This window comes from Streptomyces sp. NPDC102274, assembly GCF_044766385.1.
Lineage (GTDB): Bacteria > Actinomycetota > Actinomycetes > Streptomycetales > Streptomycetaceae > Streptomyces.
Genome location: NZ_JBIWLW010000005.1, coordinates 1 through 113126, shown reverse-complemented (window position 1 = coordinate 113126; position 113126 = coordinate 1). Strand labels below are relative to the sequence as shown.

Here is a 113126-nt window from a genome sequence, read left to right as displayed (position 1 = left end):
GATCGGCCCGCAGGCCGCCACGCCAGTCAGGAACGCCGATCGGTCGTGTCAGGCAGCTTGTGGATGGGCGCAGTTGTCAGTATCGGGCGGTGTGAGCCACACCAGCCGAGGGGAGCAATCGTCTGCCCGCCCGAAGTACCGCATGACACGTTCCGCCGACGCGAGCCGCCACCGGCTGCCGCCACCGATACGGACGACCTCGGCTTCCCCACTCTCGTACGCCAAGCCCCACGCGACGACGACCGCGTCCGCGTCCTCCGTACCGACGCGGTACTCCTCTGGGGCGCGGTGTCGCGTACGAGTTCGTACACCTCCCGCTCGTACACCTCCTGATCGAAATCGAACGGCTTCAGGGCAGGGTCCTGCGGCGATACGGTCATCGAAATCCCCTGTCGGCAGAAGAGTTACGCCCATCCGGCTGCTGCCGTTGGGCATGGCGAGGTCGAGACGCTTTGCGACGTGGCCAGTTGGAGTGGCCTGACTCACACCGTAGCGAGCAAGGTAGTATCTAGTCCACCTTCCATAAGGGTGATACTGCCCCTTGTCGCTCGTACAGGTACTCGCGCATCCATGCGTGCGAACCAGAAGAGGACGGCAACGATGCCCCCGAGCAAGCTCCCGCCAACGATCCGGCAACGGCGCCTGGGTGCCGAGCTTCGGCGCTTGCGTGAACTCGCGGAGCTGTCCGCCACGGAGGCGGGACGGCTGCACGGCACGACGCAGTCGCGGATCAGCAACGTCGAATCCGGTGGCTATCCGGTGAGCGCGGACCGCGTGCGGACGCTGGCGCGGCTGTACGGCTGCGTGGACCAACCGCTCATCGACGCGCTCACGAGCATGACCGGCGGACGGACGCGTGGGTGGTGGGACGAGTACCGCGAGATCCTCCCCGCGGAGTTCCTGGACCTTGCGGAATTGGAGCATCACGCGGTGGCCATGCGTGTCGCCTGTGCGATTCATCTGCCCGGACTTCTACAGACCACGGACCACGCCCGCGCCCTCTTCAAGGACGCCGTGCCGTCCTTCGATCCGCCGGAGATCGAGCACATGCTCTCGTTCCGGATCAAGCGGCAGGCGGTGATCTACGGGAAGCAGCCGACGCCCTTGTCGACGGTCATCCATGAGGCCGCTCTGCGCATGGGTTTCGGCGGCCCGAAGGTGGCGCGGGCCCAACTGGAGCACCTGTTGGACATGAGCGAGCGCGAGCACATTACTGTCCGCGTCACCCCGTTCGGCACCGGGAGCTATCCAAGCGCCGGATCGGGCATCATCTACCTCGGGGACGCGGTGCCTCAGCTCGACACTGCGCAGCTCGATACTGATTTGGTCTCGTACTACGTGGGCGCTCAGCCTCAACTGGCCAGGTACCGGGCGGTGCTGGACCGGCTGGAGGGAACCGCGCTCACGCCGAAAAAGTCCCGGGACCTGATTCATAACATCGCGCAGAGCATGTGATGAGGTAGAGAGCATGTCCACCTACGACTGGCAGAAGTCTTCCTACAGCGCAAACGCCGGCAACTGCGTCAACGTCGCCGCAGCAGACGACGGCACCATCAAGATCCAGGAGAGCGACGAGCCGGACACCGTCGTCACCACGACCCCCGAAAAGCTCCGCGCCTTCATCCTTGGCGTCAAAGCAGGCGAGTTCGACCACTTCGTTGACGTAGAAACAGGCGCCGACGCCATAGCGCCGCAGTAAGAGGCCGCCCCACCTCATTGCGCGGCCTCTAAGCGGGCTCAGGTCGGTAGCCGCCATTTCGGTCTGTCCGAGGGGCGGAAGGAACCGGGTGCGCCGGCTTGGAGAGGCGCGGGAGTCGGGGTAGGGCGGGTCCAGGTAGCGGGGGGTGCGGGGTGGGGGGGACTTAGCTCAGGACGACGCACCCGCGATCTTCCAGCGCGTCGAGCACGCGGGACTCGGGCTCGAAGTCGTTCCAGCGCAGATCCAGCTTCTCCAGCGAGGGCAGCGGAGAGGGTCGCGAGGAGAAGCGCGGGGCGAGCCAGTCCGGCAATCCGCGGAGACGGTTGCCCCGCAGATCGAGCTGCCGGAGCAGAGGGAGCGCGGCCAGTGACTCCGGCAGCTCGGTGAGCGCGTTCTCCCGAAGGTCCAGGTGACGCAGCTCGGTGAGCCTGGCGACGGAATCCGGCAGCCGCTCCAGTACGTTCCCGCGCAGCCACAACTCGCGCAGCGCACGAAGCCGTCCGATGGTGCGGGGCAGCGCCGTCAGCTTGTTGTGCTGGGCGCGCAGCTCCATCAGCGAGGCCATGTCACCGATGGTGTCAGGGAGTTCGGTGAGGCGGTTCTCGCCGACGTTGAGGTAACTCAGTCCGGTCAGTCGCCCGAGGAGTGAAGGCGACAGCTCCGTCAGCCGGTTGTCGTGCAGGTAGAGACAGCCGGTGAGCGTGGGCAGCTCACCGATCCGGTCCGGCAGGGCGGCGAGTTCGTGGTGTCCCAGGTCCAGGGTGCGCAGCTGCCGCAGCCGCCCGATCTCGGGCGAGATCTCGGTCAGCTCGTTGTCCGCGAGAATCAGCACCCGCAACTCGGCCCGCTCCCACACGGCCTCCGGGACCACGCCGAGCTTGTGCCGCCACAGATCCAGCTTCAGCGTCTCTGCCATGTCCCCGCGCCTCCACACGCCGAATGCCGATCGAACCCGCATCGCGGAGCACCCTATGGCGCGCTGCAGTGGAGCGGGGTGGCCCGGACTCGGGGTGGCCCGGACTCAGCGCGAGTCGGCCTCCGGGTCCTCGAACCGCGCCTCCGCCTCGAACGCGGCCCGGCGTGTCGCCCTCCGCAGCGCCTTGAGCACCGTCGCGCCGATCGTCAGGGTCAGGACGACCGTCAGCGCCGCCCGGCCCAGGTCCCAGCCGAACGACGTCGCCGCGCAGTACGCCAGGAAGCGCGCCAGATTGTCGTGGACTGCATCGCCCGGATGGAAGGAGACGCCGGACGAGAGCCCGCCGAGATACGTCCACCCCTGAAGGTTCATGACCGTGCCGTACGCGAACGCCGCGAACGCCCCGTACAGCGCCAGCATCAGCGACTCGGCGCGGCCCCGCAGCCGGTCGGGGCCCGGCAGCAGCCCGGCGCCCATCGTGAACCAGCCCATCGCCAGCATCTGGAACGGCATCCACGGCCCGACCCCGCCGGTGAGCAGCGCGGACGCGAACATCGTGACCGAGCCGAGGACGAAACCGAAGCCCGGCCCGAGGACCCGGCCGCTCAGCACCATCAGGAAGAACATCGGCTCAAGTCCCGCCGTACCGGCCCCCAGTGGCCGCAGCGCTGCCCCGACGGCGGCCAGCACCCCCAGCATCGCCACCGCCTTCGCGTCCAGCCCGGAATCGGCGATCGTCGCGACGACGACGCCGACGAGGAGCGGGAGCAGCGCGGCGAAGAGCCACGGCGCGTCCTGGGAGTGCGCGAGACCGGACGCGCGGTCGGCGAGCAGTGGCCAGCCGAAGGCGACCACCCCGATCGCGCTGATGAGGGCGAGGGCACAGACCGCGCGAGGGCCGAGCCGTACGGCGCGCGCCCGTACGGCGCGCGCCCGGGGGACGGGCGGCGTCATTCCGTCCCCTCCTGTTCCCGCGCCGTGGCTCCGGTGGCTCCCGTAGCCCCCGTGGTCTTCGTTGCCCCGGTGGCCGTCGCCGCCAGTGCCGTACGGACCTGACTCACCGTCAGCCACTCCTGCGGTGCCATGACCTTCGCCACCTGCGGCGCGAAGGCCGGCGACGAGACCACCACCCGGGACGTCGGGCCGTCCGCCACGATCTCGCCGTCGGCCAGGATCACCACCCGGTGCGCCAGCTCCGCGGCCAGCTCGACATCGTGGGTCGCCAGGACGATCGCGTGCCCCTCGGCCGCCAGCACGCGCAGCAACCCGACGAGACGGGCTTTCGCCGCGTAGTCCAGGCCGCGCGTCGGCTCGTCCAGGAGCAGCAGCGGTGGCCGTCCGGTCAGGACGACCGCGAGGGCCAGCGCCAGCCGCTGCCCCTCGGACAGATCGCGCGGATGCGTCGCGTCCGCCACCTCGGGCAGCAGCTCATGGACGAGCGCACGGCACCTCCCGGGCGCCGCGCCCGCGTCGCTGTCCGCCGCCGCGCACTCGGCCGCGACCGTGTCGGCGTACAGCAGATCGCGCGGTTCCTGCGGTACGAGACCGACGTGCCGGATCAGCTCGCCCGGCTGGGTACGGTGCGGGGCGCGGTCGCCGACGAGGACGGATCCGGCGGCCGGCGCGACCATCCCGACCAGGGCGGACAGGAGCGTGGACTTGCCCGCGCCGTTACGGCCCATCAGCGCGATGGTCTCGCCGGGCGCGACGGTCAGCGAGACCTCGCGCAGCGCCTCGGTCCGGCCGCGCCGTACCGTGAGACCGGTGACGACGGCGAGCGGCCCGGTGCGGTCGGGGGATCCGTCCCGCGCCGTCGTCGCGCGGCGGCGCAGGATTCTGCCGAGCGGGGTACGTGCGACCGTCGCCGCCGGGGGAGCGACTCTCCCCGTACCCTCCACCGGCTCCGGTTCCCGGTCCGGTTCCCGACCCGCCAGCCGCTCCCGCAGATCCGCCGCCCCGCGCCGCGCGTCCCGTACGGACAGGGGCAGCGGCTGCCAGCCCGCCAGCCGGCCCAGCGCCACCACCGGCGGATACACCGGCGACATGGCCATGATCCGCTCCGGGGCCCCGACGACCGGGGCCTGTCCGGGGCCCGGCAGCAGGATGACCTGGTCCGCGTACTGCACCACCCGCTCCAGCCGGTGTTCGGCGAGCAGGACCGTCGTACCGAGGTCGTGCACCAGCCGTTGCAGCACGGCGAGGACCTCCTCCGCCGCCGCCGGGTCGAGCGCCGAGGTCGGTTCGTCCAGCACCAGCACCCTGGGGTGCGGGGTCAGTACGGAACCGATCGCGACCCGCTGCCGCTGCCCGCCCGAGAGCGTGGCGATCGGCCGGTCGCGCAGCTCGGCCAGGCCCAGCAGGTCGAGCGTCTCCTCGACGCGGCGCCGCATCACATCGGGCGCCAGGCCCAGCGACTCCATGCCGTACGCCAGCTCGTCCTCGACGGTGTCGGTGACGAAGTGCGCCAGCGGGTCCTGGCCCACCGTGCCGACCAGATCGGCGAGTTCGCGCGGCTTGTGGGTACGGGTGTCCCGGCCGCCGACGGTCACCAGGCCGCGCAGCAGACCGCCGGTGAAGTGCGGGACAAGTCCGGACACCGTCCCCAGCAAAGTCGACTTGCCGACCCCGGAGGGGCCGACGAGCAGGACGAGTTCGCCCTCGGGCACGGTGAGATCGACCCCGTCGATCGCGGGCGCCGGGGCATCGCCGTACGTCACCGACACCTGCTCGAACCTGATCACGACGCCGTCTTTCTCTGTGCGGGAACCGCGGTGGGTCCTGGGGAGCCTCGGGGGCCCGGCGGTACGGGCGCGACGAACGCGGGCAGCAGTCCGAGCAGCGCCCCCGCCGCCGGCCAGAGCGGCAGCACCGGCGCCACCAGTGGGACGACACCGGGGTGCAGCGCCGCGGGATCGGTGGCCCCCGCCCGGATCATCAGCGCCGCGACGGCCGCGCCCGACCCCGCCACCAGCCAGGAGCGGACGCCCCAGCGGTCGGGACGGTAGCGGGTACGGACCGAGCGTCGGCCGCCGAGCCACAGCCCGGCCAGCGCGGCGGCCAGCCCGGCGCCCAGCAGCGGCAGCCCGTAGCCCGCGCCCTCGGCGGCGAGCAGCGCGTACGAACCGGCGCAGACGCCCAGCAGCCCGCCGAGCATGAGCGCGGTGGTGGTGTGCCGTACGGTGCGCGGGACCTCGGCCGTACGTCCGTAGCCACGGGCGTCCATCGAGGCGGCGACCGCCACCGAACGCTCCAACGCGCCCTCCAGGACCGGCAGTCCGATCTGGAGCACCGCACGGACCCCGCCGGTGGGCCGGCCGCGCAGCCTGCGGGCGGTACGCAGCCGCCCGACATCGGCGACCATGTTCGGCGCGAAGGTCATGGCGACGACGACGGCGACCCCGGCCTCGTACAGCGCGCCCGGCAGCGACTTGAGCAGCCGGGCCGGGCTCGCGAGCGCGTTCGCCGCGCCCACGCAGATCAGCAGCGTGGCCAGCTTCGCGCCGTCGTAGAGCGCGAAGACCAGCTGCTCGGCCGTCACCCGGCCACCGATCCGTACCCCCGCCGCCCAGTCGGGGAGCGGTACTTCGGGCAGGGTGACCAGGACGCGCTCGCCGGGGACCGGAGAGCCGAGGAAGACCGAGAACAGCAGCCTGATGACGATCACGGCCAGCCCCAGCTTGATGAACGCGCCGTACGAACGGGCCCAGGGCGCGTCGGTACGGCGGGCCGCCACCACATAGCCCGCGACCCCGACCAGCAGCCCGAGCAGCAGCGGGTTGGTCGTACGGGACGCGGCGACGGCCAGCCCGAGCGCCCAGAGCCACCAGGCCCCGGCGTGCAGGGCGTTGGAGCGGTTCGCCCCGGGCGCGCGCAGGGCGCTGGGACGCTTCGAGGAGCGGTGTACGACGCGGTTCATCCGCGTGCGCGGCGGGCCCGCCAGAAAGCGGCGGCGGCGAGGACGACCACCGCGGCGATCCCGGCGAAGAGGCCGAAGGACGGACCGTCACCGTCATGCGTGGTGCGGGAGGCGACCAGGGTCGGGTTGCCGCTGCCGGTCATGCCACCGGCTGTCAGCTCCGAGGGGTACGCCGGTGGCGGCGTCTGTGTCCGCGTGGACGGCGGAGTCGGCGCCGGCTCCGTCCCGCCGTCCGCCGCCACCTGCTCGCCGCACCCCGAGGCCGGATAACCGGAGATGGCGCAGAGCAGCGCCTCGCTGCTGTACCGCAGCGGCTTCGCCACCGCCGCGAGCGCCTCCGCGCTGGTCGCGTCCTCGCCCACCCGGGCGCACTCCGCCCGGAGCGCGGGCGGTTTCTCCCCGGCCGGGGCGTCGGCGCCCGTACCGGAGTCGATGACGACGGCGATCCGCTTGTGGCCGTCCCGCGCGGGGGTGGCACCGCACACCGCGGCGAAGTCCGGTGCCTCGCGCGGCCGGTCCGCGTCCCCGCTGTCCGCGCTCACCGCGAAGCGGAAGCCGTTGACCGCGCCGTCGGCGGGCCGCGCCGTGGCCGGGCCCTGGGTCGCGTACGTCCACTTCGCGCCGTCGCTCTCCCAGAACGACCAGTAGCGGTAACCGGCCGCCCGGGACGTCCCCGCCCCGGCGACGACAGCGCCCAGCGCGAGAACCACCAGACAGACAAAGGTCCGTATAAGGGGGTACGGCGGGGCGGAAGCGCGGGCGCGGATCACGGCCGGACGGACTTTGTGCGGATGCTGATCCGGAAGCCGATGTAGCAGGCCACGACCAGCCCCATCACGATGAGCCACAGGACGGCGCGCCCGCCGTTGTCGACGCTCGTGCTCGCCGCCGCGGCGGGCGAGGCCGGTACGGCGACGGCCTTCGGCGCGGGCCCGGTCGCGTTCAGCCGCTGCACGAGGTCGATACCGCCGAAGTTGCGCGGATCCGTCTCCGTGGCATGGGCGGCGAGGATCAACTGCGCGTAGGCGGCGGGGCCGTTCTCCTCCGCCCACGCCCCGCTGTTCTGCTTCAGCCACTCCAGCGCCCGGTTGGCCTGGTCCCCGTAGCCGGTGGCCGTCAGGGCCAGTACCGCTTCCGCCGTGTTCCCGATGTCGGGCAGCGGCGCGCTGTCGTCGGCGCCGGGCATCGGCGGCTGGTCGAGATGGCCGGTGGCCGCGAGTACGGACGCCAGATAGGCGGCGCCGTTACGGGCGGCGCGCTCCGGCGCGAGGTCCGCCGCGGGGACACAGGCCGGCGCGGGGCCCGCCTTGACGGGACCGCTCACCAGCCGCTTGCCGACCCCGGCGAGCACGGCCGCCGCGGTGGCGTCGTCGTTGGCGGACAGTTTCCCCGACGGGTCCGGCTGGTAGGCGAAGGCACCGGCGTCCGCGCCCGACGCGGTGGCACACGGGATCGAGAGACCCACCAGCGCGTCGTAGGCGTGCTTCCCCTCGGAGGACCGTACCGCCGTGGGCCGTACCCCGGCGGCGGTCAGCGCACCGATCACCAGCGAGGTGGAGTTGGTGTCGCTCGGGGTACCGGGGGTGTAGCTCCAGCCGCCGTCCTTGTTCTGTACGGATCGCAGCCAGGCGATCCCCTTGTTCATGGCCGGCCGCTGCCCGCCGAGCGTGGAGAGCGCCTGGATGGCCGCCGCGGTGGCGTTGGAGTCGACCGCCGTCTTCGCGTCGCAGGGGCCGGCGGGCTTGGGACGGTACGCGGGGAACGCGCCGTTGGCGCACTGCTGCCCCTTCAGCCAGGCCACCGCCTGGTTCGCGGGCCGGACGCGCGCCGCGAACTGGCCCAGCATCGCCAGCGACTGCCGCCAGACCCCGTCGTACGTCGGGTCCTTCTCGCCGTACAGGCCCGGCGGGATCTCGACCGGCGCCGGCTCGGCCGGAGCGGACTCGGCCGGCGAGGGGGCGGGCGGAGAGGCGGCGGGCGCCGGATCGGCGGACGGGGACGAGCCGGGGGCGGCCGGCACATCGCCGCCCGCGACGGCGGCCGGAGCGAGCGCCACACAGAGCACGGCGGATGCGGCGAGCGCCGCTGCGCAGCGGCGGACGGTGGTCATGGCGGGCGGGGCCTCTCCTGCGGGAGCCGGGCGCGGGCACACCAGCGGCCCCTCCCGGCAGCGTATTCCTCGACGATGCCGGCCACCGGTGGCTTCCGATGGCACGAGCCGGTCACGACCGCGTACGGAGCATTCCGGCTCGCCACCGGGAAGGCGGCTCACGGCTGCGGGTCAGCGCCGGTTTCGCACCGGCTTCCCTCCATACGGGCATGATGACGACTCGGCCACTCTACCGGCCCCCGCTCCCCCTCACCCGGCCGGATGCCCGGGGAACCTCTTCGAACGGACGGCGCCACTTCCACAACACGGCGCGGTTCCACGCCCGCCACGCCACCCTGTTCTCCGACAACCAGATTAAATCCGGCGAACAGTCGGGAAACACTTGTCATTTGGCGGACGCGAAGTCTTGTTGCGGCTCTGTCTACGCGCGTATCTTGAGCCGACTTCCAGGGTTCTCACACTTCGTGCGCTTCTCGCACACCTCGTACGTATCGCACGTCTCCCACACATCACGTTCGCAAGGAAGAGCTCACCGTGTCCCCATCCATACCCCCGGCCCTGCGCGGCCGGCGTGCCAAGGCGATCGCCGTGGCGCTCCCGGTCGGCCTGGCCGGATCGCTCATCGCGCTTCCGTTCACCGCTCAGGCGACGCCGTCCCCGGACGCAGTCATCTCCGAGGTCTACGGCGGCGGCGGGAACTCCGGTGCCACCCTCACCAACGACTTCATCGAGCTGGGCAACGCGGGTGACGGTCCCTTCGACCTCACCGGCTGGTCCGTCCAGTACCTGAGCGGCTCGCCCACCTCCAGCTCCAAGTGGCAGGTCACCGAGATCACGGGCGCCATCCCCGCGGGTGGCAGGTATCTCGTCGAGGAGGCCAAGGGGGCCGGCGGCGACACCCCGCTGCCCGCCGCCGACGCGACCGGCACCATCGCGATGTCGTCGAGCAGCGGCACCGTCGCGCTCGTCCACTCCACCACCCCGCTGACCTGCCTGACCGCCGCCGACTGCGTGGCCGACACGAACGTCAAGGACCTGGTCGGCTTCGGCACCGCCACCGTCCGGGAGACCTCGCCCGCCACCGGCGCCGACAACACCCATTCGGTGGCCCGTGGCGTGGCGCTCGCCGACACGGACACCAACTCCGCCGACTTCACCGGCGCGACGCCGTCCCCACGCAACAGCGCGGGCGCGGGCGACGGTGGCGACGAGCCGTCCCCCACCCCCTCGCCCACCAACACCACCCCCGGCGAGCTGCGGATCCACGACATCCAGGGCACCACCCGGATCTCCCCGGAGGCGGGAAAGACCGTCACCAACGTGCCGGGCGTGGTCACCGCGATCCGCGCGACCGGCTCCTCGCGCGGCTTCTGGATCCAGGACACCGCGCCGGACGACAACCCGGCCACCAGCGAGGGCGTCTTCGTCTTCACCGGCTCGGCCACCCCGCAGGTCAAGGTGGGCGACTCGGTCCTGGTCACCGCCAAGGTCAGCGAGTACTACCCGGGCGGCCAGAGCTCGGGCGCCCAGTCACTCACCGAGCTGACCGGTGCGACGACCGTCGTCCTCTCCTCCGGCAACCCGCTGCCGGCGGGCGAGCTGATCGACGCCAGGACGCTGCCCGAGACGTACGCGCCGAAGGTGAAGGGTCTCAGCATCGAGCCGCTCGCGCTGAAGCCCGACCGGTACGCCCTGGACTGGTTCGAGTCCCGCGAGGGCATGGTGATCCGGATCGGCGACAGCCGGGTCGTGGGCGCCTCCAACACCTACGGCGAGACCTGGGTCACCACCAAGCCCAAGCAGAACCCGACCCCGCGCGGTGGCACCGTCTACCCCTCGTACGACGAGGTGAACTCGGGCCGTCTGCTGGTCACTTCACTGACCGGCGCCAAGCCCGCGGCCAATGTGGGCGACACCCTCGCCGGTACGACCGCCGGTCCGCTGGACTACTCCAGCTACGGCGGATACGGCCTCCAGGCGAGCACCCTGGGTACGGTCAGGTCCGGCGGCATCAAGCCGGAGGTGGCCAAGAAGGGCAGGACCGACGAGCTGTCGGTCGCCACGTACAACGTCGAGAACCTCGACCCGACCGACCCGCAGGCCAAGTTCGACCGGCTGGCCGAGGGCATCGTCAAGAACCTCGCCACGCCGGACATCGTGAGCCTGGAGGAGATCCAGGACAACAACGGCGCCAAGGACGACGGCACGGTCGCCGCGGACAAGACCCTCGCGCAGTTCGTCGCCGCGATCCAGGCGGCGGGCGGCCCGGCGTACGACTGGCGCTCCGTCGACCCGGTGGACAAGACCGACGGCGGCGAGCCGGGCGGCAACATCCGTAACGTCTTCCTCTTCAACCCGAAGCGGGTCGGCTTCGTGGACCGGCCCGGCGGTGATGCCACCACCGCCACCAAGGTCGTGACCACCGGCACGAAGGGCAAGGACATCACGCTGTCCGCGTCCCCGGGCCGGATCAACCCGACCTCGGACGCCTGGAAGACCAGCCGCAAGCCGCTGGTCGGCGAGTTCACCTTCCGCGGCGAGCAGGTCTTCGTGATCGGTAACCACTTCAATTCCAAGGGTGGTGACCAGCCGACGCACGGCGCCTTCCAGCCGCCGACCCTCGGCTCCGAGACCCAGCGTCTGTCCCAGGCGAAGGAGGTCCACGACTTCGTCTCCGGCCTGCTCGCCAAGGACAAGAAGGCCAAGGTCGTCGTCCTCGGCGACCTGAACGACTACCAGTTCTCCAAGCCGCTCACCACCCTCACCCAGGGCAAGGTCCTCATCGACCTGATGGACAAGCTGCCGAAGAACGAGCGCTACAGCTACGTCTACGACGGCAACTCGCAGACCCTGGACCACATCCTGGTCAGCCCCGCCGTCAAGCAGCCCGCGTACGACGTGGTGCACATCAACGCGGAGTTCGCCGACCAGGCGAGCGACCACGACCCGCAGGTCGTCCGCATCAAGTGAGCCGTCGTCATCACCTGAGCCGTCCCCTCGGCTGAACCGTGGCGTGTACGCATCTCGCGTACACGCCACGGTCGCGTCGGATCGCCCTGGGATCGTCTTCGGGTCGCCTTGGAGACCGCGCGGATCAGAGACCGCCGGTGTGGAGAAGACGGTTGGGCGAGCCGCCGCTGATGGGGAACACGATGTCCTCGGTGGTCTGCTCGGTGAGCCAGTCGGCCACCTCCTTCGGGGCGGCGGACGGGTGCTTCTCCTTGTAGAGGGCCGCGACCCCGGCGACATGGGGGCTGGCCATGGAGGTGCCGTTCAGCGGGACGGAGCCGCCGCGGAGCCTGGCGGAGACGATGGCGACGCCGGGGGCGTACGTCTCCAGACAGGTGCCGCGGTTGCTGAACCGGGCCTCCTGGTCCCCACTGTCGGTCGCGCCGACGGTGTAGACACCCGAGGCGCGGGCGGGGGAGATGCCGCAGGCGTCCACCGCGTCATTGCCGGCCGCGACGACGGGCAGCACGCCCCGCGCCGCGACGGCGTTGACCGCCGTGTCGATCGCGCTGGACGAGGAGCCGCCGAGAGAGGCGTTGAGGACCGCGGGCTGCCTGGCGTTCTTGGCCACCCAGTCGAGGCCCGCGATGACCCCGGCCCAGGTGCCGCTGCCCTTGCAGTCGAGCGTACGGACGCTGACGAGGGAGGCCGCGCGGGCCACGCCGTAGTTCTTGCCGCCCGTGGTGCCCGCGACATGTGTGCCGTGGCCGTGGCAGTCCTGGCCCAGGCGTCCGTCGGCGATGGCGTCGAAGCCGACGGTGGCGCGACCGCCGAACTCGCTGTGGGCGGTCTCGATTCCGGTGTCGACGATGTACGCCGTGACGCCCTTGCCGGTGCCGTTCACCGTGAACTGTCCGTTGAGCGGCAGTCTCCGCTGGTCGATCCGGTCCAGTCCCCAGCTCTGCGCGGGTACCCGCTCCCGCGCGGTATCGGGCTGTTCCGGCCCCGCGTGCTCGGCCCGCCACTGTCCGGGCCTGGTCGACGTCGGGCTGACGGTGACCCTGCTGTTCTCCTCGATGGCCTGGACGGCCGGGAGCGCGCGCATCTGGGACAGCTGGGTCGGGGAGAAGGCGGCGGTGAAACCGTGCAGGACCTTGTCGTACGTGAACAGGGGGGTGAGACCGAACTGCCGCAGGACGCCGGCCGCCGAGAACCCGGACGTGAGGGTGACGATGTACTGACCGGGGACCGCGTCGGAGGAACGCTCGACCGGGACGAGGTTCTCCCGGGGTTCGGCCGTGGCGTCGGTGCCGCCGGCGCCGCTGATCAGAGGGGCGAGCAGCAGAACGGCGGCGGATGTCCAGCGCGCGCTGAGACGCATACATGCTCCTTGGGTGACGGGAATCGCTCGCGGTCGGAGTGGACCCGCGAGGTACGAACACCCGTCCTTCGTCAACAACACACGCGCTGCTTGAGCGATGACCGCCGGATGGAGCAACCCGGATGGAGCAACAAGGCCCGGCGAGTACTGACGGGTCGTCAGGTCGTCAGGTCGATCAGCCGGCAGACCGTCTCGATGTCCGACTTCACCTGCGCGATCGTGGCCCGGCCCGAGAGCCAGGTGATCAGGGCCGCGTGCCAGGTGTGCTCGATGACACGTACGGCGGAGAGCTGCTCGGGCGTCGGGCCCTGCGGACCGATGGACGGGCCGATCGCGTCGAGGATGATCGCGGTCGTCCGTCCGATGACCCGGTCCACCTCGTCGCGCACCCCACGGTCCGCGAACGTCAGCGCCCGTACCATCGCGTCGGCGAGATACGGATCCCGCTGGAGCGCGCGCAAGGCCCGGAGCAGCGTCTCGGACACCCGCTCGGCCGGACTGTCGCTCGCGGGCGGCCTCTTGCGCAGCGTGGTGTGCAGATGCTCCAGCTGGTCCTGCATCGTCGCGACCAGCAGATGGACCTTCGAGGGGAAGTAGCGGTAGAGCGTCCCGAGGGCGACCCCGGCCTCCTCGGCGACCTCACGCATCTGTACGGCGTCGAAACCGCCCCGGCAGGCCAGCAGGGTGGTGGCGTCCAGGATCCGGCGGCGCCGGGCTTCCTGGCGGCGCGTCAGCGGGGGTGACGCCGGTTTGACTTCCGCTGCCATCTGCCCCACTCCATTGAACGCATCCGACCACTCCATCGAACGCGTCCGATGAACGCGTCCGAACGCTTCGCCGCCTCCGGAGCGCACAGCATGGCAGACACCCGCCGTGGCATGAATCACCTGCTCCGGCGGGTGCCGCGACGCTACCTGCCGGTAAATTCGAAGCCGTGAACGAACAACTCTGAAACTTGTTCTAGATTGTCGACAGCGGTTACGCTCCGGCGAAAACGCGCAGAGCGCAGTGAGAAGGGGGCCGAGAGTGACCGCTGAGGCCATAGAAGCGGACACCGGACCGGGGCCCCGGGGCGGTGGCGACCGTCCGTCGGAGAGCGGTGGCGACCGGCCCTTGCGTATCGCCCTTCTCAGCTACAAGGGAAACCCGTTCTGCGGCGGCCAGGGCGTCTACGTCCGGCACTTGTCCCGTGAACTCGCCCGCCTCGGACACAGCGTCGAGGTCATCGGCGCCCAGCCGTATCCCGTACTCGACGAGGGCATACCGCTCACCGAGCTGCCCAGTCTCGATCTCTACCGGCAGCCCGATCCGTTCCGCACACCGGGACGCGACGAGTTCCGCGACTGGATCGACGGCCTGGAAGTCGCCACGATGTGGACCGGCGGCTTCCCGGAGCCGCTGACGTTCTCGCTCCGGGCCCGGCGCCATCTGGCCGCCCGCGCCGGGCAGTTCGATGTCGTCCACGACAATCAGACGCTCGGATACGGCCTCCTCGGCGACCTCGGCGCCCCTCTGGTCACCACCATCCACCACCCCATCACCGTCGACCGGCGGCTGGATCTGGACGCGGCCGAGAACTGGCGCCGCCGGGCTTCCGTACGCCGCTGGTACGGCTTCACCCGTATGCAGAAGCGCGTCGCCCGGCGGCTGCCCTCGGTGCTCACCGTCTCCGGCTCCTCCAAGCAGGAGATCACCGACCATCTCGGGGTACGGGCCGACCGTATCGAGGTCGTCCACATCGGCGCGGACACGGAGCTGTTCTCGCCGGACCCGGCCGTGCCCGAGGTCCCGGGCCGGATCGTCACCACCTCCAGCGCGGACGTCCCCCTCAAGGGCCTCATACATCTCATCGAGGCCCTAGCCAAACTCCGCACCGAACACCCCGGCGCCCACCTGGTCGTGGTCGGCAGACGGGCCGAGGACGGCCCGGTCGCCCAGGCCATCGAACGGTACGGGCTCGAAGACGCCGTCGAGTTCGTCAAGGGCGTCTCCGACGCCGAGCTGGTCGATCTGGTCCGCGGCGCGCGGATCGCGTGCGTACCGTCCCTGTACGAGGGGTTCTCGCTGCCCGCGGCCGAGGCGATGGCCACCGCGACCCCGCTCGTCGCCACCACCGGTGGCGCGATTCCCGAGGTCGCGGGCGTGGACGGGGAGACCTGTCTGGCCGTACCCCCGGGCGACGCGGGCGCGCTTGCACTCGCCCTCGGCCGGCTGCTCGACGACCCGGAACTGCGCGCCAGGCTGGGTGCGGCGGGCCGCGAGCGGGTGCTGGAGCGCTTCACCTGGGCCAGGGCCGCGCAGGGCACGGCCGAGCTGTACCGCGCGGCGATCGCCCGGTCGTCGAAAGCCGGCTCGCCGAACGTCCGCTCCTCGAAAGCCGGCCCTTCGGCCGCCCGCCCCTCCGACCGCGAAAGCAGGACGACCCTGTGCTGACCGTGGACTTCACCCGCTTCCCGCTCGCCGCGGGTGACCGTGTGCTCGATCTGGGGTGCGGCGCGGGCCGGCACGCCTTCGAGTGCTACCGGCGCGGCGCTCAGGTCGTGGCCCTCGACCGGAACGGCGAGGAGATCCGCGAGGTCGCCAAGTGGTTCGCCGCGATGAGGGAGGCGGGGGAGGCCCCCGAGGGCGCCACCGCCACCGCGATGGAGGGCGACGCGCTCCAACTGCCGTTCCCCGACGCGTCCTTCGACGTCGTCATCATCTCCGAGGTCATGGAGCACATCCCCGACGACAAGGGCCTCCTGGCGGAGATGGTGCGCGTGCTGCGTCCCGGCGGACGGATCGCCGTGACCGTGCCCCGGTACGGCCCGGAGAAGGTGTGCTGGGCGCTCTCGGACGCGTACCACGAGGTCGAGGGCGGCCATATCCGTATCTACAAGGCCGATGAACTGCTCGGCAGGATGCGGGAGGCCGGGCTCAAGCCGTACGGCACGCACCACGCGCACGCGCTGCACGCGCCGTACTGGTGGCTCAAGTGCGCGTTCGGGGTCGACAACGACAAGGTGCTGCCCGTGCGCGCTTACCACAAGCTGTTGGTCTGGGACATCATGAAGAAGCCCCTCGCGACCCGGCTCACCGAACAGCTGCTCAACCCTGTCGTGGGGAAGAGCTTCGTGGCCTACGCGACCAAGCCGAAGCTGCCGGCCGTGTCCGCGTCGGCCGTGTCCGCGTCGTCCGCGTCCGCGGCGGCCTCCCAGTGACCTTGGCCGACCGTGGCCCCGGCGCCGCGGAACACCTCGTCCTGCCCGGAGTCCTCACCGCCGAGCAGGCCGCCGAGACGGTCGCGGGCATCCTGGCGGCGCAGCGCCCGGACGGCGCGATCCCGTGGTTCCGCGGACACCATCTCGACCCCTGGGACCACATCGAGGCGGCCATGGCGCTGGACGCCGCGGACGAACCCGAGGCGGCGGCGCGGGCGTACGAGTGGCTGGCCAGGAACCAGAACGAGGACGGCTCCTGGTACGCGGCGTACGCCGACAGCACGTCCTGCGCCGACAACACGTCGTACCCCGACAGCACCTCCTACGCCGACACCGCCGCCATGCCGCCCGGCGACCGGGGCCGCGAGACCAACTTCTGCGCCTACGTGGCCGTCGGCATCTGGCACCACTATCTGGCCACCGGTGACGACGCGTTCCTCGACCGGATGTGGCCCGTCGTCCACGCGGCGATCGAGTTCGTCCTCGCACTCCAGCAGCCCGGCGGCCAGATCGGCTGGAAGCGCGAGGCGGACGGCCGGGCCGTCAACGACGCGCTGCTGACCGGGTGTTCGTCCGTGCACCAGGCGCTGCGCTGCGCGCTCGCGATCGCCGAGGAACGTGAGGAGCCGCAGCCCGACTGGGAGTTGGCGACCGGCGCGCTGCGGCACGCGATACGGGACCACCCCGAGCGGTTCCTCGACAAGAGCGCCTACTCGATGGACTGGTACTACCCCGTGCTCGGCGGCGCGGTGACGGGAGCGCGGGCCACGGCGCGGATAGCGGCCAACTGGGACCGCTTCGTCGTACCGGGCCTGGGTGTGCGCTGTGTGCTGCCCAACCCCTGGGTGACCGGCGGCGAGAGCTGTGAACTCGCCCTGGCGCTCTGGGTGATGGGGGAGTCCGACCGGGCGCTTGAGGTCCTCCAGTCCATCCAGCATCTGCGCGCGGAGGGCGGGATGTACTGGACGGGGTACGTGTTCGAGGGCCGTCGGGCCTTCTGGCCAGAGGAGCTCACCACCTGGACGGCGGGGTCGCTGCTGCTGGCGGTGGCCGCCCTCGGAGGAGACGAGGCGACCACCGCGGTGTTCGGCGGCGAACGGCTGCCGCTCGGCCTGGAGCCGGACTGCTGCCGCTGATCGGTCGTCGCCGGCCGGCGACCGGCGCGGCGGAAACCCGCTGTCCGCCGGTGACGCGAGTGCTTAGGGTGCGTCGTATGACGCTTCTGGGGCACGACCGGTACTGCGACGAGATCACCCTACAGACCGATCTGCTGCGGGCGGTGACCGTCGGCGCCGATCTCTCCGCGCGGGTGCCGAGCTGCCCGGAGTGGACGCTGAGCCAGCTCGCGCGTCATGTGGGCGGAGCGCACCGCTGGGTCGAGGCGATCGTAAGGACCCGGGCGGAACGGGACATTTCGGAGGACCAGGTCCCGGACGCCGGGGGGCCCGCCGGTGACGACCCGGCGGCGCTGGACGCCTGGCTCGCGGGCGGGGCGGCGAAGCTGGTCGGCGCCCTGCGGGAGGCCGGGCCCGGCGCCGGCGTGTGGAGCTGGGGCTGGGAGCGTACGACCGATTTCTGGGCGCGCAGGATGACCCACGAGACGGTGATCCACCGGGCGGACGCGGCGCTGGCCGCCGGGGTCCCGTTCGAGGTCGCGCCGGATGTCGCGGCGGACACGATCGACGAACTGCTCCAGTTGGTGGGGTTCGCCGCGGCCTCCGGGGATCCCGAGGCCGCCGAGCTGCGCGGCCCCGGACGCACCCTGCACTTCCATGCCACGGACGCACCCGGCGGAGTGGACGCCGAGTGGCTGGTCGAGTTCGGGGAAGAGGGCTTCGGCTGGCGGCGCGGCCACGAGAAGGCGACGGTCGCGCTGCGCGGCCCGCTCGCCGACGTGCTGCGGGTCGTCTACCGGCGGCTGCCCGTGGACAGCGACCGCGTCGAGGTGCTGGGCGACACGAAGCTGCTGGACTTCTGGCTGGAGCGCACCTCGTTCGGCTGACCGGCGGCCTCCGACACGGCGGCGCACGACGACGGCCCCCCCGCCTTCCGGTGGGGGGGCCGTCGTCGTACCGCTGTGACGGTGTGGCGCGTGATCAGCCGCGCTGTATGCCGGACGTGTCCTGGAGGACTCCGCGGCGGCCGTCCTGCGTCTGGGCCACCAGACCGGGACCGCGCTGCTCGACCGCGAGGTACCAGGTGCCGGGGGCGAGCTCGGCGATCGGGGACGACGAGCCGTCCTCGCCGAACAGCGGGCGGGCCACCGGTACGGCGAACCAGAACGGCGAGAAGTCACCGGCGGGAGCGGCGCCGCCCTGCGAGGGCGCGCTCGGCTGCGGAGCCGCCGCGGGCTGGCCGGACTGGGCGCCGTACGGCTGCGGCTGGCCCTGCGTACCGTACGGCTGCTGGCCGACCGGGTAGCCGTACCCCTGGCCGGGGATGCCCGGCTGCCCGCCGTAAGGCTGCGGGGTCTGCGGCTTCGGGGCGCCGATGAGGGCGACCTTCAGGGCCGGGACGATCGGAGTGGCGACGGCGGCGCCCGCCAGGACCAGCGCGGCGATGAAGCCGAGGATCAGACCGCTGCCCGCGCTGCCGTCACCGAGCAGGTACCAGAGGCCCGTCCAGGCCGCGAAGACCGACAGGGCGACACCGAACTGACCGAGGTCGAGTCCCGCGACCTTCCGCGGCTGGGGCAGCGCGCGGGCGGTGACGATCAGCGCCGCGGCGATGACTCCGGCCAGATGGATGCTCATCACGACGCCCAGCAAGTCCCAGGCTTTCACGCCAGTGCTGAAGCTGGACTCGTAGAAATTGAGGAACGAGGCGATGAAGAGCAACACCGCTGCTCCGATCACCACGCCGTCGCCTCGAGTGAGGGAGCGGATGTTCACGTGAAAAGTCCTTCGTCTGTCGTCTAAGTCGGGGCGGTCGTCGCGGCCGCCGGTCAGGCGGTACACGGTGCGAAGCTCGGGGGCGGCTCCCTATCGTACGGATGAATGTATCGTCTCCCCGTTCCGGCCGTCTGCCGGGTATCGGGGGCCGGTACAAGCCCGTTACGCGGGTCCCTGGGCGGAGTTCACCACTCCCGTCTCCTGCGCACCGCCCGGTTCACCGCTCCCGTTCATCTCGCCCGCTCACCCCTCCTGTGGTCACTTCTTCAGGAATCCGCGGATTCCGTCCGCCAGCCCCTGAGCCGCCTTCTGTCGCCATTTCGCGTCGGTGAGCAGCTTGGCATCCGACGAATCGCGCATATTGCCGCATTCGATGAAGACCTTGGGCACGGTCGACAGATTCAGCCCGCCGAGGTCCACGCGTACGTCGAGACCCGTACCCTCGCCCAGATAGTTGGCGGGGGCGCTGCCGGTCTCGCGGGCGAAATCGCCCACGATATGTTCACCGAGATCGCGCGAGGGGCCGACGATGGCCGTGGTGTCCGCGCCTCCGCCCTTGACCCGGGCGGGGAGGATGACATGGAATCCGCGATTGCCGGGAGCCGATCCGTCCGCGTGGACGGAGACCGCGGCATCGGCCTTGGCCGTGTTCCCGATACGGGCGCGCTCATCGACGCACGGGCCGTAAGGGCGCTCGTTGTCGTGGGTGAAGGTGACCGTCGCGCCCTCTTTCCTGAGCAGATCGCGCAGGCGGTGGGAGACGTCGAGGGTGAACTCGGCCTCGGAGTAGCCGGCGTTGGTGGAGGTGCCGGTGGTGTCGCATTCTTTGGTGGTTGTTCCGATATCCACCGGCTCATTGATCTCGGCGGTGTGGTCGCGATTGCGCGGATTGTGGCCGGGGTCGATGACCACGACCTTGCCCGTGAGCGGTCGGGCGGCGGCGGAGGGCTCGGCCGGGGCGGTGCCACCGGGAACGTCGTCGTCCCGGGTCTCACCGGCGGAGGAGGGGGCGGACGCGGTGGCCGCCGAGGCGGAGGAGGTGGCGCCGGCCGCGGACGCGGCGTCCGGGCCGCCGTCCGGGCCGCTCATCCCCTGCCAGACGAGCCATCCCGCCACGGCGGTCGGCACCAGTGCGGCGACCGCGACGGTGAGGTTGCTCCGGCCGGAACGGCGGCGGGTGGGCTGCTGACTCTCGTCGTACGACACCGTCGCGATGGTAGACCGTCGATCGATCGGGGCGAAGCGGAAGACACGGTTCGGTAACGCGTCCCCCGGACCGTCCCCCGATCGCCGGACAGTTCAGGACGCGGGCCCGGGGCGCGGCGGTCGGATTCCCGGTGCCGTACGGCGCAGGACGCGCAGCGAGTCGGTCACCGACACCTCGGTGAAGGCGCCGGACGCCAGGGCCCGGAGGTAGACGCGGTACGGGGCCTGCCCGCCGGCCGCCGGGTCGGGGAACACGTCGTGGATGACGAGCAGCCCGCCCTCGGCGAGACGCGGGACCCAGCCCTCGTAGTCGCCGTTGGCGTGCTCGTCGGTGTGGCCGCCGTCGATGAAGACGAGCCCGAGCGGACCGCCCCAGACCTTCGCGACCCGCGGCGAACGGCCGACGACCGCGATCACCGAATCCTCCAGGTCCGCCGCCCGGAGCGTGCGGCGGAACGTCGGGAGCGTGTCCATCAGACCGGTGTCCGGGTCGACGACGGACGGGTCGTGGTACTCCCAGCCGGGCTGCTGCTCCTCGCTGCCGCGATGGTGGTCGACGGTGACGGCGACCGTGCCGGCCGCGCGCGCGGCGGCGGCCAGCAGCAGGGTGGAGCGCCCGCAGTAGGTGCCGATCTCCAGGAGCGGCAGCCCGAGCGCGCCCGCCTCGACGGCCGCCGCGTACAGGGCGAGCCCTTCATGGACGGGCATGAACCCCTTGGCGGCCTCGAAGGCCGCGAGGATCTTCGGCGCGGGTGCCGGGGGCATCGGCTCTCCTGGTGCGGGTGCGATGAGTGGTGCGGAGCGTGGCACGAACCGTGGTGCGGAGCGTGGCCGCCCATGCTGCCGCACACCCCCGGCGGGGCGGCTGCCGGGGGTGATGGCGGGTCAGGGGGCGACGGTGGTACGGCGCTCCCGCGCGCCCTGCGCGAGGACCAGATCGACATCGACCGGCACGCCGTCGCCGGGGTACTCCGCCGGGAGCGCGTGCGGCGCGTATCCACTGGCCGTTCCGGCCAGTACGTACCGTCCGCCGGACGGGGGCAGCAGCGCGTAGCGGCCCTCCTCGTCGGCGGTGGCGCGGCCCGCCTGCCGGCCCCGGGCGTCGATGAGCGTCACGTTCGCCCACGCGACCGGCATGCCGTCCGTGTCCACCACCTGTCCGCGGAACCCGCCCGACCCGGCGACCAGCGTGGGACGCGTGGTCCGGTCGGCGTCGGCCGCCAGGGGCTGCTGTCCCGGCGCGGACCGCTGCGCCGAGCGCCGCGACGGCAGGAACGCGGCCAGCACCAGGCCGACGATCACCGCGCCTGTCGCGATGAGGAACGAGATACGGAATCCGTCCATGCTGGGGACCGCGACGCCCCCCGTCCGGATCGAGGTGTGCGCCAGCACCATGCCGATCACCGCGCTCGACACCGAGGTACCGATGGAGCGCATCAGGGTGTTCAGACCGTTGGCCGCGCCGGTCTCCGACGGGTCGACGGCGCCGATGATCAGTGCGGGCAGCGAGGAGTACGCGAGTCCGATACCGGCGCCCACGACGACCGAGATGACGATGGTCTGCCAGGCGGCGCTCATCAGGCCGAGACCCGCTCCGTACCCGATCCCGATGATCAGCAGGCCGAGCATCAGCGAGACCTTGGGTCCGCGCCGGGCGGAGATCCGGGCGTAGACGGGCGCGGTGAACATCATCGTCAGACCGAGCGGCGCCACGCACAGACCCGCCACCACCATCGACTGGCCCAGGCCGTAGCCGGTGGAGGCGGGCAGCTGGAGCAGTTGCGGGAGGACGAGCGAGATCGCGTAGAAGGCGACACCGACCATGATCGAGGCGAGGTTGGTGAGCAGCACCTCACGCCGGGCGGTGGTACGCAGATCGACCAGCGGGGCGGCGCTCCGCAGCTCCATCACGCCCCACAGCAGCAGGATGGCCACCGCCAGGCCGAACAGGCCGAGCGTGGTCGATGAACCCCAGCCCCAGTCGCTGCCCTTGGTGATCGGCAGCAGGAGCGAGACGAGTCCGGCGGACAGCCCGATCGCGCCGAGCCAGTCGAAGGTGCCTTTGGCCCGTACCGACGACTCCGGTACGTACCGGACGGTCAGCAGCATCGACAGCACGCCGAGCCCGGCCGCGCCGAAGAACAGCGCGTGCCAGTCGGCGTTCTGGGCGACCAGGGCGGCGGCCGGCAGCGCGAGCCCGCCGCCGACGCCTATGGACGAGCTCATCAGCGCCATCGCCGAGCCGAGCTTCTCGCGCGGCAGCTCGTCGCGCATGATGCCGATGCCGAGGGGTATCGCGCCCATCGCGAAGCCCTGGAGCGCCCTGCCGACGATCATGATGACCAGATCGTCGGTGAATCCGCAGATCAGCGAGCCGACCACCATGACGGCGAGGCTGGCGAGCAGCATCCGCCGCTTGCCGAAGAGATCGCCGAGCCGCCCCATGATCGGGGTGGAGACGGCGCCGGCGAGCAGGGTCGCGGTCAGGACCCAGGTGGCGTTGGAGGGCGTCGTGCGGAGCAGGACGGGCAGGTCCTTGATGACAGGAACGAGCAGGGTCTGCATCACCGCGACGGTGATGCCGGCGAAAGCGAGGACGGGAACGACCCCGCCGGGCGCACGGGTCGACGGATCCGGGAGCTCCCCGGCGTACTGATCGGTCGTCGTCTGTGGCATATGTGCGTCCTCCGGGCAGGAACTAAGGGCAGCTGAGAGTGCGTGACGTCAGGTGGATGCAGGATGAAACCTTCCATCCCGCCCCGATATTCCGGCGAACGCGATGCGAACGGCACCGGAAGAGGACGCCGGTCCTTTCCGCCGGTTTCCTGACGCTCCGTCAGAGGTGGGACACGCGCCCCCGGCTCTGCCCTGGGCGAATCTGCCACGGGCCGAGAACCCTTGGGCGGGCACCCGACGGGACCGAGAGTGGAGTGACCGCGGTCACCACGCCGGCCGCGCCACCCGACGACCTACGGAGGACCGATGCCCTCACTCCTCACCGGTGGGAACCCCGCCCTCGACCCGCGGGCCACCGCCGACGACACGCCCTCGACCCGGTTCGACGACCAGTTGGCGGCCCGGCTGCTGATGCAGCGGATCGTCTTCCTCGGCACCCAGGTGGACGAGGTCTCCGCGAACCGGGTCTGCGCCCAGCTGCTCCTTCTGTCGGCGGAGGACCCGCGCACCGACATCAGCCTGTGCATCAACAGTCCGGGCGGCTCCGTGACGGCGGGGCTGGCGATCTACGACACGATGCGGCTGATCCCCAACGACGTCTCGACCCTCGCCATGGGGTTCGCCGCCAGCATGGGGCAGTTCCTGCTCAGCGTCGGGGAGCGCGGCAAGCGCTACGCGCTGCCGAACGCGCGGATCATGATGCACCAGCCGTCGTCCGGCATCGGCGGAACGGCCGCCGACATCGCCATCCAGGCCGAGAACCTCGAATTCACGAAGAGGGCCATCGAGCGGATCACCGCGGAGCACACCGGCCAGACCGAGGAGACGATCTCCCGCGACGGCGACCGCGACCGGTGGTTCACGGCCGAGCAGGCGCGGGAGTACGGGATGGTCGACCGCGTGGTCGAGTCGCTCGACGATGTACGCCCGGCCGGTTCGCGGCGACGGATCGGACTCTGAGATGAGCCAGCACACGGTGGAGATGAGCCAGTACACGATCCCGACCGTCGTGGAGCGCACCCCGCAGGGGGAGCGGGCGTACGACATCTACAGCCGGCTGCTGTCCGAGCGGGTCATCTTCCTCGGCACCGAGATCGACGACGGCGTCGCCAACGTGGTCATCGCCCAGCTCCTCCACCTGGAGTCGGCGAGCCCGGAGCGCGAGATCGCGATCTACATCAACTCGCCGGGCGGCTCGGTCACCTCGCTCATGGCGATCTACGACACGATGACCTTCGTCGGCGCGCCGATCTCGACGTTCTGCGTCGGGCAGGCGGCCTCGACGGCGGCGGTGCTGCTGGCGGGCGGTGACCCCGGGCGGCGGTTCGTCCTGGAGCACGCCCGGGTGCTGCTGGGGCAGCCGGCGAGCGGCGGCCGGCAGGGGACGGTCTCGGACCTCAGCCTCCAGGCGAAGGAGATGCTCAGGATCCGCTCGGAGATCGAGGAGGTGCTGTCCCGGCACACGCACCACGACCTCGCGACCCTCCGCGCCGACATGGACCGCGACAAGGTGTTCACCGCGCACGAGGCGGTGGCGTACGGGCTGGCCGACGAGGTCCTCTCCAGGCGGTCCGCGCCGGTCCCGGGCGCGTAGCGTCAGGCGGCGAGGAGGCGCGCCTCGTACGGCCCCGAGCCGCTCCGTCCCGTGCCCGGCCTCTCCTGACCGGGGCGGGCCGGACTGATCCGGGTCTGACGGGGGTGGGCCCGGCGCGTGTATGTCCCGCCGAGACGGCTCAGTTCGCCGTGGCTCAGGGCGAGCAGATCGGCCAGCCCGAGGCCGAGAGCGCGGGCGGCGGCCGCGAGGACTTCCGACGAAGCCTCCTTGCGGCCCCGCTCCAGCTCGGAGAGGTACGGCATCGAGATCCTGGCCGCCTCGGCGACATCCTTGAGCGTGCGCTCCTGGGCGAGGCGCTCGCGTCGCAGGACGTCACCCACGAGATGCCGCCACAGCGGCTCCCTGGGTTCCCCGGCCCCCGCGGGCGGCGAGGCGTCGGCGTCCGGGGCCGGAGCGGCAGCCGCCGCCACCGGGCGCAGGGGAATGACGCGGGCTGGGTCGGTCGCGTGGCTGCTCACCTCCCCAGAGTAGGAGCGTCGCACCCGACGGGAAGGGAACGGCGTTCTGCCTTCGGCGAATTCGGCGAAACCGCGGGGTCCGGGCTCCGCGCACCTGAGCCGGGGGCCTACGTCGAAATCCCGATGTACGGACCGCTCGACGCCTGCGACCATGACCGCCATGGTCCGAGCCCCCGCACACACCGACACCGTCCACATATCCGCGGCCTCGGGATCGCCGCGTACCTGGGCGGTGGTTCTCGCCGCCTGCGCGGGACAGTTCCTCGTCGTCCTCGACGTGTCCGTGGTGAATGTCGCCCTGCCGTCGATGCGCGCGGACCTGGGCCTCTCCGGCACCGGTCTGCAGTGGGTGCTCAACGCCTACTCGATCGCGTTCGCGGGATTCATGCTGCTCGGCGGGCGGGCGGCCGATCTCTTCGGCCGCAAGGCGATGTTCCTGACCGGGCTCGCGGTGTTCACCCTGGCGTCCCTCGCGGGCGGACTCGCCCAGGAGGGCTGGCAGTTGCTCGCCGCCCGCGCCGTACAGGGGCTCGGCGCGGCCGTACTGGCGCCCGCGACGCTCACCATCCTGACGTCCGCCGTACCGGAAGGCGCCGCCAGGACCCGGGCCATAGGGACCTGGTCGGCGGTCGGCGCGGGCGGCGGCGCGGCCGGCGGGCTCGTCGGCGGAGCCCTCACCGATCTGCTCTCCTGGCGCTGGGTGCTGCTGATCAATGTGCCGGTCGGGGTGCTGGTCCTGGTGGGCGCGGCGGTATGGCTGACCGAGTCCCGTACCGAGCGGGTACGGCGCCTCGATCTGCCCGGCGCGGTGCTGGTCACGGCCGGGCTCGCCACGGTCGCGTACGGCATCGTGCAGACCGAGGAGCAGGGCTGGGGAGCGTCGGCGACGCTGCTTCCGCTGCTCGGCGGAGCGCTGCTGCTCGGCGCGTTCGTGGCGGTGGAGGCGCGGGCGAAGGCACCCCTGATGCCGCTCGGACTGTTCCGGGTACGGGCCGTCTCCGCCGCCAACGCGGCGATGTTCGTCTGTGGCGCGGCGTCGTTCGCCATGTGGTTCTTCATGACGGTCTACGCCCAGAACGTGCTGGGATACTCGCCGTTGGACGCCGGGCTCGCGCTCATCCCCAGCTCGCTGAGCATCGTGCTCGGCTCGAAGCTGGCGCCCCGGCTGATGCCACGGGTCGGTGCCCGAAATCTGGCGGTGCTCGGCACGCTGATGGCGGTGGCGGGGTTCGGCTGGCAGTCCACGATGACCGCTGACGGAACGTATCTCTCGTCGATCCTCGGCCCCGGCCTCCTGATGATGACCGGCCTGGGCCTGGCCTCCACACCACTGGCCGCGCTGGCCACGGCGGGTGCGGCGGCGGACGACGCGGGTCTGGTCTCCGGCCTGATCAACACCTCCCGGACGATGGGCGGTGCGCTCGGTCTGGCGGTCCTCTCCACGGTGGCGGCGTCCCGTACGGCGGGCGGCACGAGCCCGGAGGCGCTGACCGAGGGGTACGCGCTGGCGTTCAGGACGGGCAGCGGGGTGCTGCTGGCGGGTGTCGTTCTGATGCTGCTGTGGCTGCCGCGAGGCCCCTCGCAGAAGTGATGCGGACACGTGTGATGCGGACAGGTGTGGTTCGGACACGTAGGACGTGCCTCGGACACGTAGAGGGCCCCGAGCGGGTCGGCCCGGCTACAACCAGCCCTGCCCGCGGGCCGTGCGGACGGCCTCCATGCGGTTGCGGGTGCCGGTCTTGCCGATGGCCGACGAGAGATAGTTCCGTACGGTCGACTCGGACAGCCGCAGCCGATCCGCGATATCGGCGACCGTCGCCCCGTCCACGGCCGCGTTCAGCACATCCCGCTCCCGCGCCGTGAGGGGGCTCGGCCCCGCGCTCAGCGCGGCGGCGGCCAGGGCGGGATCGATGACGGTCTCGCCGGTCAGCACCCGCCGGATCGCGGCGGCCAGCTCCTCCACCGGACCGTCCTTGACGAGAAAGCCCGCCGCCCCCGCCTCCATGGCCCGCCGCAGATAGCCGGGCCTGCCGAAGGTCGTCAGGATCAGGACCCGGCAGTCGGGCACCTCGTCGCGGAGTTCCGCCGCCGCGTCGAGACCGCTGAGTCCGGGCAGTTCGATGTCCAGCAGCGCCACATCGGGCCGGGAGGCGAGCGCGGCGTCCACGATCGCGTCGCCCCGCCCGACCTGCGCGACCACTTCGATGTCCGCCTCCATACCGAGCAGCAGGGCGAGGGCGCCGCGCATCATGCCCTGGTCCTCGGCGAGGAGGACACGTACGCATGTGGCAGGTCTGTGGTCCCGCGGCATCTCCGTCACCAGCACAGCGTAGGGCGGGGCGGACGCCGCCACGGGACCCCGGAGCCACCGGTCCCGGAGGCAGCGCTCGCCCCGGTCCGGCGCGGCCGGACGCACCGCGACGTCGAGCCGGGAATTCACTACTTCCGGTACGGCGCGTCAAGCGGGTGGCCGGTGACGGACGCGGCCTCGACCGGGAGTACGGCGGTCACACGGAAGCCCTGCCCCGCCGGGTCCGTCGTCGCCCCCGACCCCCGGGCCGCCACCGCGCTCGCCACCGGGCCGGCTTCGAGTGAGCCGCCGGCCGCCGCGAGGCGCTCGGTCAGGCCCTTCAGGCCCGTACCGCCGTACGGAACGGAGTCCTCGGCCGCCCCGGTCAGTACGGCCGCCCCGGTCAGTACGGCCGCCCCGGTCAGTACGGCCGCCCCGGTCCGTACGGTCGCCCCCGCGCCGTCGTCCGTGATCGTCAGCCGTACCCGCTCCGGCGAGCCGTCCACCGTGATCAGGCACCGGGTCGCGGCGCTGTGCCGTACGGCGTTGGTGACGGCCTCCCGTACGACCCAGCCGAGCAGCACCTCGGCCCGCGGCTCCAGCGGTGGCCCCGACTGCTGGACGACCGGCTCGATCCCGGCGGCGGCCAGCGCCGAGCGCGCCCGGTCCAGATCCGCGGCGAGACTGCCCTCGCGATAGCCGGTGACGGCCTCCCTGGCCTCGGTCAGCGCCTGCCGGCCGACGGACTCGATGTCGGAGACCTGCCCCAGGGCCGCGTCCAGATCGCGTGGCGCCAACCGGCGCGCGGCCTCCGCCTTGACCACGATCACCGAGAGGGTGTGGCCGAGCAGATCGTGCAGATCGCGCGAGAAGCGCAGCCGCTCCCGCTCCACCGCCGAACGGGCCAGTTCCTGGCGGGTGTCGCGCAGTTGGACGACGGTCTCGGAGAGGGTGAGGATCGCGGACGTCACCATCATCGAGATGAACGTCCCGTACGCGACGCTGATCGCGCCCCAGCCCACGTGGTACGCGGCGACGCCGCCGGCCGCGGCGGTCAGCGGGATCCCGAACAGACCGAGAGCCCGGCGGCGCAGCACGCTGCCGCAGGAGAGTCCGAACAGCGGCAGGAAGAGCAGCCAGCTGCCGCCGTACGCGCCGCCCAGCCCGAAGGTCATCAGCCCCATCACCACGAGCGCCCAGCGGGTGGCGGGGCTGTCCCGCGCCGACCGGTCGAAGGACCGGAACACCACCGAGACATAGAGGGAGTTGAAGACCAGCAGACCGATGGCGCCGAACCAGGGGTTGGGCGTCTCGCCCCGGACGAGATTGGCGAAGGAGCCCAGACCCAGCAGCAGCCACGGCAGCATCGCGTAGCCGCTGGGCGGTCCCGGCCGCCCGCACCGGGCCGCTGCCGCCTTCACGCGGTCCTCGCCGACCTGCGGTACGCGTACACCGCGTACGAGCCGAAGACGAGAAGCCAGCCCGCGAGCACCACGATCGTCATCCCGCCCGGGGCCGTGCCCTGCGTGGTGGACCAGCCCAGGTCGGCGAAGCGGTTGGCGGGGTGTACTCCGCGATCGTCCGCAGCCAGCCGGGGAACGCGGCGATCGGGAACCAGAGCCCGCCGACCACGGCCAGGAGCATCAGACAGCCCACGTTCACCACACCGGTCGTCTGCGCGGAGAGCCGGTAGCCGTTGCCGATACCGAGCAGGGTGAAGGGCAGCGCGCCGGCCCACAACAGCGCGACCAGGGCGGCCCACTGCCACGGAGCGAGCCGTACGCCGTTGACCAGACCGCCCGCGGCCAGGACGGTGAGCAGCGCGGGCAGGACGGTCACCGAACCGGCCATCGCCCGGCCCAGCACCACCTGGCGGGGCGGCATCGGGGTGATACGCAACTGGCGCAGCCAGCCGAGCGACTTGTCCTCGGCGATCCCGGTGCCCGTACCGACGGCCGCGCCGAGCGCGCCGTACGCGGCCATGCCGACCATGGAGGTGACCTTCCACTCCATGGCGTCCGGGTCGGCGCCGCCGACATTGGTGAAGAGCAGATACATCAGGACCGGCATGCCGGCGCCGAAGATGACGAAGCCGGGATCGCGCAGCGTACGGCGGACTTCGAGCGTGATGTACTCCAGCATGGCGGGCATCACAGGGCGTCCTTCATGTCGTTCTCGGTGTCCTTGGTGTTCTTGGTGTCCTTGGCGTGCCCGGGGTCCTCGCTGTCCTCCGTCGTGTGCGTCAGCGCGAGGAAGGCGTCTTCCAGTGTCGCCGGGGCGACTTCGAGGCGGCGGATCGCGTCGAGTCCGGCGAGCGCGACGACGGTCGCGTCCGAGTCGTCCGTACGGAGCCGGGCGCGGCCCGCGCGTACCTCGGCCGAGACGACGCCGGGCAGCCGCGTCAGCTCCGCCGTGAAGCCCTCCGGCAGGTCGAAGCAGACGAGATGGCCGCCGACCGAGGCCTTGATCAGCTCGCTGGTGCCGTCGGCGACGACCCGGCCGTGGTCGATGACGACGATCCGGTCGGCGTTGTCGTCGGCCTCCTCCAGATAGTGAGTGGAGAAGAGCACGGTGTTGCCGCGGTCCGCGTAGGCGCGCATGGACGCCCAGAAGGCGCGGCGGGCCTCCACATCGAGGGCGGCGGTGGGTTCGTCGAGGACGAGCAGCTCGGGGCCGCCGGCCAGCGCGACCGCGAACCTGACCCGTTGCAGCTGACCGCCGGAGAGCTTGTCGACGCGGCGGCCGGCGAGTTCCGTGAGCCCGGCGAGGCCGAGCGACTCGGCGAGGGGCAGTGGATTCGGGTAGGTGCTGGCGACGAACGTGAGCAACTCCCGTACGGTCACCCGCCGGATCGGCCGGCCGTCCTGGAGCATCGCCCCGACCCGCCCGGCCGTGACAGCGCGCGAGGGCGGGCCGCCGAAGAGCCGCACCGTCCCGGTGTCCGGTTCGTCGAGGCCGAGGAGCAGCCCGATGGCGGTCGACTTGCCGGCGCCGTTACGGCCGAGCAGCGCGACGGCCTCACCTCGCGGGACACCGAGATCGATGCCGTCCACGGCCCGGACCGCGCCGAAGGTCTTGACGACACCGGTGAAGCTCACGGCGTCCGCCGTGCCGGCGGGCCGCGAGGGCGCGGGGGGTGAGGCCGCGGGGTGTGAGGTCGCGCGGTGTGTGTCCGTGTCCGGGCTGTCCGTCGCCGGCGTACTGGCTGTCTGCCTCATGCTCATGCCCACGACGCTACGGACCCGACCCGGGCCCCGACAGATGCGTGCGTACGAACTTGCCCAGTACAAATGTCCCGTGCGGATGCCCCGCCGCCTCACGGCGAGAGGCCGCCACGGACGTGCCGTGGCGGCCTCTCCTCATGTGCGGAATGTGCTGAATGCGCTGAATGTACGGACGTGTTCAGGCCATCCGCAGCGTCGGACGGTCAGGCCGCGTAGCTGCTCTGTTCCGGGCGGCGGTGACGGCCGTGGACGGGGGACGCCGAGTCCTCCGTCGATGCCGCACCTCCCCGGTGCTTTCCGTGCGTTCCGATACCGCGGCTGTCGTCCCCGTCGGCGGCCGCCGCTCCCTGCGGACGCTCCTGGGTCATGTCGGTTCGGGCTTCAGACATGTGGGAAGTCACCCCGTCGTGATCGCTTCTTGTGTGGCGCAGGGGCTCCGGCCGCCCCGTACCGCCACGACAGCGTTACGGTCACGCGTCCGCATCACCGTCACCGACACATCCGGTCGGTACGGCCGCGAAGCCCCGGCCGAAAGTCTATCCAGGTGCCACACGGCCGGTGAGGGGAGCCTGCTGGAGCGGCACCGGCCTGCACATCACAGGAGTGCGGGGGGCGTTGGACGGTTCCCCGTCCGGCGATTCCGCTTGTGTCGGTTCTGTGACCAGTTCAGGATCCGGTCCGGGACACGGGCCCGATTCCCCGACGGATTCCCCGACCGCGTCCCCGACCGCGTTCCGGCCCGGGTCCCGGTCCTGGGGGCCGTCAGGTACGGGAAGGAGCACATCGGCGGGGGCGTCGAGGCGTGCCACTCCGCATGGCACCGCCCCTGTGGCGTACGGGAGTTGGAGCACGGCGTCCCTGGTCCACACGCCGGATCCGGCCAGCCACCCCTCGGGCGCCGGGCGTTGATGCAGCCGCCGGCCCGCCGGCCGCCACACCCCGAGCCAGCTGCCCGCCGCCCCGTCGATCCGCAGCGCCACCGCGCAGCTCTCCGGCATCAGTACCTGCCCCGGCTGCACGGCGAACGGCGTCACCGCGCAGTCCGCCGGCCGCAGACACTCGGGGAACCGCACCGGCCGCAGACTTCCCAGGACGCCCCACCCCAACCGGTCGTGGCCCGGCGCGTCCGAGCGGATCAGCAGCAGTCCGCTGTCGGCGTCCGCCAGCAGCAGCCGGTCGTTGCTCTCCTCGGTGATCTGGAGCAGCGGCGTCACCTCGCCGCCCCGCCCCAGATCGACGGTGACGGCCTTCACCACGCCGTCCGTCTCCCGGTCGAGGGCCAGTATCCGGCCCGTACGGTCCAGCCAGACACCGCCCGAGCAACGTCCTCGCACCTCGGCGACCCGCTCGGGGCCGAACGCGCCGCCCGCCACCAGCCAGACGGTGGTGGCGCGCGGGCCGCTCGACAGGGCGTACGCGCGGCGGCCGTCCGGCGACGGCGGGAGCAGCGTCAGTTCGGCGTGCTCGTCCGTACGGCCGACCGCGCCGACCGGCAGCTGGCCCGTACCGGGGCCGGTGGGGTAGAGCAGCGAGAAGTCGTGCCGGTCGGCGACCAGCCGGCGGATGAGCACCCTGCCGTCGGCCAGGGGAAGCACTTCGGTGTCGGGCTCCTCGGGCTGGTCGAGGGGGAGGGGCACGGCGTACGGCTCGGGTCCGTCGAGGGTCCACCGCTCAGGGAACCAGGCGTCGCCCCGAGCGGTCGGACCGCCCTGGCGGGGCGCGCCGAGCGTCAGTCGCGCCGCATAGGCACCGTCCGCCGTGATCGCGAACTCCGGATGCGGTACCGCCCGGCGCGGGCCGCCCGCGGGTACCGCCCGGCGCGGGCCGCCCGCGTCGCCCCCTCCGTCCGGGCCACTTGGACCACCCGGGCCGTTCGGCCCCGTCCCGTCCGCTCCGTCCGTTCCGCTCTCGTTCTCGGTAGCCGCAGTAGCCGTCTCGATAGCACAGGCCGTCATCGGTCTGTCACCTCCGGCGAAGAAGCTAGTTTTCGTACTTCCTGCCGAACAATGCGAGACCTCGCACTTCACACATAAGGGTGGCCATCGCGCGATTCCACTGAAAGCGAGGGGGTGGGTGTGCTGCCCGATGCGGCGGCGTTTAAGGTAAGGCACACCTTACCAGCCACGCTCGACCCCACCGGTATCCCCACGAGCACCGCCTCCCAGGAGCATCAAGATGTCCATACGACGCCGTGGCGCAGCCGCCGCCGTCGCTCTCGCCGCCGCGCTCTCCCTCGCGGCCTGCGGCAGCGGCGAGTCCTCCGACAGCGGGTCCGCCGCGTCGAACGGAGGCGACAAGAAGGCCGCCGTCGCCACGGGCGGCAAGGACTTCGCCGACGCGGCGAAGAAGACGGCCGCCTACGGGACCGACGCGAAGCCGGGCCAGTTCCCGCGCACGATCACCCACGCCATGGGCACGACGGAGCTGAAGAAGCGCCCCGAGCGGGTCATCGTGCTGGACGTCGGTGAGTTCGACAACGTTGTCTCGCTCGGTCTGAAGCCGGTCGGTTACGCGCCGACCGAGGGCGACGAAAGCATCCCCAGCTATCTGCGGAAGGGCGCGGGCAGCCCCAAGAGCGTCGGCACGGTCAACAACCTCAACCTGGAGGCGATCGCCGGCCTGAAGCCCGACCTCATCCTCGGCAGCCAGCTGCGCGCGGCCGACAAGTACAAGGCGCTCGCGGAGATCGCCCCGACGGTCTTCACCATCCGCCCCGGCTTCCCCTGGAAGGAGAACTACCTCCTCAACGCCCAGGCGCTGGACCGCACCGCGGAGGCGAAGACCGAACTCGCCGCGTACGAGAAGAAGGCGGCCGCCCTCGGCACGGAGATCGGCCCCGAAAAGCCGACCGTCTCGATGGTGCGCTACATGCCGGACCGGCTGCGGCTGTACGCGAAGGCGTCCTTCATCGGCACGATCCTCGACGACATCGGTCTGCCGCGGCCGGAGAACCAGCAGATCAACGATCTGGCCGTGGAGATCAGCCCGGAGAAGATCGACGACGCGGACGCCGACTGGATCTTCACGGGCGTGTACGGCGACCCGGCGAAGACCCAGCGCGACACCGCGCGCTCCAACCCGCTGTGGAAGAACCTGAAGGCCGTCAAGACGGGTCGGGCCAAGGACGTCAAGGACGAGACCTGGTACCTGGGCCTGGGCGTGACGGCGGCGAACCAGGTCCTCGACGACCTGCGCGGCTACCTCGTCAGGTAGCCGAGCACGTCCGAAGTCCCGTCCGCCCGGGGGCGTCCGGCGGGCCACGACGCGGTGACCGGTGCGCGAGCCGGGCGGGGAAGCCCCCGCCCGGCCCCGCGACCGCCGGCCCCCGCCCGGCGGTCGCCGTAGCCATGGTGGGCGGGGCACCCGGGGCAGGTAGCCTTTGCACCGTGCCCCCTGTCCCCTCAGCCGTCCCCGCCAACGATCCCCCCGCGCCCCGTCTGACGGACGTCCTCGCCGCGCTCGACGCCCTCTGGCCGCCCGAGCGGGCCGAGCAGTGGGACGCCGTCGGCACGGTCTGCGGTGACCCCGGCGCCACGGTCACCCGGGTCCTGTTCGCGGTCGACCCCGTCCAGGAGATCGCCGACGAAGCGGTACGGCTCGGCGCCGAACTGATCGTCACCCATCACCCGCTCTATCTGCGCGGTACGACGACGGTCGCGGCCTCCACGTTCAAGGGGCGCGTCGTACACACCCTCATCAAGCACGACATCGCGCTGCATGTCGCGCACACCAACGCCGACACCGCCGACCCCGGTGTCTCCGACGCCCTCGCGGGCGCGCTCGACCTGCGGGTCGTACGGCCCCTCGTACCCGATCCCACGGACCCCGCCGGACGGCGCGGCCTCGGCAGGATCTGCGAGCTGGACCGCCCCGCGACCCTCCGTGACTTCGCCGCACGCGTCGCGCACCGGCTGCCGGGCACCGCCCAGGGCATCCGCGTCGCGGGTGACCCGGACGCGCCCGTCCGTACGGTCGCCGTCAGCGGCGGCTCGGGCGACAGCCTCTTCGACCAGGTCAGAGCGGCGGGCGTGGACGCGTTCCTCACCGCCGACCTGCGCCACCACCCGGTCTCCGAGGCCACCCAACAGAGCGCGCTCGCGCTGGTCGACGCCGCGCACTGGGCCACCGAATGGCCCTGGTGCGAACAGGCCGCCGCCCAGCTCGACGAGATTTCCGACCGTCATGGCTGGGACCTGCGGGTCCATGTCTCGAAGACGGTCACCGACCCCTGGTCGGCCCACCACTCCTCCGACTCCTCAGGAGCCCCCAACTGAACGCCGCGCCCGCCGACCAGATCCGACTCCTCGACGTCCAGGCCCTCGACGTACGACTGTCCCAACTCGCCCACAAGCGCACCGCGCTGCCCGAGCACGCCGAGATCGAGTCGCTCGCCAAGGACCTCGCCCAACTGCGCGACCTGCTCGTCGCCTCGACGACCGAGGAGAGCGACACCGCCCGCGAGCAGACCAAGGCCGAGCAGGACGTCGACCAGGTGCGCCAGCGCTCCGTACGCGACCAGCAGCGCCTGGACTCCGGCGCGGTCACCTCGCCCAAGGACCTGGAGAACCTCCAGCGCGAGATCGTCTCCCTCGCCAAGCGGCAGGGTGATCTGGAGGACATCGTCCTCGAAGTCATGGAGCGTCGCGAGTCCGCGCAGGAGCGGGTCGCCGAGCTGACGGAACGTGTCTCCTCCGTGGAGGCCGGGGCCGATGACGCCGCCGCGCGCCGGGACGCCGCCGTCGCGGAGTTCGACCGCGAGGCCGCGACCCTCACGAAGGAGCGCGAGGTCATCGCCGCCTCCGTACCGGCCGACCTGCTCAAGCTGTACGAGAAGCTGCGCGTCCAGCAGGGCGGGGTGGGCGCGGCACGGCTGTTCCGGCGCCGCTGCGAGGGCTGCCAGCTGGAGCTGAACATCACCGAGGTCAACGAGGTCAAGGCGGCCGCCGCCGACGCCGTGCTGCGGTGCGAGAACTGCCGCCGCATTCTGGTGCGTACCGCCGATTCGGGTCTGTAATGCGGCAGTTGATCGTCGAGGCGGACGGCGGCTCCCGGGGCAACCCGGGGCCCGCCGGGTACGGCGCGGTCGTCCTCGACGGCGCGACCGGTGAACCGCTCGCCGAGGCCGCCGAGTACATCGGTATCGCGACCAACAACGTCGCCGAGTACAAGGGCCTGATCGCCGGACTGAAGGCCGCCAAGGCGCTGGACCCGGCCGCCGCCGTCCGGGTCCGGATGGACTCCAAGCTCGTCGTCGAGCAGATGTCGGGGCGCTGGAAGATCAAGCACCCGGACATGAAGCCGCTGGCGGCCGAGGCGACGCGGATCCTCCCCGCCGGGCAGGTCACTTTCGAGTGGATCCCGCGCGAGCGGAACAAGCACGCGGACCGGCTGGCCAACGAGGCGATGGACGCGGGCAGGAACGGCGGCCAGTGGGACGCGTCGGCGTCCACGGCGGCGCTGGACGCGGGCGCGGCGCGGGCGGCGACGACGGAGGCGGAAGCGAGCGAGGCCGTGGCGAGGGCCGCGCGCACGGAGCGGACGGAGACGGCGGCGGGATCCTCCGTGCCCACTCCCTCCGCCGCTTCCGTAACCATTCCCTCCGCCGCGCCTTCGGGTTCCGCGTCCGTGGGCTGGGGCTCCTCCGCCGACCTCGGGGCCCCCGTCACCTTCGTCCTGCTGCGGCACGGCGAGACCGCGCTCACCCCCGAGAAGCGCTTCTCGGGCAGCGGCGGCAGCGACCCGGAGCTGTCGGCGGCCGGCCGCCGACAGGCCGAGGCCGTCGCCGCGTCGCTGGCCGCGCGCGGCACCATCCAGGAGATCGTCTCCTCACCGCTCAGGCGCTGCCGTGAGACGGCGGGGGCCGTGGCGTCCCGGCTCGGTCTGGAGGTCACCGTCGAAGAGGGCCTGCGCGAGACGGACTTCGGCGCCTGGGAGGGGCTGACGTTCGCGGAGGTCCGGGAGCGGTACGCCGACGATCTGAGCGCCTGGCTCGCCTCACCCGATGTCGCGCCGACCGGCGGTGGCGAGAGCTTCACGGCCGTGGGACGGCGCGTCGCGGCCGCCCGCGACCGGCTGCTGGAACGGTACCCGGGCAGAACGGTGCTGCTGGTCACGCATGTCACCCCGGTGAAGACCCTGGTACGGCTGGCTCTCGGCGCACCGCCGGAGTCACTGTTCCGGATGGAGCTGTCGGCGGCCTCGCTGTCAGCGGTGGCGTATTACGCGGACGGCAACACGTCGGTGCGGCTGCTGAACGACACCTCGCATCTGCGCTGACGTGCGCGCGCCGTCGGCCGTCCGGCGGCGCGCGGGTTCAGGAGAGACGCGGGTTCAGGAGCGGCGTGTCCAGAACCGAACAGAACACCTAGCGCAGTGCCGACGCCTCGCGGGCCAGTGATTCGACCCGGTCCCAGTCCTTGGCCGCCAGCGCGTCCGCCGGGAGCATCCATGTGCCGCCGACGCAGCCGACGTTCGGCAGGGCGAGATACGACGGTGCCTTCCGCGCCGTGATGCCGCCCGTGGGGCAGAACCTGGCCCCGGGGAGCGGACCGGACAGGGACGTGAGATAGGCCGTGCCGCCCGCGGCCTCCGCCGGGAAGAACTTCATCTCCGTCACCCCGCGCTCCAGCAGCGCCACGACCTCGGAGGTGGTCGACACCCCCGGCAGGAACGGCACGCCCGAGTCCCGCATCGCGGCCAGCAGCGTGTCCGTCCACCCCGGGCTGACCAGGAAGCGCGCGCCCGCCTTCACCGAGTCGGCCACGGCGTCGGCCGTGATGACCGTACCCGCGCCGACCACCGCGTCCGGCACCTCCGCCGCGATCGCGCGGATCGCCGCCCTCGCGGCCGGCGTCCGCAGCGTCACCTCGATCGCGGGCAGTCCGCCCGCGACGAGGGCGCGGGCGAGCGGTACGGCGTCGGCGGCATCGTCGAGGACGACGACAGGGATGACGGGGGCGAGGTCCAGCACGGAAGCCACGGGCGCGGAGGTCATGGCCACATCCTGCCGCGCCCGTGCCATGGTGCGCAATGACCGTTGCGCAGGGTGCAATGCGGCGGAGCGCCACGTGGGGGAGGTGCGGGACTCAGTGGATCTCCGTGACCACCACGTCCAGCGCCCAGGTACGCCCCGCCCTCTCCGGAGCGGTCGCCTCCACCACGTACCCCAGCTCCCGCAGCGTCTCCACCAGCTCGGCGGGGCCCTTCGGCCGGGCGCCCGCGGTCAGCAGATCCCGTACCAGCCGGCCCTTCGTCGCCTTGTTGAAGTGGCTGACCACGGACCGTTTCTCCGCCCCGGTGGCCGGGTCGATCTGAGCGTGCAGCACCCGTACCGTCGCCGTGCGTCCCGCCAGTTCGCCCTTCGGCTTCCACGCGGCGGCGTACGCCGACGAACGCAGATCGAGCACGGTCCCACGACCCGCCACCTCCGGCAGGACGGACTCCATCGGTCCACGCCAGTACGCGCCCAGCGCGCCGAGCCCCGGCAGCCTGACGCCCATCGAGCAGCGGTACGGCGGGATCCGGTCGCCCATCCGTACCGCGCCCCACAGCCCCGAGAAGACCAGCAGCGACTTCGCCGCCCGCCGCCGCGCGGAGGCGTCGAGCGTGGCCAGATCGAGCGCGTCGTACAGCACACCGGTGTAGATCTCCCCGGCCGGGCGCGTGCCCGCCGTACGCAGCTCCACGTTCTTCGCGATCTCGCCGCGCAGCCCCTCGGTGAGACCGAGCACTTCGCGCGCCTTCTCCTCGTCGGCGGCGCACAACTCGACGAGTTCGTCGAGTACGGCGGCCCTGGCCGCGGTCAGTTCCGGCAGGGAGAGCGACTCCGGCTTCAGCGGAGCGCCGCGCCCGGAGGCGGCCTTCCCTTCCGACGGCGGCAACAGCACGAGCACGGTGGTTCTCCTCGGACGACGTACGGGACAGGGGGTGGGGCCCCTGCGCCAGCCTAGGGCGTGTCTTCAAAGTAGCGCCGTCCGCCCGAGGGGCGGGCGGGACTTTGAAGACAGGCCCCAGGCCCTGGCGCGGGCGACGGGCGGCCCGCGCCGAGCCGCCCGAGCCACCGCGGTGTGCGCGGCCCGTGCTTCGCCGCGCCGCCCGGGTCCGTCCGCCATACGCTCGATTCATGCCCCGCTGTCATCTGCACACGACCGGCGCGGCCGACGCGCCGCTGCGGACCGCCCTGGGCGCGCTGCGCACGGCGCTCGACGTGCCCGGGGCCTTCTCGGCCGCCGTCCACGCCGAGACGGAACGGGCCGTACGGGCCCCACGGCCGCCGGAGGATGGCTGGCTGGCGGACCGCGACGCCACCACCATCGAACTGTTCACCATCGACCCGCCCGCCGCCGCCGACCTCGACCAGGCGATGGGACTGGCCCGGCGCGCGGGCGGCGGCTTCCGGGTCCATTACGCGATCGCCGATGTCGCCGCGTTCGTGACGCCGGGCGGCGCGCTCGACGCCGAGGCCCGTCGTCGCGTACAGACCCTCTACTTCCCCGACGGCAGGGTGCCGCTGTATCCTGCCGTCCTCTCCGAGGACGCGGCGAGTCTGCTGCCGGACCGGACCAGACCGGCCCTGCTCTGGCAGATCGATCTGGACGCGGAGGGCCGGACGGTCTCGGCCGAGGTCCACAGGATGCTCGTACGGAGCAGGGCGAGGCTCGACTACGCGGGCGCGCAGCGGGAGATCGACGCGGGGACGGCCCCGGAGTCCCTCGCCCTGCTGAAGGAGATCGGGCTGCTGCGCGAACGGCTGGAACGGGAGCGCGGCGGTATCTCCCTCAGCGTCCCCGAGCAGGAGATCGTGGAGTGCCCACCGGAAGCGGACACCACGTCCGGCGGCCCGCCGGGCGGTGCGTCCGGCGGCCGGTCCGGGGTTTCGTACGCCGTCGCGTACCGCGCCCCGCTCCCCGTCGAGGGCTGGAACGCCCAGATCTCCCTGCTCACCGGCATGGCCGCCGCCCAGCTGATGCTGACGGCCGGCACCGGCATCCTCCGTACGATGCCCAGCGCCCCGGACGGCGCGGTCGGCCGGCTCCGCCGCTCGGCGAAGGCGCTGGGCATCGACTGGCCGCACCACGTCGCGTACGCCGAGACCGTCCGCTCCCTCGACCCCCACAACGCCCGCCACGCCGCCTTCCTCCAGGAGTGCACGGCGCTGCTGCGCGGCGCGGGCTACACCGTGTTCACCGGCGGCCGGATCCCGCGGCCCGCCGTCCACGCGGCGGTCGCCGCCCCGTACACCCACTGCACGGCCCCGCTGCGGCGGCTCGTCGACCGGTACGCGGGGGAGATCTGTCTGAGCGCGGTGGCGGGCCAGGAGCCACCGGAGTGGGTGCTCGCGGCTCTGGACAGGCTGCCGAAGGAGATGGCCGAGGGGGCGGAACGGGCCAATGGCGTGGAGCGCGAGTGCGTCGACATCGTGGAGGCGGCGCTGCTCAGGGAGCGGGTCGGCGAGCTCTTCGACGGGTACGTGATCGATGTGCGGGAGCGCGATCCGTCCGTCGGCACCGTCCATCTGGAAGACCCCGCCGTGGTCGCCCGTATCGAGGGCGGCACCACGCCACTCCCGCTGGGGGAGTGGCTGCGGGTACGGCTCACCCAGGCCGATCCGGGGTTGGCGAAGGCGCTGTTCGCGCCGGCCTGAGTGCCTGATCGAGCGCCTTGACCAACGCGGCGGGAGCGTCCGCGTGAAACCGGACCACCCGGGCCCGCTCGCGCCGCCCGAGGGGCCGTACGAACGTGACGGGCTCGGTCAGCTCCACCCGTACGGTCGTCTGGCCGCCCACCGCGAGATCGAGGACCCCGTCGTGCGCCGGGTCGAAGGTGATCAGCCCGCCGCTCCGCGGGTAGCGCCGGTCGACATGTACGGAAGCGATCCGTGCCGCCTCGACGGACAGGTCGAGGAGCGAGCCGTACCGGATCCTCAACGACCCGTCCGCGCCCACCACATGAGGCCGTGTCACACAGCCCGCGTGCAACGCCAGCACCATCAGCACCGTATAGACGTCCAGCACCAGCAGAATCCGATGCACCACCGGCCACGGGATCAGCACGGCCAGCGCCACCGTCTCGACGACGGCGACGAAGAGCAGGCCGTACATCATCGCCGTCTGCGGGCCGGTGTACGGGGCGGCGTGATCGCCCTCCCGCACCCCGTGCGTACGGCGCGCCACCCACCGCCCGAGGCTCGCGAAGCCCCGTATCTCATGCGCGAGCAGCCGGCGTACGGGCTCGGGTACGCCGGTACGGACCGCCGCGGCGAGCGCGTCCCGGCGGGCGGCGCCGGTCCGCCGGGCCCGCGCGTAGTGCCGGCGCAGGACCACGGCCTCCAGCGCGAAGAGCGTGAGCACGACGGCCTCGGCGCCGAGGAGTACGGGTGCGGGGACCGCCACCCCCGCCAACAGACAGCCGACGAGCACGATTTCACCCACGACGACGAGCGGTACGGCCCACTTCACGACGATCCCCCTTCTCCTGCCGGCGTCTCTCCTGCCGGCGTCTCTCCCGTCGGCGTCTGAACCGTCCGCACCTTCGCCATCAGCGCCTCCATGATCAGACGGGCGAACTCGGCCTGGGCCGGGGGGAAGTCGGCGAGCAGGGCTTCCCCGAACCCGTCGATGACGGGCTGCCCCGTCGCCTTCGGTATCGCGGCCACCACCTCGTCCGGGATGGCGGCGATGAGTTCGTCGGCGAGGGGCGCGATCCGGGGGTCGTCGGGCGCCGCGTCGGCGAGTTCGTCCAGCCGCCGGTAGAGACCGTGGAGCTCCGCGCTCTCCGCGAGAGGACGCAGCGCCTCGTAGAACTCCTCGTGGCCCCCGGCGGTGTCGTACAGGACCAGCAGTTCGCGGTCCTTGGCACCCATGGGAGAGTCGATCGGCGGGACGGTGCCCAGCAGCCGCGCGAGCGCGGGGGACACCGGCCCCTCGGTGGACGGCGGGTTCTCCATCAGCTCGGCGAGCCTGGTGCGCCGGGCCCGGATCTCGGCCTCCTGCCGCGCCAGATCGGCGTCCAGCTCGGCGAGCACCTCGGTGAGTTCGCGCCCGGCGTCGTCGGAGATCACGTCCCGCACCTCGTCCAGGGCGAGCCCCAGCTCGGTCAGCCGCCTGATCCGGGCGAGGAGAACGGCGTCCCGTACCGAGTAGTCACGGTAGCCATTGGCCCGCCGGGCGGGTTCGGGCAGCAGGCCCTGGTGGTGGTAGTGGCGTACCGCCCGCGTGGTGACTCCGACGAGAGCGGCGATCTCTGCGATCCGCATGCATCCAGTACAAACCCTGACGTCGCGGCAAGGTCAAGGCCCGCTCTCCCTCCCCTCCCCTCCCGGCTCCCATCGGCGCCGGCCCCCCACCGGCGCCGATGCGCTCGGCCCGGCTCCCGCCGGGTAACATGGCGATACGGCAGACGAGCCGGGCGGACGGCCGCGTGGAGCCCCCTGGGGCTTCCCGAGGAACGTCCGGACTCCGCAGGGCGGGGTGGTGGCTAACGGCCACCCGGGGTGACCCGCGGGACAGTGCCACAGAAAACAGACCGCCGGGGGCCGTACGCGTACGGGTTCCGGTAAGGGTGAAACGGTGGTGTAAGAGACCACCAGTGCCCAGGGTGACCTGGGCAGCTAGGTAAACCCCACCCGGAGCAAGGTCAAAAGGGAGCGCCCCGGTGCTCCTGCGCGGACGATCGAGGGCTGCCCGCCCGAGTCCGCGGGTAGACCGCACGAGACCGGCGGCAACGCCGGTCCTAGATGGATGGCCGTCTCCCGGCCGGCCGTGAGGCCGACCGGTGACAAAATCCGGCGTACAGCCCGACTCGTCTGCCGCTCAAGCACCCGCCCTCCGGGCGGACGGCGCTATTTATTCAGACATGGCCTGGGGCCGGAGACGGCCCTCATAGGACCCCGGTACGTACGGGTTGAAACCGGACCTCGCCGAACCGTGGGGCGGGGTTGGGGAGGGTCAGCGCAGCGAGGGGCCTCGTGATGTCGACGTCACCAGCCCGGCCCGAGTGAGCAGCGACGCCGTGCGCTCCGCGACGGCATAGGCGGTCGCGTTGGTGTTGGCGGACGGGATCGAGGGGAACACGGAGGCGTCGCCCACCCGCAGACCGGTGATGCCGTGCAGCCGCAGTTCCGGGTCGACGACGGCCAGGTCGTCGACGCCGATTCGGCAGGTACCGCAGTAGTGGAAGTAGCACAGCAGGTTCTTGGCGAGGTAGTCCCACACCGCTTCGGGATCCTCTGTCGGGGTGCCGGGAGCGGGGGAGACCTCGCCGCCGCACCAGTCGGCGAGCGCCTCGGCCTCTCCCATCCGGCGGGCGATGCCGAGTGCGCTCCTCATCGTGGTGACGTCGCGCCGGTCGCCGTAGTAGTTCGAGTCGGAACAAGGTCAGGTGAGCCTGTCCAGGCCGGCGCCGGGCTCCTGGCACCCCAGCCGCGCGGCGCCTCGCCGGGCCGGGCGAGTGGGGTCCGAAGCTCAGCTCCTCGTCGGCGCCGGGGCGTTCGCCGGCCCGGCCAGGTGCTCGGGTTCGAGCACGAAGACGGGGATCACGCGGTAGGTCTTCTCCTGGTATTCGGCGTACGGCGGATACGCGGCGACCGCCCGCTGCCACCACTGGGCCTTCTCGTCCCCGGTGAGCTCACGGGCCGTCATGCCCTGGCGTTCGGGGCCGTCTTGGAGATCCACCTGCGGGTCGGCCTTGAGGTTGAAGTGCCAGACCGGGTGGCGCGGGAAGCCGCCCTTCGAGGCAACCGCCGCGTACCGCCCCTCGTGCTCCACGCGCATCAGCGGAATCTTGCGGATCCTGCCGCTCTTCGCGCCGCGCATCGTGACAATGATGACCGGCAGGCCCGTGTCCCAGAGCGTTGTGCCCTGTGTGCCACCCGAACTCTCATACCGCTCGACCTGTTCGCGCACCCACTGCGCCGGACTCGGCTCGTACTCGCCCTCAAGAGGCATCGCATTCACCCCATCGTCGTGTATGGATTTTGTCAGGGCAGTCCAACACAAGCCTCGCGCGAAGGGGAGACCGCCGTTCCCGCTCTGCCGACAACTTCAAGTGAGACGGCAAGGTTCCGGTGTCGCACCCGGCTTTGTGTCTCCGCAGGTCAGGGCGTCCCCCGGCAGCGAGGTCGAATGAGACAGGACAGCTGTGGCCGGTGTCTGGTCAGATGCCGGGAGCAGCGAGGTACGTCAGGCTCTGACCTGTCGTGATCCACTTCTCCCGATCGGCCTGCCTGCCTTGCCCGTTGCCACCCCGCCCTCGCTCCCGGCCGGGCCCGAGTGATGGGCGTCAACCACACCTACGGACGCGGACCGTTACCTGGGCTATGTGCATGGTGGCACCAGGCCCTAGCCTTCATGGTCGTGCCCGACGAACCCTTTCTCGCCTCGACCAGAACCTCATACGACGTCATGGCCGCGGAGTACGCCGACATGGTGAGCTCTGGCCTGGACGCCAAGCCACTGGACCGTGCCTTGCTGGCCGCCTTCGCCGAACTGGTACAGGCGGGTGGGAACGGACTTGTCGCCGATGTGGGTTGTGGACCCGGTCAGGTGACGGTGGTGCTTCGCCGCTTGGGACTGGACGTGTTCGGTATCGATCTGTCGCCCGAGATGATCGCCGTGGCCCGCCGCACCTACCCGGACCTTCGCTTCGAGGTGGGATCGATGCTGGCCTTGGATCTACCGCGGGCCTCCCTCGGCGGGTTGCTCGCTTACTACTCGATCATCCACATCCCTTGGGAGCGACGGTCGGATGTGTTCTTCGAGTTTCACCGGGTGCTCGCGCCAGGTGGGCAGTTGATGGTTGTCTTCCAAGTCGGTAATGACCAGGGGCACCGCGCCGAGGCATTTGGCAAAGCCGTATGCGTGGACTGGTACCGGCAGCAACCGGACGAGATCGCCGATCTCCTGCGACGCGCTGGGTTCGAAGTCTCGGCCACCATGACGCGACAGCCGGACTCCGCCGAGAAGACACCGCAGGGCTACGTCCTGGCACGCAAGCCCGTGGCCGAGCCATGAGCTTTGCGGACGACCGTGGTCCCGACGACACCGGCTCCGCTTCGGTCATGTCGGTTTCCTCGTGCGGTCCGCCTTCGCGCGCCGTCCGCCTTCGCGGCGCGCTCGCCGCCCTCTCTCACTTCTGAGGGCTGACTCCCTGCATGGTCAGGCCGAGGAGCCGGAGCGCCTCGGCTGTGGGGTCCGGGTGGTTTTCCGTGGCCAGGGCGATGCCCGTGACCAGCGCGATCAGGTCGGCGGTGGTCACGCCCGGCGCCACCGCGCCGGCGCTCGCGGCGTGGTGCAGCAGCGGGTCGACCGCCCCGCCGAGCTTCGCCGAGCAGACGTTCACATGTTCCGGGTCGGTCATCCCGTCCTGGACCAGCGCTTCGCCCATGCCCCGTGCGGAGGCGGCGTACGTGGTGAGCGCGCCCAGCCAGTCCAGCAGCGCCGCCCGCGCGTCGGCCGCCCCGGCCAACTCCTCGGCGCGGGCGCACAGGACCTCGATCCGCTCGCTGAACACCGCCTCCAACAGCGCGCGTCGGCCGGGGAAGTGCCGGCGCACGGTGGCCGATCCGACCCCCGCGACGCGGGCGATCTGTTCCAGAGAGGCGTCGGCGCCGTGCGCGGCGACCTCCTCCTCCGCGACGGCGAGGATCCGCGCGTAGTTGCGCCGGGCGTCCGCGCGCTGGACGGTCATGGCGTCATCTCCGAGCTTGCTAAGTGGCGGGGTCCTCCGTATCGTACCGGAAGGTAAGTGGCGGGCCTCGCCACTTAGCTCTACCGTCATCCGAGGAACACCATGACTACTGAATCCGCGACTACGGAATCCGCACCCGTCCTGGTCACCGGCGCCACCGGCCGACAGGGCGGCGCCACCGCCCGCGCCCTGCTCGCGACGGGCGTCCCCGTCCGGGCACTGGTCCGCGACCCGGGCACCGACCGGGCGAAGGCCGTCGAAGCGCTCGGCGCCGAACTGGTCACCGGCGACCTCGACGACCGCGACTCCCTGACCCGGGCCGCCGAAGGCGCCCGCGCCGTCTTCTCGGTGCAGATGCCCGATGTGAACGGACGCGCTTTCGAAGGCGAGGTTGCCCAGGCGGTCAATCTGATCGAGGGCGCGAGGGCCGCCGGAGTGCCGCAGTTCGTGCACACCTCGGTCTCCGGCGCCGGGCAGCATGTCAGCTGGGTCAAGGGCGACTGGGCCTGGATGGAGCCCTACTACTCCGCGAAGGCCGGGATCCAGGACCGGGTGCGTGAGGCGGGCTTCACGCACTGGACGCTCATCAAACCGGGCTTCTTCATGGAGAACCTCCTCCCCTCCGAGGAAATCGTGTTCCCCCGCGGGGTCGAGGGCGGCCTGGTGAGTCTCCTGAAGCCCGCGACCCGGCTGTCTCTCGTCGCGGTCGAGGACATCGGCACGGCAGCCGCCGCGGCCATCGCCGCGCCCGAGCGGTTCGACCGTGTCGAACTGGAGCTGGCCGGCGACTACCTGACGATGACCGACATCGCCGAGATCCTCTCCCGCAACCTGGGCACCGAGCTGACCGCACCCGACATGACCAAAGAGGAGGCGACCGCCGCCGGGATGCCCGACATGGGCTTCGGGCAGGCACACGTAAATGAGCACGAACAGCCCGCTCGCCCGGACTTCGCGCGGGACCTCGGTCTCCCCCTCACCACCTTCGAGGCATGGGCACGAGACCACCTGCGGACCAGGGCCTGACGCCCCGGCCTCCCCGGCCGGGACTACTGCCGGCGTAGGACGGCGTTCACCCGTCCGGCAGGCGCAGACCCCTCCGCCGGAAGACAGCCCGCCGTCGGCGTCGTAGTACAGAAGTCATGAACGAAGCTACGAGCGACCAGATTCAGGATGTGTCCGAGGCCGAGGTGGAATACGCGATGGAGCGGTGCGTCGTCGACCACACACGCTTCCCCGCCGCTCGGCGATGTCTCGCGAGGGATGTGATCAGGGCTCTCCTGCTCGCCGGTCTGTCGACCTGGGACCGGAACAATCACGGCCTCGGGCACGCGGGTGCGGCTCTGTCGGCCCGGCCGGACGGGACCGTGGCTGTGCTGTGGATGCAGCACCCCGCGGTCGACCAGGCCGTGCCCCGCGAGGTGCGGGCCACCCAGCAAGGCGCCATCTACCGGGCTCTGCGTACGATCCTGGAGGTGCACGGCTTCCGGCTGCGGGACCCTGGTCCGGAACAAGCCCCGATCCTGCTCGGGGGCGCCGCCATGGGTGAGTCGTGAGCGGTGCACGCCCTCCCGCGTCCGCCGCGGGCACGGATACACGGTCGATGGACCGCGCTCACGGGTGACGTGGGGGCGATTCGCTGACGGGCGCCGGGGGCGGGGGCACACTGGCGGACCGGAGGTGGTCGGCTGTGTCGATTCATCAGGTGTCGTGTCCCGGGCGGATTCTCTTCCTCGACGAGGAGATGGCCGCGCTCGACAGGCTTGAGGGCGGGTTCCGGTCCGAGCGGGTGCTGTGGTGTGCCCTGGAGGCGGGGCATGAGGGGTTGCATCATGTGATCGCGCAGTGCGTGCGCGGGTCGGAGACGGCGGCGCCGTGGGTCATGTGGGCGCGGTGGCCGGATACGGGGGAGTACGGGCCGGAGCGGGAGCTGCTGCGGCTGGAGTCGTGCCCGGAGAAGTTCCTTGCCGGGAACGTGTCGGAGGAGAGCTGCTGTCTTCCGGAGGGGCACGCGGGACGGCACGGGTTCGAGTTCGGGCCGCCCATCCGGGAGGCGGATGTGATGCCGGACTGGCTGTTGCGCCGGTTCTTCGGATGACGCCGAGGGGGTGACGTCCGAGGGGCGGGGCGGGGCCGGACGGTGTAGGGATGGAGAGGACACCGGATCGCTTCCAGCATCCGGCCGTCCGAGGTTCCGGGCATCCGGCCGTCCGAGGTTCCGGCCGTCCGACGTTCCAGGCATCGGCGCATCGGCGCATCGGCGCATCGAGGGAGAGAGAGCCCGTGACCATCCCCGTGGACAAGCTCAGCGACCCCGCGGTCCGTGCGTTCGTGCGCGCGGTCAACAAGGGGGACCGTGAGGCGTTCCAGGACGCGCTCGCGCCCGGGGCGACCATGTCGGACGACGGCTCCGAGCGGGATCTCGACGAGTGGACCGACCGGGAGATCTTCTCCTCGCGCGGGCGCATGGACGTCGAATCGCAGTCGGACAGCGGGCTGGCGCTGGTCGCGCGCTACAGCAATGACACCTGGGGCGAGATGCGGACCACGTGGCGGTTCACGGTCGAAGGCGGGAAGGTCGGACGGTTCGAGACCGGGCAGGCGTGACCGGCTGTTTCGCCGTGGCGGGCCGTTTCGCCGTGACGAGCCGCATCACCGTGGCGGGCCCTCTCGCACGGGTGGGCCGTTCTTCGTGCGGCACCGCTTGTCTTCGTGTGCGCTTCAACTCCTAACGTTCCCGTATGGAATCCATGGAGAGCAGGACACTGGGACACAGCGGGATCACCGTCGGCGCGCTCGGCCTCGGGTGCTGGGCGATCGGCGGTGAGTGGCAGGACACCGCCGGTAATCCGCTCGGCTGGGGCACGGTCGACGACGAGGAGTCCGTGGCCGCGATCCGGCGGGCCGTCGAGCTCGGGGTCACCTTCTTCGACACGGCCGACGCGTACGGCACGGGCCACAGCGAGCGTGTCCTCGGGCGCGCGGTGCGGGGGCGGCGGGACGAGGTCGTCATCGCCACCAAGTGGGGGAACGTGTGCGACGAGGCGACCAGGACCCTGACGGGCGCCGACGACTCGCCCGCGTACGCGCGGCGTGCGCTCACCGCGTCGCTGCGCCGGCTCGACACCGATCACATCGACCTCTATCAGCTGCATCTGTCCGACGCGGCGCCCGACCGGGCGGCCGAACTCCGGGACCTCTGCGAGGAGTTCGTACGCGAGGGGCTGATCCGCGCGTACGGCTGGAGCACCGACGACCCGGAGCGCGCCGCGCTCTTCGCCGAAGGGGCGCACTGCGCGGCCGTGCAGCACGCGTGCAATGTGCTCCAGGACGCGCCGGAGATGCTCGCGCTGTGCGCGGAACGCGACCTCGCGAGCGTCAACCGCAGTCCGCTCGCGATGGGGCTGCTGGCCGGGAGGTCCGGGCGCGACGGCCGGAGGGTGACCGGGGGCGGGCGGGACATCCGCGCCGTACCGCCCGCCTGGTTGCGGTGGTTCGGGGAGGGCGGGGTCCCGGCGCCCGAGTGGGCGGCGCGCGTCGAGTCCGTACGGGACGTACTCACCAGCGACGGCCGCACGCTGGCGCAGGGCGCCCTGGCCTGGCTGTGGGCGCGCAGCCCGCGTACGGTGCCGATCCCGGGCTTCCGCTCGGTCGCCCAGGTCGAGGAGAACGCCGGCGCCCTCGCGCACGGGCCGCTGCGCGAGGGCCAGATGAACGAGATCCGCGATCTGCTGACCGCGGGCTCGTGTTGACAGGACGGGACGCCGAGCCCGCGGTTCTGGAGACGGGCCGTCGAGCACCGGCTCGAATCACCGACTCGGCCGGTACGACGCCGAGTTGACGCGCGTACGCGCCGAACCACGCCGCCGCGACGCCCGTTGCCGGCCGCGGCCCCAGGGCCGGGTCCGCCGCCGGCCACGGGCAGTCGGTGACGACGGGGTCGGGCGGTGATTCCGCTGTACGGCCGGGGCCTTGTCACAAGCCCCCCTCAGCCCTCGGTCGTCGGCCCCCAGCCTCTCGGCCCCAGCCCCTCAGCCCCGGCCCACGAACGGCATCCCCGTCGCCAGCACCGTCGCGAACTGCACATTCGCCTCCAGCGGCAGCTCCGCCATGTGCAGCACCGTCGTGGCCACATCCGCCACATCCATCACCGGCTCCACCGCCAACTCACCGTTCGCCTGCGGCACTCCCCGCCGCATCCGCTCCGTCATGTCCGTGGCCGCGTTCCCGATGTCGATCTGCCCGCAGGCGATCCGGTACCGACGGCCGTCCAGCGACAGCGACTTGGTGAGCCCGGTCATGCCGTGTTTGGTGGCGGTGTAGGCGACCGAGTCCGGCCGGGGCGCGTGGGCCGAGACCGAGCCGTTGTTGATGATCCGGCCGCCCTGCGGGTCCTGCGCCTTCATCAGCCGGAAGGCCGCCTGCGCGCACAGGAACGTACCGGTCAGATTCGTGTCCACCACCTTCCGCCAGGCCGAGTACGGCAGATCCTCCAGAGGCACACCGCCGGGGCCGAACGTGCCCGCGTTGTTGAAGAGCAGATCGAGGCGGCCGTGCCGCTCGCCCACCGCCGCGAACAACCCGTCCACATCGTCGGGTTCCGACACATCGGTCCGTACGAGCAGTGTGTCGCCCGCCAGGGCGCGGGCCGTCTCCTCCAGCTTCTCGGGGTGACGGCCCGCCAGTACCACCGACCAGCCCGCGTCGCCCAGTGCCTTCGCGACCGCGCGTCCGATGCCGGAGCCGGCGCCCGTCACCAGGGCGATTCGCCCCTTGGTGTTGATGTTCCGCATGGCGTCCATGGTCAAGCAGGGTACGTCCGTCACGTGGGGTACAACTTGGCGCAGCACGCGGTCCTCATCCAGTCGCCATGCGCAAGCTGTGCGCGCGACAGCAGGGCGTCTTCGCCCCCGACTGCAATGCGAGTGACAACCGCCGTCAGGGGAGGGGCACATGACACCTGTACTTCGCCACGCACCGACCGGCCGTACGCCCGGCAGTGGTGTACCGGGCAGCACTCACTCCGCCGAGTTCAGAGCCGCCGCCGCGCACCTCGGCCGCCGTCGCTTCCTCACCGGCACCGCTGCCGCCGCCGCGCTCGCCTTCGCCGTCAACCTGCCGGGCACGGGGGTCGCGAGCGCCGCCGAGCTGGACGCCAGGAAGATCACCGAGGATCCGTTCACCCTCGGCGTCGCCTCCGGGGACCCGAGTTCCGACAGCGTGCTGCTCTGGACCCGGCTCGCGCCCCGCCCGTACGAGGCCGACGGCGGCCTGCCCGTCAACCGGGTTTCCGTACGGTGGGAGCTGGCCCACGACGCGGCCTTCAGCCGGATCGTCAAGCGCGGGGAGACCGACGCGCACCCGGAGTTCAACCACAGTGTGCATGTCGAGGTCCCCGGGCTGGCGGCCGGCCGGGTGTACTACTTCCGCTTCCGCACCGGCAGTTGGATCAGCACGGTCGGCCGCACCCGTACCGCGCCCGCCGCGAACGCCAGGACGAGTGCGCTGAACTTCGCCGCCGTCTCCTGCCAGGCGTACCACGACGGCTACTTCACCGGCTACAAGCACCTCGCGGCCGAGGATCTCGATGTGGTCTTCCACCTCGGTGACTACCTCTACGAGTACGCCGTCAACTCCGTCGGCGGCGCCCGCAACTACCAGGACCGCGTGCTGCCCGCGCACTTCAACCGCGAGACCGTCACGCTGGACGACTACCGGATGCGCTACGGGCTCTACAAGTCCGACCCGGATCTGCGGGCCGCGCACGCCGCGCACCCCTTCGTCGTCACCTGGGACGACCACGAGACCGAGAACAACTACGCGGGGGACGTCCCCGAGAACGACGTACCGCCGGAGGAGTTCCTGCTGCGCCGGGCCTCCGCGTACCGCGCGTACTGGGAGAACCAGCCGCTGCGCGCGCCGCAGCGGCCCAACGGCTCCGACATGCGGCTCTACCGCAGGCTGCGCTTCGGACGGCTGGCGCAGTTCGACATCCTCGACACCCGCCAGTACCGCGACGACCAGGCGTACGGCGACGGCTGGCAGCTGCCGGGCCCGGATTCCGAGGACCCGGGGCGCACGATGACCGGCTCGGTCCAGGAGCGGTGGCTGCTGGACGGCTGGAAGAAGTCCGCGGCGACCTGGAACGTCGTCCCCCAGCAGGTGACCTTCGCCCGGCGCCGCGATCTGCCGACGGCCGGGTACAAGCTGTCGATGGACTCGTGGGACGGCTACCCCGCCTCCCGGCAGCGGCTGCTGAACGGGGTCGAGGCGGCCGGGCTCAAGAACTTCATGGTGCTGACCGGCGACGTGCACACCGGCTACGCGTACGACCTGAAGAAGGACTGGGACAACCCGGGGTCGCGCACGCTCGGCACCGAGATCGTCGCCACCTCCATCTCCAGCGGCAAGGACGGCACGGACCGGCCGTCCAACTGGGCCACGTTCATGGAGGCCAACCCGCACATGAAGTTCTACAACGGGCGGCGCGGCTACGTCACGGTGGCGCTCGGCGAGCGGCAGGCGCGGGCGGACTTCAAGACGGTCAACGCCGTCACGACGCCGGGCGCCCCGGTCACGACGGCGGCGTCCTTCGTGACCGAGGTGGGCAACCCGGGGCTCAAGCCGGCCTGACCCGACGACGGTGACAGGGCTCAGGCCGGTCCGGGGTGGCTCTCAGACCGGCCTGGCGTCGTCAGCGGGGTAGCGGACGCCGATGCGGTCCCGTACCGCGTCGAGCGTCCGCATCACCGCGAGCGTGCCGTCCAGCGGCACCAGCGGGGATTCGGTCGCCCCGGCCCGCAGACAGCGCATCACCTCGGCCGCCTCGTACTGCAAGCCGTGCAGCGCGCCGTCCCCGGTGAACTCCTCGGGATCCGCGCCGTCCCGGTGCAGTACGAACCGTTCCGTCGAGAAGAAACCGGACGGCACCTCGATCCGGCCCGCAGTGCCCGTCACCGTCGCCGTCACCGGAGTCCCGGCCGTCACCGAGCAGGTCAGCAGCGCCGTCGCCCCGGAGTCCCAGCCGAGCAGCATCCCGGTGTTGAGATCGACGCCCTCGGGCGAGAGCAGCGCCTCGGCCTGGACGCGGTCGGGCTCGCCGAGCAGCAGCTGCGCGAAGGAGACCGGATAGACCCCGAGATCGAGCACCGCGCCACCGCCGAGCGCCGGGTCGCGCAGCCGGTGGCCGGCGTCGAACGGGCCCTGGAGGCCGAAGTCGGCCTGGACGGTACGGATGCTCCCGATCGCGCCGTCCCGGATGAGCTCCACCAGCCGCAGGATCACGGGATTGCAGTACATCCACATGGCCTCCATCAGGAAGAGACCGCGCTCCCGGGCGAGCGACACCAGCTCGCGGGCCTCGCGCGCGTTGAGCGTGAACGCCTTCTCGCACAGCACCGGCTTCCCGGCGGCCAGGGCCAGTCCGGCGGCGGCCCGGTGCGCGGAGTGCGGAGTCGCCACGTAGACGACGTCCACCTCCTCGTCGGCGAGGAGCCCGGCCCAGTCGCCGTACGCCCGGGGGATCCCGAACCGGCCCGCGAACTCCTTCGCGGACTCCTCGCCGCGCGAGGCCACCGCCACCACCTCGGCGTCCGGCAGCTCCCGTACGTCCGCGGTGAACCGCGCGGCGATCCCGCCCGTCGCCAGCACACCCCACCGGACGGCTTTCCCGTGTGACACGGGTGACATGTGTTGTGACGTCTGGTGTGACGTCCGTTGTGACATCTGTCCTGTTGTCATCGCTGCCCCCACAGAAAGGTCTCGACCGCTCCCGCTGAGCTGAGAGCATAGGTACGGATTCAACGACATGGAGAAACGGAATGCCGGACGGCGGCCGAACCACCGAAGGACGTAAAGGACATATAGCGCCAGAGCAGCGTCGCTCGGCACCGATTCCGGAACAGCGGCAGGCACCCCGGCAGGAGCGCGTGACCACGGCGCGCCGCGCGGGGCTGCTGGTCACCCTCGTACTCGGCGGGCTCACCGCCCTGCCGCCGCTGTCCATGGACATGTACCTCCCGGCCCTGCCGGAGGTCACCCGCTCGCTGAACTCACCCGCGGCGACGGTTCAGATCACCCTCACCGCCTGTCTGGCGGGCATGGCGCTCGGCCAGATCGTGGTCGGCCCGATGAGCGACAAGTGGGGACGGCGCCGGCCGCTGCTGCTCGGCATGATCGTCTACGTACTCGCCACCGCGATCTGCGCCCTCGCGCCCACCACCGAACTCCTCATCGGCTTCCGCCTCCTCCAGGGGCTGGCCGGCGCGGCGGGCATCGTGATCGCCCGCGCGGTGGTGCGGGATCTCTACGACGGCGTGGAGATGGCGCGCTTCTTCTCCACCCTGATGCTGATCTCCGGCGTCGCGCCGGTCATCGCGCCCGTGATCGGCGGCCAGGTGCTGCGCCTCACCGACTGGCGCGGCATCTTCGCCGTCCTCACGGTGATCGGCGTCATCCTCACCCTGGTCGTCTGGAAGTGGCTGCACGAGACGCTGCCGCCGGAGAAGCGGCACAGCGGCGGCACCCTCGCGGCGCTGCGTACGATGCGCGGGCTGATCGCGGACCGGATCTTCACCGGCTACATGCTGGCGGGCGGTCTGGCCTTCGCGGCGCTGTTCGCGTACGTCGCGGCCTCGCCGTTCGTGGTGCAGGAGATCTACGGCGCCTCGCCGCAGACCTTCAGCCTGCTCTTCGGCGTCAACTCCATCGGTCTGATCACCGTCGGCCAGATCAACGGCAAATTGCTCGTCGGCCGGGTCAGCATGGACCGGGTGCTGGGCTTCGGGCTCATGGTCATCACCGTCGCCGCGCTGGCGCTGCTGCTGATGACCTCCGGCGTGTTCGGATCCGTGGGGCTCGTCCCGGTCGCGACGGCGCTGTTCGTACTGATGTCCGCGATGGGACTCGCGATGCCCAACACCAACGCCTCGGCGCTGATGCGGACCCCGCACGCCGCGGGCTCGGCGTCCGCGCTGATCGGTACGTCGTCGTTCCTGATCGGCGCCATCGCCTCGCCGCTGGTGGGGATCGCGGGCGAGGAGACGGCGGTTCCGATGGCGGTCGTGCAGCTGGTCTGCGCGGTCGGCTCGCTCGGCTGCTTCCTCGGTTTCGTACGGCCGTGGCAGCACCAGCAGCCGATGGAGCGCCCGGCCGCCGGCGCCTGACCGCCGACGCCTGTCCGCGGACGTCTGTCCGCGCCGGGGCTCGGCCTCAGTCCTGGCGCGGATAGCCGATCAGATGCGGCCGGTCCTGCGAGTCCGTCCAGCGGAAGAATCCGACTCCCCCCGACGCCTCCGCGCTGGGCAGCCGCACATTGGTCTCCAGGGCCTCGGGCGTGGCGGTCGTGAGTTCCACCTTGACCGGATTGCCGCCGCCCGCCAGCGCGTCCGCCGTGTTGCGGGCGCTCACCGCGCCGTACGCCGTGCCGTCGTCCGACACGGTGGTCAGGGTCAGCGGCTGGGTGCCGTCCGCCTCCTCGAAGCAGTACGCCTTCTTCGCGTCCAGGTCGAAGGCGAGCCTCCCGGCGATCAGGAAACGGCCGTCGGGGGAGGCGACGAGGCGCGGGTCGTCGGCCGGGGTGATCGCCGGCTTACGGCACCGCACCTGCGCCACGGCCTTGCCGGTCGCCGCGTCGTGCACCGCCCATACCTCATGCGTACGGGCGTCCTTGGCGCCCTTCTTCTTCTGCCACTTGGCGAGGATGTAGCCGCTCGCCATCGAGGCGGGCACACCCGAGGCGGCGTCGGTGTCCTTCGGTGCGCCCTGCCGGCTGAACCAGCCGCCGCGTACCCAGAACTCCTTGGCCCCGCTGACCAGCAGCCCCTTCGCGGTGACCCCGCGCACCTCGGTCAGCTTGCGGCACTCCTTGCAGCCCTTGGGGTAGCCGAGCGAGCCCGGCGGCACCTTGACGACCTCGGCGGTCGCCGGATCGATCACCGCGCTGGTGGCCTTGCCGTCGCTGATGAGAATGGCGGGTCCCGCGGCGCTCACCTTCGGCGCGTCCGCCCAGGGGGTCTCGACCCGCTGGCGGGAGCCGTCGTTCGCGTTGTAGATGTCGAGGGAGATGATGGAGTCGGCGGGGCGCAGCTCGTCCGCGTTGATCTTCCCGTACGACCAGGTGACGAAGTACTCCTGGTCGTCCTTGGTGACGGACAGCAACCGGGGGAACCGGTCGGGGGAGAACAGCGGCCGCCAGGGCTCCCCGTCCCAGCCGCGCTCGCCGGTCTCGGGGTCGAGTGTCCGCAGCCGGAACCGGTCCGCCCCGGCCCGCTCCAGATAGGCGACCCGGTTCGCGTCCTGGGCGATGGCGAAGTCGGGGGAGCCATCGACTATCTGCCAGCCGTGCGCGGCGTCGTATCCGTCCGGCACGCTGAGCCGCGGTGCCCGGTCCGCGACGTTCGCCAAGGGCTTCTTGGGCGCGCTGTCGTCCTTCGTCCTGGCAGGTTTGTTTCCGCCGCAGGTGGCGAGCAGGAGCAGAAGCGCCAGCACGATCACCCCGACGACCAGGGTCAGGCGTACGACCCGCTGCCGTACGGTTCCCTCACCGCGTCCACGCGAGAAACCGCTCCCACGGGAGAAGCGGTTTACGCGGGAGAAGCGGCCTCCGCCGGGTACGCCGACCCGTCGGGGCCCACGCACGAACCTAAGTTTCATGTTCCCCTGCTGTCTCACGGCTGTCTCACGAGCCGACTCGATTTTCCCCCGTGAGAGCGGCTGCCGGACAAGGAGCGCCAGCGTAGCAACTGCGCCTGTGACCGCCGCAGTTTGCGTCACCGTTATGGGCGCCCGCTTCGGCGTTATGACCGCCCGCTTCGGCGGGCACGCCCGGGATGGGGCCGCATGTCAGAATTCAACGGTGAACCCCGCCGAGTCCGAGCCCGCAACCGGGACCGCCGCCCCCTCCACCGCCGAAGCGCTGCGCGCCGCGCTCGCCGGAGTGCTCGACGGGCTGCCGCCCAAGCAGGCCGCACAGGCCGTCGAACGGCTGATCACCAACTACCGGGGCACCACTCCGACCGACGCGCCCGTACTCCGTGACCGCTCCGACGTCGCCGCGTACGCCGCGTACCGGATGCCGGCCACCTTCGAGGCCGTACGGGCCGCGCTGGAGGCCCTCGCCGACGCCGCGCCCGGCTGGGCGCCCGGCAGCCATGTCGATGTGGGCGGCGGTACGGGAGCGGCGGTCTGGGCGGCGGACGCGACATGGCAGGAGCCCCGAACCACCTCGGTCCTGGACTGGGCGGAACCCGCACTCGCCCTGGGCCGTGAGCTGGCCTCCCTGGGAGCGTCCGCGCTGCGTGCGGCGGACTGGCGGGCGACCAGGATCGACGCGGCGCTGAAGCTGCCGGAGAGCGACCTCGTGACGGTCTCGTACGTACTGAAGGAACTCACCGACCGCGACCGCACCGCACTCGTCGCCGAGGCCGCGCGGGCCGGGCACGCCGTGGTGATCGTGGAACCCGGTACGCCCGACGGCTATCTGCGGATCATCGAGGCCCGCGACCAACTCGTCGCGGCGGGCTACCGTATCGCCGCCCCCTGCCCGCACGACGGCGCCTGCCCGATCGAACGGGGCACGGACTGGTGCCACTTCGCGGCCCGGGTCAGCCGCTCCTCGCTGCACCGCCAGGTCAAGGGCGGCTCGCTGCCGTACGAGGACGAGAAGTTCAGCTATGTCGCGGCGGTACGGTTCGACGCGCACCCGGCGGGAGCCCGGGTGACGCGAAAGCCGCAGATCCGTAAGGGCCAGGTGCTTCTGGACCTGTGCACGAGGGACGACGGACTGCGCCGCGAGACGGTCACCAAGCGGCACGGCGCGCTGTACCGGGCGGCGAGGGGTGTGGCCTGGGGCGACACCTGGCCGCCGCACGAAGGCTAGGGCCGCGACGGGGCAAACGTTGCCGGGAGGGGCACTAGTTGGCGGCGAAGGCGACGAAGTCACTCCATGCGGTGGGGGAGACCAGGAGGACGGGGCCGGTGGGGGTCTTGCTGTCGCGTACGGGGACGATGCCGGTGGGGGCGAGGTTGCGGGCGAACTCGACGCAATTGCCTCCCTGTTGGTCGCTGTAGCCGGATTTCTCCCACTGTGCGCCGGAGACCGGGAGGAAGGACCGGCTAAACTCGACGCACTCGCCTTCCTGGCCGCTGCTGTAGCTGGATTTCTCCCACCGTGCGCCGGAGAGATCGAATGTGCTCATCGGGTCCACTCCTCCTTCAGTTTGCGCAACATGTCGACCGACGTTTCCGGGGAGAGGGCGTCGGCCCGTAGCCGATCGTAGAGCACGCTCGCATCTGTGACGGTCTTCCGGGAGTCGGTCACATGGCCCGCACCCAGCGTTTCTTGGTAGAGCATGTCGGGCTCATCGCCGGGGAACTTCAACAGCGTAAAACCCAAATGCCAGGACATGGCCCCTGAACTGAACGGGAGCACCTGGACAGTGAAGCGAGGGGATTCCGCTTCCTCGACCAGGTGTGCCATCTGCTCAGCCATCACCGCCGGACTGCCGACCATGCGCCGTAGGCAGGACTCGTCCAGAACGACCCAGACCAGCGGGGGATTCTCGCGATCCAGTACCTGACGACGCTTCAGCCGTCGTCCGACCCTGGCAGCGGTATCTTCCGGAGCATCGGTCGGATTCGCCTTCCGGAAGACTGCCTCAGCGTACGCTTCGGTCTGCAACAGACCCGCGACCAGCCCGTTGCTGAAGTTCAGGGTCGCGGACGCCTGCCGTTCGAGCAAGACGTACGGCTCGAACCAGTCCGGGTAGCCACCCTTCTCGGCACACCGATCCCGTAGCCGCGCGAACGTCCGTGGCGTGCCGAAGACTTGATCGCAGCCCGCGGCGAACTCCGGGCTCGCCATCCGGTCCCCGGCCTCCACCTTCGCCACGTACTGCTGCGCGTACCGCGCCGGTGCGCCCACCTCCCGCTGGCTCAGTCCTCTGGCCAGCCGCCACTCCCGTACCTCGTTGCCGAAGTAGGCAGCTCCGCTGACCGGTCCCACCGGCCCTTTCAGTTCGTCCGCCATACCTCTTCCTCCTTCACCCCAGGCCCGTTGACGTGCGTTCAACCCTGTTCGGCGAAGGCACGCATGCCGAATCTTGAACACACACAGTAATGCCACGACGACGGAGGGGCGCACCAATGGCGGAGAGGGAAGCACCGGCCTCGGCCACCGAGGACTACGAGGTGGTCGTGCTGATCCCCGGTTGGGTGCCAGGGGAATTCGCCGAGCCGACACCGGAGTTGGCGCGGCGCGTGGAGCGCGGGCTGCGGAGGCTGGCCGATGAAGCGAAGTGAGGCGCGCAGGCGTCTGTCGCTGATGATCGCCGCGTACGGTGTGGACGGTTCGCTCGTCGTACCGAATTCCGTGTACGACCCCGGCGCCGAGGGCGCGGACCTCGCTCCCGGGGACGCGCTCACGTGGCCGCCGTGCGTCTGCGGTCACCCGTTGTGCCCCGACTCGGCCCCCCGCCCCGGCGAGGACGAGCGATGACCGTGTCGTTACCGGCACTTGAGCCGGTGCCCGCGACCGGGTGCGACGTGTGCGCGGCGCTCTGCCGCCAGCGCGAGGAGGCGCGAGCCGTGGGCAATGGCCGCATGGTGCGCGACTGGAACGACGAACTCCGCAATCACCCGCACCGCCGCGCGGGGGACTGGAAGTGAGCCCACTCGCGCGACCACGCCCGGTGTCGCGACCGGGACCGGGCGAACTCCGCGTCGGCATGGCGGTGTTCGACCGTCATTACGACATGCCAGCGGAGATCGGCGGCTTTGCCGGCCCGATGGTCCTCCTGACACGCCCCACCGGCCTCCAGTGGCACGTACACCGGACCTCGGTCCGCCCGGCCACGGAGTACGAGCAACGCCAACTACTGGCCCTCGCAGCCCTCCACCGAACACGCCTGAAGGGCCGCTGACCTCTGCTTAGAGGTTACGGACAGCCCGGTCGGTCACGGTCGCCGAGCGGTTCGAGGATGGTGCGCTCGTGGTCGAGGCGTAAGGGGGCGACGCGCCTCCGCGGAGGGTCAACTGTCAATGGTTAATAAAGTACTTGACTATTCGGGACTTGCCGCACACAGTTAGGTACATGCTTAACGATTCAGCGCTGTTGGACCGGGTCTTCCAGGCGTTGGCGGACGCGACTCGCCGGGACATGGTTGAGCGGCTGATCCGCGGGCCGGCCTCGGTCAGTGAGCTGGCCCGGCCGCTTGCCATGTCGTTGCCGGCGGTGATGCAGCACCTGCAGGTGCTTGAGGCGTGCGGGCTGGTCCGGTCCGGGAAGGTCGGAAGGGTCCGCACCTGCCACATCGAGCCGGGCGTGCTACGGATGGCCGAGGACTGGATTGCCACCCAGCGCACGTCCTGGGAACACCGCCTCGACCGGCTCGGCGACTACCTGACCGATTATCCCGATGTCCCGGATCAAGGGAGCACGTCATGACCGAACGTCTTGTCACGCATGCCACGCTCAGCCTCGAACGCCTCTACGCGGCCTCACCGGCCCGGGTGTTCGCCGCGTGGGCCGACCCGGAGGCGAAGGCCCGCTGGTTCGCCGGTCCCGACGCCGAGCACGAGCTTGATTTCCAGGTCGGCGGCCGGGAGGTCAATCGCGGCCGCAACAAGGGTGGCCAGGTTCTGACGTTCGAGTCCTGGTACCGGGACGTCGTCCGGGACGAGCGGATCGTCTACACCTCCACTCTCTGCGCGGGGAAGGACCTGGCAACGGTCTCGCTCACGACGGTGGAGTTCCACCCCGCAGACAGTGGAACCCGGCTGCTGCTCACCGAGCAGGGCACCTTCCTCGATGGCCGTGAAGATCCGAGCTGGCGAGAGCAGGGCACCAGCGAGTGGCTTGACGCGCTGGCCGCCGAGCTGCGCACAAGCGGGCGGGAGTAGCAAGACCCGATGACCGTGAGCGATCATTCGCAACCCCGCCGTTGGCGGGTGCTGACGCTGCTGGGTGCGGCGTTCTTCATGACCATTGTGGACGGTACGAGCCTGCTCACTGCCCTGCCCGCGATCGAACACGACCTTCGGCTGCACGGCCCCGCCATCCAGTGGACCGTGACGGCCTACGCGCTGGCCTTCAGTGGACTGCTGCTGTTATGCGGCCGCGCCGCCGATCTGCTGGGCCGTCGGCGGGTGTTCCTGGCCGGGATGGTGCTGCGGGTGCTGGCCTCGCTGGGGTGCGGGCTCGCGTCGTCCCCCGAGGTCTTGGTGGCCACCCGTGCGCTTCAAGGCGTCTCGGCGGCGATCATCGCTCCGGCCGCGCTGTCGATGGTGATAAACACCTTCCCTGAAGGCGTCGAGCGGAACAAAGCGCTCGGTATCTGGGGCGGGCTCGGGGGGGTCGGTGCCACCGCCGGTCTGCTGCTCGGCGGCATCATCACCAACACCTTCGGATGGCAGTGGGTGTTCTGGGTCAACGTCCCGGTCGGGACCGTCGTGCTGCTGCTCGCCCCGGCCATGCTGCGCGAAAGCCGGGACCGGGAACGCTCCCGCTCCTTCGATATCGCCGGTGCGCTGACCATCGCCCCGGCACTCGTCCTTCTCGTATACGTGGTCACCCGGGTGCCGACAGCCGGGTGGGCCAGCGCGCAGACCAGCGGGCTGCTGGCCGCCGTCGTCGTTCTGGTCTGGCTGTTCGTCCTGATCGAGAAGCGATCGGTCGCCCCGCTCGTACTCTTTCGGGTGCTGCGCTCGCGCATGTTGATCGGCGGCAACCTCCTCCTGCTCATTGCCGGCATGGCCGTCGACGGCATGCTCATCACCCTCACCTCCTTCGTGCAGGAGGTGCTCGGCTGGTCAGCGGCGCGGTTCGGGCTGACGGCGGTGGTGATGACCATGGCCGCGGTCGCAGGCGCCTTGCTGAGTCAACGGGTCGTGACCACGCTCGGGCTGGCGCGCGTAGCCGCCGCCGGGACCGTCCTGCTCGGCTGTGGCTGCCTTCTGCTCACCCGCGTACCGGCGGGCGGCTCGATGTGGCTCCTGCCGACCGCCCTGTTCGTCTTCGGGGCGGGGATGGGTGCCGCCACAGTCTGCGCACAGATCGCCGCACTAACCGGCGTCACCGACAATGACTCAGGCCTGACCGCCGGCCTCGCCGACACCTCATTCGCCGTCGGCACCGCCCTCGGCGCCGCCATCTGCGCCAGCGTCGCCTCCGCCCGCACGTTTGCGGCCGCCAGACCGCCATCGCTCGCTCTCACCGCCGGGCAGCAGGCCGCATTCGAAGCAGCTGGCGTTTTCGCCGCTCTCGGATTGATCATCGCGTTGACGTTGTTCGGCAAGCGATCCGGCCGAGCTCACCCCGACCTGGCAGACGCCGCTGCGAGGTCATCCAACCTTGAGTGACATGCCGGTCAGTCGCCTGGGAACTGGGCCGTTTCTCCGTCGTCCGCCGACTCGTTGGGCTGAACGAGTTGACGGGCAACACGAGTTGAGAGACGCATCCGACCGTGGGGCGGGATCTGGGTCTGGACGAAGTGGTCGACCACTTCACCTTGAACGGCGACGGGACCACGTGGCTGCGGAACAAGACCGGCGCCACCAGGCTGGGTTTCGCGTCCTGCTGAAGTTCCTGACCTGGCGCGGCCAGTTCCCCAAGATGCGCCTGGAACTGCCGCGCGACGCGGTCGAGCACGTCGTCAAGCAGGTCGGCGTGGCCGCCTCGGAGGGGGGCTTCCCCCGAAGCGTGGGCAGAGAAGCGCTGGTCGATTGCTGCTGTCGGTCCCCATCCGACGGTGGCAGTGGGTGTGGATGAGGCGTGGGGCGGCAGGTTTGTCCGGCGCGCCGTCTCCCGTATCTGCGATGATCGCGTGTTTGCGGATCGCGGTGCGGGTGACCTTGACCCAAGCGACATTGGCGTTGGGGGGTGTCACCGAGTCGTGGCCCCACGGCCGGTTATTCGAGTCCTGGGGAATGCTCCATGACGTGCCGGACCGCGTGCTTCAACTCGTCGTCCGACAAGTCTCCGGATCTTTGAGGTCCGGGTCGATGGAATAATCCTTCAGCAAGCAGAAGACGCCATCGAGGGCCTTGGTAAGCGGGTCGCGGAGTCTTTCGCCGTTGTCCTGGGAGAGGCGGCGCGCTGCCAGCCAGCCCCGGGCGAAGTCCGGTCCGGCACACTCTCCCGCCACGAAGGTGTGCATCAGGCCCAGTTGTTGTGCGGCACCGGTTTCCGGGCGGATGTCCCGGGCTCGTGACCAGGCGATGTACCGAGGAGGGAGCGACTGTGCGACAGACCGCAGTATGGGCAGGCGTCCCTCTACGGCTCGCGCGTAGCCCGCGAAGCAGACGCGGCCTTCGTCGACTCTTTCCGGGGCGGCTCCCCGTAGGAACTGCGGCGTCCCTGCCACCAGCGCGTATCCGGGCTCGGGGAACAAAACCGTTCCCCGTAGGTCTCCTGCGGCCAGCAGGACAGGGGGCGCAAGGCCGATCATCTCGGATTCGATCGCGCCCAGAGGGGCCAGGCGTCGGGTGCGGATAGGCGGGTCCGCGGACGGCTCCGCGCCGATGACCCGTACGCCGTCCGTTCCACCCGTTCGGCAGCCCTCGGTGATGCGTCGGACGAGGGCATGGTCGACGTGAGTGCCAACGGGCACGGGCACGACGGACTTGGGGCCGTCGGACAACCACCGCTCGCTGAAATCGCTATGACCGGAGAGAATCTCTGGGTTCTTTGGCGTCGCTTTCGTCGCCCCGTTTCCTTATGTGAAATCTGAAGTGATCCGGAATTCCGCGTATGCCATTGACGATCCAGCTCCCCCATCGCCTGCACTGCAACGGTCGGCTCGACGTTGATTCCTGTTACAGCTTGGATGGCGGCGAGTACTGATGGGGCCGTTGCGGGGACCGCGTTGTCAGGGGCGGTCAGGCCGCACGCTTCAAGCGTTTCCGGCCAACGCAAAATATTGCCGCCATTTTCCGCCATCGGATCCTGAGATGTGAGATAGCAGAGCCCCTCATGCCCCAACTTCAAGATGCTGGGGACTCGGGCGTCTCTGCGGCGCCTGTCCTGTCCTTCGATTCCCCGCACCGGCGACGCGTGCACCCGGACGCGTGGCCCTCCTGATGAGCCGTTCATTCAAGCAGGTCGCCAATGTATTCCCGCAATGCTTCGGGAATTGATTCGAGTCTGATCTCATTGAGGTGTGCAAGTTCCCCGGCGTCCGTGAATCCGCCGGATCCGAGCCCCAGAAGGGCATTGAGCTGTGATTCGAGGGCTGTGTGGTCGTGCTCGCATGCGGCGGTGGCGGAAAGGATTGTTGCCAGCATTCTCCCATCGACCTGTGAGTAGCTGCTGATCTGGTCTGTCGCCTCATCCGCCCCGAGCTCTCGTTGTCTGGCATCGAGGGAGGTTATTTTTTGAACACTTTCGAGCAGGTGACGGGCATGCATGGTCTCGTGGGTTCCTTGGGCTAGTAGGGGAGAGGATACCGGTTTGGCCATGGGATGTGCGTGTCGTTTGCGCCACTTGGGTTGTAATGAGGGCTGTTGGGATTGTGTGACTGTCGATGGTAGAGATTCCCTGAGATGTCTTGATACCTTCCGCCGATTGATATTCTGTAAACATCGCCGTTAGCCGCATTCGATCCCGCCGGAGCTTTCCCATCGGCATCGTGGACGCGCATGCGGACAACATTTCCTGTTTCAGGGTCAGTCCATTTATATTCCACTCCCTTCTGGGCTCCTCCATTCGGATCTGGCGTGAGATGACGGACTGTTGCATCAGATGGAACCACGTCCAGTGGATTACTTTGTCGCAAGTCCCATCCGCCACCTTCGACGCGTGGCGGGCATGGGGTGAGTCCGAGAGGGTCGGACCAGGTATGGGGGTTGTGGACGTACGTTGCCGGGTTGGGGGCTGGTTCGAGGCCTAGGGGGTCTTGGGTGAGGTAGCGCGCTGTCTCGGGGTCGTAGTGGCGGAAGTAGTTGTAGTGGAGGCCGGTCTCCGGGTCGAAGTACTGGCCGGGGAAGCGGAGTGGCGTGTAGGCCGTGCTGTTCGCTGCCCAGGTGGTGGTTCCCCAGAGGGTGGTGCGGGTGTGCCAGGCAAGGGAGCCGGTCTCGTCTATGAGTTCTGTGGGAGTGCCGACCAGGTCGGTGGCTATGGCGAAGAAGCGTTCGTCGATCTCTTCCTGAGGGGCGTCGGCCGGGGTGATGCGTTCGCTCTGGGCGAGGGGGTACAGGCCGTTGTGGTGCCAGGTGAGAGTGACCGAGTTCGGTAGTTTCTCGGATCGCGTGGTCTGTTCGCAGAGGGTGGCGCCGTCCCAGGTGAAGTCCACCTGTTCCTCGACGGTAGCGCCGTCGGCGGCGAGTCGCTGTTTGGCGGTGCGACGGCCGAGTGGGTCGTAGAGATAGCGCCAGAGTGTGCTGTCGGGGGTGGTGACGGAGGTGAGACGGTCCTCGGCGTCCCAGGTGTAGCGCCAGGTGTCCGGCTTGCGGGAGAGACGGATCTTTTGGCGGAGGGTGATGCGGCCCTGGGCGTCGTGTTCGTAGCGCATGTCGCCCGCCCGAGTGATGCGGGTGCCGGTGTATGTGCGCTGTCCGCGGGCCTCACGGCTGGGGTGCCGGTCCGGCCACGAGGCGATGGTTTGGTTGCCGGCTTCGTCATAGGCGTAGGTCTCGGTCCAGTTTGTCGCGTGGACGGCGGTGACCCGTCCTGCCGGGTCGAGGTCGAAGCGGCGACCGCCGGAGAGTTGGTCATCGATGCCGGTGAGGTTGCCGTCGGCTCGGTAGGTGTAGGCACGGTGCTGGAGAAGGCCCGTGTCACGGCTGCGTACCGCTTGGGAGGTGAGCTGCCCGGCCTTGTCCCAGGCATGGGTGAGGGTGAGGGTGGCACCCAGGTGGCGTGCCAGCTCCTGGCCCGCCGCATCATGTTCGAAGGTGAGGGTGCGGCCCGAGGTCGTGAGGGCGGAGCGCCGCCCCGCCGCGTCGTACATCCAGGTACTGGTGGCGCCGATAGGGGTGGTGCGACCGATACGGCGGCCCAGGATGTCGTAGGCGTACGACATGGTGCGGCCGGCGACCGTCTCGGATTTGAGGCGTCCGTAACGGTCACGGAGCAGCGTGAGCGTGTCGTCGGGGCCGGTGGCCTGGGCGAGAGCGTCGGTGTAGTCGTATGCGTAGGTGGTGATCGTGCCGTCGGCGTCCTTGGCCGTGATCCGGCCCAGTACGTCGCGCTGATAGGTGATCGACTGGCCGAGGCCGTTCGTACGGGTCAGCAGCGCACCTGTGGCGTCATGGGTGTAGGTGAGGGTCCGTCCGTCGAAGTCCGTCTCCGATATGAGGCGGCCCGCCGGGTCGTAGTCGTAGTCCCAGGTCAGGCCCTGGGGGTTGGTGACCCGGGTGAGGCGGAGATTCGTGTCGTGCTCGAACTCGTAGCGGGCGCCGTCCGGGCCGGTACGAGCCGTCATGAGGTCGAAGTCCGCGTATTCGAAACGGGATTCGGCGTCCATGGCGTCGGAGTTGCTGGTGCAGTTGCCCTCGCCGTCGTACGTCCATGATTGTGCCGCGCCGTCCGCCCCGATACGGCGGGCGAGCCTTCCCTCGGGCGTCCATTCCAGACGTGTTGTCGCCCCGAGTGGGTCGGTCACGGCGACAGTACGACCGAAGGCGTCGCGCCCGTAGCGGGTGACCGCTCCGAGCGGGTCGATGACCTCGGCAACGAGTCCGGCCCGGTCGCACCTTACGTGGGTGGTGTTGCCGAGCGCGTCCGTCACCGAGGTGAGGTGGCCCGCCTCGTCATAGGTGTAGTGCGTGGTGGCGCCGGACGGGGCGGTGGCCGAGATGCGGTTGCCATGTTCGTCGTAGCTCTGGCGGCGGATGGTGCCGTCCGTGGCGCGGAAGGTCGTCGGCAGGTTGAGAGCGTTGTACGTCACTGATGCCGTCCGGCCGTCCGGCCGGGTGAACGAGACCAGGTTGCCATGCTCGTCGTACTGGGACGTACTCATCCCGCCGAGCGCATCGGACCGCGACAGCAGGCGGTTGAAGCGGTCGTGTTCGAAGCGGGTGACCGCGCCCAGCGCGTCGATCTCGGTGACGACCTGGGCCCGGTCGTTGATCACGAATCGCTTGGTGTGGCCCAGGCCGTCGGTGATGGACGTCATGCGCAGGCCGGTGTCGGGGTCGGTGTCGTCCCATGTGAAGCGGGATTCGACGTGTCCGTTCGTGCCCGACTGGTAGACGCATCGGTCGAGGTCGTCGTAGACGTAGTCGTAGTGGCTGCCGTTGGTATCGGTCCACGACGTGATGCGGCCCTGCTCGTCGCAGCCGAGATGAAGGGGCCGGCCGGAGGAGTTGGTGACCTCGGTGAGATGGCCGTCTGTGTAGCCGTAGCGGAGGATTTCCTGGTCGGTGCCGTCCGGTGCCGCGCCCGTCAGGTGCAGGGCGGTGACCCTCCCTTCGCTCGTGGTGAGCTTCAGGTGGTAACCGCCGTGATGCACGATCGAGGTCGGAGAGCCGGCCTCGTCGTACTCGAAGCTGATCCAACGGCCGTTGCGGTCGTCGGTCTGGGCCAGGAGAGCCAACTCGTCACTGTGGTCGGCGAAATGAAACACCCGCCCGGTGTCGGGGTCGGAGATGGTGTAGCCGCCGACCACCCGGTCCAGAGGCCAGCGCCGACCATGCGTGGGCAGGACGGGGACACCGGGCGCGGGATGCGGATACGCCAGCAGGCTGCCCTCGTCGCAGCTGAACACCACGCCTTCCGAGTCGATCTCCAGCCGCTGGTCGACCGTGCTCGACCAGGTCGGGCCGAACCAACGGCCCGCTCGACGCGAGGAGTCGAAGGTGCGCTGGAACACCAGGGGCAATGAGCCCGGCAGCGCTATGTCCGTCTGCGGCAGGAGCATGCGCCCGGTCGCGACATCGACCGGGTCTCCGGCGCACTTCGTCTCGTCGCACTTCTTGCCGCCGCTGTCGGGGTCCTTGTCGTGCCCGTGACGGTTCCCGCCCTTCGGGCTGTCGGCAAGGTCTTTCATCCCGGCACGCAGACCGCTCCTCAGGACGCCCGTGCCCTTGGTGCCGATCAGTTCCGGGACGAGGCGGCCGAGGAATTCGGACGGGTCGCCCTTCGCGGACTCCCAGGCGTTCTTCAGCGCGCGGTCGGGGTTGGCGACGGTGGAGGCGAGGCCGGCGAGCGTCATGTTGACGCCCTTGTAGTACTCGGCGGGGTGGGCCAGGTTGTACGGATCTATGGGGTTCACCGAGCGGACGAAGTTGACCAGGCCCGCGGTGCCCTTGACGATACCGCCGCCGAAGTGGGCCAGCTCGACGCCCTGGCCCAGGCCCCAGTCCATGAGCTCCAGCTTGGCCCGCTCGCGACCGGTGGGTTCCTTCGGGGCATGCGCCATCGCCGCGGTGACCGCCCCCTTCGCGGTCTCGGCGGCCTCGTTGCGGGCACGCCGGGCGTCGTTGAGGATTTCGTGCGCACGCTGACGCTTGGCCGCGCCCGGGTCGGTGAATTTTCCGGGATGGGGAAGAGGGGCGTCGCCGTCGCGGGCGGCGTTGTATGCGTCGACCTTCTTGTTGAACGCGTCGGCGGCCGTCTTGGAGGTCTCGTTGCCCTCCTTGTACAGGGCGATCGCCTCGCGGGCCTTGCTCTGTGCGCTGGTGACCGACGTGGAGTACGTCTCCAGTGCCTTGGCCGCGTCCTCGAAGGCGTCGGCGGCGCGCAGCCAGTCCGTGGGCAGTGTCTGGAACTTCTCCCGGAACGCGTCGGCCCCCTCGCCCTTCCAGTGACCGGAGTCGAGCTTCTTCATCCCGCCGCCGACGAGATCGAACGCCTTCTGGAAATCCCGCAGGTTCTTCACCGTCGCGGCGATCTTCTCCGGCTTGCCGTGGATCAGCTCGTCGGCTTCCTCGCTCTGGCCGAGCTGCTGCTCACCGACCTCCGCGCCGAGCGAGGAGGCGGTTTCGTCGCCCCAGTCCGTGACGGAGTCGGCCCAGTCGTGGGCGCCGACCTTGTCCAGGCCGTCACCGACCCGGTCCGTGGCCCAGTCGACCCCCTCGCCGACGACCTCTTTGCCCTTGTCGATCCCCTTGCCGACACCGTCGATGACATTGTCGGCCAGCCCGCCCCAGTCCACCATCAGCGGCTCTCCCCCCACCGCGGCTCCTCAGCCTGCGCGACCGCCTCCTTGGAAGGGTCAAGGTCCTCCTTGAGCTGCTCGTCCAAGACGTCACGCATCTGCGGGTCCATCGTCCCCGAGCGTTCCAACGAGTCGAGCATCGCGTCCTCCACGTCGTACGCCGTGTCCTTCCACGTCTGCTTGACTTCCGCGTGCGCCTCGGAGAAGGACTCGGCACTCCAGTCGGGATTGTCGTACGCGCTCTGCGTGCTGATCTCGTCCCAGCTGACGTTCTTGACCTCGTCCTCGCTCAGATGCGGGTTACCGTTCAGCGAGTTCACACCGATCTTGATCGAGTCCTTGACGTACTGCTCCTGCTCGGCGAACGAACCGGCCGACAATCCCACGCCCTGTGCGAAATCGTTCCCGCGCAGCGTCAGGGCCCGAACCCCCCACTCCCAGCGATCGCAGAACGTCTGGAACTCGGACGTCAGCCCGCCGTGACCCAACTCCAGCCCGGACAGCGACAGGTCCGAGAACCCCCGCCCGGCCGATGCCTCGCCGATCATCCCGAGCTCCTTCAACTCGGCATGCGCCAGGTTGATGCCCTTCGCGATGTCGGCAAGCGCCGACGCCGAAGCCTGCAGATCAGCACCGTCACCGGTCACTGCGTCCCCCCGAGATCAACGGCCGCCGAGTCCGGCACGATGCCCTTGACCGGCGGGAACAGCATGCCCTCCGCACTGCCCGCGTCCAGCGCCACACCCGCCGGACCCGGCAGCATCGGGACCATCACATCCAGCAGCCGCGCACCGAGGATCGTGCGGTACGTCCACTCCCGCCCCGCGTCACCCTGCGCCCGCGCGAACCGGGCCAGCGCCTCCTCGTCCGAGAACGCACAGATCCACCGCACACCATCCTGCTCAGCGGTCCACAGACTTCCGTACGCGTCGAACGGCACCAACACCGCCGTACGCCGGAATTCACCCAGCAACATCGCGAACCGACGCCTCGCGATGGCCAGTTCATCCAGCGGTGCCAAGGCCGGGGCGGGCGCCGCTCCGGGTGCTTCCTGAGGCGCGGCCGGGCGCTCCGCCTCGGGCCAGTCGACCAACTCGGTCAGTCTCGACGGGCGGTCGGGCCCCGATGTCTCATCCCCGTTTCCACGCACATTCGAGAGGCTGTCATGGGTGCGTTCCCGCGAGCAAGGCAGCCACGGTCACCGGCAGTTGTGGACCATGGCCGGGTAACGCGCTCACGTACGCCGTCCGGGTGTGTCCTAATGCCCGGCCCCGATCCGACCAGGACATCCACCTCAAGGACATTGCACGCCGGCGGCGCCCCGCCGCTGCCACCCGCTCGCGTACTCGGACGCGTAGCTCCTGCTCCACGAGGTCGATGCCGAGCGGTTCGAATCCCCGGTCGCATCTCCCATGGCTGGGATGTCGCCCCTGCGGTGGGCGGGTCTATGCGGGAACGCGGGTAGCTCTTGCCCGCCAACGATCACCCCTCTAGCGTCCTAGGCACGTATCCGCAGAGAGGAACGGGGGAACAATCATGAAGCTGACGCGGATCTCCGGCGGAGACCCTGATTGCCGGACGAACGACTGCCCCACGGTCTACCGCACGGACAAGCCCAAGACGCTCGCGGTTCAGGGCCACATCGTCGAGCACACGACGCCTGAGGGTGAAGCGGTGGTCTCCATTCCCGAAGACGTGTTGAGGGAGGCCATGCGTGCACTTGGATGGTGATCAGTGGACAACCTTCTTCGGTTCGTTTGAGCGGGAAGCGTTCCGGCTGGAAACCCTCCCTGTTTATTCCGTGGAGGGCGAAGAGGACGAGTTCGAGACGTTCCGGGCCACGGGGAAACTGGAACTCCCCGAGGATGATCCGTGGTTGGTGAAGGTTCGGAGCTTCCGTGATTCCGGGCGTCGGATTCGACGAGTGCACGTCGTCACCCGCCCACTCTCGGATTACCTCCGGTACGAATTCGCGGCGTACCGTTACAACGTCGAGGCCGGAGAGGATGTGCGCATCCTTGATCTCACCGACCGTGAGAACCCCGGACTGCCTGACCAAGACTTCTGGCTGTTCGGCAGTTCCGAAGTCGTCACCATGAATTATCGGTCTGATGGCACACAGGTCAGCCGGGACCTACTTGAGGTTCCGGACCTCAACCAGTACCGACAGTGGAAGGAATTGGCTCTTTCGCTGTCGGTTCCGCTCTCGGAGTACGGCGCAGATTGAAGATAGATCCGCAACAGGCCGGGCAGGATCGCCTCGACCTCGCAACAGCGCTCAAGGAGCTACGCCGTGCGTCCGGCCTCTCGGGTGAGCGGTTGGCCGTGCGCTGTGGGATGTCGCAGAGCAAGGTCTCTCGAATAGAGACGGGGCGATTCCTGCCGTCCGTTGTGGACGTACAGCAGATTCTTCGTGCGCTGGGCCTGGACGACGCCACGGCGGCGGACCTGCTGAGTCTGGCCCAGGTCGCGAATGCCGAGTACGAGGACGTCAGAACGTCCGTGAGACGCGGCCTGCACCATCGCCAGCGGGAACTCGCCGCGCTGGAATCGGGTGCTCGCCATATGCGGCATTTCTTGCCCGCCATGGTCACCGGCCTGCTCCAAACCCCGGACTACATGCGGCAAGCCCTGTCTCCCGCCGTGGAGCCCGCAGGAGGTGACATCTCCCGAGCCATGGGCCTGAAGCTGGAGCGGCAAGGCGTACTCCACGACCAGTCCAAGCGTTTCGAGTTCCTGCTGACGGAATCAGCGGTTCGGTGGCAGTTGTGCGATGCCTCGGCCATGGCCGTACAGATTGATCACCTCGTGTCGGTTTCGAGGCTTCCCAACGTACATCTGTCAGTGCTGCCTCTGGGCCGCCGGGTAACGGACGCGCCATTTCATACGTTCGTCACCTACGACGACCGTCTCGTGACGGCCGAACTGTTCAGTGGCCAGGTTGTCCTGCGTGACCCCAAGGACGTCGACTATTACCGAGAGTTGTTCGATTTCTTTGCTGAACACTCGGCGGACGAGGAGGACGCGCGAGCCATCTTGGAATCCTGGGCCGACGGTTACAGGGCCCAATCCATGCGGGAACGCGACTGACGGTCCTGATTGGCTGCTTTCGGTACAACAATGGGTTCCACGCCGATGGCGTAGAAGGAACAACGAAAGGTGAGGCAGCGATGGGTAAGAAGGGCGGAGATCACTCCGGCAAGCCCGATACTTCCAGCAGTGACGGTCACCGCGACAAACCGCCGGGTCCAACCAGGCCGTATGAGCCACCGAAGAAGTGATGTCGGATGACGACTCAACAGACGCAGCACGGACTCGTTCAGGCTCTTGAGAGCAAGGGCGCGTTGCCGCCCGATTGGCGGGGCACGGTCGTTTCGGTGGATCGAGGGCTCTTCATCCCTGATGTATTCGAGGGTGGCGACTTCACCGCGGATCCCGAGGGATGGCTGCGGGCGGTTTACTCGGACGCGCCGGTCGTGACGCAGGTCAATGACGGGAAGCCCACGTCCGACGGGGAGTTCAAGCTCTTCACGTCGTCTTCTTCGATGCCGTCGGTCATGCTTGAGATGCTCGATCTGCTCGATGTCCGGGAAGGGCATCGAGTGCTGGAGATCGGCACGGGAGTGGGTTACAACGCCGCTTGGCTGTGTTACCGGCTGGGCGAACGCGCCGTGACCAGTGTGGAGTTGGACGAGGCGGTCCTGAACACCGCAAGGGCGAACCTGAAGCGCGCGGGGTTTGGCCCGGCGACTGTTCTCGGGAACGGTCGTGAGGGACACCGAACGGGCGCTCCGTACCACCGCGTTCTCAGTACGTGCACCATGCGGGACGTGCCGAAGGCGTGGTTGGAGCAGTGTCCCGACGGGCGCATCGTCACCCCGTGGGGCAGCAGTTTCTTCAGCGGCTCGTATGCCACGCTGGACGTGGTGGGTGGGAATGCCCGGGGCTCGTTCTCCGGATATCCGGCCTTCATGTGGGACCGCACCCAGCGAGGTGGAGCCGGCCGCGTCACGGACATCTACCACGGGGAGGAGGGAGAGAAGGGCACCACGGACATCGCGCCGCAGAACGTTGTCCAGGACGATGCCGCGTTCTTCACCGCCCTGAGCGTCACCGATGCGTGGTATCGCTGGTACGAAGCCGACGACGACAGCGGGGAAGCGACGCTATGGCTCCTCGCCGACGACCGGAAGTCATGGGCAACGGTGGAGTACATCCCGCAAGCGGAGGCGTACGAGGTGGAGCAGTACGGGCCTCGTGCGCTGTGGGCCGAGGTGAGGGAGGCGTTCCTGCGGTGGTACGGCCTGGGGCGACCGGAACGGGCCCGGTTCGGGCTGTCGGTCGATGGCGGAGGTCAGCGGGTCTGGCTGGATGACCCGCGTCATGTCGTCGGCCGGCCGTAGGTCCTGCACAGGGTGAAGCTCCCGACGCGTTCCTCGGCAGGGTGGCGTAAGTGGTAGCACCTCCGTAGGCGAGATCAGGACCCGCCGGGGCTGTGACCACCGACGGTCGCTACTCTGCCCGAATGCGTAACGGGGGAAGCGACAGCAACAGCGACAGTGGCGGGCTGTCGCACCGGCTGAGGAAGCACCGGCTGCTCGCCTTGGGGGTGACGGCGGTGGTGCTGGCCGGCGCGGTGGTGATTCCGTTGGCCGTCGCCGACTCCGGTGATGACGAGTCCTGTTGGCGACTGCCCACCTCGGCGCGAGCCCTCGCCGACGACCCGGTGGCGGCCACCAAGGCCCTCGACCCCGGTGGCGATGTGGCCCGTCTCGGGGCCGCGAGGAAGCTGCTGGCGCACGAGAGGGTGTGCGGCGACGGTGCCCGCGTGCTGGGCCGCATCGTGGACGGGGCGACGCGTTCCACGGGACCTGGCAAGCCGCACACCGTGGCGCAGGCCGGTAGTGCCTATGCGGTGGCCGCCGCGCTCCACGACATCGAACTCCCCGCGGGGCTTGCGCCGGGCGTGGCGCGGATGGTGGCCGAGCATGTCGTGGACGCCGGGCGTGAGAATTTCGGTGATGACGCGATCAGGGCGGTGGTAGCGCCCGACGAGGTCCAGCTCAACATATATGGCTATATGTGGCTCGGTCGCTTCCTCGCCCCCGGTGAAGCGCACGCCGCTTTCGAGTACGCGGACGATCTCGCGGACGCGGACGCCGACATCGAGTTTCTGGTCGGCGAACTCGCCAAGGACCCTGAGGCGTTCGCGATCCTCTACGACGCCGAGCGTTCCTACCTCGCGCACTACCTGGAGCGGCTGACCGACCAGGGCGGCGACCCCGCCTACCGCGCCGTGCCCCATAAGGGCAGGAGCTACTCGGACGCGACGACCTGGCCCGACAACGATCTTGAGGACCTGGCGGACCGCGTCGGTGACCTCATGAAATACCGCGCCCGCTACGCCAGGGACGGAACGATTCCCGATCTCGCCGCGTTCGACGCGTCTGTGCGTTCCCACACCCGGGGCGTGTTCCGTCCCGCGTCGGAGCAGTTGGACACCCGGCCGCCGATGGGCGACATCGCCCGCCGGCCGGTAACCGGGCCGGTGCGCGGTGATCTGATGGACGGACGGCACCAGCTGTTCACGGTGGTGGACAGCTGGGCGGAGGAACGGAACCTACCGGCGCAACGCGCCCGTGCGATAAGGCAATTGATGGATGACGCGTATGTCCGTGCCCTGTGGTTGAGGTAGTGACGTCGCGGGTCCCACGGCGTCAGAAGGAGAAGCGCAGGCCGGAGCAGCCACGCCGGCTCACCTCATCCTCCGCGAACCGCTTGAGCATCCGCTGCTTCGCGGCCTCGTCGACCCCCGGAATGTCATCGGACGTGTCGAGCGCGTAGTTGGCGGCCTCGCCGTCGCAGCGGGCGGTGGCCGTCAGGGAGAGGCGCTCGTACTGGTTGTTCGTGGCCGTGAGCCGGTTGCTCCAGTCGCCGTACCAGGAGACGAAGACCATCCGCGACACCTTCTCCCCGGACTCCTCGTCCCCGGAGGACAGGTCGCACCGTCCCGTGGGCGCCGAGTGGTTCGCGCCCACCGCGACCCGCCAGTCCGCGCTCTCGGACAGCCCGGCCCCGGTCACCCACTCGCAGGCCGTGTCCTTCGCGTCCAGCAGCGGCACCGTCTTGGGATCTTCCTCGGGGTCGGCCAGCGCGACGTCCCGCTTCGGGGCCTCAAGGGGCTCCGCGCCACAACCGAGCTTTTCCGAAGCCGAGTTGGTGAGTGCGACGGCCGTCCGGTACGCGGCTCCCGGGACCCCGGTGTTGACGTCCCGGCCCAGCCAGGTGTTCACCAGAAGCTTGCGCTGTCTGCCTTCGTCGTCCTTGCCGAGATCCGGGCAGTCCAGCAGGAGCTGGATGGTGCGGTACTGGCCGATAAATCCGGGCATTCCGTCGGGCAGTGGAGCCTGCGCGGAGAATCCCGCCTCCGGGAAGAGCCCCATGAACTCCCGGTCCTGGTCTTCCCGCCGGGTGTACGCCGCCATCTCGACGAACCGCTTGTCGCGCACCTCGTCGCCCTCAAGAGTGAGGCTGCACCGGTAGGAGCCGAGCCCGTCGATCTGCCGGGACTCCTCGGACGTGAGCCGCGAGTCCGCCGGTGTGAGCCGCTCCACCGCGTCCCGGGGCAGCGCCCCGCCGCAGGCGTTGCGGGCCAGCCTCCAGTCCTGCACATAGGGCGCGGCCACATATCCGCCCACGCCCAGGACCACCACAGCCGCCACCGACACCTTGATCCAGCGCCGCATCCGCTCCCCGCCCCCGTCGTCCCTGCATCGTCTGGGACCCTACTCGTTGCCACCGAAGCCCTCGCGTGCGACCTCGGAGCACTGCCGGAGGACCGGAGGAAACGGCCCTCTCAGGCATATCGCGTCGCGTGCGACGCGTAGCACCGTCGCATCAGACGCGTAGCACCGTCGCATCAGACGCGTAGCACCGTCGCGTCAGGCCCGTAGCTCCTGCGTGCAGCACTTCACGCTGCCACCGCCCTTGAGCAGTTCCCCGAGGTCGATGCCCAACGGCTCGAACCCCCGGTCGCGCAGTGGGGTGAAGAGCCCGGCGGCGCTCTGTGGGAGCAGCACATGGCGGCCGTCGCTCACCGCGTTCAGTCCGAGCGCCCCCGCGTCCGGTTCCTCGGCGACGAGCGCGTCGGGGAAGAGCCGGGCGAGTACGGCCCGACTGCCGGGGGAGAAGGCGTCGGGGTAGTACATGATCTCGTCGGCCGCGTCGTCCAGTACGCACAGGGCCGTGTCCAGGTGGTAGTAGCGCGGGTCGACCAGATCCAGGCCGATCACCGGCCGGCCGAAGAACTCCTGTGCCTCGTCGTGCGAGAGCGGGCTGGACCGGAAGCCGCGCCCGGCCAGCAGATACGTGGCGGTGACGGCGAAATCGCCCTCGCCCTCGTTGATGTGCACCGGCTCGCGGATGTCGGTGTAGCCATGGGTACGGAACCAGTTCAGATGCGCCTCCGCCTCGCCGTGCCGCTCCTGATGGGCGAAGCGGGCGCCGAGGACGCGGCCGTCGATGACCGTGGCGCCGTTCGCGGCGAAGACCATGTCCGGGAGGCCGGGGTCGGGGTCCAGCAGCGAGACGGTGTGGCCGAGCGCGGTGTAGCGGTCGCGGAGCTCTTCCCACTGGGCCAGGGCCAGCCGCAGGTCCACCGGCTTCGCCGGGTTCATCCAGGGGTTGATCGAGTACGTCACCGCGAAGTGGTGCGGCGGGCACATGAGATAGCGGCGGGGCGAGGCGTCACGAGGCAAGGGGGGCTCCTCACGAGCTGCGGGGCGCATGTGGTGTGTGTGGGTGAGGCGTGGTGTGTGTGCGGGGGGAGGGAGAGAGGCGTGGTGTGGTGTGGGGGGGGAGGGGCGTGGCGTCGAGGAAGCGGGAAGTGCGGTGTGCGTGAAGCCATGGTCCGCTCCCCGAGGGCCGTGCGCTGTCAACCGTTCGGGTGGTTCCGTACACGGCATACGAGACGATACGTCTCGCCTCTCCGGTTGTAGATTGAGGTCATGGCTGACAGCAGGGCACCCGACTCCACCCGGCGCAGTGAGCGCTCCCGCCGGGCGATCTATGACGCGGCCCTCGCTCTGGTGGGCGAGGTCGGCTACGGCAGGACGACGATCGAGGGCATCGCGGCCCGCGCCGGAGTCGGCAAGCAGACGATCTACCGCTGGTGGCCCTCCAAGGGCGCCGTGCTGCTGGAGGCGTTCCTCGATCTCGTCGACCAGGTGGCGCGCGAGGCGGGCGACGGCGAGGGGGGCTACGAGATCCCCGACACGGGCGATCTGGAGGCCGATCTCAAGCTGGTCCTGCGCGCCACGGTCGACGAGCTGAACGACCCGAAGTACGAGGTGCCCGCCCGCGCGCTCGCCACCGCCGGGATCATCGACGCCGAACTGGGCCTCGAATTCGCCAGGAAGTTGCTCGAACCGCAGCTCCAGCTCTATGTGAGGAGGCTGCGCGCCGCTCAGGAGGCCGGGGAGGTGCGGCAGGACCTCGATCCCCGTATCGCCCTGGAGCTGCTGATCGCTCCCGTCAGCCATCGCTGGCTGCTGCGGACGCTTCCGCTGACGCACGCGTACGCCGACACGATCGTCGAGTACGCGCTGCGCGGGCTGGCTCCGAGGCCCGCCGTGCGGCACTGAGTGCCAGGGCGCTGCCGGGGGTCGTCGGGGCGCCGTCGGAGCGCCCGGGGCCGTCCGGGCGCCGGGGGGCGCGCGGGGGCGCGTCGATGCATACGGGGCGGGTGTGGTGAATGCCACCGGTTCCACAGGCCCCGTACGGGGCCATATATCCCCGCATAAGCCGCGATCCGCCCCGCGGTGACTGACGGGTCCCCATACCCCGGTGAGGGCTCGCGGCCACCCGGGGAGCAGGATGGTGGGAGCATGGGGAGAGTCCGCAGGGACGAGCATGAGGTGTGAGGGGATCGATGGGCGACGATTTCGGCCGCTTCCGCGGCACGGAGAGCAGGATTCCCCAGTGGCTGCGCAGGCGTCCCAAGAAGGGCGCCGGCGGTTCCGCGTTCGACGGGGACGTGGCCGACCGGGAGGCGCTGCTGCTCGCTGTCGCGAATGCCGGTATGCCCGTCTCGCCCGCCGCCCACCCCGTCGGATACCGATGTTCCTGTGAACGGATCGGCTGTCCCACCCCGGCCAGACATCCTCTCTCTTTCGCCTGGCAGACCCAGTCCACGACCGATCGCGCACAGATCGAGCGATGGGCGCGCAACCAGCCCGAGGCCAACTTCATCACCGCGACCGGCATGATCCACGACGTTCTCGACGTGCCGCTCGAAGCGGGCAGCCGGGCGCTGGAGCGCCTGCTCGAACAGGGCATCGACGTCGGGCCCGTGGCGGACTCCGGCGGCGACCGGATGCTCTTCTTCACCGCGACCCGGGGCACCCCCGAGGACGAGGACGAGTGGTGGCCCTGTGAGCTGGACTGCCACCCCGAGACGATGGACGAGCACCCGGGGCTGCGCTGGCACTGCCGGGGCAGCTATGTGCTCGTACCCCCGGCGCGGTTGCCCGGCGAGCTGTCGGTGGGGTGGCTGCGCGGCCCCGAGCACCCGCTGCCGGACCCGCTGACACTGCTGGAGACCCTGACCGACGCGTGTGCCCGGTACGCGGGCGAGAACGGCGAGCTGGACCCGCACGCGGTGGCCTGGCCGATGGGCCGCTGAGAGGCCCCGCCAGTCCGGCCGCCGGGCCTCCGGACCCCTGAGCCGCTGACGGTCTGGACCCTGAGCCGCTGACAGGCCGCCGCTGACGGTCCGGCCGCCGAGCCGCTCACAGGCTGCCGAAGCTCTCGCCGCTGAGCCGCTGAGCCGTGTTCGCGGAGCCCGCGCGACAGGATCTACGACCCCTTCGCCGCCGTGACCCCCTGAAGACGGCTCGTCACCGCCACCGTCGGCGTGTCCGCCCCGGCGGGCGGGACCAGCGCCACCTGGCTGGAGACCCACTCCTTGGTGAGCGTGTTCCGTATCTCGCCCGTCAGCAGCGCCTTCACATCCGCGTTCACCCGCGGCGTGACATCCTTCGCGCCCGTCTGCCGCTCGAAGTACCGCGTCGCGAAGAAGACCAGCGCGCCGCCGTCCTTCGTCGCCAGACCCAGCGGGGCGAAGTCGCCGTCGGCCAGCGGCTGGTCGACATACTGCGTGACCAGACCGGGCAGCCGCGCGTTCTTCTCGCGGGCCTCCCGCCATCCGTCCGTATGCGGCCCGTTCGCGAAGGTCTTCGCCGTACCGTCACGCAGATACGAGGCGTACGCCTCGCTCAGCTTCTCCGGCGCCACCGCCAGCGCCTCGCTGTCCGGCGCCACCGGTTCGCCCCAGCCGTCCTTGTCCGTCGCGAAGTCGGGGACCCCGTTCGCGGCCAGGATCGTCAGATACGGCACCTTCCACCGCTCGTCGGGGCCGTTGCGTACGAAGACCAGCACCCAGCGCGTGTCCTGCGAGCCGCCGTTGTCCGCGTCGCGGTTGCTGTCGGTGTTCGCGACGAACCAGCGCGGCCAGCCCGCCTTCTTGGGGATCGTGAACGTCGCGTCGGTCAGCTCCAGCGGCTGATGCTCCGGGTTGCCGTCCGGGTTCATGACGCCGGCCGCCTTGAGACCGGCTTGGTTGATCGCGCCCAGCGCGCCGGTCACCCGGCCCGCGTCGAGCGCCGGATCGTATGCCTTGTCCGCCGCGTTGTACGCGTCGGTGAAATCCTTCAGCGCCCGCGCGGCCTCACTCCGGTCCGCCGACGGAAGTACCGCCAGCTCCCCGTGCACCGTCACGCATCCGCTCGCCGTCAGCGACAGCACCATCACCGTCGCGAGCCCTGCCGCTGCCCGAATTGGCCTTCCCCGCCTGCTCATCGGCCGCCTCTGCTCCTTGACCCCGACTGACCGGCCCCAACCCTACCGGCGCCAGGAACAGCGCGAGCGTCGGGACCAGATACAGGCACCAGACAATGACCTGAAGGACCGTCGGGTCGGGCTGGAAGTTGAAGACGCCCTTGAGCAGCGTGCCGTACCAGCTGTCCGGCGGAATGGTCGTGCTGATGTCGAACGCCTTGCTGGACAGGCCGCCGAGGAACCGCGCCTCCTGGAGGTCATGGACGCCGTACGCGAGCACACCGGCCGCGACGATCACCAGCATCCCGCCGGTCCAGGTGAAGAACTTGGCCAGATTGATGCGCAGCGCGCCCCGGTAGAAGAGCCAGCCGAGCACCACCGCGCTGGCGATACCGAGCAGCACACCGATCAGCGGCGCGTGGCTGCCGTCCGAAGAGGCGCGTACCGACGCCCAGACGAACAGCGCGGTCTCCAGCCCCTCCCGGCCCACGGCCAGGAACGCCGTCGCGACCAGCGCGCCCGTACCCATCTGGAGCGCCGCGTCCAGCCGGCCGTGCAGCTCCGTCCTCAGATGCCGCGCCGTACGCCGCATCCAGAAGACCATCCAGGTCACCAGCGCCACCGCGAGGATCGACAGCGAGCCGCCGAGCGCTTCCTTCGCCTCGAACGTCAGCTCCTGCGAGCCGAATTCGAGCCCGAAGCCGAAACCGAGTGCGATGACGACCGCCACCCCGATCCCGAGCCAGATGGGGCGCAGCGCGTCGCGCCGCTCCGTCTTGACCAGATACGCGACCAGGATGCAAACCACGAGACTGGCCTCAAGGCCCTCGCGCAGACCGATCAGATAGTTCCCGAACACGCCGGAACTCCCTTCCCGATATCAGGAGATCAGGGCCCGGCCCCACCAGTCGTCCTTGTCCCGGACGCCCGGCGGGATCGCGAAGACCGCTGAACCCACGTGCTGGATGTATTCGTTGAGCGCGTCGGAGCGCGCCAGTGAGCGTTGTACAGGGATGAACGCGTTCCGTATGTCCCGCTGGTACGCCAGGAAGAACAGCCCCGCGTCGAGCCGGCCGAGGCCGTCCGTACCGTCCGTGAAGGAGTAGCCGCGGCGCAGCATCCGCGCCCCGTGGTGGGAGTCCGGATGCGCCAGCCGTACATGCGACGTCGGCAGCATCGCCTTCGGATTGGACTTGTCGTGCTCGCGCGCCCTGCCGACCGCCGCGCCCTCGCCCTTGTCCCGGCCGAAGACGTCCTCCTGCTCCTGGAGGGAGGTACGGTCCCAGGTCTCGATCCGCATCGAGATCCTGCGGGCCACCAGATACGAGCCGCCCGCCAGCCAGCCGGGGCCGTCCGCGTCCGACACCCAGACATGTGTGTCGAGCGCGGCGGTGTCCGTGCCCGCGATATTGCTGGTGCCGTCCTTGAAGCCGAAGAGGTTACGGGGGGTCTGGGCGCCGGGCGTGGTCGACGACGTCTTGCCGAAACCGAGCTGCGACCAGCGCACCGCGACCTTCCCGAAGCCGATCCTGGCCAGATTGCGGATCGCGTGCACGGCGACCTGCGGATCGTCCGCGCACGCCTGGACGCAGAGATCGCCGCCGCCGCGCGCCGGATCGAGGTTGTCACCGGGGAATTTGGGCAGCTCGCCGAGCGCGGCCGGGCGCCGCTCCGCCAGCCCGAACCGGTCCTTGGCGAAAAGGCCGGGACCGAAGCCGACGGTGAGCGTGAGCCGGGACGGCTGGAGGCCGAGGGCCTCGCCGGTGTCGTCGGGCGGGGCCTCGGGAAGACCTCCGTACGCGCCTTCGCCGACCGTGTGTCCCGCCGTCATCCGCTCGGCGGCGCGGGTCCAGTCCTTGAGCAGCTGGACCAGTTCCGCGCGGTCCTCGGTCGTCACATCGAACGCGGCGAAGTGCAGCCGGTCCTGGACGTCGGTGGCGATCCCGGCCTGGTGGCGGCCGTGGAAGGGGACGGCCGCGCCGGACTCGGCGGCGGGCGCCGCGGTGTCACCGTCCCGGACCGCCGCCATGGCGCCACCGGCCGCGACGGCGCCGAGCGCGAGCCCGGCACCGCCCCAGCCGAGCAGCGCGCGGCGGGACGGCGAGGCCGGCGCGGCCGGCGTCTTCGCGTCGTGCTCGGCGCCGTAGTCCGTGCTGTCGTCTCCGATGTCGTCGAAACGCATGGTGCGCGGGCCTACTTGACGACGACGGCGGCGGCGAGCTTGGAGAGCGGCTCGGCCAGCGCGTTCACACCGTCCGAGAGCTCCTTGCGCTGCGCCTCGCCGACCTTCTCGTACGAGGTGAAGGTGTACGAGTCCGGGCCGTCGCGGTACGTGTCCAGCAGCGTGTTGAGCGCGGTGAACCGCTTGTCCAGCTCCGTCACCAGCGCCGCGTCGTTCTTCGAGGCGACCGGCTTGAGCAGCTCGTACGAGTGCTGCGCGCCCTCGACATTCGCCTTGAAGTCGACCAGGTCGGTGTGGCTGTAGCGCTCCTCCTCGCCGGTGACCTTGCCCGCGGCGACCTCGTCGAGAAGTTCCTTGGCACCGTTGGCCATCGAGGTCGGGGTGATCTCGGCCCTGCCGACCCGTTGCTGCCAGTCGGCGAGGTCCTTGTCGAGGGCGTCCGCGAGCGACGTGGCGTCCGGGCCGAGCTTCTTGTCCTGCCAGAGTTCCTTCTCCAGCCGGTGCCAGCCCGTCCACTTCTGGCCGTCCTCCAGGCCGTCCGCGCGCACGTCGACCTTCGGGTCGATGTCACCGAAGGACTCGGCGACCGGCTCGGTGCGCTCCCAGCCGATACGCGAGGGCGCGTACGCCTTCTTCGCGGCTTCGAGATCGCCGGCGCGCACGGCGTCGGTGAAGACCGTGACCCTCGGCAGCGTCTCGTCGGCCTGCGTCTGGACGTACTTGCGGTACGCGGCGACCGCGGCGTCCATCTCCGGGCTGCGCTCGGCGGCGGCGGTGCCGCCGGTGACCGTGACCTTCTGGCGGATGCCGTCGCCCTTCATACCGGGCTTGCACGCGATCTCGTACGAGCCGGCCTTCACCTCGGCGGTGATCGTGGCCTTCGTGCCGGGGCCGATGTTCTCGCGCTCGGTGACGATCCGGTCGTCCGGGAAGAGCAGATAGACCTCGGTGACCTTGGCGCCCTTGTTCTCGACGGCCAGCTCCACATGGCCCGCCGGGAACTCCTTCTTGGACACCGCGCAGGAGTCGTCCGCCGCGGTGACCTGGACGGCGCCGTCACCGGCGTTCGCGTCGCTCTTCTCGGCGCAGCCCGTCACGGCGGTCAGGGCGGCCACCGCCGCGGCGGCGGTGACGACGGAGAGACGGACAGGTCGCATGCGGGGCTCCACTGTGGTTGGAATCGGGCTGGAAGCGGGTGGGAATATCGGCGGGGAACACCGGTGGGAATATCGGGCGGGAATATCGGGTGGAAACGCGGCGGAAGTGCGGGAGTGAGGCGGCCCTAACTTAGCTGAGGCTTACCTGCGCTGTGATCGGTCGCGCAGTGATTCGGCTCTCACTTCTCGCCCCGGATACGGGCAGGTCACAGGCGCCTCCGGAGTGCCCCAAGGGCGGGTCAAGTCCGGGTCAAGAATCGCGCTTCGCTCAAGAAGCGCGCCTCGGGACCACCAGCGGAACGCCGGTGCGGGGATGCGGGAAGACCTCGACGGGCTGGCGGTAGACCCGGCTCAGCAACCCGTCGCGGAAGATCCCGGCGGGCGGTCCCACGGCGGCGACGGCGCCGTCGTGCAGTACGGCGGTACGGTCCGCGTGGGCGGCGGCGAGTCCCAGATCGTGCAGGACGACCACGACGGCGTCGCCCACCGCGGCGCGCTCCCGGCAGACCCGCAGGACCAGTTCCTGATGGCGCAGATCGAGCGCGGCGGTCGGCTCGTCGAGCAGGAGCAGCGGGGCGCGCTGGGCGAGGACGCGGGCGAGCGCGACCCGGGCCCGCTCGCCGCCGGAGAGCGCGGAGAAGGGGCGCGGCGCGAACTCGGTGGTCTCGGTGGCCGCCAACGCGCCCGCGACGGCGGCGTCGTCCTCGTCCTCCAGCGCCGTACCGGCCCAGGGCGCCCGGCCCATCCGTACGACCTCCCGAGAGTGAAGACGATCTCGCTCAGCGAACCGGTCGGCGGCACGATCCAGTCGGCCGAGGCGACCGTGACCTTCCTGCCGTCGGCGGAGCTGACGGTGACGGGCAGCCGGGGCGTGGGCGTGGCGGCCAGTGGCTCCACCCGGTCGGCGGCGGCCGTGGGCGGCGGATTCCGCTTCGCGTCGGCGGCCTTCGTGCCGTCGCCGCCGCAGCCGGTGGCGGTCAGGGCAAGGGCGGGTACGGAGAGAAGGGCGCCCGTGAGGCGTGGTCTGCGCACCGAGCGCACCATCCTGTTCGTTCTGTCGAGTTGTTCGGTCGGGGCTTCTGTGGGGTAAGGGTTCCGACGCAGGCCGGAGATAGCTTAGGTTAGCCTTACCTCGCTTGCTAGACCCGGGGTGGTTATGTATCTGGGTCCGCCATCCCTGCTCGTCAGACGTGGGAGTGACTCCGATGCTGTCCTTCAGACCCGTGCGCGCGTTCGTCGTCGCGCTGCTCATGGGGCTGTCGGTGGCCCTGCTGCCGGCCGTCGGCGCGCAGGCGGCCGACCGTACGGTGCAGGGCGGCCGGCTCGACTGGGGCATCAAGTCGTCGTTCCTCAGCTATGTCACCGGGCCCATCGCGCAGGGCAGTTGGGCTCTCAACGGGGGCGCGGCCACGGTCGGCAGCCAGTTCCGGTTCCACTCGGCCACCGGCTCCTACGACCCGGACACCGGCGCCTTCGGGGCCGGCTTCTCCGGCGGCGTCCGGTTCGTCGGTCACCTCAAGGCCGACGGCACCCATGAACTCGATCTCACGATCAGCCGTCCCACCGTGCGGATCTCCGGCGGCAGCGGCACGCTCCACGCGGACATGACCAGCAAACCGAAGGGGAGCGGCAAGGTCACCTCGGCCTCCCAGGTCCCGCTCGCCACGCTCGATCTCTCCGGGATCGGGATGAAGGGCGGCGGCAGCCCCGTCGTCCTCACCGGCGTCCCGGCGACGCTCACCGCACAGGGCGCCACCGCCTTCGCGGGGTACTACACCGCCGGTACGCCGCTCGATCCGGTCAGCCTGTCCGTGGATGTGAAGGCGGCCGGCGCGGCGAAGAAGTCCCCGACGGCGTCCGCGAGCGAGCCCGGAGACGGCGAGAAGGCAACACACGCGATCGTGGACGCGGCCGTCGACTGGGGCGTGCGCCGTACCTACCGCGAGTACGTCACCGGCCCCATCGCCAAGGGGAAATGGACGCTGAGCGGAGGGGCCCGGGACGGAGGCGCGCTGTTCCGCTTTCCGCGGGGCAAGGGGACGTACGACGCCGGGAAGGGCACGCTCGACGCCGCCTTCGCGGGCAGCGTCCGCTTCACCGGGACCGGGCTGGACCTGACGCTCACCAAGGTCGTCGTACGGGTGAAGGACGGCAAGGGCACGCTCTCGGCGGATGTCACCGACGCGGCCGAGGGCAGTCCGCCCCGTAAGGCCGTGCCGATCGTCACCTTCGCGGCCAAGGACTTCACACCCGAGGACGGCCTCGCCTCGCTCACCGAGGTCCCCACGACGCTCACGTCACAGGGCGCCGAGACCTTCGGCTCCCTCTACGCGGCCGGTACGGCGAGGGACTCCATCTCGCTCGCCGTCGCCGTCGACGAGAAGGCCGAGTTGCCCGCGCTGCCCGATCTGGGCAGTGACGCCTCGCCCTCCCCGGCGCCGGAGGACACGGCTTCCGCCTCCCCCTCCACCGGGTCGGCCACGGAAGCGGCGTCGTCCTCTTCGTCCTCTTCGTCTTCGTCGTCCGCCGGTACGGGGACGTACGTGGCCATCGGCGCGGGTGCGCTCGTCGTCGCGGGACTGGCGGGCTTCACGGTCGTTGCCGTCCGCAGGCGCCGTGGCGCCCACACGCCATAACCCGGCGCGCCAATACCCGTAAACCCGGCGTGCCAACACCCCATAACCCGGCACTCACCTGCCATGACCCGGCGCCAACACGCCACAACCTGGCGCCAAGGCGCCATCACCCCCCCATTTTTCGCATGGATTCGATGCATTCCGGCATTCCGCGTCACACGATCAAGGAGAACTCCCACCCATGCCAGCCACCCGCCGCCCCATAGCACTCGCCGCCGCCATCGCGACGGCGGCAGCCCTCGGCGCCACCGCCTTCACCCTCCCGGCGCTCGCGTCCGGCGCCCCGGCCGGCGCGCTCGCGGGACCGCCCGCGGGGCCGCCCGCCGCGCCCGGCGCCGCCCCGAAGCCGGCCCTGAAGGACGGCACCCTGGACTGGGGCGTCAAGGAGTCCTTCCGCGCGTACGTCGTGGGCCCGATCGCCCAGGGCAAGGTCGAACTCGCCGACGGCGCCACGAAGTCGGGCGCGGCGGCCTACCGCTTCCCCAAGGGCACGGGCGACGAGGACGCCGATCTCCCGGGTGGCACCGGCGGTTCGGGAGGTTCGGGCGATTCCGGGGGTACGTCCGGCACCACCGGCGGTGCCGGTACGGCGGGTGGTGGCACCGTCGGCGGCACGGGAGACGGGTCCCTCGCCTCCACCGGCTCCGAGGTCCCGGCCGGCGCGCTGATGGGCGCGGCCGGTGCGATCGCCGCCGCCGGCGCGGCCGTCGTCTTCGCGGCCAAGCGGCGCCGTACCGGCCAGGAGGAGCCCGCGTAACCGCCGTCCCCACCCGCCGTGCGGCACCCGGCACGGCGGGGCACCACGAGACGCCCTGCCGTGGCCGCGTCTGTACGGACGTCCGTCCCAGGCCGTGGCGGTGGAATTCGCGCCGCTCAACGGCGGTGCTTAAATGCCCGCGTGACTGACATCGACGTACTCAGTGTTTTCTGCGGAGCCGACGGCCGGCACGGCAATACGCTCGGTGTCGTCCGCGAGGGGCGTCACCACCCCGACCGGGCGGCCAGGCAGGCCATCGCGGCCCGGCTCGGTTACAGCGAGACCGTGTTCGTCGACGACCCCGAGCGCGGTGTGGTCGACATCTATACGCCGGGGCTGCGGCTGCCCTTCGCCGGGCATCCGCTCGTCGGCGCGGCCTGGCTGCTCGACCTGGAGACCGTGAACCCGCCCGCGGGCGAGGTGTGGGTGCGCCAGGACGGCGAGTTCACCTGGATCACCGCCCGCCCCGAGTGGGCCCCGCCGCGTACGCTCCGGCGGTACGCCTCGGCCGCCGAGGTCGACGCGCTGCCCGCCCCGCCGCCGGGCGAGGGCTGGCTCTACGCCTGGGCCTGGGAGGACGAGGCGGCGGGCCGGGTCAGGGCCCGCGCCTTCCCGCGCCGTGACGACGGCATCGCCGAGGACGAGGCGACCGGCGCGGCGGCGCTGCTGCTCACGGCGGAGCTGGGCCGCGCCCTGAACATCACGCAGGGCCGGGGGTCGCAGTTGATCACGGCCCCCGGCCCTGACGGATCGATCGAGATCGGCGGCCGGGTGCGGCTGCTCACGGCCCGCTGACGCCGCGTTCGGCGCAGGTGCCCAGTCGTTCACTCACTCGGCCAGGCGCAGAGGTGCTTACGCGCTCAGCGGGACACGCACTCAGGCGCTCAGCGGGACATGGGCTCAGGCGCTCAGCGGGAACTGCGCGCCCAGCTCCCGGAACACCGCGCCGTTGAAGTCGAACGCGCGCTTGCACTCGTCGATGATCCGCTGCTTCTCCAGATCGTCCGCCGCCACCCGGTCGAGCAGCTCGCGGTAACTCCGCTTGAACGCGGCCGGGTTGGCGATCCCCTCGAAGACGTAGAAGCGGACGCCGTCTCCCTTGCGGGCGAAGCCCCAGGTCTTCTCCGCCTTGTCACGGATGATCTGGCCGCCGGAGAGGTCCCCGAGATAGCGGGTGTAGTGGTGCGCCACGAAGCCGCCGGGCCAGGTGCGCGCGCACTCCTCGACCCGCGCGGCGTACGCGGCGGTCGCGGGCAGCGGCGCCAGGCCCGTACGCCAGTCGGCCCCGCGCAGATGCGCCAGATCGCGCTCCAGCTCGGGCGTGCGCTCCAGCTCGCGCTGGATGAAGGGCCCGGCGACCGGGTCCTGTCGCAACGTCTCCGAGGCGCCCTCCAGCGCGCGGTACACGAACCACAGCTGCTCGGTGTAGCGCGCGTACGCGTCCACGCCGAGCCGGCCACCCATCAGATCGCTCATGAACGTGGAGGTCTCCGCCTCCGTGTGCTGGGCGTGCGAGGCGACACGGATGAGCGTGGAGAACGGGGTGGAGGTGGCGGTTGCGTCCAAGGCGGGCCTCCGGGAACCGAGGGGGACGGGAGCTGACGGGAGCAGGCGGCTGCCGGCGCCGGCGGCAGGGGCGGCCGCCATGACCGATACTCTTACTTAGGCTTACCTAAGTCAACTGGTTCCCGACGTCCTGTCGGTAAAAACGGTACCCCGCCCACCCGGGTCGGCAACCTCAGGGAAGGGTGAGAATCTCGGCCCCCGTCTCCGTCACCACCAGCGTGTGCTCGAACTGCGCGGTCCGCTTGCGGTCCTTGGTCACGACGGTCCAGCCGTCGTCCCACATGTCGTGCTCGTACGTACCGAGCGTGAGCATCGGCTCGATGGTGAAGGTCATACCCCGCTGGATCATGGTGGTGGCGTGCGGGCTGTCGTAGTGCGGGATGATCAGCCCGGAGTGGAAGGACGAGTTGATCCCGTGCCCGGTGAAGTCCCGGACGACGCCGTAACCGAACCGCTTCGCGTACGACTCGATGACCCGCCCGATCACATTGATCTGCCGGCCGGGGCGTACGGCCTTGATGGCACGGTTCAATGCCTCGCGGGTCCGCTCGACCAGGAGCTTCGACTCCTCGTCGACATCCCCGCAGAAATAGGTGGCGTTGTTGTCGCCGTGCACCCCGTTGAGGTACGCGGTCACGTCCAGGTTCACGATGTCGCCGTCGCGGAGCACCGTGGAGTCCGGGATTCCGTGGCAGATGACCTCGTTGACTGACGTACAGAGGGACTTGGGGAAGCCCCGGTAGCCGAGCGTCGACGGATAGGCGCCGTGGTCGCACATGAACTCGTGCGCGACCCGGTCCAGCTCGTCCGTGGTGACGCCGGGCGCGATGTGCTTCGCGGCCTCCTCCATCGCCTGCGCGGCGACGCGGCCCGCGACGCGCATCAGCTCGATGGTTTCGGCGGTCTGCACTTCCGGCCCGGTGTACGGGGTAGGAGCGGGTTTCCCGACGTACTCGGGGCGCCGGATGTTTCCGGGAACGGAACGGACGGGAGAGAGCTCGCCTGGTACGAGCAGTGACTGGCCAGACATGCCAGCGAGTCTAACGAGCGCGGGTGGGGCAGCATGGCGTCAGAGGAAGGAGCCGATGATGGCCCTGTTCAAGAAGCGCACGGTCGGCAAACCCGGCGAGTGGTACTACTGCCTGAAGCACCACAAGGTCGAGGAGGGGCCCGAATGTCCCGCCAAGGACCGCTTCGGGCCCTACACGAGCCGCCAGGAGGCGGAGCACGCGATGCAGACGGCCCAGGAGCGCAATCTGGAGTGGGAGACGGATCCGCGCTGGCACGACGCTTCCAAGGGCGAGGCCGGGGCCGGGGAGGACACGAACCCGCCCGCCTGACGGGACAAGTACCGCAGGCCACGCACGGGATAACGACCCCGGGCACGGGTACGGGATACGAGGTACGGGGTCAGGCCGTCGTTGTCGTCGCCGTCGTCGCCGCCTCCTTCTGGGCGCGGCGGCGCAGGGCGTCCTCGTCCGTCCCCGAGTCGTACGTCACCAGCCTCGGCAGCACCGCCGCGAGCAGCCCCACCGAGGCCACACAGGCCAGTCCGCCGCTCCAGATGGCGGGGCGGGTGCCCGTCCAGCCCGCCATCGCGCCCGCTCGGATCTGCCCGAGCTGCGGTCCGACGCTGTACGAGAGCACCTCGATGCCCGCGAGCCGGCCACGCAGCTCCTCCGGGATCGTCTGGTTCCAGATGGTCGAGCGCCCCAGACCGCTGAGCATGTCGCCCGCGCCCGCGAGCCCCAGACAGACCAGCACCACCCAGATGTTCGAGAACCACCCCGCGGCCGTGATCGCCAGCCCCCAGCCCGCCGCGCCGAACACCACGAAGAGGCCGTGTCTGCGGACCCGTGAGGTCCAGCCGCTGGTCAGACTGAGCGCCACCGAGCCGACCGACCCCGCCGCGTACATCAGACCGAGCGCCCACTCCGCGTCCAGATCGTCCGCGAGGAACGGGAAGATCGTGTTCGGGAAGGCGAAGAACATGGCGGCCATGTCGATCGCGTACGTCCCCAGCAGTACCGGTCTGCTCCACGCGTAGCGGGCCCCCTCCACGATGCCCCGCAGGGACGGCGCCTTCGCGTCGTGCGCGGCGGGCGCGGGCGCGAGCCGCAGACAGAGCAGTACGGAGACGGCGAAGCCCAGGACCGTGACCCCGTAGGCCGTGCCGTGACCGGCGTACGCGACGACCAGACCGGCCAGCGAGGGCCCCGCGATCGCGCCGAGCTGCCAGCGCACGGCGTTGAGGGCGGCGGCCGCGGTGAGCTGGTCGTGCGGGACGATGCGCGCCATCAGCGAGTCCAGCGCCGGCCGTTGCAGCCCCGCCAGCGCGGACACCCCGGCCGCCACCACGTACAGCGGCCACAGCAGCGGCTCGGGAAGCAGCGAGTTCACCAGCAGGACGGCGGCGAGCACCCCGAGTCCCGCTTCGGTGAGCAGGATGACCTTGCGCCGGTCGACGGCGTCGGCGAGCGCTCCGCCGTACAGCCCGAAGATCACCAGGGGCACCAGTTCCACCGCGCCCATCGCGCCGACGGCCAGCGGCGATTCGGTGAGGTCTTTGATCTGGAGCGGCAGCGCGATCATGGCCATGAAGCTGCCGAAGTTCGTCACCAGCCCCTGCACCCAGAGCAGCCGGAACTCCCGGGAGGAACGCAGTGGGGAGAGATCCGGGAGTATCGCGCCGAGCTTTTTGGTCACGAGAGGCCATGATTGGCGCGGATGAGTGGATTGGGCAAGTGAATTGTCCGGGGCTCGCCGGGGAGCGGAACCGCCGACGGGCGGGGTCGGCGGGCAGGGCCGAACGGGCAGCCAGGGGCCTACCGGCGGGCGGGCTCGCCAGCGAGCAGGACTTGCCGGCGGGAGGGGTCCACCGGCGGGGGGCTTACCGGCGAGCAGGGCCTACCGGGGACCAGGGCTTTCCGGCGGGCGGGCTCACCAGCGGGCGGGCGGCGGTGCCGTCAGCTGGTCGGCCAGCCGGGACAGCCGGTCCCGGAACCGCCGCCGCCCGCGCGGTCCCGGCAGACTGTTCTCCCCGGCCGCCGCGCTCACCAGATGCTGCACGGTGTCCAGATCCACGCCGTGCGCCGCCTCCACCGCGTCCACCGACAGGGCGTCGTGCGCCAGCCCGCGCACCTCCGCGTCCCCGCCATCGAGCGACAGCACCGTCGCCCCGGCCCGGCGGGCGCCGTGGACCCGCTCCAGCAGTCCGGTGCCCGGCCGCTCCGGCGCCACGACGAGCAGCGTCTCGCCCCGGCCGGCCGCTTCGAGGCGGCCGAGGCCGACGGCCAGATGCGCCGGGTCCCCGGAGCGCACCCGGTGCCGTACCAGCGTGGGCGTGAGCTCGGGCTGTCCCGACCACGCCGCCTCGTCCACGAGATGCGCGGTGAGATGCCACGGCTCGTACTCCGCCGTCCCGACGAGCAGCAGCCCGCCGCCCTGCGACACGACGGAGGCGCGCAGCGCCCCCGCGAACCGGCGGGTCGCGGACGGCCATTCCGTTCCGGCGAGTACTTCACGCAGCAGTGCGACGCGTACGGCATCCATGGGCCCGCATCCTGCCGCAGCCGGCCGCCGTGGCGCGGGTGGTCGGGAACGGCTCACCCGAACGGGACCCAGTACCGGCGAGTAGGGTCGTGACCATGACTTCAACGGACAGTGGCAGCACACCCAAGCCCCCCGCCAAGGACCCCTGGGACCTCCCGGATGTCTCCGGTCTCGTCATCGGGGTACTCGGCGGCACCGGCGACCAGGGACGCGGGCTCGCCTACCGGCTGGCGAGGGCCGGACAGAAAGTGATCATCGGATCCCGGGTCGCCGAGCGGGCGGAGACGGCGGCGGCCGAACTGGGCAACGGCGTCGAGGGCCTGGTCAACGCCGAGTGCGCGCGCCGCAGCGACGTGGTCATCGTCGCCGTGCCGTGGGAGGGACACTCCAAGACCCTGGAGTCCCTGAGGGAGGAGCTGGCGGGCAAGCTCGTCGTCGACTGCGTCAACCCGATCGGCTTCGACAAGCAGGGCGCCTTCGCATTGAGGCCGGAGGAGGGCAGCGCCGCCGAGCAGGCCGCCGCCCTGCTGCCGGACTCCCGGGTGACCGCCGCCTTCCACCATCTCTCCGCGGTGCTGCTCCAGGACCCGGCGGTCGAGCGGATCGACACGGATGTGATGGTGCTGGGCGACGTACGCGCGGACACCGACCTCGTCCAGGCGCTGGCGGCCCGTATCCCGGGCATGCGCGGGGTCTTCGCGGGCCGGCTGCGCAATGCCCACCAGGTGGAGTCGCTGGTGGCCAACCTGATTTCGGTGAACCGCCGTTACAAGGCACACGCGGGCCTGCGCGTGACGGACGTGTAGTACGCCCAGTACATACAGGACGTGTAGTACGTAGAGGGTAGAGGGGAGACGCGCGGCCCGTGCCGGGCGCGGCGCGGGCCGTCAGCCCGTGGTCGTCGCCGTACGGGCCGCGCGTTCTGCCTTCGCCCTGCGCACGTAGTACCAGGCCATGTTGGAGGACAGCCCGGCCAGCAGCACCCACACGATGCCGATCCAGTTCCCCTGGATGAAGGAGACCACGGCCGCGGCGACGGTGAGGACGCAGACGGCGAGGGCGTACAGAGCGAGACGGGGCATGGGGGTCGGCTCCTGTCGGGGGCGTCTGGTGCTGTCTTGTGCTCGTCGTTCGCGCTCCAGTGTCCCCCATGCCCGGGAACGTCCCACCGCCGCCCGGCCGCCTCCCCGCCGGACCTCTGACCTGCCAGATGTCATCTGCACGGCGTTGGCATGGACTTGTCGATTTTTATGGTGCGACGGTGACGGGATGTGTGTACTTTGTGATCGCCCGCGTGCGGAGTGTGGGCATCTTGGGTCTTCTATGGCCTATTTTTATTGCTCTGGGGAGGGCACGTGCGTATGCACGGCGAGCGTTTCGGGGTTCATCTGTCTGCGCGCTGGCGGTCGCTGACCGTGGGGGCGCTGGTGCTGGCACTGTCGGTCGGCCTGGTGTCGGCCGAGGCGGCGCCGCCGCCCGTGCCCATGTCCGGGTCGTCGTCATCGGCACCGCCTTCGGCACCGCCTTCCGAGGCGAAGCCCGCGGCCGAACCGGCGGGTCCGGTGAACAAGGCGGCTTCCGCTCCGGCGGTCAGCAATGCCGTATACGCGTACGACGCGGCCGGCCGTCTGGTCGGCGTCACGGACCCGGCCGGTGAGACGGCCCGCTACCGCTACGACGAGGCCGGCAACCGACTCGGCATCGACCGGTTCGCGTCCGCCGATCTGTCGGTGCTGTCGCTGGTGCCGACCCGGGCCGCCGTCGGGGCGACCGTCACCCTGTCCGGTACCGGCTTCGCCACGACAGCCGCCTCGAACGCGGTCTCGTTCGGCGGGAAGACGGCCGAGGTCGTCTCCGCGTCCGCGACGCGGCTGAAGGTCAAGGTCCCAGCCGCGGCCGGGAACGGGAAGGTGTCGGTGACGGCGGGCGGTGGCACGGCTCAGTCACCGGAGTCCTTCACCCTCGCCGCGCCCGCGCCGTCGGTCACCACGATGGATCCGACGTCCGGGTATGCGGGCACCTCCGTGGTCCTCTCCGGTTCCGGCTTCGCCGACGCCACCACCGACAACGTGGTGCGGTTCGGCGGCGGAGTCGTGGCCCAAATCGTCGAGCGGTCCGACAGTGCCTTGAAGGTGCTGGTGCCGGCCGGTGCGGCGACCGGTCCGGTCGAGGTGGCCACCCCGGACGGCCGGACCGTGTCCGCCGCCAGTTTCCGGATGGTCGCCGGTGACGGCGGAGGGGAGATCGAGACCTCGGCGGAGACGTCCGTGACGGACGAGACTCCGCCGACGGTCTCGGTGACCACCCCGGGCAATCAGGCGCAGGTGGTCTTCGACGCGAACGCGGGCGACGACATCAACATCGGTTTCACCGAGTCGACCTTCAACCAGACCGTCACCGTCCGGCTGCTCGACCCGCAGGGAAAGCGTCTGGAGTCCGCCGCGTACACCGGCACGGCCGGCGACTGGGAGATGACGGACGTACCGGTCAGCGGCCAGTACTCGGTGATCGTCGACCCTGGCACCGGCAATATCGGCGCGGTCAAGGTGACCGTGTCCAACCCCCGGGTCTCGGCGCTCAACCTCGCCGGACCGACGGTTGACGCACAGTTCACCCGGCCCGGACAGGACCATCTGCTCACGTTCCCGGCCCTGTTGGGGGATTCGCTCAGCCTCGGTATCGACGCGACCGGCCTGGCCAAGTCGACCTACGCACGGCTGTACGGACCCGACGGCGCCGAGATCGACAAGGTGTACGTCACGGGGACTCGGATCGGCGGCCTGGACCTGGACTCCCTGACCCAGTCCGGCACGTACACCCTCGAACTCGACCCGGACGCCGCCGCGCTGGGCACCGTCAAGGTCACCGGATCGCACTACGCCGACGCGGGCACGCTCGACGCGACAGGACCGGCCCTCGACGTGTCCCTCACCCGGCAGGGGCAGCAGGGCCGCGCCCAGTTCGCCGCGCAGGCCGGGCAGCGGGTGTCGCTCGGTGGGTTTGCGACCGGCTTCGGCAACTCCACCCGGGTCGAGATCCACCAGCCGGACGGCGCCCTGCTCGACTACTTCCTGGTCCCGGACGCCGACGCCGGCCAGTGGGACAGCGTCACGCTCGCCACGTCGGGCACGTACACCGTTGTCGTGAAACCGAGCAGCCCGCTCGCCACCGGCACGATGACACTGACCCTGTCGCGCCCGCTCGCCCTGGCGCCGCTCACCACCACGGCCAGTGCGTCGGCGGTGAACATCACCCGGCCGGGGCAGAACGCCGAATCGTCCTTCCAGGCGCAGGTGGGCGCGAATCTCTCGCTCGGCTTCACCGCCAACACCTTCCCGCAGTACATCGATGTGACGGTGACCGCGCCGTCCGGCGCGAAGGTTGTCGACGGGGAGAACGTCACGGCGGGCGCCTCCACGACCATCCCGCTGCCCGTGCTGACGGAGGCGGGTACGTACCAGGTGGCCCTCGACCCGAACAAGGGCGCGGTGGGAGCGACTTCGCTCACCCTGTCCGCCCTGGCGCAGGCCACGCTCACGGCCGACGGAGCTCAGCAGTTGACGACGGTCGCCCGTGCGGGACAGCGGGTGCGGGCCACGTTCACCGCCCCGGACACCGCGGCCCTCGGGCTCGCCGTGACCGCGAACACCATCGCGGAGTTCACCGAGATCAGACTGATCGGGCCCGACGGCGGTACGGGCACGCTCGTCGGACGCGTGGCGAGCAAGGCATCCGACGCCTTCTATCTGACGGGCTTGACCTCGGGAACCGCGTACCAGCTGGTGTTCGAGCCGGCCAAGGCTGCGACCGGCGCCATGACCCTGTGGCTGTCCAAGCCCGTCAAGGTCGGCACGCTCTCGACCACTACGCCGACGTTCACCGGCGAGATCACCCGGCCGGGCGCGCAACTCGAATTCGGCGTCAACGCGGTAACGGGCTACGGCGCCGCGGTCGTTTTCAGCGCCACCACACTCACCGAGACTTCCGCGCTCATCCACCAGGCCCCGGGCGGCGTGGAGGAGAACGTCGGTTCGCTGAGCAAGTCGACCCTGGACGCCGATCTGCGGGCGCCCATGGCGGTCGGCGGCCACCGGGTGTTCGTACGTCCCGGCGGCGCGGCCACCGGAAAGACCACGGCCACGCTGGTGCCCAACGTGAACGGCGGCGCCCTGGCCACCACCGGCACGAAGAAGTCCGTCGCGATCGCCACAGCGGGTCAGAACGCGCATTACACCTTCACCGGTACCGTGGGGCAGAAGCTCACCCTCGGTCTGGACACCCCCCCGGGCGCTTGGTCGCTGTCGGTCCACGGCCCGGACGGGAAGTGGCTGGTCGACGGTCGCAACACGTCCGCGACGACGGTGAGCTACGCCCTGCCGACGCTCGCGGCCAACGGCACGTACACCCTGTCGGTCGACCCCAACTCACTCAAGACCGGCACGTGGAACCTCGGGCTGACCGCCGCGGCCACCCTTCGTGCAGCGAAAGCAGCCAAGGCAGCCGACAAGGCGGACGGAGTTGAAAAGCCCGCCGCGTCGGAGCCGGCGGCCGCGGGAGTCACCCCGACCGGCGTGGACGCCTGGCAGCCGGACAAGGGGAATCTCTCCGGGTACGACTGGCTCACCCGTCGCGGCGACGCTCCCAAGGCCCCGCCCACGCTGCGCGCCCCGCCGAAGACCACGGCGCTGACCGGCCACGTACTCAAGCTCGACGGCAAGCCGCTGTCCAAGGTCACGGTCTCCGTGGGTGCGAAGACCGCGCGGACCGACGCCCGGGGCCGGTTCCTGCTGGCCGGGATCAGCCCGGAGGCGACCACCCTGGTGGTGGACGGCGCGAGCGCGAACACGGAGAAGCGGCAGTACGGCCGGTTCGACATCCGGATACACCCCAAAGCGGGCACCGCGGTCGACCTCGGTTTCCCGGTGTGGATGACACCGCTGGACACGAAGAACACCGTGCGCTTCGCGGCCCCGGCGAAGACCGACGTCGTACTGAAAACGCCGAAGATCCCGGGCCTTGAGGTACGGATTCCCAAGGGTTCGGTGGTACGGGACGAGAAGGGCCGACCGGTCACCGAGCTGGGGATCACGGCGATCCCGATCGACCGGCCGCCGTTCCCGCTGCCCGAGAACGGTGTCGTGCCCGTCTTCTTCACCGTGCAGCCCGGCGGTACGTACGTCTTCCCCAAGGGCGCGCAGATCGTCTACCCGAACTACACGCGCGAAGCTCCCGGCACCCGCGTCGAGTTCCTGGACTACGACCCGAAGAAGAAGGGCTGGTACGTCTACGGCCACGGCCAGGTGTCGGTTGACGGGAAGCAGGTGGTGCCGGACGCGAAGACCCGCGTATGGGCCTTCCACGGCGCCATGTTCAACACCGGCGACATCGTGCCCTGGGACCTGGGCTGGCTTCAGGACGTGATCGACTGGCTGTCCGGTGACCCGGTTGAGCTGACCACCGGAATGCTCACCGACTCCCGTACTGATCTGGCGGTCGGCGGCGCGCTGGGCTCCGCCGAGATCACTCGTACCTACTGGCAGGGCGATCCGCAGCAGCGGGCCTTCGGCATCGGCCGGGACCTCTCGTACAACGCCTTCCTGCAGTCCAAGAAGCAGTGGCAGGAGGTGGATCTGTATCTGCCGGGCGGCAGCAAAACCCACTTCACGCGAACCTCGCCGGGCACCGACTGGACCAACGCCGTCTTCGAGCCGCTCGACAGCCCCTCGGGGTTCCGCGGATCGAAGCTGGAATGGAAGGGGTACCAGGGCGGCTGGGATCTGACCTTCCGCGACGGGTCGGTGTGGGTGTTCCCGCAGTACGCGCCGCTGAAGGAGATCAGGGACCGGCACGGCAACGCCGTGAAGATCACACGCCTCGACGGCAAGCGGGGCGACATCACCCGGATCAGCGCGCCCGGCGGTCGGTGGATCTCGCTGGCATACGACACTCAGCACCGGGTCGTCAAGGCCACGGACAACGCAGGCCGCACCACGGGCTACACATACGACACCGCGGGACGCCTGGACACGGTGACCGACCCCGCGGGCAAGGTCAGCCGCTACACGTACGACGGCACCACGAACCGGATCAAGACCGCCGTCGACGCCCGTGGCATCACGTACATGTCCAACACCTTCGACACGGACGGCCGGGTCAAGGAACAGACGCTCACCGAGGGCGCGAAGTACGCCTTCGAGTACACCCAGACCGGCGCGGGCAAGATCACCTCGACGACGGTGACGCAGCCGGGCGGCGCGGTGCGCCGGGTCGAGTTCGACGCGGACGGTTACGGCGTGTCGGACACCCAGGCGTACGGCAACACGCTGGCCCGCGAGACGGTGTATGAACGCGGCTCCTACCACCGGATCGACGCGGTCACCGACCCGTACGGCCGCCGCACCGAACTCACCTACGACGCCAACGGCTATGTGACCTCGGCGAAGGAACTGGCGGGCACGCCGCAGGCCCGGACCTCCGGGACGGCGGTGTACGACGGCCCGTACGACCAGCCGACCACCCTCACCGACCCGCTGGGCAAGACCACGACCCTCGGCTATGACTCCGCCGGTGATCTGCGGACCGTGACCGACCCCGAGGGCCGGGCCACCGTGCTCACCCACACCCCCGAGGGACAGCCGAAGACGGTCACCGACGCGTCCGGCGCCGTCACCGAATACACCTACCAGTACGGCGAGTTGACCGAGGTCAAGGATGCCGAGGGGGGTAAGGGCGGCCAGTTCCTGGACGCCGCGGGCCGGCCGGTGGTCACGACGGACGCCTCCGGCGCGCGTACGACCCTCACCTACGACGTGCTCAACCAGCCGCGGAAGGCCACCGATCCGCTCGGCCACACCACCGCCCTCGACTACGACGACAACGGCAACCTCACCACCCTGACCGACGCCAGGAACAACGCCACCACCTGGGCGTACGACACCGCCGACCGCCCCAAGTCGGCCACCGACCCGCTCGGGGCGCAGGCGCTCTTCGGCTATGACCCGGCCGGGCAACTGGCCAGGGTCACCAGCCGCGCGGGCCAGGTCGCCACCGCGGAGTACGACCTGCTGGGCCGGGCCAAGAACGCCAAGTACGGCGTGGACGCGGCGGGCCAGGCACAGTCGACGGTCACGTACGCCTACGACGGTGTCGACCTGCCCAAGACCGTCACCGACACGGTGGCCGGCACGCAGTCCTTCACGTACGACGCCTACGACCGGACCAAGACCGTCACCGGCCCGACCGGCACCGTCGGCTACGACTACGACGGCGCGGACCGCCGCAAGGAGATGACGGCGGCCGGGACGACCACGGCCTACGGCTACGACACCTCCGGCATCCTCACCTCGGTCACCACCGGCGGCCAGGCCGTCACCTTCGGCCTGGACGAGGTCGGCCGCGAGAAGACCGCCACGTTGCCCGGCGGTTTCACCCGCACCACGGGCTACGACAAGACCGGCACGACCACCGGCATCTCCTACACCCGCGCCGGGGCCACCGTCGGAGACCTCACCTACACCCGTGACGAACGAGGCCTCCAGACCGGCCTGGCCGGCACCCTCGCGAGCATCGCCCTCCCGGCGGCCGAGACGGGCGCGGCCTTCGGCAAGGACAACCGGCTCACGACGTTCAACGGCCGCTCGTTCACGTACGACGCCGAGGGACAGCTGAAGTCCGACGGGAAGCGGACGTACAACTGGAACGCCCGGGGCGAACTGACCGGCCTGACCGAGACGGGCGGCCTGAGCAGCACCTTCGCCTACGATCCGCTCGGCACGCGCAGCGCGAAAACGCTGGGCGGCACGACGAGCAAGTTCCTGACCGATGGCTCCAACCCCCTGGCGGAACAGTCGGGTTCGGGTGAGACGACGGCCACGGTGGCCACCTCGGGCCTGGACGAATACCTCACCCGCTCGGAGAGCGGCCGGACCCAGATCTATCTGACCGACGCCCTCGGCACGGTCGTCGGCCTCGCCGACCAGGACGGCACGATCGCCACCCGTTACACCTACGACCCGTACGGCCAGCCCACGTCGTCCGGCGCCCAGTCGAGTAACCCGTACACCTTCACCGGCCGTGAGAGTGACGGCACGGGTCTGCTCTACTACCGCAATCGCTATTACGACCCCGAGACGGGTCGCTTCATCTCCCAGGACCCCATCGGGTTCGCGGGTGGGGCCAACCTCTATCAGTACGCGCTGAGTTCGCCCACGACGTATACCGATCCCTCGGGCAACAACCCGATGCTGATCGGCTGCGCGGGCGGAGCGGCCTTCGACGGTGGCCTGGACTGGCTGACGCAGCGGCTTTCCGGCCGCAAGGTCGACTGGGGCCAGGTCGGTATCTCGGCGCTCGGGGGCTGCCTGAGCGGAATGTTGGGTGCGGCGGGTGGCGGCAAGCTTGCGGGCCGTGTCGGCTGCAAGAACAGCTTCACCGGCGAGACCCCGGTTCTGATGGCTGACGGCACCCGTAAGCCGATCAAGGATGTGCGGGTCGGGGACGAGGTCCTGGCGACGGACCCCGAGACCGGTGAGACCGGTCCGCGTGAGGTCACCACTCTGATCCAGGGGTCGGGCGACAAGAGCCTGACGGACATCACCGTCGCCGCCGCTACGGCGGACGGTAAGCCTGCCGAGATCACCGCGACCGACGGTCACCCCTTCTGGGTCCCCGACCTGAAGGAATGGACCGACGCCGGCGACCTCAAGCCGGGCCAGTGGCTCCGCACGAGCTCCGGCACCTGGGCCCAGATAACCGCGGTCAGCCACCGCACCGAGAAAGCCACGGTCAACAACCTCACCGTCGATGACCTCCACACGTACTATGTGCTGGCGGGGGCCACGCCGGTCCTGGTTCACAACTGCAATACAGGGGGATTGAGCCTCTCGGGTGCGCGGCACGTCAGCGGACGCTTTCCGAAGACTGCTAACCCCGGGGAAACGCTTTTCCGTCAGAAAGAGGATGGGACGGTTACTGCGTATGCGCGTTATGATGAGGAAGGCGCAATTTCCCAGCGCGCGGACCTCGATCCTGACTCAGCACCGCATGCCGGAATACCGGCCCCACACATTCTCGATATGGCCAAGCATGTCAATCCAAAAACGGGCCAGGTTTTTCGCAACTGGGAGAAGATGCCGCGGCCTCTACGCCCCGAGGAAGAGCTATGCGGCTGCCGGTAGACCGAGCCAAATATGGATGGCCGACATACAAGCCGTGCACAAATAATTGAATAATGGTAGAAGTGCACCACCTCAGGCGCTCGCAGTAACATGGCGGGCGCCTGAGGTCTCTGAATTTCTGAATCTCTGTGGGTTTGCCACCATCTCTCTGGGTGGCTCGAATGACTGACCCCCTATGCAAGTGACGCGAGGAGCTATCCGTGAATGACCCGATGGATTACCCCGGGATTAAGTCCTGGGTGGAGGAATGGGGAGGGGGAGTTGATTACCTAGATTATGTGAAAGGTCATGGCGATCTAGGAATGATGGTGGCATTTTCCCGGATCTTCTGGCCGCGTTTCGTCGAAGTGGAGGGGTGTGTGCTGTGGGATCGTGCATACGAAGAATCGAATTTTAAAGCCTGGCGCGAGAGCCTCTCCGGTGACATTCGAAAAATTGAGGCGACACTGAATCAGCTGCGAGTCTGGCAGATTGTCGATTCGGATGATGTCGAAGAGGACTGGCGGGCGCAGGATTTCTTTGCCGCATGTGTTGCAAAAACGTGGGGTGCTGCGTTGTTTGCAGAATTTCCTCACCGGAGTTTCGATGTTCGGGTTATCGGTTCCGAAGATGGCCCCATTGTTACCTTCTCATCCGGATCGACGTAGTTCATGGTTTTGTCTCGAAAGGTCGAATGTGACCAATTCTGAACCATCTGAGGTTGTGCCACTCGCACATTGGTTGCTGGGTGAGTGATACCCATCCCGCGGCCCTCGTGGTGAATGGCATTAGCAAACTCGAACCCCCGCCGGATGCGTCCTGGCGGGGGTTGCGTGTGGGGTGACGGCAGTAGTTGACGGCAACGTCAGCGGACGGTGGCTCCGCACAGCGGCGGGTCATCGCCGCTGTCGCGGGTCGACTCGTCGTTGGCAGGGACGTCAAGGGCGGTGCCGAGGGTGTCTATGGCCTGGCGCTGGAAGCGGAGTCGCACGTGGGCGTAGACGGTGGCGGTGACTCCGATGTGGGCGTGGCCGAGAAGTTCCTTGATCACGACGAGTTCGACGCCCTGTTCCAGGAGCAGGGTGGCGGTGGAGTGCCGGAGGTCGTGGAAGCGGATGCGGCGGAGGTCGGCCTTGCTGAGGAGTGTGGTGAAGGCACGGGTGAGGTTGGTCGGGTCGATCGCTCTTCCCTGCTGCGTGGTGAACACGTACCCGTTGTGCTGCCACTCGGCACCCGCCGTGTCACGGTCGCGCTGCTGCTCTTCGTGGTGGAGCTTCAGCGACTGGAGGCAGCGGTCGGGGAGGGCGATGCGGCGCTCGGAGGCCCGAGTCTTGGTGGGCAAAGCGGTGAGGCCGCCTGTGTTGGTGCGCTGCAACGTTCGGCGGATAGCAGCGGTGCCCCGGTCGAGGTTGAGATCTTCCCAGCGGAGACCGAGGAGTTCACCCTTGCGGAGCCCGGTGTGGAGAGCGAGTTCGAACAGGGCGTGCAGCCGGTGTTCGTTCGCGGCGGCGAGGAACTGGCGGGCTTCTTCAGCGGTGAGGGGTTCGAAGCGTCGGGGCCGAGGCGTGCCGGTGCGGACGTTGCGGGCGACGTTGCGTGGGATTTCCTCCTCGCGCACGGCGTGTTCCAGGGCGGACTTGAGGACGGAGTGGATGTAGGTCAGCGTCAGCGGGGAGAGCCGCTTGGAGCAGCATGTTCCGGTGGCGCAGCAACGGGGTTGATCGCGGCCGGCGTCGATGCTGCGGGCACAGCACTGGCAGGTGGTGCGGAGCTGGTTGAGCCAGGTGCGGACGTCCTTGGCGGTGAGCTTGGCGAGCTTCTTCTTGCCCAAGCCGGGGATGAGGTAGTTGTTCACGCAGGCGGTGTAGCGGGTGTGGGTGTTCTCGCGGAGGTGGTGGACGGCAACGGCCTCCAGCCAGTACGTCAGGTATGCGCCGAGGCTGCCCTGCGCGGAGGGCGCGGGGACGCCGCGATTGCTGTTGGCGATCTTCTCGGTGAGCTTGGCCAGCGCGTCTTTGCGGGTGGTGCCGTAGACGCGGACGCGGCGGCGGGTGTTGCCAGGAGCCAGGACGTACCCGCCTGCTTCCCAGCGTCCGTCCTTGCGTTGGTAGACGGTTCCGTCGCCGTTGGCGCGGCTGAGGCGCGAGGGGGCGGGGGTGTCTTGGGGTGTGGTCATCAGGCGGCTTCCTGTTCGAGGCGGGTGTGGATGAAGTCGGTGAGGGCGTGGGTGGGGATGCGGCGGGCGCGGCCGAGGGCGATCGAGGCGAGCTGGCCGGAACGGAGCAGGTCGTAGACGGCGGAGCGGCCGAGTTGGAGACGAGCCATGACCTGGGGGACCGTCAGCAACTCCAGGGCCGGGGCCGCCTCCGTGCGGAGGACGGTGGGCGGGGGCGAGGTCATCAGCAGCCCCCTTCGGCCGTGAACTGCCGTTCCAGTTCCCTGCGGTACCAGACGTCTGCCGCGAGGAGGGCCGCGCCGGGGCTGTAGCCCGAGCCGAGGTAGTCCCAGTGACCGACGACGAGCGTGGTCGTCGGATTGGGCTCGGGCAGGTCGGCGTGGGCGCGGGCCTGTTCGGTGCGCCAGGCGCGGCGGGCCTCGCGCAGCGCGCCGAGGGTGGTGGAGTAGCGGCGGGATTTGGTGGAGAAGTGGCCGCGGAAGCCGAGCATGTGCGCCCACTTCCAGAGCTTGAGGTCGGCGAACTCCGGCAGGCTGCCCAGCTCCCAACAGGTACGGATCATCTGCCGCACGTGCCGGGCGACGGCGAGCCGGGGCAGCCGGCGTGCCTGCCCGGTGCCGCCGCAGGCGGTGCACGGGAGCGGGGTGCCGTGGGACAGGAGGGTGGCGCCGCGTCCCTGGCAGGGGCGACAGAACAGGGCGCGGTCGAGGGTGCCGGAGGCGTCGGCGGACTTGGTGGCGTACTTGGCCACGTAGGCGGCCACGACCTGGTCGGTGAGTTCGGCGTCGGTGCCGAAGGAGGCGATCTCGCGCACGTCGAGCTGTGTGCCCCAGGTGAGTTCGCGCTCCCCGATCGCGTCCGACGCGACGGCCACTCGGACACGGAGGGCTGCGGCCCGGATGGCGTCCGCGAGTACAGCGACGGTGGCAGACGGGGGTGGAGGCGTGGTGTTGCCGTCGGGGCCGTCGAGGCGGATGACGGCGTGGAAGTGGACCAGGCCGCGCTTTTGGTACTCGGCGACCTTGGCGAAGGAGACTCGCAGCACGGCGTGGGCGGCCTTCTGGGTCATGCCGAGCCGAACGGCGAGCTCACGGCGCAGGTAGGTGGTGAAGCGGGCCCACAGCGCGGAGGCGTGGGCGTTAAACAGGACCGCCCCCGTGTAGTCGTACGTCGCCGGATTCAGCGGCGTGCCCAGCAGGGCGTCCGTGGGGTCGTGGAGCTGGCGGCAGCGACAGGTCCGGACATCGCCGCCCAGGGTGGTGGGGCGGTTGTGGACGGGGCCGAAGGAGGGCGCGGTGAGGGTGGCGAAGACGCGGGGGTGGGTGCGGACGGTGTCGGGCACGGTCTTGCCGCCGGACAGGCCCGCGCGGATGAGGTGGTAGGTGTCGGCGGCATAGATGCGGGAGCAGGCCGGGCAGCGCGATGCGCGACGGTTGCCGCACGCGGTGAGCAGACTGCCCGTGGGTTCCTCGGACGTGGTGTAGGAGCGCAGGATCTCGCCGGTCGTGGTGTCGAGGGTGGTGGTGTGGCCGGTCAGGCGTACGGGTTCGGTGCAGCCGCCGAGGCGTTCGATCTGCTGCTGTGCGCGGTCGAAGTCGGGGTGGTTGACGAGGTGGAGCAGGTCCCGCACGGCGGGGCTTGCCACGTGGCGCAGGTCCAGGGTGACCATTCGGGGCGTGTCCCTTCTGTCGGGGTGGATCGCCCCGAGCGACAACCGGCCATAACTGTGGGCGTGTTGGGCTGCTCGGGGCATGACGAACCAGGCCCGTTGGGTGGGCGTGGATTTCAGGGAGGGTGATCCGGCCGGTGGCCGGGGTGGCTCAGAGCTGAGCGAGGGCGGCGGTGGCCACCGGCATGGCGACGCCCATGCGGCTTGCGAGCTGGGCGGCGGTGACTGGTGTTCCGTGCTCGGCGTGGTGGGTGTCCGCGATGCGCCGGGCCGCACTCAGCAGTGCGGCGGGCAGGGCCGGGCGGGAGCCGGTGGCAGGCGCCTTGGCGACGGCCGGGGCGGGGGCGGAGGTGGAAACCTTGATCACGGTAGGCACTTCGGCCGGAGGCGGCGTAGCTGTCGTGGCGAGGACTGTCTCAGGGGCCGGGGCAGCCGTCTCGGGAGCGCCCGCCGAGGTGGGCATCGGCTGAGCGATGGGTGCGGGGGCTGGGGTAGCTGTGTTGGCGTCGTCCAGGTGTGCGGCGGTGTGGAAGTGGGCGAGGAAGGCGGGGCCGACGTGGCCCCAGCCGAGGAGCAGGAGCGGGGCGACGGTGTCCAGGCAGGCCCGTCCGTAGCGTCCGGTCAGCAGGGGTTCGGCGGTGTTCAGGGCGAGGGTGAGCAGGCCGCACAGGTGCAGCAGCCGGGTACCGGCCTTCAGCTCACGCTTGGGAACGCCGCGCAGGGCGAGGAAGCGCAGGGCGACCAGGAGTCCGACGACGGACAGGTCCACCATGGGCGCGATCAGCGGCGCGATCGGGCGGGGGACGCCGAGGCGCAGGGCGAGCGCCCAGACGTTGCCGAAGGAGAAGACGAAGGCCAGGGCCGCGATGACCGCCATGACCACGGTCACGGTGCGCCGGGTGAACCGTTCCTCCGCCATGCGATCAACCTCCTTTCTGACGTGGGCTCTTCGGGACTACTTGGTGCGCGGGGCCTGGGGTGCTGCCGTGGTCCGGCCGGTCGAGTGGAGGAGAGCGTCCAGGCACAGGTCCGGGTCGGTGGTCAGGTGCGAGGTGTCCTCGGCGACGCGGGCGGCGTCGGCGTCGGAGACGTAGGGGGTGCGGATGCGGGTGTAGCCGGGGCGGCCTTGCATGGCCATCACTGCGACGCCGACGTAGGCGGGGTCTTGCAAGGTGACCGGGCTGGCGTCGGGCCAGTTGCGGATGTCGTCGCCGAGTGCGGCCACCGCGGCTTCCACGGTCTTCTGCGCGAAGGACAGCCCGATGGGGCACACGTCACGGATGAAGGTGGGGATGGCGTCGCCGGTGGTCTTCTGGCTGATCAGGATCACCAGGATGCCGGCACTGCGGCCCTTCTTGACCAGGTCCTCCACCAGCCGGGCATTCTCCGCCGTCAGCGCAGCCAAACGTTTCGTCTCGGCGTCGCCGCCCTTGTACTCGCGGAAGAACGTGTGCGCCTCATCGATGATCAGAACCGTGAGCGGCCACTCCGGAGAAGGGCCGACATGCCACATATTCTTCACACCCAGCACGTCCCGGATGCTCGCGGAACGCCGCTTGCGCAGCTCCACCAGGCGTTTGAACAGCGCGTTCGCTTCATCGAGGTCGTCACCGCAAAACGCGAACATCCGCTTGACCAGATCCGCGTAGTCGCCCTCCAAGGCCCGCGACACCTTCCCGTCCGCCGTCGCGATCTGCACAGCAGCGGAGGGCGCGAAGTCGCAGACGAACTTGTTGACCCCCGAGGTCTTGCCCGCACCCGGAACGCCGGCCACCGTCACCCCGGGCACGTTGGCCAGGGACACGGACACCTGGGCGGCGAACTCGTCCACCCCCAGCTCCCAGTGCGTCAGGTCCGTGAGCGGCAGACCAGTGGGCCGGTGGGTGGTCGGCGTGGTCAGCGGGTCGGAGCGCACGCCCCGGATCACCACCTTGCCGGGGCCGTCCGGCAAGACGGAGACCCGCGTGCACTTCCAGGCGTCCGCCAGGAACCGTGCCGACTTCTGGTACTCCTCCAGCCCGACCTGCGGCAGCGTGCGCGCCCGGACGATCACCCCGAACTGGTCGGGCTTGACCTTGATCTTCGGAGTCAGCACCCGAGGCGCGGGGACCGCACCGTCCTTCTGAGCGGTGATCTGCGCGAGCAGGCTCGGGGTCTTGTCGGTGACCGTCAGCCCCGCCATCCGCGCGAGGCGCACCCAGCCCCAGCGGACCCGCACGGCCTGCCGCATGCTGACCCGCGTGCCCCGGTCGGCCCGCACGTAGCGCACCACCGTCCACAGCAACCACGTGCCCGCCAGCACGACCGACACCAGCAGTGCATCCGGCGCGTATCCCGTCACGGCGTCCATGTCAGGCCCCCTCTTCGCGTATCAGGCGGAGCACGTGGACCAGGTCCAGACGGGCCGCCTGCTCCGGGCTCAGGGCGAGCAGATCGAGCACGGCGGCCGAGACGGCGAACGTAGCCTTGCCCTCGGTCCCCGGCAGGGACCGGAGCGGGTACAACTCCCGCTCCGAAGCGGGGCTTTCGAAGCGGATCACTGGGCCGCCTCCACCGTCACCAGCTCCAGACGGGCGGCCCGGTAGGCGACACCGTCGGAGAGCTGCCCGTTGAAGATCCGCGCCCACGGGGTCGCGAACAGCTCGACCGGCCGCACCATCGCACCCGGCTTCAGCCCGGCCGCCAGGCCGGTCTCCGGGACGGTAATCTTCAGGACCTCGGCGCGGCCGTCCTCCATGAGCATCACGGTCACCGTGTACAGCGACGCCCCGGTGTCCCGGTCGGTGGCGACCTCCCCGGTCTGCTGGTCCTTGATCTTCAGCGTCGGTTCGGTGCCCGCGATGCAGACCGCCGACGGCAGCAGAGCAACACGGATACGAGTCATGGCCATGCCATCACGCCCCTTGTTCGGTGGAGCCGCTTGATCGGCTCACGAGGAGCATAGGGAGGTAATCGCTCAACTTGCAAGGTCGATTAGGTCATTAACTCGATCAGGTTGGTAGGCGGTCAGGTGGGGAACCCGGAGATGTGCCTGTAGCGCTACGGTCTGCTGGCGATACCGTGGGGGCATGACCCTGCCCTTGGACGAGGACTCCCGGCCGCCGTACCTCCAGGCAGCCGAGGCGCTGCGGGACGCGATCCTGAACGGCGAGTTCCGCCCCGGTGAGCGGCTGCCCTCGGCCAACGTGCTGTGCGATCGGTTCGGTGTCTCCAGCTCCACCGTCCAGAACGCCTTGCGTGTGCTGAAGCGGGAAGGGCTGGTCTACTCCCAGCTCGGTCGAGGCAGCTACGTCAGCGACTCCGCCGGCGGGAGCACCGAAGAGCCCGATAGCGATCATGAGGCCACCGACGCAGAGAGGCCGGACTGGCCGGTCGACGTCATCTACAACGGCGATCCACGACCGCCGTACGCCCAGGTCGCCGACATCCTCCGCCGGGAAATCGTGGAAGGCACCTACCCTCCGGGCTCCCAGCTCCCTCCCGCCCGGGAGATCCAAGAGCGGTTCAAAGTCGCCAACTCCACCGCGCAGAACGCCTACCGACGCCTCAAGCAGGAAGGGCTGGTGTACGCGGTCAAGGGACGCGGCGTCTTCGTCCGCCAGGAACCAGAGCCAGGCAAGCACCACGGGACCATCACGAACTACCTGCTGCGCGATGAGATCGCCCGCGAGGCGAGCGCAGCCGCCATCGAGTTCGCCGACCTCAGCGACGAGGAGCTGTTGGCGCGAGAAGTGGAGCTGGACCAACGATGGGTCGCTGTCCGGGAGGAGCATCAGCGGCTTTACGGCGAGCGACGCAAGGTCAAGCGGGAGAAGAGCCGCCGCGGCCTGTTCCTGCCACCCCTCCACGACGACGAAGCCGATCCGAGCGTGTCGCCGAGCGAGAAGCTGAAGACCGCACTGGCCGAATCGAAGAAACGCCGGCAACAGCGGCCCTGACCCTCGGCCCAGCAGCTCGATCGGTGGGTGAGCTGTTCAGAGTTTCTTTACTTGATCAAGGCGGTCCGCTGGCGCGGCCCGCGCGCGCTCCGGCCCTGCGGGGCCGCCGCCCGCTCCTGTCTCCGCCCCGCTCGCCGACGACCCCGCCGGACCGGGCGCGCAACAGCCAGCACAACGAACCCTTCCAGGGGCTCCGCCCCAGACCCCGGCCCTCCCTCCGAGGGGGGTGGGGCGTGGGTGTCGGGTGCGGCTTTGTCGTGGTGTGGGGTTCGGGGTCGCGGGAGGGGGTCCCTCGCCGCCCGGTCACCGGAGGCGTACCAGGAACCCCCGGGGGCCGCCAAGGCCGAGCGCACGCGTCACGAGGTGAGCCTTGGCGGCCCCCGGCGAACCCTGGCACGGCAAAGCTGCCCGACCGACGAGGGACCCCCTCCCGCTCAGGCCGTGATCCTGCCGGAGCCCGGCCCGCCGCCTGTGCTCCGGGCGTACCGTGGGGTGGGAGGTGGTGAGTTGATGACTACGGAGCTGGCCGACAACGTCCGCAAATACCGGCGCCGCGCGGGGCTGAGCCAGGAGGAACTGGCCCACGCCGCAGGCGTATCACCGGGCACCGTGCGCAAGGTCGAGCAGGGCGGCACCGTCCGCATAGAGACCCTGCACACCCTGGCCCGTGCACTGCACGTGACCACTGCGACCCTGCTGGCTCCGGACGCCCCACAGCCCGTCGGACGGGGAGAAGATCCGAACCGGGTCAACCTGATCCAGCTCCGCGCCGCCCTCACCCCACCCGTGGGACTGGCCGAGACGGAGGGCGAGAGGGCCGAAGATGAGCCGAACCTGCGGCGCTTCCGCCGTACCGTCCACGACGGGGCCGTGCTCTACCACTCCGACAGCTACCGAAGCGTCGCCTCCCAACTGCCCGCCCTCCTGCGCGACGCCAACACCGCAGTTGCCTACTTCGACCACGGCGAAGAACACCACCAGGCGCTCCTGGCCCGTGCCGAGGCGATGCAACTGGCCGGCCGCTACCTGACCCAGGTACGGCAGTACGATCTCGCCTACACCGCCCTGTCCCACGCGATCACCGACGCCCGCCGCACCGGAGACACCCTCACCGCGGCCTCCGGCGTCATCGGCATGTGCTGGCTCCTACTGCGCCAGGGCCGCCTGGACGAAGCCGAACAACTCGCCGCCCAGACCGCCGACGTGATCGAGCCCCGGCTCTCCCGCGCAACACCGGACGAATGCGCCGCCTGGGGATGGCTCGCCCTGCGCGCCGCAGCAGCCGCAGGCCGCAACAACCGCCCCCAGGAAGCCCGCCACTACCACCGGGTGGCCGCCACCGCAGCCGCCGCCGTGGGCCGGGAGCACGCCGGATCGTTCTTCCGGCACTGGACCACCTTCGGACCGCTCACCGTCGGCATGAAAGGCGTCGAGGACGCCATGGTCCTGGGTGACGCCCGCACCGTTGTCCGCAAGTCCAGCGAGGACGCCATGTCGTCCAAGGCGTGGAAGCACACTGGCAGGCCGAGCGACGACAACTGGAACCGCCACCGGCTCGATGTGGCCCGCGCCCACGCCCGCACCGGCGACCTGACCACCGCCATGGACGAGCTGGCCGGAGTCCGCCACGCCTCCCCTGAATGGCTGCGGCACCAGCGGATGGCCGCCGAGACGATGCAGGAGATCCTCAAGAAGCGCAAGCGCACCCTCACCGCCGACATGCGCGAGATGGCCGACCACCTGGGCGTCGTCGGCTAACTGCCACGCAGCGCAACACTTTCCGCACCAGGTGTCACCAACTGTCGTGATGCATACCTGGGGTGACGGTTGGTCAGTACCTACGGTCTTCATGTCCCTATCAGCGACCCAGGCCCAGGGGTACACGATGAACCAGCCCAGGAGCGCCGCAGACCGCATGCGCCGCAGGGATCTCCACGACGCGGCAGCAGGACTCACCGGCCCGCGCCTGCTGCCGTGGACCACCCCCGACGGAAAGCCCTGCTACCTCAGCACCGACGGCCGCGGCTACCTCTCCACCCTCGCCGACAACATCGAGTCGGTACAGCTCGGCATGGGCAAGGAGCTCCTTGAGTACGCCCGAGACGCCACAGCCCCCGGCGCAAAGATCCTGTCAGCCACCGAATACCGCTGGCTGGCCTGCCGGTTGACCGAGGCCCTGGCCGACGCGCTCCGGGTCGCCGACTCGCGCGGGCGGCGTCTCCCGGATCCGGAGGAGGAAGAGGCCGACGGCGATGCCTGACCCCACGAACAGCGACGCACCGGTCCGCAGCGCCGTCCGTGGGCGTTACCGATTCCGCGAGTACCGCGTGACCGCCGTCCCCGACCCCCTGGCCCTGCCGGTCTTCGCGGCGGTCTGCGTCACCGGCGAGGAACACAACTGCGGCGCCACCTCCGGCACCCTCCACACCCCGGACGAGCTGACCCACTGGATCGCCGGACACTGCGCCGCCACCGGCCACGAGCTGTACGAGCAGACCACCCGCACCGTTCTTCGTGCCGAGCCCGGCGCATGGCAGTAAAGTCCCCTGCGCCAACGACACCGCGCCAGCGGCAGTACGACCGCGCAGCCCGCGCCACCTGACGGCAGTAGCGACGGCAACACCCACGGATTCCCGCGCACAACCACGGACACCAGCGGAACCCGAAACCTCCGCTGATCTGCGAATACGCAGATAGAGAGGGGCCGCGTAGCACACGTACTATGCGCTGGCAGGGGCTACGCCGGTCCTCGTTCACAACTGCGGTAACGCGGCGACCCATGATGTCGGGAACGTTGTCGATAATCTCGACGACAACGTTTACTTCCATTACACGAGCGAGGGAGGGCATAGTGGGATTTTGGCCGATGATGGCAGTCTCAGGATTGGTGCCTCCGCCGGAAAGGTCCATGTGACCCAGGAAATTGGAAGCCCGGCAGAGATCGAGCAGAACATCTTCATCGGAAACCCAATGTATGCCGGAAAGGCTGACTATATGTTCGCCTTCCGGATGCCTGAAGGCGTCGAACTTGGTCCGGGATCTCAGCCAAATGAGCTGATTACGAGAGGCTCATTGGAGATCCCAGCGGGGAATGTCCTCTTCCATAGAAGGAACCCCTTCTGATGTCAGAGCTGGTCGAGTTCGACAACTTTGCCCAGATGGAGGTGCTGCTCCGTGCCGGTATGGAGCTCAAGTTTGAGCTTTCTGATGACGCGGACGTGCTCAATGGAAGTCCGGTCTATGCGTCGGCGCTGAATCACCTTCGCGAAGGTCTGATCTCTGGATTGCGTTCGAGCTCAACGCCGGGGCGAGCGCAGAAACAGGCTGACTGGTATCGACTCTCGCAGCACCAGCATCGATGGCGGCTCATTGCGAGAAGGGCTGCTCTGCATCCGCATTGGCGAAATCTAACCGCAGTCGAAATGCGTCACTGGGTCGAAACGCTCGCGGCGCCACTCGCAGTGGATGACGGGACGCTGGAAGCCATCAAGGCTGTAGTCGAGGAGATGCTTGATGGTCACTGACGGAAACCCCCTCCGGTAATCCAGTCGAGGCCCCACCGGATTTGTTTCCGGTGCGGCCTCTGGAGCGTCTGACGGCAACGGTGACGGCAATGTCAGCGGACGACGGCTGCGGTGGGCGGGGCGTCGGGGTCGTCGTCGCCCTGGCCGAGGGCCTCGCCGAGGGTGTCGATGGCTTGGCGCTTGCGGCGGAGTCGGACGTGGGCGTGGACGCCGGCGGTGACGCCGTGGGCTCGGCTCAACAGGTCCTTGAATGCGACGAGTTCGATGCCCTGCTCCAGCAGGAGGGATGCGGCGGCGTGGCTGGTGGTAGGTGTGGCCGGGCTTCGGGGTGTGGCAGGTCGTAGAGTGCGGGGCGGCCGGTTTTGAGGGGGGCCATCAGCGCGGGGGCGGTGTCGGGTTCGGCGCCATGTTCCCGCTTCCGTTGTTCGGTGCGCTGCATTCTGCCCAGGGGGAGAACTCTCGTGGTGAGACGAAGATCGTTGCTGCTCGCTTCATCGGCGGCCGGGCTCGCAGTGGGGGGCGCCGTCGTCTATGGCGTGCGGGCCGGTGCCGAGAGTGGTGATGCCGGTGACGAGAGTCCGGGCGGGGGGCCGGGAGCGTCGACGCCGGCGCAGTTGCGGGGTGTTCGGCCGGGGGGTCGGGTTGCGATGGTCGCGCTGGACCGCGTGGCGGGCGGGGGTGGATCGGGGGGCGCGTTGCGGGAGTTGGTGAGCGGTGTGCGTGCTCTGGAAGGGCCCGGTCTCGCCGTGGGGGTGGGGCTGGGGGCCGGGGCCTTCGAGGGCGGTGGGACGCTGCCCCGGCAGCTCGTCGACATGCCGTCCTTCCCCGGCGATCTGCTGGATCCGACGCGGTCGCACGGCGATGTGCTCGTAGAGGTGGCGGGGGACCGGGCCGACGATGTGCGGGCGGCGTTCGAGCGGTTGTTGCCCGCCGTTCCGGGGTGGCGGGAGCGGTGGCGGATCGAGGGGTTCCGGGCCGCGAACCGGGAAGAGGACGGCCGCGGGCTGGCCCGTAATCCCTTCCACTTCACCGAGGGGTTCGGGAATCCCGCCGGTGACCGGGAGACCGCGGATCGCGCCCTCGTACGGGCCGGTCAGGGCGAGCCGGAGTGGGCCGTGGGCGGGAGTTATCAGGTTGTACGGATCATCCGGCTCGCGACCGAGCTGTGGGACAAGGACTCCATACCCGAGCAGGAGCGGATCATCGGGCGCCGCCGCGACGGGCGGTGGCTCGACGGGGCGCCCACGGACGAGGAGCCGAACTTCGCGGCCGACCCCAAGGGCCGGCTCACCCCGCTCGACTCGCATGTACGGCTTGCCGCGCCCGACCGCCGCGATCCGCCGCCGCTCGTACGGCGCAGCTACAGCTACGACCGGGGCGACGGCGACACCGGCCTCGTCTTCTCGTGCTTCCAGCGCGATCTGGCCAAGGGGTTCGAGGCGGTGCAGAAGCGGCTGGCGGGCGAAGCCATGGCCAAGTATCTGCTGACCACCGGCGGCGGGTACTACTTCGTCCCGCCCCCCGGCGACAACTGGATCAACATGTTCGGTTAGCCTCGCCGTTTCAGTTGAGGTTGATGGCTGGATGAGCGGGGTCGTTTGGAGCGGTGTCGGTCGGTGGGCATGGTGGGGGCCCGGCGCGGTGGGCCGGGTTCTCCAAGGTCCTTCGG

At 70.2% G+C, this 113126-nt stretch carries 106 protein-coding genes, 1 other RNA gene, 3 pseudogenes and 1 riboswitch; of the genes and pseudogenes, 54 read left to right on the top strand and 56 right to left on the bottom strand.

The annotated features are described in order from the left end of the window. The first annotated feature begins 63 nt into the window (after positions 1-63). The 3 genes from ACIRQP_RS09060 (at position 64) to ACIRQP_RS09050 (ending at position 1699) form a co-directional block, all read left to right on the top strand. Positions 64-333, top strand: coding sequence for a hypothetical protein (locus ACIRQP_RS09060; RefSeq protein WP_403885696.1), 270 nt, complete (start codon positions 64-66; stop codon positions 331-333). 237 nt (positions 334-570) lie between these two features. After that, entirely contained in the window at positions 571-1455 is an 885-nt protein-coding gene (locus tag ACIRQP_RS09055) for a helix-turn-helix domain-containing protein (RefSeq protein WP_403885693.1), read from the top strand. A 13-nt stretch (positions 1456-1468) separates the two neighbouring features. Continuing rightward, a complete protein-coding gene (locus ACIRQP_RS09050) occupies positions 1469-1699 on the top strand; it encodes a DUF397 domain-containing protein (RefSeq protein ID WP_403885691.1) in 231 nt (76 codons plus the stop codon). A gap of 163 nt (positions 1700-1862) precedes the next feature. Here ACIRQP_RS09050 and ACIRQP_RS09045 read toward each other — a convergent pair whose 3' ends face one another. The 6 genes from ACIRQP_RS09045 to ACIRQP_RS09020 form a co-directional block, all read right to left on the bottom strand. Next, a complete protein-coding gene (locus tag ACIRQP_RS09045) occupies positions 1863-2615 on the bottom strand; it encodes a leucine-rich repeat domain-containing protein (RefSeq protein ID WP_403885688.1) in 753 nt (250 codons plus the stop codon). A 105-nt stretch (positions 2616-2720) separates the two neighbouring features. Further along, positions 2721-3569: an ECF transporter S component gene (locus ACIRQP_RS09040; protein WP_403885685.1), complete on the bottom strand. Its 849-nt coding sequence runs from the start codon at positions 3567-3569 to the stop codon at positions 2721-2723. Next, positions 3566-5356 carry an ABC transporter ATP-binding protein gene (locus ACIRQP_RS09035; protein ID WP_403885682.1) on the bottom strand — a complete coding sequence of 597 codons (1791 nt, stop codon included), beginning with the start codon at positions 5354-5356 and terminating at the stop codon, positions 3566-3568. Before ACIRQP_RS09035 ends, ACIRQP_RS09040 begins: the two co-directional genes overlap by 4 nt. After that, positions 5353-6531: an energy-coupling factor transporter transmembrane component T gene (locus ACIRQP_RS09030; protein WP_403885679.1), complete on the bottom strand. Its 1179-nt coding sequence runs from the start codon at positions 6529-6531 to the stop codon at positions 5353-5355. Before ACIRQP_RS09030 ends, ACIRQP_RS09035 begins: the two co-directional genes overlap by 4 nt. After that, a complete protein-coding gene (locus ACIRQP_RS09025) occupies positions 6528-7244 on the bottom strand; it encodes an SCO2322 family protein (RefSeq protein WP_403886349.1) in 717 nt (238 codons plus the stop codon). The genes ACIRQP_RS09030 and ACIRQP_RS09025 overlap by 4 nt, the downstream gene beginning before the upstream one ends. A gap of 53 nt (positions 7245-7297) precedes the next feature. Continuing rightward, entirely contained in the window at positions 7298-8641 is a 1344-nt protein-coding gene (locus ACIRQP_RS09020) for a prenyltransferase/squalene oxidase repeat-containing protein (protein ID WP_403885676.1), read from the bottom strand. Positions 8642-8770: 129 nt separating this feature from the next. Beyond that, a riboswitch (cobalamin riboswitch) is annotated at positions 8771-8838 on the bottom strand. Between the two features lie 361 nt (positions 8839-9199). Here ACIRQP_RS09020 and ACIRQP_RS09015 point away from each other — a divergent pair. Next, positions 9200-11611, top strand: a complete 2412-nt coding sequence (locus tag ACIRQP_RS09015) for a lamin tail domain-containing protein (RefSeq protein WP_403886346.1) — start codon at positions 9200-9202, stop codon at positions 11609-11611. 124 nt (positions 11612-11735) lie between these two features. Here the strand turns inward: ACIRQP_RS09015 and ACIRQP_RS09010 are convergent, their stop codons facing one another. Both ACIRQP_RS09010 and ACIRQP_RS09005 read right to left on the bottom strand, forming a co-directional pair. Then, a complete protein-coding gene (locus ACIRQP_RS09010; protein WP_403885673.1) occupies positions 11736-12971 on the bottom strand; it encodes a S8 family serine peptidase in 1236 nt (411 codons plus the stop codon). Between the two features lie 158 nt (positions 12972-13129). Further along, a complete protein-coding gene (locus tag ACIRQP_RS09005; RefSeq protein WP_403885670.1) occupies positions 13130-13738 on the bottom strand; it encodes a TetR family transcriptional regulator in 609 nt (202 codons plus the stop codon). Positions 13739-13997: 259 nt separating this feature from the next. Here ACIRQP_RS09005 and ACIRQP_RS09000 point away from each other — a divergent pair, with 259 nt between their 5' ends. From ACIRQP_RS09000 to ACIRQP_RS08985, 4 genes are all read left to right on the top strand, one after another. Beyond that, positions 13998-15404, top strand: coding sequence for a glycosyltransferase family 4 protein (locus ACIRQP_RS09000; protein WP_403885667.1), 1407 nt, complete (start codon positions 13998-14000; stop codon positions 15402-15404). Next, on the top strand, positions 15398-16171 hold the full coding sequence (locus tag ACIRQP_RS08995) for a methyltransferase domain-containing protein (protein WP_403885664.1): 774 nt from the start codon (positions 15398-15400) through the stop codon (positions 16169-16171). The genes ACIRQP_RS09000 and ACIRQP_RS08995 overlap by 7 nt, the downstream gene beginning before the upstream one ends. 2 nt (positions 16172-16173) lie before the next feature. Then, positions 16174-17307 (top strand): prenyltransferase, encoded by a 1134-nt coding sequence (locus tag ACIRQP_RS08990; protein ID WP_403886343.1) that lies wholly within the window; start codon positions 16174-16176, stop codon positions 17305-17307. A 77-nt stretch (positions 17308-17384) separates the two neighbouring features. Beyond that, entirely contained in the window at positions 17385-18173 is a 789-nt protein-coding gene (locus ACIRQP_RS08985; RefSeq protein WP_403885661.1) for a maleylpyruvate isomerase family mycothiol-dependent enzyme, read from the top strand. Between the two features lie 94 nt (positions 18174-18267). Here ACIRQP_RS08985 and ACIRQP_RS08980 read toward each other — a convergent pair whose 3' ends face one another. The 4 genes from ACIRQP_RS08980 to ACIRQP_RS08965 form a co-directional block, all read right to left on the bottom strand. After that, positions 18268-19062: a hypothetical protein gene (locus tag ACIRQP_RS08980; RefSeq protein ID WP_403885658.1), complete on the bottom strand. Its 795-nt coding sequence runs from the start codon at positions 19060-19062 to the stop codon at positions 18268-18270. Positions 19063-19320: 258 nt separating this feature from the next. Continuing rightward, positions 19321-20268: an N-acetylmuramoyl-L-alanine amidase gene (locus ACIRQP_RS08975; RefSeq protein WP_403885655.1), complete on the bottom strand. Its 948-nt coding sequence runs from the start codon at positions 20266-20268 to the stop codon at positions 19321-19323. Positions 20269-20361: 93 nt separating this feature from the next. Next, positions 20362-21033 carry a class I SAM-dependent methyltransferase gene (locus ACIRQP_RS08970; RefSeq protein WP_403885652.1) on the bottom strand — a complete coding sequence of 224 codons (672 nt, stop codon included), beginning with the start codon at positions 21031-21033 and terminating at the stop codon, positions 20362-20364. Positions 21034-21153: 120 nt separating this feature from the next. After that, on the bottom strand, positions 21154-22944 hold the full coding sequence (locus tag ACIRQP_RS08965) for an MFS transporter (RefSeq protein WP_403885649.1): 1791 nt from the start codon (positions 22942-22944) through the stop codon (positions 21154-21156). Between the two features lie 306 nt (positions 22945-23250). On the opposite strand from ACIRQP_RS08965, the gene ACIRQP_RS08960 reads away from it, so the two are divergent. Both ACIRQP_RS08960 and ACIRQP_RS08955 read left to right on the top strand, forming a co-directional pair. Continuing rightward, positions 23251-23904 (top strand): ClpP family protease, encoded by a 654-nt coding sequence (locus ACIRQP_RS08960; RefSeq protein WP_403885646.1) that lies wholly within the window; start codon positions 23251-23253, stop codon positions 23902-23904. Between the two features lies 1 nt (position 23905). Next, positions 23906-24538, top strand: a complete 633-nt coding sequence (locus ACIRQP_RS08955; RefSeq protein ID WP_403885643.1) for a ClpP family protease — start codon at positions 23906-23908, stop codon at positions 24536-24538. A 2-nt stretch (positions 24539-24540) separates the two neighbouring features. Here the strand turns inward: ACIRQP_RS08955 and ACIRQP_RS08950 are convergent, their stop codons facing one another. Then, a complete protein-coding gene (locus ACIRQP_RS08950) occupies positions 24541-25017 on the bottom strand; it encodes a helix-turn-helix domain-containing protein (protein ID WP_403885640.1) in 477 nt (158 codons plus the stop codon). 160 nt (positions 25018-25177) lie between these two features. Between ACIRQP_RS08950 and ACIRQP_RS08945 the strand changes: the two genes are divergently transcribed. Beyond that, positions 25178-26608 carry an MFS transporter gene (locus ACIRQP_RS08945; RefSeq protein WP_403885636.1) on the top strand — a complete coding sequence of 477 codons (1431 nt, stop codon included), beginning with the start codon at positions 25178-25180 and terminating at the stop codon, positions 26606-26608. Positions 26609-26695: 87 nt separating this feature from the next. Here ACIRQP_RS08945 and ACIRQP_RS08940 read toward each other — a convergent pair whose 3' ends face one another. The 6 genes and pseudogenes from ACIRQP_RS08940 to ACIRQP_RS08915 form a co-directional block, all read right to left on the bottom strand. Next, a complete protein-coding gene (locus ACIRQP_RS08940) occupies positions 26696-27328 on the bottom strand; it encodes a response regulator (RefSeq protein ID WP_403886340.1) in 633 nt (210 codons plus the stop codon). A gap of 128 nt (positions 27329-27456) precedes the next feature. Next, positions 27457-28728, bottom strand: coding sequence for a sensor histidine kinase (locus tag ACIRQP_RS08935; RefSeq protein WP_403885633.1), 1272 nt, complete (start codon positions 28726-28728; stop codon positions 27457-27459). Next, positions 28725-29449: pseudogene (locus ACIRQP_RS08930) on the bottom strand (ABC transporter permease). The gene ACIRQP_RS08935 and the pseudogene ACIRQP_RS08930 overlap by 4 nt, the downstream one beginning before the upstream one ends. 8 nt (positions 29450-29457) lie before the next feature. Next, the gene (locus ACIRQP_RS08925; protein ID WP_403886337.1) at positions 29458-30405 is read right to left on the bottom strand and encodes an ATP-binding cassette domain-containing protein; all 948 of its coding nucleotides are present in this window, start codon (positions 30403-30405) and stop codon (positions 29458-29460) included. A gap of 329 nt (positions 30406-30734) precedes the next feature. Continuing rightward, the gene (locus ACIRQP_RS08920) at positions 30735-30920 is read right to left on the bottom strand and encodes a hypothetical protein (protein ID WP_403885630.1); all 186 of its coding nucleotides are present in this window, start codon (positions 30918-30920) and stop codon (positions 30735-30737) included. Positions 30921-31067: 147 nt separating this feature from the next. Continuing rightward, a complete protein-coding gene (locus tag ACIRQP_RS08915) occupies positions 31068-32486 on the bottom strand; it encodes a hypothetical protein (RefSeq protein WP_403885627.1) in 1419 nt (472 codons plus the stop codon). A gap of 220 nt (positions 32487-32706) precedes the next feature. Here ACIRQP_RS08915 and ACIRQP_RS08910 point away from each other — a divergent pair, with 220 nt between their 5' ends. The 4 genes from ACIRQP_RS08910 (at position 32707) to ACIRQP_RS08895 (ending at position 36807) form a co-directional block, all read left to right on the top strand. Beyond that, positions 32707-33744, top strand: coding sequence for an ABC transporter substrate-binding protein (locus ACIRQP_RS08910; protein WP_403885624.1), 1038 nt, complete (start codon positions 32707-32709; stop codon positions 33742-33744). 173 nt (positions 33745-33917) lie between these two features. Next, positions 33918-34805, top strand: a complete 888-nt coding sequence (locus ACIRQP_RS08905; RefSeq protein WP_403885621.1) for a Nif3-like dinuclear metal center hexameric protein — start codon at positions 33918-33920, stop codon at positions 34803-34805. Beyond that, complete coding sequence (locus tag ACIRQP_RS08900) at positions 34802-35545, top strand: zinc ribbon domain-containing protein (RefSeq protein ID WP_403886334.1); 744 nt, start codon at positions 34802-34804, stop codon at positions 35543-35545. The genes ACIRQP_RS08905 and ACIRQP_RS08900 overlap by 4 nt, the downstream gene beginning before the upstream one ends. After that, complete coding sequence (locus ACIRQP_RS08895) at positions 35545-36807, top strand: bifunctional RNase H/acid phosphatase (RefSeq protein WP_403885618.1); 1263 nt, start codon at positions 35545-35547, stop codon at positions 36805-36807. Before ACIRQP_RS08900 ends, ACIRQP_RS08895 begins: the two co-directional genes overlap by 1 nt. A gap of 88 nt (positions 36808-36895) precedes the next feature. Here ACIRQP_RS08895 and eda read toward each other — a convergent pair whose 3' ends face one another. Together eda and yaaA are read right to left on the bottom strand one after the other, a co-directional pair. Further along, complete coding sequence (eda, locus tag ACIRQP_RS08890; RefSeq protein WP_403885615.1) at positions 36896-37525, bottom strand: bifunctional 4-hydroxy-2-oxoglutarate aldolase/2-dehydro-3-deoxy-phosphogluconate aldolase; 630 nt, start codon at positions 37523-37525, stop codon at positions 36896-36898. A 91-nt stretch (positions 37526-37616) separates the two neighbouring features. After that, positions 37617-38423 (bottom strand): peroxide stress protein YaaA, encoded by an 807-nt coding sequence (yaaA, locus tag ACIRQP_RS08885; protein WP_403885612.1) that lies wholly within the window; start codon positions 38421-38423, stop codon positions 37617-37619. A 230-nt stretch (positions 38424-38653) separates the two neighbouring features. Between yaaA and ACIRQP_RS08880 the strand changes: the two genes are divergently transcribed. Then, on the top strand, positions 38654-40174 hold the full coding sequence (locus ACIRQP_RS08880) for an RNB domain-containing ribonuclease (RefSeq protein ID WP_403885609.1): 1521 nt from the start codon (positions 38654-38656) through the stop codon (positions 40172-40174). On the opposite strand, the gene ACIRQP_RS08875 is transcribed toward ACIRQP_RS08880, so the two are convergent. Both ACIRQP_RS08875 and ACIRQP_RS08870 read right to left on the bottom strand, forming a co-directional pair. After that, positions 40125-40988: a hypothetical protein gene (locus tag ACIRQP_RS08875; protein WP_403885606.1), complete on the bottom strand. Its 864-nt coding sequence runs from the start codon at positions 40986-40988 to the stop codon at positions 40125-40127. The genes ACIRQP_RS08880 and ACIRQP_RS08875 overlap by 50 nt on opposite strands. Continuing rightward, entirely contained in the window at positions 40985-41785 is an 801-nt protein-coding gene (locus tag ACIRQP_RS08870) for a MerR family transcriptional regulator (RefSeq protein WP_403885603.1), read from the bottom strand. The genes ACIRQP_RS08875 and ACIRQP_RS08870 overlap by 4 nt, the downstream gene beginning before the upstream one ends. A 144-nt stretch (positions 41786-41929) precedes the next feature. Here ACIRQP_RS08870 and rnpB point away from each other — a divergent pair. Further along, positions 41930-42337, top strand: an RNA gene (rnpB, locus tag ACIRQP_RS08865) — RNase P RNA component class A. Positions 42338-42476: 139 nt separating this feature from the next. Here rnpB and ACIRQP_RS08860 read toward each other — a convergent pair. Further along, positions 42477-42890: pseudogene (locus ACIRQP_RS08860) on the bottom strand (GMC oxidoreductase); the annotation flags it as partial. 102 nt (positions 42891-42992) lie between these two features. Continuing rightward, complete coding sequence (locus ACIRQP_RS08855) at positions 42993-43475, bottom strand: nitroreductase family deazaflavin-dependent oxidoreductase (RefSeq protein ID WP_403885600.1); 483 nt, start codon at positions 43473-43475, stop codon at positions 42993-42995. A 402-nt stretch (positions 43476-43877) separates the two neighbouring features. Between ACIRQP_RS08855 and ACIRQP_RS08850 the strand changes: the two genes are divergently transcribed. Continuing rightward, positions 43878-44540 carry a class I SAM-dependent methyltransferase gene (locus ACIRQP_RS08850; protein ID WP_403885597.1) on the top strand — a complete coding sequence of 221 codons (663 nt, stop codon included), beginning with the start codon at positions 43878-43880 and terminating at the stop codon, positions 44538-44540. 115 nt (positions 44541-44655) lie between these two features. Here the strand turns inward: ACIRQP_RS08850 and ACIRQP_RS08845 are convergent, their stop codons facing one another. Then, positions 44656-45216 carry a TetR/AcrR family transcriptional regulator gene (locus ACIRQP_RS08845; RefSeq protein ID WP_403885594.1) on the bottom strand — a complete coding sequence of 187 codons (561 nt, stop codon included), beginning with the start codon at positions 45214-45216 and terminating at the stop codon, positions 44656-44658. Between the two features lie 102 nt (positions 45217-45318). Between ACIRQP_RS08845 and ACIRQP_RS08840 the strand changes: the two genes are divergently transcribed. The 5 genes from ACIRQP_RS08840 (at position 45319) to ACIRQP_RS08820 (ending at position 48968) form a co-directional block, all read left to right on the top strand. Then, a complete protein-coding gene (locus tag ACIRQP_RS08840; RefSeq protein WP_403885592.1) occupies positions 45319-46242 on the top strand; it encodes an NmrA/HSCARG family protein in 924 nt (307 codons plus the stop codon). A 116-nt stretch (positions 46243-46358) separates the two neighbouring features. Continuing rightward, entirely contained in the window at positions 46359-46772 is a 414-nt protein-coding gene (locus ACIRQP_RS08835) for a hypothetical protein (protein WP_403885589.1), read from the top strand. Between the two features lie 134 nt (positions 46773-46906). Beyond that, on the top strand, positions 46907-47314 hold the full coding sequence (locus tag ACIRQP_RS08830; protein ID WP_382874120.1) for a hypothetical protein: 408 nt from the start codon (positions 46907-46909) through the stop codon (positions 47312-47314). A 185-nt stretch (positions 47315-47499) separates the two neighbouring features. After that, the gene (locus ACIRQP_RS08825; RefSeq protein WP_403885585.1) at positions 47500-47823 is read left to right on the top strand and encodes a nuclear transport factor 2 family protein; all 324 of its coding nucleotides are present in this window, start codon (positions 47500-47502) and stop codon (positions 47821-47823) included. A 134-nt stretch (positions 47824-47957) separates the two neighbouring features. Beyond that, positions 47958-48968, top strand: coding sequence for an aldo/keto reductase (locus ACIRQP_RS08820; RefSeq protein ID WP_403885582.1), 1011 nt, complete (start codon positions 47958-47960; stop codon positions 48966-48968). Positions 48969-49247: 279 nt separating this feature from the next. On the opposite strand, the gene ACIRQP_RS08815 is transcribed toward ACIRQP_RS08820, so the two are convergent. Beyond that, the gene (locus ACIRQP_RS08815) at positions 49248-50018 is read right to left on the bottom strand and encodes an SDR family oxidoreductase (protein WP_403885579.1); all 771 of its coding nucleotides are present in this window, start codon (positions 50016-50018) and stop codon (positions 49248-49250) included. A gap of 151 nt (positions 50019-50169) precedes the next feature. On the opposite strand from ACIRQP_RS08815, the gene ACIRQP_RS08810 reads away from it, so the two are divergent. Continuing rightward, positions 50170-51849, top strand: a complete 1680-nt coding sequence (locus tag ACIRQP_RS08810; protein WP_403885576.1) for an alkaline phosphatase D family protein — start codon at positions 50170-50172, stop codon at positions 51847-51849. A gap of 42 nt (positions 51850-51891) precedes the next feature. On the opposite strand, the gene ACIRQP_RS08805 is transcribed toward ACIRQP_RS08810, so the two are convergent. Further along, complete coding sequence (locus tag ACIRQP_RS08805; RefSeq protein WP_403885573.1) at positions 51892-52905, bottom strand: Gfo/Idh/MocA family protein; 1014 nt, start codon at positions 52903-52905, stop codon at positions 51892-51894. 131 nt (positions 52906-53036) lie between these two features. Here ACIRQP_RS08805 and ACIRQP_RS08800 point away from each other — a divergent pair, with 131 nt between their 5' ends. Beyond that, positions 53037-54380, top strand: coding sequence for a Bcr/CflA family multidrug efflux MFS transporter (locus ACIRQP_RS08800; RefSeq protein ID WP_403885570.1), 1344 nt, complete (start codon positions 53037-53039; stop codon positions 54378-54380). A 46-nt stretch (positions 54381-54426) separates the two neighbouring features. On the opposite strand, the gene ACIRQP_RS08795 is transcribed toward ACIRQP_RS08800, so the two are convergent. Continuing rightward, positions 54427-55728 (bottom strand): hypothetical protein, encoded by a 1302-nt coding sequence (locus ACIRQP_RS08795; protein WP_403886331.1) that lies wholly within the window; start codon positions 55726-55728, stop codon positions 54427-54429. A 343-nt stretch (positions 55729-56071) separates the two neighbouring features. On the opposite strand from ACIRQP_RS08795, the gene ACIRQP_RS08790 reads away from it, so the two are divergent. Continuing rightward, positions 56072-57094, top strand: coding sequence for a small ribosomal subunit Rsm22 family protein (locus ACIRQP_RS08790; RefSeq protein WP_403885567.1), 1023 nt, complete (start codon positions 56072-56074; stop codon positions 57092-57094). A gap of 34 nt (positions 57095-57128) precedes the next feature. On the opposite strand, the gene ACIRQP_RS08785 is transcribed toward ACIRQP_RS08790, so the two are convergent. Further along, positions 57129-57413, bottom strand: a complete 285-nt coding sequence (locus ACIRQP_RS08785; RefSeq protein ID WP_403885564.1) for a DUF397 domain-containing protein — start codon at positions 57411-57413, stop codon at positions 57129-57131. After that, positions 57410-58243 carry a helix-turn-helix transcriptional regulator gene (locus ACIRQP_RS08780; protein ID WP_403885561.1) on the bottom strand — a complete coding sequence of 278 codons (834 nt, stop codon included), beginning with the start codon at positions 58241-58243 and terminating at the stop codon, positions 57410-57412. Before ACIRQP_RS08780 ends, ACIRQP_RS08785 begins: the two co-directional genes overlap by 4 nt. Positions 58244-58359: 116 nt before the next feature. On the opposite strand from ACIRQP_RS08780, the gene ACIRQP_RS08775 reads away from it, so the two are divergent. The 6 genes from ACIRQP_RS08775 (at position 58360) to ACIRQP_RS08750 (ending at position 61572) form a co-directional block, all read left to right on the top strand. Beyond that, a complete protein-coding gene (locus ACIRQP_RS08775; protein WP_403885558.1) occupies positions 58360-58515 on the top strand; it encodes a hypothetical protein in 156 nt (51 codons plus the stop codon). After that, entirely contained in the window at positions 58502-58711 is a 210-nt protein-coding gene (locus ACIRQP_RS08770; RefSeq protein ID WP_403885555.1) for a hypothetical protein, read from the top strand. Before ACIRQP_RS08775 ends, ACIRQP_RS08770 begins: the two co-directional genes overlap by 14 nt. After that, positions 58708-58881, top strand: a complete 174-nt coding sequence (locus ACIRQP_RS08765; RefSeq protein WP_403885552.1) for a hypothetical protein — start codon at positions 58708-58710, stop codon at positions 58879-58881. The genes ACIRQP_RS08770 and ACIRQP_RS08765 overlap by 4 nt, the downstream gene beginning before the upstream one ends. A gap of 424 nt (positions 58882-59305) precedes the next feature. Continuing rightward, a complete protein-coding gene (locus ACIRQP_RS08760) occupies positions 59306-59659 on the top strand; it encodes an ArsR/SmtB family transcription factor (RefSeq protein WP_403885549.1) in 354 nt (117 codons plus the stop codon). After that, on the top strand, positions 59656-60114 hold the full coding sequence (locus ACIRQP_RS08755; protein ID WP_403885546.1) for an SRPBCC family protein: 459 nt from the start codon (positions 59656-59658) through the stop codon (positions 60112-60114). Before ACIRQP_RS08760 ends, ACIRQP_RS08755 begins: the two co-directional genes overlap by 4 nt. A 9-nt stretch (positions 60115-60123) precedes the next feature. Then, complete coding sequence (locus ACIRQP_RS08750) at positions 60124-61572, top strand: MFS transporter (RefSeq protein WP_403885543.1); 1449 nt, start codon at positions 60124-60126, stop codon at positions 61570-61572. A gap of 596 nt (positions 61573-62168) precedes the next feature. Here ACIRQP_RS08750 and ACIRQP_RS08745 read toward each other — a convergent pair. The 5 genes from ACIRQP_RS08745 to ACIRQP_RS08725 all read right to left on the bottom strand — a co-directional run bounded on the left by ACIRQP_RS08745 (position 62169) and on the right by ACIRQP_RS08725 (position 69459). Then, positions 62169-62852, bottom strand: a complete 684-nt coding sequence (locus ACIRQP_RS08745) for a hypothetical protein (RefSeq protein WP_403885540.1) — start codon at positions 62850-62852, stop codon at positions 62169-62171. A 448-nt stretch (positions 62853-63300) separates the two neighbouring features. After that, the gene (locus ACIRQP_RS08740) at positions 63301-63618 is read right to left on the bottom strand and encodes a hypothetical protein (RefSeq protein WP_403885537.1); all 318 of its coding nucleotides are present in this window, start codon (positions 63616-63618) and stop codon (positions 63301-63303) included. A gap of 20 nt (positions 63619-63638) precedes the next feature. Next, the gene (locus ACIRQP_RS08735; RefSeq protein ID WP_403886328.1) at positions 63639-68309 is read right to left on the bottom strand and encodes a putative T7SS-secreted protein; all 4671 of its coding nucleotides are present in this window, start codon (positions 68307-68309) and stop codon (positions 63639-63641) included. Further along, complete coding sequence (locus tag ACIRQP_RS08730; protein ID WP_403885534.1) at positions 68309-68956, bottom strand: hypothetical protein; 648 nt, start codon at positions 68954-68956, stop codon at positions 68309-68311. Before ACIRQP_RS08730 ends, ACIRQP_RS08735 begins: the two co-directional genes overlap by 1 nt. Then, positions 68953-69459: an SseB family protein gene (locus ACIRQP_RS08725; protein ID WP_403885531.1), complete on the bottom strand. Its 507-nt coding sequence runs from the start codon at positions 69457-69459 to the stop codon at positions 68953-68955. Before ACIRQP_RS08725 ends, ACIRQP_RS08730 begins: the two co-directional genes overlap by 4 nt. A 386-nt stretch (positions 69460-69845) precedes the next feature. Here ACIRQP_RS08725 and ACIRQP_RS08720 point away from each other — a divergent pair, with 386 nt between their 5' ends. The 5 genes from ACIRQP_RS08720 (at position 69846) to ACIRQP_RS08700 (ending at position 74004) form a co-directional block, all read left to right on the top strand. Then, entirely contained in the window at positions 69846-70040 is a 195-nt protein-coding gene (locus ACIRQP_RS08720) for a hypothetical protein (protein WP_403885528.1), read from the top strand. Continuing rightward, complete coding sequence (locus ACIRQP_RS08715) at positions 70024-70536, top strand: DUF6879 family protein (protein WP_403885525.1); 513 nt, start codon at positions 70024-70026, stop codon at positions 70534-70536. The genes ACIRQP_RS08720 and ACIRQP_RS08715 overlap by 17 nt, the downstream gene beginning before the upstream one ends. Further along, on the top strand, positions 70533-71399 hold the full coding sequence (locus ACIRQP_RS08710) for a helix-turn-helix domain-containing protein (RefSeq protein WP_403885522.1): 867 nt from the start codon (positions 70533-70535) through the stop codon (positions 71397-71399). Before ACIRQP_RS08715 ends, ACIRQP_RS08710 begins: the two co-directional genes overlap by 4 nt. Before the next feature lie 197 nt (positions 71400-71596). Beyond that, positions 71597-72712, top strand: coding sequence for a methyltransferase domain-containing protein (locus tag ACIRQP_RS08705; RefSeq protein ID WP_403885519.1), 1116 nt, complete (start codon positions 71597-71599; stop codon positions 72710-72712). Between the two features lie 122 nt (positions 72713-72834). Further along, positions 72835-74004 (top strand): hypothetical protein, encoded by a 1170-nt coding sequence (locus ACIRQP_RS08700; protein WP_403885516.1) that lies wholly within the window; start codon positions 72835-72837, stop codon positions 74002-74004. A 22-nt stretch (positions 74005-74026) separates the two neighbouring features. Here the strand turns inward: ACIRQP_RS08700 and ACIRQP_RS08695 are convergent, their stop codons facing one another. Then, entirely contained in the window at positions 74027-75055 is a 1029-nt protein-coding gene (locus tag ACIRQP_RS08695; protein WP_403885514.1) for a hypothetical protein, read from the bottom strand. Positions 75056-75250: 195 nt separating this feature from the next. Further along, positions 75251-76096, bottom strand: a complete 846-nt coding sequence (gene ddaH / locus ACIRQP_RS08690; RefSeq protein ID WP_403885511.1) for a dimethylargininase — start codon at positions 76094-76096, stop codon at positions 75251-75253. 219 nt (positions 76097-76315) lie between these two features. Here ddaH and ACIRQP_RS08685 point away from each other — a divergent pair, with 219 nt between their 5' ends. After that, positions 76316-76951 (top strand): TetR/AcrR family transcriptional regulator, encoded by a 636-nt coding sequence (locus ACIRQP_RS08685; RefSeq protein WP_403885508.1) that lies wholly within the window; start codon positions 76316-76318, stop codon positions 76949-76951. A 287-nt stretch (positions 76952-77238) separates the two neighbouring features. Next, a complete protein-coding gene (locus tag ACIRQP_RS08680; protein ID WP_403885506.1) occupies positions 77239-77991 on the top strand; it encodes a bifunctional DNA primase/polymerase in 753 nt (250 codons plus the stop codon). 173 nt (positions 77992-78164) lie between these two features. Here ACIRQP_RS08680 and ACIRQP_RS08675 read toward each other — a convergent pair whose 3' ends face one another. The 5 genes and pseudogenes from ACIRQP_RS08675 to ACIRQP_RS08655 form a co-directional block, all read right to left on the bottom strand. Further along, positions 78165-79115, bottom strand: coding sequence for a hypothetical protein (locus ACIRQP_RS08675; RefSeq protein ID WP_403885503.1), 951 nt, complete (start codon positions 79113-79115; stop codon positions 78165-78167). After that, positions 79036-80004: an iron uptake transporter permease EfeU gene (gene efeU / locus ACIRQP_RS08670; RefSeq protein WP_403885500.1), complete on the bottom strand. Its 969-nt coding sequence runs from the start codon at positions 80002-80004 to the stop codon at positions 79036-79038. Before efeU ends, ACIRQP_RS08675 begins: the two co-directional genes overlap by 80 nt. A 21-nt stretch (positions 80005-80025) precedes the next feature. After that, the gene (gene efeB / locus ACIRQP_RS08665; RefSeq protein ID WP_403885497.1) at positions 80026-81327 is read right to left on the bottom strand and encodes an iron uptake transporter deferrochelatase/peroxidase subunit; all 1302 of its coding nucleotides are present in this window, start codon (positions 81325-81327) and stop codon (positions 80026-80028) included. Positions 81328-81338: 11 nt separating this feature from the next. Next, entirely contained in the window at positions 81339-82484 is a 1146-nt protein-coding gene (efeO, locus tag ACIRQP_RS08660) for an iron uptake system protein EfeO (RefSeq protein ID WP_403885494.1), read from the bottom strand. Positions 82485-82752: 268 nt separating this feature from the next. Continuing rightward, positions 82753-83241, bottom strand: a pseudogene (locus ACIRQP_RS08655) (ATP-binding cassette domain-containing protein); the annotation flags it as partial. Positions 83242-83247: 6 nt separating this feature from the next. Here ACIRQP_RS08655 and ACIRQP_RS08650 point away from each other — a divergent pair. The 4 genes from ACIRQP_RS08650 (at position 83248) to ACIRQP_RS08635 (ending at position 86672) form a co-directional block, all read left to right on the top strand. After that, positions 83248-83574, top strand: a complete 327-nt coding sequence (locus tag ACIRQP_RS08650) for a hypothetical protein (protein ID WP_403886389.1) — start codon at positions 83248-83250, stop codon at positions 83572-83574. Positions 83575-83689: 115 nt separating this feature from the next. Next, positions 83690-85120, top strand: a complete 1431-nt coding sequence (locus ACIRQP_RS08645; protein WP_403885491.1) for an HtaA domain-containing protein — start codon at positions 83690-83692, stop codon at positions 85118-85120. Between the two features lie 181 nt (positions 85121-85301). After that, on the top strand, positions 85302-85877 hold the full coding sequence (locus tag ACIRQP_RS08640) for an HtaA domain-containing protein (RefSeq protein WP_403885488.1): 576 nt from the start codon (positions 85302-85304) through the stop codon (positions 85875-85877). Positions 85878-86018: 141 nt separating this feature from the next. After that, positions 86019-86672 carry a PhzF family phenazine biosynthesis protein gene (locus ACIRQP_RS08635; protein ID WP_403885485.1) on the top strand — a complete coding sequence of 218 codons (654 nt, stop codon included), beginning with the start codon at positions 86019-86021 and terminating at the stop codon, positions 86670-86672. Between the two features lie 105 nt (positions 86673-86777). Here ACIRQP_RS08635 and ACIRQP_RS08630 read toward each other — a convergent pair whose 3' ends face one another. Continuing rightward, on the bottom strand, positions 86778-87443 hold the full coding sequence (locus tag ACIRQP_RS08630) for a heme oxygenase (biliverdin-producing) (RefSeq protein WP_403885481.1): 666 nt from the start codon (positions 87441-87443) through the stop codon (positions 86778-86780). A 172-nt stretch (positions 87444-87615) separates the two neighbouring features. Next, positions 87616-88473, bottom strand: a complete 858-nt coding sequence (gene map, locus ACIRQP_RS08625) for a type I methionyl aminopeptidase (protein ID WP_403885478.1) — start codon at positions 88471-88473, stop codon at positions 87616-87618. Positions 88474-88531: 58 nt separating this feature from the next. Between map and ACIRQP_RS08620 the strand changes: the two genes are divergently transcribed. Continuing rightward, positions 88532-88783, top strand: a complete 252-nt coding sequence (locus tag ACIRQP_RS08620; protein WP_403886325.1) for a hypothetical protein — start codon at positions 88532-88534, stop codon at positions 88781-88783. 70 nt (positions 88784-88853) lie between these two features. Here the strand turns inward: ACIRQP_RS08620 and ACIRQP_RS08615 are convergent, their stop codons facing one another. Then, positions 88854-90149, bottom strand: a complete 1296-nt coding sequence (locus ACIRQP_RS08615) for an MFS transporter (RefSeq protein ID WP_403885475.1) — start codon at positions 90147-90149, stop codon at positions 88854-88856. 234 nt (positions 90150-90383) lie between these two features. Continuing rightward, positions 90384-90995 (bottom strand): hypothetical protein, encoded by a 612-nt coding sequence (locus ACIRQP_RS08610; protein WP_403885472.1) that lies wholly within the window; start codon positions 90993-90995, stop codon positions 90384-90386. 95 nt (positions 90996-91090) lie between these two features. Here ACIRQP_RS08610 and npdG point away from each other — a divergent pair, with 95 nt between their 5' ends. Beyond that, positions 91091-91801 carry an NADPH-dependent F420 reductase gene (npdG, locus tag ACIRQP_RS08605; RefSeq protein ID WP_403885469.1) on the top strand — a complete coding sequence of 237 codons (711 nt, stop codon included), beginning with the start codon at positions 91091-91093 and terminating at the stop codon, positions 91799-91801. A gap of 81 nt (positions 91802-91882) precedes the next feature. Here npdG and ACIRQP_RS08600 read toward each other — a convergent pair whose 3' ends face one another. Further along, on the bottom strand, positions 91883-92077 hold the full coding sequence (locus ACIRQP_RS08600) for a hypothetical protein (protein ID WP_403885466.1): 195 nt from the start codon (positions 92075-92077) through the stop codon (positions 91883-91885). A gap of 279 nt (positions 92078-92356) precedes the next feature. Here ACIRQP_RS08600 and ACIRQP_RS08595 point away from each other — a divergent pair, with 279 nt between their 5' ends. Then, the gene (locus ACIRQP_RS08595; protein WP_403885463.1) at positions 92357-100171 is read left to right on the top strand and encodes an RHS repeat-associated core domain-containing protein; all 7815 of its coding nucleotides are present in this window, start codon (positions 92357-92359) and stop codon (positions 100169-100171) included. Between the two features lie 200 nt (positions 100172-100371). Next, entirely contained in the window at positions 100372-100818 is a 447-nt protein-coding gene (locus tag ACIRQP_RS08590) for a hypothetical protein (protein WP_403885460.1), read from the top strand. A gap of 197 nt (positions 100819-101015) precedes the next feature. On the opposite strand, the gene ACIRQP_RS08585 is transcribed toward ACIRQP_RS08590, so the two are convergent. From ACIRQP_RS08585 to ACIRQP_RS08555, 7 genes are all read right to left on the bottom strand, one after another. Then, positions 101016-102326 (bottom strand): tyrosine-type recombinase/integrase, encoded by a 1311-nt coding sequence (locus ACIRQP_RS08585; protein ID WP_403885457.1) that lies wholly within the window; start codon positions 102324-102326, stop codon positions 101016-101018. Next, a complete protein-coding gene (locus ACIRQP_RS08580) occupies positions 102326-102550 on the bottom strand; it encodes a helix-turn-helix domain-containing protein (RefSeq protein WP_403885454.1) in 225 nt (74 codons plus the stop codon). Before ACIRQP_RS08580 ends, ACIRQP_RS08585 begins: the two co-directional genes overlap by 1 nt. Then, complete coding sequence (locus ACIRQP_RS08575) at positions 102550-103995, bottom strand: replication initiator (protein WP_403885451.1); 1446 nt, start codon at positions 103993-103995, stop codon at positions 102550-102552. The genes ACIRQP_RS08580 and ACIRQP_RS08575 overlap by 1 nt, the downstream gene beginning before the upstream one ends. Positions 103996-104146: 151 nt before the next feature. Then, positions 104147-104914, bottom strand: a complete 768-nt coding sequence (locus ACIRQP_RS08570; RefSeq protein ID WP_403885448.1) for a DUF2637 domain-containing protein — start codon at positions 104912-104914, stop codon at positions 104147-104149. 36 nt (positions 104915-104950) lie between these two features. Continuing rightward, a complete protein-coding gene (locus ACIRQP_RS08565; protein WP_403885445.1) occupies positions 104951-106345 on the bottom strand; it encodes a cell division protein FtsK in 1395 nt (464 codons plus the stop codon). Position 106346: 1 nt separating this feature from the next. Further along, a complete protein-coding gene (locus tag ACIRQP_RS08560; protein WP_403885442.1) occupies positions 106347-106535 on the bottom strand; it encodes a hypothetical protein in 189 nt (62 codons plus the stop codon). Continuing rightward, positions 106532-106885, bottom strand: a complete 354-nt coding sequence (locus ACIRQP_RS08555; RefSeq protein WP_403885439.1) for a hypothetical protein — start codon at positions 106883-106885, stop codon at positions 106532-106534. The genes ACIRQP_RS08560 and ACIRQP_RS08555 overlap by 4 nt, the downstream gene beginning before the upstream one ends. 178 nt (positions 106886-107063) lie before the next feature. Here ACIRQP_RS08555 and ACIRQP_RS08550 point away from each other — a divergent pair, with 178 nt between their 5' ends. From ACIRQP_RS08550 to ACIRQP_RS08525, 6 genes are all read left to right on the top strand, one after another. Continuing rightward, positions 107064-107933 (top strand): GntR family transcriptional regulator, encoded by an 870-nt coding sequence (locus tag ACIRQP_RS08550; RefSeq protein ID WP_403885436.1) that lies wholly within the window; start codon positions 107064-107066, stop codon positions 107931-107933. Between the two features lie 510 nt (positions 107934-108443). Further along, positions 108444-109691, top strand: coding sequence for a helix-turn-helix domain-containing protein (locus ACIRQP_RS08545; protein ID WP_403885433.1), 1248 nt, complete (start codon positions 108444-108446; stop codon positions 109689-109691). Between the two features lie 91 nt (positions 109692-109782). Beyond that, complete coding sequence (locus ACIRQP_RS08540) at positions 109783-110193, top strand: hypothetical protein (protein WP_403885430.1); 411 nt, start codon at positions 109783-109785, stop codon at positions 110191-110193. Next, the gene (locus ACIRQP_RS08535) at positions 110186-110473 is read left to right on the top strand and encodes a hypothetical protein (RefSeq protein ID WP_403885427.1); all 288 of its coding nucleotides are present in this window, start codon (positions 110186-110188) and stop codon (positions 110471-110473) included. Before ACIRQP_RS08540 ends, ACIRQP_RS08535 begins: the two co-directional genes overlap by 8 nt. Positions 110474-110792: 319 nt before the next feature. Beyond that, positions 110793-111056 carry a hypothetical protein gene (locus tag ACIRQP_RS08530; RefSeq protein WP_403885424.1) on the top strand — a complete coding sequence of 88 codons (264 nt, stop codon included), beginning with the start codon at positions 110793-110795 and terminating at the stop codon, positions 111054-111056. Continuing rightward, positions 111056-111457: a hypothetical protein gene (locus ACIRQP_RS08525; RefSeq protein WP_403885421.1), complete on the top strand. Its 402-nt coding sequence runs from the start codon at positions 111056-111058 to the stop codon at positions 111455-111457. Before ACIRQP_RS08530 ends, ACIRQP_RS08525 begins: the two co-directional genes overlap by 1 nt. A gap of 92 nt (positions 111458-111549) precedes the next feature. Here ACIRQP_RS08525 and ACIRQP_RS08520 read toward each other — a convergent pair whose 3' ends face one another. Then, the gene (locus tag ACIRQP_RS08520) at positions 111550-111696 is read right to left on the bottom strand and encodes an integrase (RefSeq protein ID WP_403885419.1); all 147 of its coding nucleotides are present in this window, start codon (positions 111694-111696) and stop codon (positions 111550-111552) included. Positions 111697-112104: 408 nt separating this feature from the next. Here ACIRQP_RS08520 and ACIRQP_RS08515 point away from each other — a divergent pair, with 408 nt between their 5' ends. Next, on the top strand, positions 112105-113010 hold the full coding sequence (locus tag ACIRQP_RS08515) for a Dyp-type peroxidase (protein ID WP_403885416.1): 906 nt from the start codon (positions 112105-112107) through the stop codon (positions 113008-113010). Positions 113011-113126 lie beyond the last annotated feature (116 nt).

Bases quoted from the DNA above. Each gene is read 5' to 3' on its own strand.
- ACIRQP_RS09060 (WP_403885696.1), top strand. From the start codon at position 64: ATGGGCGCAGTTGTCAGTATCGGGCGGTGTGAGCCACACCAGCCGAGG.
- ACIRQP_RS09055 (WP_403885693.1), top strand. From the start codon at position 571: ATGCGTGCGAACCAGAAGAGGACGGCAACGATGCCCCCGAGCAAGCTC.
- ACIRQP_RS09050 (WP_403885691.1), top strand. From the start codon at position 1,469: ATGTCCACCTACGACTGGCAGAAGTCTTCCTACAGCGCAAACGCCGGC.
- ACIRQP_RS09045 (WP_403885688.1), bottom strand. From the start codon at position 2,615: ATGGCAGAGACGCTGAAGCTGGATCTGTGGCGGCACAAGCTCGGCGTG.
- ACIRQP_RS09040 (WP_403885685.1), bottom strand. From the start codon at position 3,569: ATGACGCCGCCCGTCCCCCGGGCGCGCGCCGTACGGGCGCGCGCCGTA.
- ACIRQP_RS09030 (WP_403885679.1), bottom strand. From the start codon at position 6,531: ATGAACCGCGTCGTACACCGCTCCTCGAAGCGTCCCAGCGCCCTGCGC.
- ACIRQP_RS09020 (WP_403885676.1), bottom strand. From the start codon at position 8,641: ATGACCACCGTCCGCCGCTGCGCAGCGGCGCTCGCCGCATCCGCCGTG.
- ACIRQP_RS09010 (WP_403885673.1), bottom strand. From the start codon at position 12,971: ATGCGTCTCAGCGCGCGCTGGACATCCGCCGCCGTTCTGCTGCTCGCC.
- ACIRQP_RS09005 (WP_403885670.1), bottom strand. From the start codon at position 13,738: ATGGCAGCGGAAGTCAAACCGGCGTCACCCCCGCTGACGCGCCGCCAG.
- ACIRQP_RS08985 (WP_403885661.1), top strand. From the start codon at position 17,385: ATGACGCTTCTGGGGCACGACCGGTACTGCGACGAGATCACCCTACAG.
- ACIRQP_RS08970 (WP_403885652.1), bottom strand. From the start codon at position 21,033: ATGCCCCCGGCACCCGCGCCGAAGATCCTCGCGGCCTTCGAGGCCGCC.
- ACIRQP_RS08965 (WP_403885649.1), bottom strand. From the start codon at position 22,944: ATGCCACAGACGACGACCGATCAGTACGCCGGGGAGCTCCCGGATCCG.
- ACIRQP_RS08960 (WP_403885646.1), top strand. From the start codon at position 23,251: ATGCCCTCACTCCTCACCGGTGGGAACCCCGCCCTCGACCCGCGGGCC.
- ACIRQP_RS08955 (WP_403885643.1), top strand. From the start codon at position 23,906: ATGAGCCAGCACACGGTGGAGATGAGCCAGTACACGATCCCGACCGTC.
- ACIRQP_RS08945 (WP_403885636.1), top strand. From the start codon at position 25,178: ATGGTCCGAGCCCCCGCACACACCGACACCGTCCACATATCCGCGGCC.
- ACIRQP_RS08940 (WP_403886340.1), bottom strand. From the start codon at position 27,328: ATGCCGCGGGACCACAGACCTGCCACATGCGTACGTGTCCTCCTCGCC.
- ACIRQP_RS08920 (WP_403885630.1), bottom strand. From the start codon at position 30,920: ATGTCTGAAGCCCGAACCGACATGACCCAGGAGCGTCCGCAGGGAGCG.
- ACIRQP_RS08915 (WP_403885627.1), bottom strand. From the start codon at position 32,486: ATGACGGCCTGTGCTATCGAGACGGCTACTGCGGCTACCGAGAACGAG.
- ACIRQP_RS08910 (WP_403885624.1), top strand. From the start codon at position 32,707: ATGTCCATACGACGCCGTGGCGCAGCCGCCGCCGTCGCTCTCGCCGCC.
- ACIRQP_RS08895 (WP_403885618.1), top strand. From the start codon at position 35,545: ATGCGGCAGTTGATCGTCGAGGCGGACGGCGGCTCCCGGGGCAACCCG.
- eda (WP_403885615.1), bottom strand. From the start codon at position 37,525: ATGACCTCCGCGCCCGTGGCTTCCGTGCTGGACCTCGCCCCCGTCATC.
- ACIRQP_RS08880 (WP_403885609.1), top strand. From the start codon at position 38,654: ATGCCCCGCTGTCATCTGCACACGACCGGCGCGGCCGACGCGCCGCTG.
- ACIRQP_RS08870 (WP_403885603.1), bottom strand. From the start codon at position 41,785: ATGCGGATCGCAGAGATCGCCGCTCTCGTCGGAGTCACCACGCGGGCG.
- ACIRQP_RS08855 (WP_403885600.1), bottom strand. From the start codon at position 43,475: ATGCCTCTTGAGGGCGAGTACGAGCCGAGTCCGGCGCAGTGGGTGCGC.
- ACIRQP_RS08850 (WP_403885597.1), top strand. From the start codon at position 43,878: ATGGTCGTGCCCGACGAACCCTTTCTCGCCTCGACCAGAACCTCATAC.
- ACIRQP_RS08845 (WP_403885594.1), bottom strand. From the start codon at position 45,216: ATGACCGTCCAGCGCGCGGACGCCCGGCGCAACTACGCGCGGATCCTC.
- ACIRQP_RS08840 (WP_403885592.1), top strand. From the start codon at position 45,319: ATGACTACTGAATCCGCGACTACGGAATCCGCACCCGTCCTGGTCACC.
- ACIRQP_RS08835 (WP_403885589.1), top strand. From the start codon at position 46,359: ATGAACGAAGCTACGAGCGACCAGATTCAGGATGTGTCCGAGGCCGAG.
- ACIRQP_RS08820 (WP_403885582.1), top strand. From the start codon at position 47,958: ATGGAATCCATGGAGAGCAGGACACTGGGACACAGCGGGATCACCGTC.
- ACIRQP_RS08815 (WP_403885579.1), bottom strand. From the start codon at position 50,018: ATGGACGCCATGCGGAACATCAACACCAAGGGGCGAATCGCCCTGGTG.
- ACIRQP_RS08810 (WP_403885576.1), top strand. From the start codon at position 50,170: ATGACACCTGTACTTCGCCACGCACCGACCGGCCGTACGCCCGGCAGT.
- ACIRQP_RS08805 (WP_403885573.1), bottom strand. From the start codon at position 52,905: ATGTCACCCGTGTCACACGGGAAAGCCGTCCGGTGGGGTGTGCTGGCG.
- ACIRQP_RS08800 (WP_403885570.1), top strand. From the start codon at position 53,037: ATGCCGGACGGCGGCCGAACCACCGAAGGACGTAAAGGACATATAGCG.
- ACIRQP_RS08785 (WP_403885564.1), bottom strand. From the start codon at position 57,413: ATGAGCACATTCGATCTCTCCGGCGCACGGTGGGAGAAATCCAGCTAC.
- ACIRQP_RS08780 (WP_403885561.1), bottom strand. From the start codon at position 58,243: ATGGCGGACGAACTGAAAGGGCCGGTGGGACCGGTCAGCGGAGCTGCC.
- ACIRQP_RS08775 (WP_403885558.1), top strand. From the start codon at position 58,360: ATGGCGGAGAGGGAAGCACCGGCCTCGGCCACCGAGGACTACGAGGTG.
- ACIRQP_RS08770 (WP_403885555.1), top strand. From the start codon at position 58,502: ATGAAGCGAAGTGAGGCGCGCAGGCGTCTGTCGCTGATGATCGCCGCG.
- ACIRQP_RS08765 (WP_403885552.1), top strand. From the start codon at position 58,708: ATGACCGTGTCGTTACCGGCACTTGAGCCGGTGCCCGCGACCGGGTGC.
- ACIRQP_RS08760 (WP_403885549.1), top strand. From the start codon at position 59,306: ATGCTTAACGATTCAGCGCTGTTGGACCGGGTCTTCCAGGCGTTGGCG.
- ACIRQP_RS08755 (WP_403885546.1), top strand. From the start codon at position 59,656: ATGACCGAACGTCTTGTCACGCATGCCACGCTCAGCCTCGAACGCCTC.
- ACIRQP_RS08750 (WP_403885543.1), top strand. From the start codon at position 60,124: ATGACCGTGAGCGATCATTCGCAACCCCGCCGTTGGCGGGTGCTGACG.
- ACIRQP_RS08740 (WP_403885537.1), bottom strand. From the start codon at position 63,618: ATGCATGCCCGTCACCTGCTCGAAAGTGTTCAAAAAATAACCTCCCTC.
- ACIRQP_RS08735 (WP_403886328.1), bottom strand. From the start codon at position 68,309: ATGGTGGACTGGGGCGGGCTGGCCGACAATGTCATCGACGGTGTCGGC.
- ACIRQP_RS08720 (WP_403885528.1), top strand. From the start codon at position 69,846: ATGAAGCTGACGCGGATCTCCGGCGGAGACCCTGATTGCCGGACGAAC.
- ACIRQP_RS08705 (WP_403885519.1), top strand. From the start codon at position 71,597: ATGACGACTCAACAGACGCAGCACGGACTCGTTCAGGCTCTTGAGAGC.
- ACIRQP_RS08700 (WP_403885516.1), top strand. From the start codon at position 72,835: ATGCGTAACGGGGGAAGCGACAGCAACAGCGACAGTGGCGGGCTGTCG.
- ACIRQP_RS08695 (WP_403885514.1), bottom strand. From the start codon at position 75,055: ATGCGGCGCTGGATCAAGGTGTCGGTGGCGGCTGTGGTGGTCCTGGGC.
- ddaH (WP_403885511.1), bottom strand. From the start codon at position 76,096: ATGCGCCCCGCAGCTCGTGAGGAGCCCCCCTTGCCTCGTGACGCCTCG.
- ACIRQP_RS08685 (WP_403885508.1), top strand. From the start codon at position 76,316: ATGGCTGACAGCAGGGCACCCGACTCCACCCGGCGCAGTGAGCGCTCC.
- ACIRQP_RS08680 (WP_403885506.1), top strand. From the start codon at position 77,239: ATGGGCGACGATTTCGGCCGCTTCCGCGGCACGGAGAGCAGGATTCCC.
- ACIRQP_RS08675 (WP_403885503.1), bottom strand. From the start codon at position 79,115: ATGGTGCTGTCGCTGACGGCGAGCGGATGCGTGACGGTGCACGGGGAG.
- efeB (WP_403885497.1), bottom strand. From the start codon at position 81,327: ATGCGTTTCGACGACATCGGAGACGACAGCACGGACTACGGCGCCGAG.
- efeO (WP_403885494.1), bottom strand. From the start codon at position 82,484: ATGCGACCTGTCCGTCTCTCCGTCGTCACCGCCGCCGCGGCGGTGGCC.
- ACIRQP_RS08645 (WP_403885491.1), top strand. From the start codon at position 83,690: ATGCTGTCCTTCAGACCCGTGCGCGCGTTCGTCGTCGCGCTGCTCATG.
- ACIRQP_RS08640 (WP_403885488.1), top strand. From the start codon at position 85,302: ATGCCAGCCACCCGCCGCCCCATAGCACTCGCCGCCGCCATCGCGACG.
- map (WP_403885478.1), bottom strand. From the start codon at position 88,473: ATGTCTGGCCAGTCACTGCTCGTACCAGGCGAGCTCTCTCCCGTCCGT.
- ACIRQP_RS08620 (WP_403886325.1), top strand. From the start codon at position 88,532: ATGGCCCTGTTCAAGAAGCGCACGGTCGGCAAACCCGGCGAGTGGTAC.
- ACIRQP_RS08610 (WP_403885472.1), bottom strand. From the start codon at position 90,995: ATGGATGCCGTACGCGTCGCACTGCTGCGTGAAGTACTCGCCGGAACG.
- npdG (WP_403885469.1), top strand. From the start codon at position 91,091: ATGACTTCAACGGACAGTGGCAGCACACCCAAGCCCCCCGCCAAGGAC.
- ACIRQP_RS08600 (WP_403885466.1), bottom strand. From the start codon at position 92,077: ATGCCCCGTCTCGCTCTGTACGCCCTCGCCGTCTGCGTCCTCACCGTC.
- ACIRQP_RS08595 (WP_403885463.1), top strand. From the start codon at position 92,357: ATGCACGGCGAGCGTTTCGGGGTTCATCTGTCTGCGCGCTGGCGGTCG.
- ACIRQP_RS08585 (WP_403885457.1), bottom strand. From the start codon at position 102,326: ATGACCACACCCCAAGACACCCCCGCCCCCTCGCGCCTCAGCCGCGCC.
- ACIRQP_RS08580 (WP_403885454.1), bottom strand. From the start codon at position 102,550: ATGACCTCGCCCCCGCCCACCGTCCTCCGCACGGAGGCGGCCCCGGCC.
- ACIRQP_RS08575 (WP_403885451.1), bottom strand. From the start codon at position 103,995: ATGGTCACCCTGGACCTGCGCCACGTGGCAAGCCCCGCCGTGCGGGAC.
- ACIRQP_RS08570 (WP_403885448.1), bottom strand. From the start codon at position 104,914: ATGGCGGAGGAACGGTTCACCCGGCGCACCGTGACCGTGGTCATGGCG.
- ACIRQP_RS08565 (WP_403885445.1), bottom strand. From the start codon at position 106,345: ATGGACGCCGTGACGGGATACGCGCCGGATGCACTGCTGGTGTCGGTC.
- ACIRQP_RS08555 (WP_403885439.1), bottom strand. From the start codon at position 106,885: ATGGCCATGACTCGTATCCGTGTTGCTCTGCTGCCGTCGGCGGTCTGC.
- ACIRQP_RS08550 (WP_403885436.1), top strand. From the start codon at position 107,064: ATGACCCTGCCCTTGGACGAGGACTCCCGGCCGCCGTACCTCCAGGCA.
- ACIRQP_RS08545 (WP_403885433.1), top strand. From the start codon at position 108,444: ATGACTACGGAGCTGGCCGACAACGTCCGCAAATACCGGCGCCGCGCG.
- ACIRQP_RS08540 (WP_403885430.1), top strand. From the start codon at position 109,783: ATGTCCCTATCAGCGACCCAGGCCCAGGGGTACACGATGAACCAGCCC.
- ACIRQP_RS08535 (WP_403885427.1), top strand. From the start codon at position 110,186: ATGCCTGACCCCACGAACAGCGACGCACCGGTCCGCAGCGCCGTCCGT.
- ACIRQP_RS08525 (WP_403885421.1), top strand. From the start codon at position 111,056: ATGTCAGAGCTGGTCGAGTTCGACAACTTTGCCCAGATGGAGGTGCTG.
- ACIRQP_RS08515 (WP_403885416.1), top strand. From the start codon at position 112,105: ATGGTCGCGCTGGACCGCGTGGCGGGCGGGGGTGGATCGGGGGGCGCG.